General features: G+C 36.7%; 105 protein-coding genes and 1 pseudogene. 58 read left to right on the top strand and 48 right to left on the bottom strand.

Annotated features, from left to right (window positions below):
- The first annotated feature begins 8 nt into the window (after positions 1–8).
- The 8 genes from BUC06_RS09560 (at position 9) to BUC06_RS09520 (ending at position 7,338) form a co-directional block, all read left to right on the top strand.
- Entirely contained in the window at positions 9–254 is a 246-nt protein-coding gene (locus BUC06_RS09560; protein ID WP_073333011.1) for a microviridin/marinostatin family tricyclic proteinase inhibitor, read from the top strand.
- A gap of 39 nt (positions 255–293) precedes the next feature.
- Complete coding sequence (locus tag BUC06_RS09555) at positions 294–533, top strand: microviridin/marinostatin family tricyclic proteinase inhibitor (protein ID WP_073333009.1); 240 nt, start codon at positions 294–296, stop codon at positions 531–533.
- A gap of 44 nt (positions 534–577) precedes the next feature.
- On the top strand, positions 578–805 hold the full coding sequence (locus BUC06_RS09550) for a microviridin/marinostatin family tricyclic proteinase inhibitor (protein ID WP_073333006.1): 228 nt from the start codon (positions 578–580) through the stop codon (positions 803–805).
- Positions 806–889: 84 nt separating this feature from the next.
- The gene (locus BUC06_RS09545; RefSeq protein WP_073333002.1) at positions 890–1,846 is read left to right on the top strand and encodes an MvdC/MvdD family ATP grasp protein; all 957 of its coding nucleotides are present in this window, start codon (positions 890–892) and stop codon (positions 1,844–1,846) included.
- Positions 1,839–2,843: an MvdD family ATP-grasp ribosomal peptide maturase gene (locus BUC06_RS09540; protein ID WP_073332998.1), complete on the top strand. Its 1,005-nt coding sequence runs from the start codon at positions 1,839–1,841 to the stop codon at positions 2,841–2,843. Before BUC06_RS09545 ends, BUC06_RS09540 begins: the two co-directional genes overlap by 8 nt.
- A 477-nt stretch (positions 2,844–3,320) precedes the next feature.
- Complete coding sequence (locus BUC06_RS09530) at positions 3,321–4,334, top strand: NAD-dependent epimerase/dehydratase family protein (protein ID WP_073332993.1); 1,014 nt, start codon at positions 3,321–3,323, stop codon at positions 4,332–4,334.
- Positions 4,331–6,100: an AMP-dependent synthetase/ligase gene (locus BUC06_RS09525; RefSeq protein WP_073332991.1), complete on the top strand. Its 1,770-nt coding sequence runs from the start codon at positions 4,331–4,333 to the stop codon at positions 6,098–6,100. The genes BUC06_RS09530 and BUC06_RS09525 overlap by 4 nt, the downstream gene beginning before the upstream one ends.
- 179 nt (positions 6,101–6,279) lie before the next feature.
- A complete protein-coding gene (locus BUC06_RS09520; RefSeq protein WP_073332988.1) occupies positions 6,280–7,338 on the top strand; it encodes a diphosphomevalonate decarboxylase in 1,059 nt (352 codons plus the stop codon).
- Between the two features lie 127 nt (positions 7,339–7,465).
- On the opposite strand, the gene BUC06_RS09515 is transcribed toward BUC06_RS09520, so the two are convergent.
- Positions 7,466–8,137 carry a DUF2461 domain-containing protein gene (locus BUC06_RS09515; protein ID WP_073332986.1) on the bottom strand — a complete coding sequence of 224 codons (672 nt, stop codon included), beginning with the start codon at positions 8,135–8,137 and terminating at the stop codon, positions 7,466–7,468.
- Positions 8,138–8,761: 624 nt separating this feature from the next.
- Between BUC06_RS09515 and BUC06_RS09510 the strand changes: the two genes are divergently transcribed.
- The 7 genes from BUC06_RS09510 to BUC06_RS09480 all read left to right on the top strand — a co-directional run bounded on the left by BUC06_RS09510 (position 8,762) and on the right by BUC06_RS09480 (position 15,842).
- The gene (locus tag BUC06_RS09510) at positions 8,762–10,477 is read left to right on the top strand and encodes a DEAD/DEAH box helicase (protein ID WP_073332983.1); all 1,716 of its coding nucleotides are present in this window, start codon (positions 8,762–8,764) and stop codon (positions 10,475–10,477) included.
- A gap of 150 nt (positions 10,478–10,627) precedes the next feature.
- Positions 10,628–11,266 carry a DUF47 domain-containing protein gene (locus BUC06_RS09505; protein WP_040998750.1) on the top strand — a complete coding sequence of 213 codons (639 nt, stop codon included), beginning with the start codon at positions 10,628–10,630 and terminating at the stop codon, positions 11,264–11,266.
- Between the two features lie 12 nt (positions 11,267–11,278).
- Positions 11,279–12,421, top strand: a complete 1,143-nt coding sequence (locus BUC06_RS09500) for an inorganic phosphate transporter (RefSeq protein ID WP_073332980.1) — start codon at positions 11,279–11,281, stop codon at positions 12,419–12,421.
- Between the two features lie 103 nt (positions 12,422–12,524).
- Positions 12,525–13,496, top strand: coding sequence for a polyprenyl synthetase family protein (locus BUC06_RS09495; RefSeq protein ID WP_073332977.1), 972 nt, complete (start codon positions 12,525–12,527; stop codon positions 13,494–13,496).
- Between the two features lie 88 nt (positions 13,497–13,584).
- Entirely contained in the window at positions 13,585–14,544 is a 960-nt protein-coding gene (locus BUC06_RS09490) for a GSCFA domain-containing protein (RefSeq protein ID WP_073332974.1), read from the top strand.
- Positions 14,537–15,064: a DUF4269 domain-containing protein gene (locus BUC06_RS09485; RefSeq protein WP_073332973.1), complete on the top strand. Its 528-nt coding sequence runs from the start codon at positions 14,537–14,539 to the stop codon at positions 15,062–15,064. The genes BUC06_RS09490 and BUC06_RS09485 overlap by 8 nt, the downstream gene beginning before the upstream one ends.
- A 4-nt stretch (positions 15,065–15,068) precedes the next feature.
- On the top strand, positions 15,069–15,842 hold the full coding sequence (locus BUC06_RS09480) for a TatD family hydrolase (protein ID WP_073332971.1): 774 nt from the start codon (positions 15,069–15,071) through the stop codon (positions 15,840–15,842).
- Positions 15,843–16,053: 211 nt separating this feature from the next.
- On the opposite strand, the gene BUC06_RS09475 is transcribed toward BUC06_RS09480, so the two are convergent.
- The 6 genes from BUC06_RS09475 to BUC06_RS09450 all read right to left on the bottom strand — a co-directional run bounded on the left by BUC06_RS09475 (position 16,054) and on the right by BUC06_RS09450 (position 21,091).
- Entirely contained in the window at positions 16,054–17,346 is a 1,293-nt protein-coding gene (locus tag BUC06_RS09475) for a DEAD/DEAH box helicase (RefSeq protein WP_073333317.1), read from the bottom strand.
- An 88-nt stretch (positions 17,347–17,434) separates the two neighbouring features.
- Entirely contained in the window at positions 17,435–17,923 is a 489-nt protein-coding gene (locus tag BUC06_RS09470) for a DUF6438 domain-containing protein (RefSeq protein WP_073332969.1), read from the bottom strand.
- Between the two features lie 63 nt (positions 17,924–17,986).
- Positions 17,987–18,778, bottom strand: coding sequence for a hypothetical protein (locus tag BUC06_RS09465; protein ID WP_073332967.1), 792 nt, complete (start codon positions 18,776–18,778; stop codon positions 17,987–17,989).
- Positions 18,779–18,781: 3 nt separating this feature from the next.
- On the bottom strand, positions 18,782–19,765 hold the full coding sequence (gene obgE / locus BUC06_RS09460) for a GTPase ObgE (RefSeq protein WP_073332965.1): 984 nt from the start codon (positions 19,763–19,765) through the stop codon (positions 18,782–18,784).
- A 67-nt stretch (positions 19,766–19,832) separates the two neighbouring features.
- Positions 19,833–20,411, bottom strand: coding sequence for an adenylate kinase (locus tag BUC06_RS09455; protein ID WP_073332964.1), 579 nt, complete (start codon positions 20,409–20,411; stop codon positions 19,833–19,835).
- A gap of 125 nt (positions 20,412–20,536) precedes the next feature.
- Positions 20,537–21,091 carry a phosphoribosyltransferase gene (locus BUC06_RS09450; RefSeq protein ID WP_073332962.1) on the bottom strand — a complete coding sequence of 185 codons (555 nt, stop codon included), beginning with the start codon at positions 21,089–21,091 and terminating at the stop codon, positions 20,537–20,539.
- A 386-nt stretch (positions 21,092–21,477) separates the two neighbouring features.
- Here BUC06_RS09450 and BUC06_RS09445 point away from each other — a divergent pair, with 386 nt between their 5' ends.
- On the top strand, positions 21,478–23,067 hold the full coding sequence (locus tag BUC06_RS09445; RefSeq protein ID WP_073332960.1) for an ABC-F family ATP-binding cassette domain-containing protein: 1,590 nt from the start codon (positions 21,478–21,480) through the stop codon (positions 23,065–23,067).
- A 187-nt stretch (positions 23,068–23,254) separates the two neighbouring features.
- On the opposite strand, the gene BUC06_RS09440 is transcribed toward BUC06_RS09445, so the two are convergent.
- From BUC06_RS09440 to BUC06_RS09430, 3 genes are all read right to left on the bottom strand, one after another.
- Complete coding sequence (locus tag BUC06_RS09440; protein ID WP_073332959.1) at positions 23,255–24,190, bottom strand: alpha/beta fold hydrolase; 936 nt, start codon at positions 24,188–24,190, stop codon at positions 23,255–23,257.
- Positions 24,191–24,295: 105 nt separating this feature from the next.
- The gene (locus tag BUC06_RS09435) at positions 24,296–24,595 is read right to left on the bottom strand and encodes a type II toxin-antitoxin system RelE/ParE family toxin (RefSeq protein WP_073332957.1); all 300 of its coding nucleotides are present in this window, start codon (positions 24,593–24,595) and stop codon (positions 24,296–24,298) included.
- Positions 24,592–24,843, bottom strand: coding sequence for a type II toxin-antitoxin system ParD family antitoxin (locus BUC06_RS09430; RefSeq protein ID WP_073332956.1), 252 nt, complete (start codon positions 24,841–24,843; stop codon positions 24,592–24,594). Before BUC06_RS09430 ends, BUC06_RS09435 begins: the two co-directional genes overlap by 4 nt.
- Positions 24,844–25,078: 235 nt before the next feature.
- Here BUC06_RS09430 and BUC06_RS09425 point away from each other — a divergent pair, with 235 nt between their 5' ends.
- Positions 25,079–26,365, top strand: coding sequence for an adenylosuccinate synthase (locus BUC06_RS09425; RefSeq protein ID WP_034728930.1), 1,287 nt, complete (start codon positions 25,079–25,081; stop codon positions 26,363–26,365).
- A gap of 189 nt (positions 26,366–26,554) precedes the next feature.
- Here the strand turns inward: BUC06_RS09425 and BUC06_RS09420 are convergent, their stop codons facing one another.
- Positions 26,555–27,637, bottom strand: a complete 1,083-nt coding sequence (locus BUC06_RS09420; protein ID WP_073332954.1) for an endonuclease/exonuclease/phosphatase family protein — start codon at positions 27,635–27,637, stop codon at positions 26,555–26,557.
- Positions 27,638–27,768: 131 nt separating this feature from the next.
- Here BUC06_RS09420 and BUC06_RS09415 point away from each other — a divergent pair, with 131 nt between their 5' ends.
- The gene (locus tag BUC06_RS09415; protein ID WP_073332952.1) at positions 27,769–28,209 is read left to right on the top strand and encodes a nuclear transport factor 2 family protein; all 441 of its coding nucleotides are present in this window, start codon (positions 27,769–27,771) and stop codon (positions 28,207–28,209) included.
- 68 nt (positions 28,210–28,277) lie between these two features.
- A complete protein-coding gene (gene gloA2, locus BUC06_RS09410; protein WP_073332949.1) occupies positions 28,278–28,655 on the top strand; it encodes an SMU1112c/YaeR family gloxylase I-like metalloprotein in 378 nt (125 codons plus the stop codon).
- A gap of 2 nt (positions 28,656–28,657) precedes the next feature.
- Here the strand turns inward: gloA2 and BUC06_RS09405 are convergent, their stop codons facing one another.
- Together BUC06_RS09405 and BUC06_RS09400 are read right to left on the bottom strand one after the other, a co-directional pair.
- The gene (locus BUC06_RS09405; protein WP_073332946.1) at positions 28,658–29,041 is read right to left on the bottom strand and encodes a DUF1634 domain-containing protein; all 384 of its coding nucleotides are present in this window, start codon (positions 29,039–29,041) and stop codon (positions 28,658–28,660) included.
- Complete coding sequence (locus tag BUC06_RS09400; RefSeq protein WP_073332944.1) at positions 29,041–29,871, bottom strand: sulfite exporter TauE/SafE family protein; 831 nt, start codon at positions 29,869–29,871, stop codon at positions 29,041–29,043. Before BUC06_RS09400 ends, BUC06_RS09405 begins: the two co-directional genes overlap by 1 nt.
- An 85-nt stretch (positions 29,872–29,956) precedes the next feature.
- On the opposite strand from BUC06_RS09400, the gene BUC06_RS09395 reads away from it, so the two are divergent.
- Entirely contained in the window at positions 29,957–30,508 is a 552-nt protein-coding gene (locus tag BUC06_RS09395; protein WP_073333315.1) for a DUF1543 domain-containing protein, read from the top strand.
- 39 nt (positions 30,509–30,547) lie between these two features.
- Entirely contained in the window at positions 30,548–31,660 is a 1,113-nt protein-coding gene (locus BUC06_RS09390) for a 5-(carboxyamino)imidazole ribonucleotide synthase (protein WP_073332941.1), read from the top strand.
- A gap of 582 nt (positions 31,661–32,242) precedes the next feature.
- On the opposite strand, the gene BUC06_RS09385 is transcribed toward BUC06_RS09390, so the two are convergent.
- The 4 genes from BUC06_RS09385 to BUC06_RS09370 form a co-directional block, all read right to left on the bottom strand.
- On the bottom strand, positions 32,243–32,815 hold the full coding sequence (locus tag BUC06_RS09385) for a hypothetical protein (protein ID WP_073332938.1): 573 nt from the start codon (positions 32,813–32,815) through the stop codon (positions 32,243–32,245).
- Between the two features lie 26 nt (positions 32,816–32,841).
- Entirely contained in the window at positions 32,842–34,965 is a 2,124-nt protein-coding gene (locus tag BUC06_RS09380; RefSeq protein ID WP_073332936.1) for a cation:proton antiporter, read from the bottom strand.
- A gap of 8 nt (positions 34,966–34,973) precedes the next feature.
- A complete protein-coding gene (locus BUC06_RS09375) occupies positions 34,974–35,540 on the bottom strand; it encodes a hypothetical protein (RefSeq protein ID WP_073332933.1) in 567 nt (188 codons plus the stop codon).
- Between the two features lie 234 nt (positions 35,541–35,774).
- Positions 35,775–36,683, bottom strand: a complete 909-nt coding sequence (locus tag BUC06_RS09370; RefSeq protein ID WP_073332930.1) for a DMT family transporter — start codon at positions 36,681–36,683, stop codon at positions 35,775–35,777.
- 247 nt (positions 36,684–36,930) lie between these two features.
- On the opposite strand from BUC06_RS09370, the gene purE reads away from it, so the two are divergent.
- Positions 36,931–37,434 carry a 5-(carboxyamino)imidazole ribonucleotide mutase gene (gene purE, locus BUC06_RS09365; RefSeq protein WP_073332928.1) on the top strand — a complete coding sequence of 168 codons (504 nt, stop codon included), beginning with the start codon at positions 36,931–36,933 and terminating at the stop codon, positions 37,432–37,434.
- An 84-nt stretch (positions 37,435–37,518) separates the two neighbouring features.
- On the opposite strand, the gene yiaA is transcribed toward purE, so the two are convergent.
- Both yiaA and ahcY read right to left on the bottom strand, forming a co-directional pair.
- Positions 37,519–37,911: an inner membrane protein YiaA gene (gene yiaA, locus BUC06_RS09360; protein ID WP_073332925.1), complete on the bottom strand. Its 393-nt coding sequence runs from the start codon at positions 37,909–37,911 to the stop codon at positions 37,519–37,521.
- 272 nt (positions 37,912–38,183) lie between these two features.
- The gene (gene ahcY, locus BUC06_RS09355; protein ID WP_073332922.1) at positions 38,184–39,497 is read right to left on the bottom strand and encodes an adenosylhomocysteinase; all 1,314 of its coding nucleotides are present in this window, start codon (positions 39,495–39,497) and stop codon (positions 38,184–38,186) included.
- 167 nt (positions 39,498–39,664) lie between these two features.
- Here ahcY and BUC06_RS09350 point away from each other — a divergent pair, with 167 nt between their 5' ends.
- Complete coding sequence (locus BUC06_RS09350; protein ID WP_073332919.1) at positions 39,665–40,195, top strand: HugZ family pyridoxamine 5'-phosphate oxidase; 531 nt, start codon at positions 39,665–39,667, stop codon at positions 40,193–40,195.
- 187 nt (positions 40,196–40,382) lie between these two features.
- A complete protein-coding gene (locus BUC06_RS09345) occupies positions 40,383–40,997 on the top strand; it encodes a 4'-phosphopantetheinyl transferase family protein (protein WP_073332916.1) in 615 nt (204 codons plus the stop codon).
- Here the strand turns inward: BUC06_RS09345 and BUC06_RS09340 are convergent.
- The 3 genes from BUC06_RS09340 to porU form a co-directional block, all read right to left on the bottom strand.
- On the bottom strand, positions 40,978–43,242 hold the full coding sequence (locus tag BUC06_RS09340) for an FUSC family protein (RefSeq protein ID WP_073332914.1): 2,265 nt from the start codon (positions 43,240–43,242) through the stop codon (positions 40,978–40,980). The two genes, BUC06_RS09345 and BUC06_RS09340, sit on opposite strands and share 20 nt — an antisense overlap.
- A gap of 542 nt (positions 43,243–43,784) precedes the next feature.
- Positions 43,785–44,948, bottom strand: coding sequence for a type IX secretion system outer membrane channel protein PorV (gene porV, locus BUC06_RS09335; RefSeq protein WP_073332910.1), 1,164 nt, complete (start codon positions 44,946–44,948; stop codon positions 43,785–43,787).
- A gap of 60 nt (positions 44,949–45,008) precedes the next feature.
- Complete coding sequence (gene porU, locus BUC06_RS09330) at positions 45,009–48,908, bottom strand: type IX secretion system sortase PorU (RefSeq protein ID WP_073332907.1); 3,900 nt, start codon at positions 48,906–48,908, stop codon at positions 45,009–45,011.
- Between the two features lie 164 nt (positions 48,909–49,072).
- Here porU and gldJ point away from each other — a divergent pair, with 164 nt between their 5' ends.
- Positions 49,073–50,674, top strand: a complete 1,602-nt coding sequence (gldJ, locus tag BUC06_RS09325; protein WP_073332904.1) for a gliding motility lipoprotein GldJ — start codon at positions 49,073–49,075, stop codon at positions 50,672–50,674.
- 62 nt (positions 50,675–50,736) lie between these two features.
- Positions 50,737–52,008 carry a UDP-N-acetylmuramoyl-tripeptide--D-alanyl-D-alanine ligase gene (locus BUC06_RS09320; RefSeq protein ID WP_073332902.1) on the top strand — a complete coding sequence of 424 codons (1,272 nt, stop codon included), beginning with the start codon at positions 50,737–50,739 and terminating at the stop codon, positions 52,006–52,008.
- Here the strand turns inward: BUC06_RS09320 and BUC06_RS09315 are convergent.
- Positions 52,001–52,612, bottom strand: coding sequence for an NUDIX hydrolase (locus BUC06_RS09315; RefSeq protein ID WP_073332899.1), 612 nt, complete (start codon positions 52,610–52,612; stop codon positions 52,001–52,003). The genes BUC06_RS09320 and BUC06_RS09315 overlap by 8 nt on opposite strands.
- Before the next feature lie 36 nt (positions 52,613–52,648).
- Here BUC06_RS09315 and BUC06_RS09310 point away from each other — a divergent pair, with 36 nt between their 5' ends.
- Positions 52,649–53,038, top strand: a complete 390-nt coding sequence (locus BUC06_RS09310) for an orotate phosphoribosyltransferase (RefSeq protein ID WP_073332895.1) — start codon at positions 52,649–52,651, stop codon at positions 53,036–53,038.
- A gap of 29 nt (positions 53,039–53,067) precedes the next feature.
- Here the strand turns inward: BUC06_RS09310 and BUC06_RS09305 are convergent.
- The 3 genes and pseudogenes from BUC06_RS09305 to BUC06_RS09295 all read right to left on the bottom strand — a co-directional run bounded on the left by BUC06_RS09305 (position 53,068) and on the right by BUC06_RS09295 (position 56,033).
- Positions 53,068–54,111 (bottom strand): annotated as a pseudogene (locus tag BUC06_RS09305) (anhydro-N-acetylmuramic acid kinase).
- 1 nt (position 54,112) lies between these two features.
- Positions 54,113–54,709, bottom strand: a complete 597-nt coding sequence (gene lptC / locus BUC06_RS09300; protein ID WP_073332892.1) for an LPS export ABC transporter periplasmic protein LptC — start codon at positions 54,707–54,709, stop codon at positions 54,113–54,115.
- Between the two features lies 1 nt (position 54,710).
- Complete coding sequence (locus BUC06_RS09295) at positions 54,711–56,033, bottom strand: hypothetical protein (protein ID WP_073332890.1); 1,323 nt, start codon at positions 56,031–56,033, stop codon at positions 54,711–54,713.
- 416 nt (positions 56,034–56,449) lie between these two features.
- Between BUC06_RS09295 and BUC06_RS09290 the strand changes: the two genes are divergently transcribed.
- The 5 genes from BUC06_RS09290 (at position 56,450) to BUC06_RS09270 (ending at position 62,785) form a co-directional block, all read left to right on the top strand.
- Complete coding sequence (locus BUC06_RS09290; protein WP_073332887.1) at positions 56,450–57,568, top strand: DNA polymerase III subunit; 1,119 nt, start codon at positions 56,450–56,452, stop codon at positions 57,566–57,568.
- 446 nt (positions 57,569–58,014) lie between these two features.
- On the top strand, positions 58,015–58,641 hold the full coding sequence (locus tag BUC06_RS09285; protein ID WP_073332884.1) for a TetR/AcrR family transcriptional regulator: 627 nt from the start codon (positions 58,015–58,017) through the stop codon (positions 58,639–58,641).
- A complete protein-coding gene (locus BUC06_RS09280; RefSeq protein ID WP_073332882.1) occupies positions 58,625–59,944 on the top strand; it encodes a TolC family protein in 1,320 nt (439 codons plus the stop codon). Before BUC06_RS09285 ends, BUC06_RS09280 begins: the two co-directional genes overlap by 17 nt.
- A 14-nt stretch (positions 59,945–59,958) precedes the next feature.
- Positions 59,959–61,062, top strand: a complete 1,104-nt coding sequence (locus BUC06_RS09275; RefSeq protein ID WP_073332879.1) for an HlyD family secretion protein — start codon at positions 59,959–59,961, stop codon at positions 61,060–61,062.
- A 148-nt stretch (positions 61,063–61,210) separates the two neighbouring features.
- Positions 61,211–62,785 carry a DHA2 family efflux MFS transporter permease subunit gene (locus BUC06_RS09270; protein WP_073332876.1) on the top strand — a complete coding sequence of 525 codons (1,575 nt, stop codon included), beginning with the start codon at positions 61,211–61,213 and terminating at the stop codon, positions 62,783–62,785.
- Between the two features lie 231 nt (positions 62,786–63,016).
- Here BUC06_RS09270 and BUC06_RS09265 read toward each other — a convergent pair whose 3' ends face one another.
- The 3 genes from BUC06_RS09265 to BUC06_RS09255 are packed head-to-tail and all read right to left on the bottom strand — an operon-like array spanning position 63,017 to position 65,400.
- Positions 63,017–64,030, bottom strand: coding sequence for a TQO small subunit DoxD (locus tag BUC06_RS09265; protein WP_073332874.1), 1,014 nt, complete (start codon positions 64,028–64,030; stop codon positions 63,017–63,019).
- A gap of 54 nt (positions 64,031–64,084) precedes the next feature.
- Positions 64,085–64,468 carry a hypothetical protein gene (locus BUC06_RS09260; RefSeq protein WP_073332871.1) on the bottom strand — a complete coding sequence of 128 codons (384 nt, stop codon included), beginning with the start codon at positions 64,466–64,468 and terminating at the stop codon, positions 64,085–64,087.
- Between the two features lie 17 nt (positions 64,469–64,485).
- Positions 64,486–65,400 (bottom strand): alpha/beta hydrolase, encoded by a 915-nt coding sequence (locus tag BUC06_RS09255; protein ID WP_073332870.1) that lies wholly within the window; start codon positions 65,398–65,400, stop codon positions 64,486–64,488.
- 152 nt (positions 65,401–65,552) lie between these two features.
- On the opposite strand from BUC06_RS09255, the gene BUC06_RS09250 reads away from it, so the two are divergent.
- On the top strand, positions 65,553–65,873 hold the full coding sequence (locus BUC06_RS09250) for a MazG-like protein (protein WP_073332867.1): 321 nt from the start codon (positions 65,553–65,555) through the stop codon (positions 65,871–65,873).
- Positions 65,870–66,421: a DNA-3-methyladenine glycosylase I gene (locus BUC06_RS09245; RefSeq protein WP_073332866.1), complete on the top strand. Its 552-nt coding sequence runs from the start codon at positions 65,870–65,872 to the stop codon at positions 66,419–66,421. Before BUC06_RS09250 ends, BUC06_RS09245 begins: the two co-directional genes overlap by 4 nt.
- 43 nt (positions 66,422–66,464) lie before the next feature.
- Here BUC06_RS09245 and BUC06_RS09240 read toward each other — a convergent pair whose 3' ends face one another.
- From BUC06_RS09240 to BUC06_RS09230, 3 genes are all read right to left on the bottom strand, one after another.
- Positions 66,465–66,974: a hypothetical protein gene (locus BUC06_RS09240; protein ID WP_073332863.1), complete on the bottom strand. Its 510-nt coding sequence runs from the start codon at positions 66,972–66,974 to the stop codon at positions 66,465–66,467.
- 43 nt (positions 66,975–67,017) lie between these two features.
- Positions 67,018–67,464, bottom strand: coding sequence for a hypothetical protein (locus tag BUC06_RS09235; protein WP_073332860.1), 447 nt, complete (start codon positions 67,462–67,464; stop codon positions 67,018–67,020).
- Positions 67,465–67,635: 171 nt separating this feature from the next.
- Positions 67,636–68,028, bottom strand: coding sequence for a winged helix-turn-helix transcriptional regulator (locus BUC06_RS09230; protein WP_073332857.1), 393 nt, complete (start codon positions 68,026–68,028; stop codon positions 67,636–67,638).
- A 93-nt stretch (positions 68,029–68,121) separates the two neighbouring features.
- Here BUC06_RS09230 and BUC06_RS09225 point away from each other — a divergent pair, with 93 nt between their 5' ends.
- Positions 68,122–68,652, top strand: coding sequence for an NAD(P)H-dependent oxidoreductase (locus tag BUC06_RS09225; RefSeq protein ID WP_073332854.1), 531 nt, complete (start codon positions 68,122–68,124; stop codon positions 68,650–68,652).
- Between the two features lie 85 nt (positions 68,653–68,737).
- On the opposite strand, the gene BUC06_RS09220 is transcribed toward BUC06_RS09225, so the two are convergent.
- The 6 genes from BUC06_RS09220 to BUC06_RS09195 form a co-directional block, all read right to left on the bottom strand.
- A complete protein-coding gene (locus BUC06_RS09220; protein WP_073332852.1) occupies positions 68,738–69,124 on the bottom strand; it encodes a hypothetical protein in 387 nt (128 codons plus the stop codon).
- A gap of 10 nt (positions 69,125–69,134) precedes the next feature.
- Positions 69,135–69,572 (bottom strand): hypothetical protein, encoded by a 438-nt coding sequence (locus BUC06_RS09215; RefSeq protein WP_073332849.1) that lies wholly within the window; start codon positions 69,570–69,572, stop codon positions 69,135–69,137.
- Positions 69,565–70,071 (bottom strand): DUF2199 domain-containing protein, encoded by a 507-nt coding sequence (locus BUC06_RS09210; protein WP_073332846.1) that lies wholly within the window; start codon positions 70,069–70,071, stop codon positions 69,565–69,567. The genes BUC06_RS09215 and BUC06_RS09210 overlap by 8 nt, the downstream gene beginning before the upstream one ends.
- 12 nt (positions 70,072–70,083) lie before the next feature.
- Positions 70,084–71,553 carry an FAD-binding oxidoreductase gene (locus tag BUC06_RS09205; protein WP_073332844.1) on the bottom strand — a complete coding sequence of 490 codons (1,470 nt, stop codon included), beginning with the start codon at positions 71,551–71,553 and terminating at the stop codon, positions 70,084–70,086.
- A 34-nt stretch (positions 71,554–71,587) separates the two neighbouring features.
- Complete coding sequence (locus tag BUC06_RS09200; RefSeq protein ID WP_073332841.1) at positions 71,588–73,174, bottom strand: patatin-like phospholipase family protein; 1,587 nt, start codon at positions 73,172–73,174, stop codon at positions 71,588–71,590.
- Between the two features lie 172 nt (positions 73,175–73,346).
- Positions 73,347–74,246, bottom strand: a complete 900-nt coding sequence (locus tag BUC06_RS09195; protein WP_073332838.1) for a magnesium transporter CorA family protein — start codon at positions 74,244–74,246, stop codon at positions 73,347–73,349.
- Between the two features lie 73 nt (positions 74,247–74,319).
- Here BUC06_RS09195 and BUC06_RS09190 point away from each other — a divergent pair, with 73 nt between their 5' ends.
- The 4 genes from BUC06_RS09190 (at position 74,320) to BUC06_RS09175 (ending at position 79,034) form a co-directional block, all read left to right on the top strand.
- Entirely contained in the window at positions 74,320–75,342 is a 1,023-nt protein-coding gene (locus BUC06_RS09190) for a 3-oxoacyl-ACP synthase III family protein (protein ID WP_073332836.1), read from the top strand.
- 243 nt (positions 75,343–75,585) lie between these two features.
- Positions 75,586–77,010 (top strand): autotransporter outer membrane beta-barrel domain-containing protein, encoded by a 1,425-nt coding sequence (locus BUC06_RS09185; RefSeq protein WP_073332833.1) that lies wholly within the window; start codon positions 75,586–75,588, stop codon positions 77,008–77,010.
- Positions 77,011–77,452: 442 nt separating this feature from the next.
- Positions 77,453–78,193, top strand: coding sequence for a hypothetical protein (locus tag BUC06_RS09180; RefSeq protein ID WP_167367412.1), 741 nt, complete (start codon positions 77,453–77,455; stop codon positions 78,191–78,193).
- Positions 78,194–78,296: 103 nt separating this feature from the next.
- Positions 78,297–79,034: a hypothetical protein gene (locus tag BUC06_RS09175; RefSeq protein WP_123879298.1), complete on the top strand. Its 738-nt coding sequence runs from the start codon at positions 78,297–78,299 to the stop codon at positions 79,032–79,034.
- A 68-nt stretch (positions 79,035–79,102) separates the two neighbouring features.
- On the opposite strand, the gene BUC06_RS09170 is transcribed toward BUC06_RS09175, so the two are convergent.
- Complete coding sequence (locus tag BUC06_RS09170; RefSeq protein ID WP_073332827.1) at positions 79,103–80,263, bottom strand: thioredoxin family protein; 1,161 nt, start codon at positions 80,261–80,263, stop codon at positions 79,103–79,105.
- 289 nt (positions 80,264–80,552) lie between these two features.
- Between BUC06_RS09170 and BUC06_RS09165 the strand changes: the two genes are divergently transcribed.
- Both BUC06_RS09165 and BUC06_RS09160 read left to right on the top strand, forming a co-directional pair.
- Positions 80,553–82,178 carry a tetratricopeptide repeat protein gene (locus BUC06_RS09165; RefSeq protein ID WP_167367411.1) on the top strand — a complete coding sequence of 542 codons (1,626 nt, stop codon included), beginning with the start codon at positions 80,553–80,555 and terminating at the stop codon, positions 82,176–82,178.
- A gap of 265 nt (positions 82,179–82,443) precedes the next feature.
- On the top strand, positions 82,444–83,337 hold the full coding sequence (locus BUC06_RS09160; protein WP_073332823.1) for a hypothetical protein: 894 nt from the start codon (positions 82,444–82,446) through the stop codon (positions 83,335–83,337).
- Between the two features lie 108 nt (positions 83,338–83,445).
- Here BUC06_RS09160 and BUC06_RS09155 read toward each other — a convergent pair whose 3' ends face one another.
- From BUC06_RS09155 to BUC06_RS09130, 6 genes are all read right to left on the bottom strand, one after another.
- Entirely contained in the window at positions 83,446–83,655 is a 210-nt protein-coding gene (locus BUC06_RS09155) for a hypothetical protein (RefSeq protein ID WP_073332821.1), read from the bottom strand.
- A 228-nt stretch (positions 83,656–83,883) separates the two neighbouring features.
- Positions 83,884–84,093 carry a hypothetical protein gene (locus BUC06_RS09150; protein WP_073332818.1) on the bottom strand — a complete coding sequence of 70 codons (210 nt, stop codon included), beginning with the start codon at positions 84,091–84,093 and terminating at the stop codon, positions 83,884–83,886.
- A gap of 295 nt (positions 84,094–84,388) precedes the next feature.
- Entirely contained in the window at positions 84,389–86,014 is a 1,626-nt protein-coding gene (gene pruA, locus BUC06_RS09145) for an L-glutamate gamma-semialdehyde dehydrogenase (RefSeq protein ID WP_073332816.1), read from the bottom strand.
- Between the two features lie 454 nt (positions 86,015–86,468).
- Positions 86,469–87,575, bottom strand: a complete 1,107-nt coding sequence (locus tag BUC06_RS09140; RefSeq protein ID WP_073332813.1) for a DNA topoisomerase IB — start codon at positions 87,573–87,575, stop codon at positions 86,469–86,471.
- A gap of 9 nt (positions 87,576–87,584) precedes the next feature.
- A complete protein-coding gene (locus BUC06_RS09135) occupies positions 87,585–87,752 on the bottom strand; it encodes a phosphatidate cytidylyltransferase (RefSeq protein ID WP_073332811.1) in 168 nt (55 codons plus the stop codon).
- A 21-nt stretch (positions 87,753–87,773) separates the two neighbouring features.
- Positions 87,774–88,211: a DUF6526 family protein gene (locus tag BUC06_RS09130; protein WP_073332808.1), complete on the bottom strand. Its 438-nt coding sequence runs from the start codon at positions 88,209–88,211 to the stop codon at positions 87,774–87,776.
- A gap of 461 nt (positions 88,212–88,672) precedes the next feature.
- Here BUC06_RS09130 and BUC06_RS09125 point away from each other — a divergent pair, with 461 nt between their 5' ends.
- The 13 genes from BUC06_RS09125 to BUC06_RS09065 all read left to right on the top strand — a co-directional run bounded on the left by BUC06_RS09125 (position 88,673) and on the right by BUC06_RS09065 (position 108,658).
- Complete coding sequence (locus BUC06_RS09125) at positions 88,673–90,442, top strand: aminopeptidase P family protein (protein ID WP_073333312.1); 1,770 nt, start codon at positions 88,673–88,675, stop codon at positions 90,440–90,442.
- A gap of 460 nt (positions 90,443–90,902) precedes the next feature.
- Positions 90,903–91,469, top strand: coding sequence for a Crp/Fnr family transcriptional regulator (locus tag BUC06_RS09120; RefSeq protein ID WP_073332806.1), 567 nt, complete (start codon positions 90,903–90,905; stop codon positions 91,467–91,469).
- Positions 91,470–91,580: 111 nt separating this feature from the next.
- On the top strand, positions 91,581–92,606 hold the full coding sequence (locus BUC06_RS09115) for a saccharopine dehydrogenase (protein ID WP_073332803.1): 1,026 nt from the start codon (positions 91,581–91,583) through the stop codon (positions 92,604–92,606).
- Positions 92,603–93,181 carry an NAD(P)H-dependent oxidoreductase gene (locus BUC06_RS09110; protein ID WP_073332800.1) on the top strand — a complete coding sequence of 193 codons (579 nt, stop codon included), beginning with the start codon at positions 92,603–92,605 and terminating at the stop codon, positions 93,179–93,181. Before BUC06_RS09115 ends, BUC06_RS09110 begins: the two co-directional genes overlap by 4 nt.
- A 284-nt stretch (positions 93,182–93,465) precedes the next feature.
- Positions 93,466–94,851, top strand: a complete 1,386-nt coding sequence (gene mnmE, locus BUC06_RS09105) for a tRNA uridine-5-carboxymethylaminomethyl(34) synthesis GTPase MnmE (protein ID WP_073332797.1) — start codon at positions 93,466–93,468, stop codon at positions 94,849–94,851.
- 269 nt (positions 94,852–95,120) lie between these two features.
- Complete coding sequence (locus BUC06_RS09100) at positions 95,121–97,493, top strand: type I restriction-modification system subunit M (RefSeq protein WP_394363679.1); 2,373 nt, start codon at positions 95,121–95,123, stop codon at positions 97,491–97,493.
- Complete coding sequence (locus BUC06_RS09095; protein WP_073332790.1) at positions 97,487–98,737, top strand: restriction endonuclease subunit S; 1,251 nt, start codon at positions 97,487–97,489, stop codon at positions 98,735–98,737. The genes BUC06_RS09100 and BUC06_RS09095 overlap by 7 nt, the downstream gene beginning before the upstream one ends.
- Positions 98,738–98,756: 19 nt before the next feature.
- Entirely contained in the window at positions 98,757–100,667 is a 1,911-nt protein-coding gene (locus tag BUC06_RS09090) for a DUF262 domain-containing protein (RefSeq protein WP_073332788.1), read from the top strand.
- Entirely contained in the window at positions 100,657–103,155 is a 2,499-nt protein-coding gene (locus tag BUC06_RS09085; protein ID WP_073332785.1) for a GmrSD restriction endonuclease domain-containing protein, read from the top strand. Before BUC06_RS09090 ends, BUC06_RS09085 begins: the two co-directional genes overlap by 11 nt.
- Complete coding sequence (locus tag BUC06_RS09080; RefSeq protein ID WP_228423685.1) at positions 103,143–106,205, top strand: type I restriction endonuclease subunit R; 3,063 nt, start codon at positions 103,143–103,145, stop codon at positions 106,203–106,205. The genes BUC06_RS09085 and BUC06_RS09080 overlap by 13 nt, the downstream gene beginning before the upstream one ends.
- Positions 106,205–106,900 (top strand): M48 family metallopeptidase, encoded by a 696-nt coding sequence (locus BUC06_RS09075; protein ID WP_073332780.1) that lies wholly within the window; start codon positions 106,205–106,207, stop codon positions 106,898–106,900. The genes BUC06_RS09080 and BUC06_RS09075 overlap by 1 nt, the downstream gene beginning before the upstream one ends.
- Before the next feature lie 226 nt (positions 106,901–107,126).
- A complete protein-coding gene (locus BUC06_RS09070) occupies positions 107,127–107,432 on the top strand; it encodes a helix-turn-helix domain-containing protein (protein WP_073332778.1) in 306 nt (101 codons plus the stop codon).
- Positions 107,429–108,658 carry a type II toxin-antitoxin system HipA family toxin gene (locus tag BUC06_RS09065; protein ID WP_073332775.1) on the top strand — a complete coding sequence of 410 codons (1,230 nt, stop codon included), beginning with the start codon at positions 107,429–107,431 and terminating at the stop codon, positions 108,656–108,658. Before BUC06_RS09070 ends, BUC06_RS09065 begins: the two co-directional genes overlap by 4 nt.
- A gap of 556 nt (positions 108,659–109,214) precedes the next feature.
- On the opposite strand, the gene BUC06_RS09060 is transcribed toward BUC06_RS09065, so the two are convergent.
- On the bottom strand, positions 109,215–109,913 hold the full coding sequence (locus BUC06_RS09060; protein ID WP_073332772.1) for a DUF1826 domain-containing protein: 699 nt from the start codon (positions 109,911–109,913) through the stop codon (positions 109,215–109,217).
- A gap of 672 nt (positions 109,914–110,585) precedes the next feature.
- Between BUC06_RS09060 and BUC06_RS09055 the strand changes: the two genes are divergently transcribed.
- Entirely contained in the window at positions 110,586–111,122 is a 537-nt protein-coding gene (locus BUC06_RS09055) for a hypothetical protein (RefSeq protein ID WP_073332770.1), read from the top strand.
- A 153-nt stretch (positions 111,123–111,275) separates the two neighbouring features.
- Here BUC06_RS09055 and BUC06_RS09050 read toward each other — a convergent pair whose 3' ends face one another.
- Entirely contained in the window at positions 111,276–111,632 is a 357-nt protein-coding gene (locus BUC06_RS09050; protein WP_073332767.1) for a response regulator, read from the bottom strand.
- A 475-nt stretch (positions 111,633–112,107) separates the two neighbouring features.
- On the opposite strand from BUC06_RS09050, the gene BUC06_RS09045 reads away from it, so the two are divergent.
- From BUC06_RS09045 to BUC06_RS09035, 3 genes are all read left to right on the top strand, one after another.
- Positions 112,108–113,049, top strand: a complete 942-nt coding sequence (locus BUC06_RS09045) for a helix-turn-helix domain-containing protein (protein ID WP_228423683.1) — start codon at positions 112,108–112,110, stop codon at positions 113,047–113,049.
- 138 nt (positions 113,050–113,187) lie between these two features.
- Positions 113,188–114,657 (top strand): serine hydrolase domain-containing protein, encoded by a 1,470-nt coding sequence (locus BUC06_RS09040; protein WP_073332763.1) that lies wholly within the window; start codon positions 113,188–113,190, stop codon positions 114,655–114,657.
- Between the two features lie 158 nt (positions 114,658–114,815).
- Positions 114,816–115,115 carry a serine hydrolase gene (locus BUC06_RS09035; RefSeq protein ID WP_073332761.1) on the top strand — a complete coding sequence of 100 codons (300 nt, stop codon included), beginning with the start codon at positions 114,816–114,818 and terminating at the stop codon, positions 115,113–115,115.
- A gap of 6 nt (positions 115,116–115,121) precedes the next feature.
- Here the strand turns inward: BUC06_RS09035 and BUC06_RS09030 are convergent.
- Positions 115,122–115,343 (bottom strand): IS3 family transposase (locus BUC06_RS09030; RefSeq protein WP_083564037.1); only part of this gene is annotated, 222 nt, incomplete at its 5' end.

The following is a 115,343-nucleotide window of genomic DNA, read 5'->3' as shown; positions in this document are numbered from 1 at the left end:
ATTAACTTATGGAAAAGAAAAACTCAAAAAAACCTTTCTTTGCTTCATTTTTAGAGAAACAAATTAAGGATCCGGAAGCAATTCAGGGAGGAGCAGTGACGACACCTGTCACAGATTTAGTAACGTTGCCGACAAGAGATACCGTTAGCACATCTCCGCTTGTTGATAACGCAACGCTTCCTGTAAGAGACCAGGTAGTTACCTTGAAATATCCGTCTGACAGTGATGAGTCAGGAGAATTAGACATTTTGTAATCCTATTACGATATAAATTATTAACCTAACTCAATAATTATGAAAGACGAGAATTCAAAAAAGAAACCTTTTTTTGCTTCATTTTTAGAAAAGCAGATCAAAGATCCTGAAACGGTTCAGGGAGGTGGAGGAGTCATTACCAATACAGATAATGATATTATTACGGCACCTTCAGTTGATAATGTTACAGCACAGATTTTTGATCATGTAACATCGCCAAACAAAGATCTTTTGGTTACGATGAAGTATCCTTCAGATGGTGATGATTCTGTTATTTAAATTCTGAAAGAATACAATTATACTTTAACCCAAACTAAATTATTATGAAAGACAAAAATTCAAAAAAGAAGCCGTTTTTTGCGTCATTCCTGGAAAAACAATTAAAAGATCCTGAAACTATTAAAGGTGGAGGTGAAATTACAATTCCTGAAAGAGACGTTATTACAAAACCGAAAGTAGATAACGTAACTTCTCCTCAGGACGATCTAATGCAGACCATGAAATATCCATCTGACGGAGATGATGATTCTCCATCTGTTCCATTAGACTAATACATTAAAAATAGTAATCGTATTAATACAATCATATCAAAGGAAACTTACCACTAAGTTTCCTTTTTTAATAAAAACAGGCAAATGATTCTCTGCATCACCCACTCACAGGATTTTTATAATATCGACCTCTTTTTTGCATATCTGAACTCTAAGAATATTCCATATTTCAGACTTAATTCTGACCGTATGAACCATTTTCAAAAGATCAGTGTGAATGAAGACTCATTTGAACTGACGGATGAATTCGGAAACACGGTTCATTCCAAAAATATTCAGGGAGTATGGCACAGAAAAGCCTGGGGGATAAGTACACCGGAAGAACTGGATGACGATTACAGAAAAGTGTTCCTGAACGGATATGCCAACCTTCGGTATAACCTGATCACTGTATTAGAAAATGTTCCATGGATTAACCCTTTTGAAAATGAAAGAAAAATTGATGGAAGTAAAATGCTTCAGCTAAAGTTAGCCAAAGAAAATAATCTCAGGGTTCCGGAAACCCTATTTTCAAATGACGAAGAAAAGATCACTGCCTTTTTTCATGAATTCTGTGGCGGAAAAGCAGTTGCTAAACTTCACAGTCTGACCGCAAAGACCATGAACGGAGAGAATCTTATCTCAACAATGATCATTGAAGAGGACACTTTGGAACATCTTTCGGATATCACCTATTGTCCTATGATCTTTCAGCCTTATGTTGACAAAGAATACGAATTGAGAATTGTTTACATTGCAGGAGAGTTTTTTACAGGAAAGATCAACAATAGCGATAATGTCGACTGGAGATCAGCGCAGGGAGATTATCACTGGTCAGCCTATGATCTTCCGGAACATGTCAAAACCGGTCTGACTTCCATGATGAAAGCAATGGGGCTCTATATCGGAGCCATTGACATGATCAAAGGAAAAGACGGAGACTATTATTTCCTTGAAGTCAATCCTCAGGGAGAATGGGGAATGCTACAGAAAGAACTGGGGTTCCCTATTGCAGAAAGAATTGCCGATAACCTTATAAAAAGAATCAATACCCATGAATAAAATACTAATTATTACGCACACTGCAGATAATTTTTCAATCGAGAAAGTAACAGAATATATAGAGAAAAACGGTTGTGAGGTCATCCGTTTTGATGTAGACCTGTATCCTATACAAAATAAACTGTCGACCATTTTTCAGGATGGCGAATGGGTAAGTATCCTTGAAACCAAAGATGCACAACACCGTTTGGATGATATTGCTGCCATTTGGTACCGCAGAGCTTACAATATCGGAAACGGGGTGAAAGAAGAAATGGATAAAAAATTCTATGGTGCCGCTATGGGAGAAATCCGTAATACGCTTTTCGGATTTATAGAGTCTGTAGATGCCTATGCATTGGGGAAACCTGGGATTTACAGAAGGTTAGACAGTAAAGAGGAACAGCTAAAAGTAGCGGTTAAATTAGGACTTAAAATTCCTGAAACCTGCCTGACCAATAATCCTGAAGAAGCGAGAAAATTTATCCTTAAACATCAGAATGTAGTAGCGAAAATGCAGACCGGTTTTGCGATTTATGAAGATGGCGTAGAAAGCGTCGTGTTTACCAATGTAGTTGGCGAAGATAAACTTCAAGAGCTTGATTCACTCCTGTACTGCCCGATGCAGTTCCAGAAAAAGATCGAAAAGAAAAAAGAACTTCGTGTTACCATCGTAGGACAGGACGTTTATGCTTTTGAAATAGATTCCCAACAGTCTGAAGATGCCAAAGTAGACTGGAGAAAAGACGGTGTCAACCTTTTAACCAAATGGGTAAGAACAGAACTGCCGGCAGATGTGGAAGCAAAACTTCTTGAACTTTTAGATGTATATAACGTTGATTATGGCGCGATAGACATCATTGTTTCCCCTGAAGACGAATACTATTTCATTGAAATCAATGCAGCAGGAGAGTTTTTCTGGCTGGATAACCTGACTGAGGACAATCTTATTTCAAAGAGTATTGCAGATGTTCTTTGCGACAAAGCTCCGAGAAGAAACAATATGGTGATGGCTTAAAAATAGCATGACTACTTAAATACTGAAAGCCCTTTTGTATATCTGAAGGGCTTTTTTGTTTCCTGGAGTGAAAACATGGACTTGAGTATTGAACCACCCCGTCAAAAATTCTCTGAATTTTCGCCACCCTTCCAAAGGAGGGGAATTTTGATACGGCAAAGTTCTGTCATCATGAAAACCTTCAATTTTGAAAGAAACTGTTTGCTCTTCTTTTTTCAAAATATTAAACTTAAATAACTCAAGTAAAAAACTTTTCTCTCTTTTGTGGTTGAAACAGTCCGTTCATTATTCTATCAACTTAAACAGAATTATATTCAATGACCGGGATAATGATAATATTGGTTAAATTAAGTGGAATTCTGCTTTAAAAATCGCAAATTTGCATAAGCAGTTTTTCGTGAAATCTGTACAGAAAAATGAAGAATTGCCGGATAGAAAATATTGTTATATTTTAGTCAGCAATCAAGTAAATAATTAATGATTTTTGTAACGGGTGCGACCGGAATTCTGGGAAGGGTAATCGTTTTGGAACTTCTTAAAAAGGGAAAAAACGTACGGGCTTCCAAAAGACCGGGCAGCAATTTAAACGATGTGAGGCATTCTTTTAATGTCTATACAGAAAATTCTGATGATCTTTTTAATAAGATCGAATGGATAGACCTGGATTTTGACGATCTGGACGCTTTGCAACATGCATTAAAAGGGGTAGATGAGGTCTATCACTGTGCCGCAAAAGTAAGTTTCCATCCTCATGATGAAAAAGAAATGTACCATACCAACGTAAAAGGTACAGAAAACCTGCTGTTTGCCTGCGAAGGGTCAGGAGTGAAAAAATTTCTTCATGTCAGTACGATTGCTGTATTGGATCTTTTTAACGAAAAAGGAGAATTAGACGAAAATTCTGAATTTAATCCTAAAGAAGAACATTCTGCTTATGCTATTTCCAAACATCTTGCTGAAATGGAAGTATGGAGAGCTTCTGCAGAAGGATTGAATACCATCATCGTCAATCCCGGAATGATCATCGGAAGCGGAAACTGGGGCCAGAGCAGTGGAGATATCTTCCCTACTTTTGAGAAAAATGGATTTACATTTTCCGGCGGAACAAGTTATGTAGATGTAAGAGACGCTGCTAAAATTTGTATTGAACTCATGGAAAAGAGTGTTTTCGGAGAGCGCTTTATCCTTATTTCAGAAAACAAGAAATATGCAGAGCTCGGACAGCAGATCAGAACGAAATTAGGTCTCAAAGAAGCTAAAATTCTTACAAAATCACAGTTAAATGTAGGAAGACTGGCCAATATCCTTTTCGGTTGGCTGATTCCGAAACTGAGAATCATTACCCGATCCAATATTGAATCCATATCCTCTCTCAATACCATTTCCAACGAAAAAATAAAAAAAGAGCTTGATTATCAGTTTATTTCTGTGAAGGAAAGTGTTGATTTTCATCTTAACAATTATATTAACGACAAAAAGCTGAATTCATGAATCTTGCAGCAGCAATTATCCTAAAAAATGTAGAAAAGCATCCTTTAAAATCTGCGATTGGTTTTAAAAAGAAGGAGGAAGCCTGGAAAGAACTGAGCTGGAAAAAATTGAGTGAGATCGTGTTTAAAACAGCCAATGCACTGAAAGATGCGGGAATTCAGGAAGATGATAAAGTAGCCATTTATTCGGATAACTCTTCGGAATGGATGATTTTTGATCTGGCTTCAATGGCTATTGGCGCAATAACCGTTCCTATTTACTCTACAAATAATGCGGAACAGGCAGAGTATATCTTTAGTGATTCGTCTGCAAAAGCTGTTCTTGTAGGAAGCCAGGAGCAATATGATGCATGTCTGGAGCTTTTAAATAAGGAAGGAAGTCAGCTGGAAACGATTATTGTTTCCAAAAAATCAATCTGGATCAAGAAAGAATTCAACAGTTTTTATCTTGAAGATTTTATTGCCAAGTCTTCTCCCAAACTGGAGATCACTCCCAAAGAAAATGATGATACAGCGACGCTGATCTATACCTCCGGAACTACGGGAACTCCGAAAGGGGTTATGCTTACCCACGGAAATTTTATCAAAGCCTTTGATTCGCACTTTGAGTTTTTTAAATTTAAAAACTTTGAAGAAGAACTTTCACTCGCATTTCTCCCTCTGACGCACGTTTTCGAAAGAAGCTGGAGCTTACTTTGCCTTTATGGCGGTGCCAGAGTTTATTTCCTGGAAGATCCTAAGAATATTGCCAAAGCTCTGGAAGACGTAAAACCTACCATGATGTGTGCCGTGCCGAGATTTTTTCAGAAAGTATATGCGGGAGTTTTAGAAAAAGCAGAAGAAGGTTCATCAACGAAGAAAAAGATCTTCGATTGGGCACTGGCAACGGGATGGCAGACTGCAGAACTGAGAAGAAGCGAAAAACCGGTTCCTTTTGGGTTAAAACTGAAAGAATCTGTTGCTGATATGCTTGTTTTCAGTAAAATTAAAGAAAAAATGGGTGGCAGACTATGGTTCCTACCTTGCGGAGGAGCATCATTGTCACCGGAAGTCACCAGATTCTTCGACTCTGTCGGCATTCATGTGACCGTAGGATATGGGCTGACAGAAACGACAGCGACCCTGACCCTTTTTCCATTGACTCACTATGAACATGGTACGAGCGGAAAACCTTTACCAGGCGTAGAAATTCGCATCGGTAAAAGCGATGAGATCCAGGCTAAAGGAAACGGCATTATGAAAGGCTATTACAATAAGCCTGAAGAAACTCAGAAAGTTTTCACCGAAGATGGCTGGTTCAAGACCGGAGATGCCGGAAAATTTGATGATAAAGGGAATCTGATCATCACAGACAGAATCAAAGATCTCATGAAAACTTCCAACGGAAAATATATCGCGCCGCAACAGATCGAAAACCTTCTCACCAATAATAATTTTATCCAGCAGATCATGCTGGTAGCAGAAGGAAGACAGTTTGTGTCGGCTCTTATTGTCCCTAATTTTGAATTTTTACAGGATTATATAAAGAAAAATAATATTCCGTTCACCAAATGGGAGGAGGCTGTGAAAGAGGAGAAGATCATCACTTTATATAAAGAAAAAATTAAAGAATTACAGGAACATCTGGCAGATTATGAAAAAGTGAAGAAGTTCACGCTGATGCCGTCAGAATTTGACATCAATACCGGAGAAATAACCCCTACATTGAAGGTCAAAAGAAATGTGGTTCTTAAAAAATATGCGGATATTATAGAAAAAATGTATTAAAATAAAACCATCTGGACCACTAAGACAACAAAGGCTTTTCAAATAAAAAAAACAAAGATTTGAAAACGTAAGTAGTCTTGAACCGACAGTTTTATTAACTTTATCAATAACTTAAGTGTTACTATTCTTTTGTGCCTTCTGTGGTTAAATAAAAGCGTTTTAGCATTTTAAATCAGACTATGACAACACAAGAATTTCTAGGAAAACAAAATTTCAAGATTCATACGAAGACGGTTTCAGAAAGCTGTCCGTCTAATATTGCCCTGATCAAATACTGGGGGAAATATGAAAATCAGATCCCTGCCAATCCAAGCATCAGTTATACGCTGAATCACTGCAAAACCAATACTTCTATGGAGTTTTTGGCGGATGAAAATTTCGCTGTACAAACCTTCCTTGCAGGACATGAAGAAGTGAAATTTGCAGAAAAAATAGAAAAATATTTTAAGAATATCGAACAGTATATTCCCTGGATATTGAAAGGGAAATACATCATCAGAACAGAGAATACTTTTCCACACAGTTCCGGGATTGCGAGTTCTGCTTCAGGATTTGGAGCAATTGCAAAATGCCTGATGAAGCTGGACGAAGAGTTTTCAGGAAATACATCCGAGGAAGAATCTTTAAGAAAAGCCTCATTTTTGGCTAGATTAGGAAGCGGCAGCGCTTGCAGAAGTTTGTATAACGGATTGGTCGTTTGGGGAGCTTCGGATGAGGTAGAAGGAAGTTCGGACTTATTTGCCGTAAAATATCCGGATTCTAAGATTCATGAGGTATTCAAAAACTTCAACGACTGGGTTTTATTAATCCATGAAGGTCAAAAAAGTGTTTCCTCAACGGTAGGGCATGGATTGATGAATACCAATCCTTATGCTGAAAGAAGATTCCAGGAAGCAAGAGAAAATTTTGTTCCGATGAAGCAAATTCTCAAAGGCGGACACATGGAACACTTTATTAAGTTAGTGGAACATGAAGCTCTTACCCTTCATGCCATGATGATGATGAGTGATCCTGCCTTTATTCTGATGAAAACCGGAACTATGGAAGTGATCAATAAAATCTGGGAATTCAGAAAACAAACAGGACTTCCTTTATTTTTCACACTGGATGCAGGAGCAAATGTTCATGTCTTATTTCCAAAAGATGCTTCAGAAGAAAAAATCAAAATATTTATTGAAACAGAATTGCTTCAACACACCCAGAATAATGGAGTAGTGAAGGATGTGATGCAGTTTTAAAATAAAAAAAATACTTTTTTTCTATCAATACATAACTGCGTCATCTTCGAAATCTGTGAAGGATTTTTTTTACTGAGATTTCGAAGATGACGCAGATTTTTTTATTTCGATACGACTGTTGCTATTGTTACAAATTCAAAGTGAGGGGAGTGTTGAGGAAATCATTGAAAGGTTTCATCAGGTTAAAAATCTTCGTCATATTTTTCACCGCATTTTTATCTAAAACTTCTTCATCTTTTAAATGGTAAAGGACGATGAAACTTTTAAGCTTTAAATATTCTCCCATCGGATCTTCCTTTTCAAATCCCTGAGGAATTTTTTTCAGTTTGTCGTCCTGATCCAGTTCCGGGAAATGCTTTTTAAACTCTTTCTGACTGATGATCTTGAGGAAATCCTCGCCATACAACGAAATTTCTTTTCGTACTTCTTTCAGAACGGAAGATTCCGGCATATAAGCACCTCCGGCCAGAAAAGACTTCCCGGGTTCTATATGAAGATAATAACCAGCTTTGTGGCTTCCTTTTCCCATTCCTAAAGAAGCACCGAAATTGGTTTTGTACGGTATTTTATCTTTTGAAAATCTCGTATCACGATAAATTCTGAACAATGATTTTTTGCCGTCAATTTTCCCCAGTTCTTCATCGAATTCTGCCATTTCTTTGATCAGTTCGTCCAGAAAAGCAATGACGTTTTCCTGCGATTCCGTATAAAGATTTTTATTTTCATTGAACCATTCGCGGTTGTTATTCTGGGTCAGATCTTTTAAAAATGTCAGGGTTTCTGGTTTGATGGTAATCATACTTTTGGAAATTTAATGTAAGAGGGTGTTCTATTGAACCAAGTTAAAAAATAAACTTATGATGACCAAAATTAAGTGATGAGGGTACTGTTTTTATGCTTAATGAAGTAGACAGATTTCATGGATGAAAATTGTGAAATTCAGTATGCAAATTGGATCCAATGAGGTGTGAATTTTAAAATTAAATTTTGAAAAAGAGGCTAAAATGAGAGGAATCCAATAAAAAAAAGATGGTATCGTACAGTTTGGAGAAAATAATACTAACTTTGAATAAGCTTCAAATAAGCGATAAATTGCGCCCAGTCAACACATGAGTAAATCTTGAAATGTAACCATGGATACTGGAAATGTTCTCATGATAATAAATGAGATTTTAAAAGTAAATTTTGCGTTTCATGGTGATATTTTTGAAAATTCATAAATAATACAGAAAAAATCAATGTAATTTAATAAAAAAAAATAATGTTTAGCATGTTTTTAATGTAAGACCTGTTTTTTTGGATTTAATTTTTTAAAAATTAAAAATATATTAAAGGATTCTGAATTAAAGTTTACATATTTAAAACTTTATTCAAAAACAAACCAAATATTTGTTGTATCTTTGCAAAAATTTTAAAATATTTAATGAATTTATTTACGGAGTCCAATTTAAGTCCTGACATCCTTAAGGCAATTGGCGAACTGGGTTACGAAAGCCCGACAGAAATCCAAAAACAGACTATCCCTTTCATTCTTTCAGATATTCGCGATTTGATCGCACTTGCGCAGACAGGGACAGGCAAAACAGCAGCGTTTTCGCTTCCGATTTTGGATATGATTGACGAAACGAGTCGCAAAATCCAATTTTTGGTGCTTTGTCCGACACGGGAACTATGTCTTCAGATTTCTAAAGACATAAAAAATTACTCCAAGTACATGAAAGACATCAAAACCACAGCGGTTTACGGTGGAAGTAGTATTATGGATCAGATTCGTTCTTTAAAGGACAAGCCGCAAATTATTGTAGGTACTCCAGGGAGAGTAATCGACCTTATCAACAGAAAAGCACTTGATTTTTCTGCTATTCATTGGTTAGTTTTAGACGAAGCTGATGAAATGCTTTCAATGGGTTTCAAAGATGAGTTGGAAACGATTCTGAGAGAAACACCAGATACAAAGCAAACTTTCTTGTTCTCGGCGACGATGAATAAAGAAGTGGAAAGAATTTCTAAAAATTATCTTACGACTCCACACCGTATTTCTGTGGGTTCTATTAACGAAGTTAAGAAGAACATCAAGCACGAATATTACGTAGTAGGATACCGTCAGAAAAAAGAAGCTCTTAAGAGATTAATTGATGCCAACCCGAACCAGTATTCTATTTTGTTCTGTAGAACAAGAATGGAAACTCAGGAGGTGGCAGATTTCCTGATGCAGAATGGCTATGCAGCTGATGCACTTCACGGAGATCTTTCTCAGGCACAGAGAGATACAGTGATGAAGAAATTCAGACTGAAAAATATTGATATCCTTGTAGCGACAGACGTTGCAGCAAGAGGTTTGGATGTAAACTCTCTGACGCACGTTATCCATTATTCTTTACCTGATGATCCGGAAGTATTCGTTCACAGAAGTGGAAGAACCGGTAGAGCAGGAAAAGATGGTATTTCAATTTCTTTAATTAAACCTGAAGAAAGCAGAAAACTGAAGCAGATAAAATCTACAACGAAAATCGATATTGTAGAAAAATTCATTCCAACAGGTGAAGATATTATCAAAGCTCAGGTGGAAGGTGTTTTTGAAAAATTATTTACGGAACACGAAGAAGATATCTTTGAATTCAATGATAGCTTAATTCCGGATCTGAGTGCGTTTACAAAAGAAGAATTGGTACACAAACTATTGCAGTTCCAGTTAAAAGACCTTGCTTTGTATTACAAAGATAAGCATGATCTTGTTGATCAAAAGTTCAGCAGCAGAGATGATGATTATTCAAGAAGAGACAGAGATAGAGGAAGGGACCGCGATAGAGGAAGAGATCGTGACCGTGGAGACCGTGACGTAAGAGGAAGCAGAGATAGCAGAGACCGTGGCGGAAAACCTAGAAGAAAGGACGAAAACATGGTAAGATTCTTCTTCAACCTTGGGAAAAAAGATCAATTGAAAAAGCTTGATGTTTTAGAAATCATCAATAAAGCTACTGCCGGAAAAAGCAAAAAAAGAGCTGAAATCGGTGATATTGAAATCTTAGAAAAATTCTCCTTCTTTGAAGTGGAGAAATCTTTCTCAGAAAATGTAATGAGCAATATTCCTTCAATGAAATTTAAAGGAAAAGAAATGAGAGCTGAAGTAGCAAACTAAGGCATCTCAATATCATATAAAACCGGCTAAAAGCCGGTTTTTTTATTTGATAATCAGGCATTAATCGAATGTTAACAAAACTTAATGTTATATAGTTTCAGGGCAAATCCTTTTTTAGGAAATTTGCACTCAAATTATAAATACATAAAAATGGGAATTGGTAATATTTTCCACGCTTTTCAACCGAAGGATAAAATTTTCTTTGTACTTTTTGAAAAAGTAACTGAAAACTTAGTTGCAATGTCTGAAGACTTTAACAATGGCATCAAAGATTTCGATCTTAACGATGATACGATGTTAAAAAGAATGAGTGACTATGAGCATAAAAATGATGAGCTTACACATGAGATCTTCGTTGAACTAGGGAAAAACTTCATTACACCTTTCGATCGTGAAGATATCCACACACTGGCAACAGGACTTGATGATATCGCCGATTACATCTATGCTTCTACAAAATATATTTTCCTGTATAAATCTCCTGAAATGAAGGCTTATTCGGATTTCTCACTTCTGATCCACAAAGCTTGTCTTGAGATTCAGAATGCGATGAAAAACCTTAAAGGTTTCAAGAATATGGACCAGGTAAAAGAAGCTTGTATCAAGGTAAACTCTATTGAAAACATTGCAGATGACCTGCTGTCCAATTCAATGGTAGATTTATTTGAAACCAATGATGCGATTAATATTATCAAAGTTTCATCTGTACTTAATTATCTTGAAATAGTAACCGATAAGGCAGAAGATGTTGCCAATACTATTGAGAACATCATGATTAAATACGCCTAAACAAAATAACAAATGGAATTTCCGATTTTACTAATAGTTATTATTGCACTGGCTTTAATTTTCGATTATATCAATGGTTTTCATGATGCCGCCAATTCAATCGCGACGATCGTTTCTACAAAAGTTTTAACTCCATTCCAGGCTGTACTTTGGGCAGCTCTCTGGAACTTTGCCGCTTTCTTTATTGCTGCTTACATTATTGGAGAATTTAAAATTGGAAATACGATTGCCAAGACGGTTAATGAAAACTTTATTACATTAGAAGTAATATTCTCAGGACTTATCGCTGCGATTGCCTGGAACCTTTTAACATGGTGGTTTGGGATTCCTTCATCATCATCACACACTTTGATCGGTGGATTTCTGGGAGCAGCCTTAATGCATGCTTTTATGATGGATTATCACGAAGTTGTGGCTACTCAACCTCATTTGGGAACATGGGAAACCTTTAAAGCTGCATGCTATCAGGTTACCCAGCAAAGTGTTGTTAAATTTGATAAAGTAATTCCTATTTTCCTGTTCATTTTTATGGCTCCGATTATTGGGATGATTATTTCAATCATTATCACTTTAATTATTGTTCATCTTTATAAAAGATCGAATCCGTATAAAGCAGATAAATCATTTAAGAGATTACAGCTCGCTTCTTCAGCTTTGTTCAGTTTAGGACACGGTTTGAATGATGCACAGAAAGTAATGGGTATTATTGGAGCTGCGATGATCTATTATCACGTGAATATGCTTCAGGATCCTGTTTATCTTAATATTGCATCGGCAGCCCGTTTCGATTATTTCGCGCAACATTACATCTGGGTTCCTCTGGTTTCTTTCATTGCGATTGCCTTAGGTACCATGAGTGGTGGCTGGAAGATCATTAAAACAATGGGAACTAAAATTACAAAAGTAACTTCACTAGAAGGAGTAAGTGCTGAAACTGCCGGAGCAATCACCTTATTCATTACTGACCATTTTGGTATTCCTGTATCGACTACGCATACCATTACCGGTTCTATTATCGGGGTAGGATTAACAAAAAGAATATCTGCCGTGAGATGGGGAATTACCGTAAGTCTGCTTTGGGCTTGGGTATTGACGATTCCTATTTCAGCAATTGTTGCAGGAATTACTTATCTTGCCGTAACATTTCTGACTTAAGATAAAAGTTGAAATTATAAATACAAACTTTGTCCTCCGGGGCAAAGTTTTTTGTTTTATAAAGCCTCGAAAAATTGTATTTTTGTTCAAATTATAAGATTTTATGGAATTTTTAGACAGATACCAGCAGATCGTTGCTGATGCCATCACTAAGTATACTTTCAAAGACAAGCCTGCGGAACTTTATGATCCGATGAACTATATCATTTCCCACGGTGGAAAGCGTCTTCGTCCTATTATGGTATTGATGGCCTGCGACCTGTTCGGCGGAGATCTCAGACAGGCTATAAAACCGGCACTGGCGATCGAGTTTTTCCATAACTTTACCCTGATCCATGATGATATTATGGATGAAGCTCCTTTAAGAAGAAATAAACCTACGATCCATACGTTACATGGGATCAATGTAGGAATTCTTTCCGGAGATGGATTGATGCTGAAGGCTTATAAGTTTTTTGAAGATCTTGAGCCTGAGATTTTCAAAGCCTGTATCAGAATCTTTACCCATACCGGACTTCTGCTGTGTGAAGGTCAGCAGTATGATATCAATTTTGAAACTCAGGAAGACGTTACCTATGATGATTACATCAGAATGATTACCTATAAAACAGGGGTTCTGAGTGCATCGTCTTTTGAAATAGGAGCGCTTATTGCAAAAGCTAATTTTAAAGATGCCAAGGCTATTTTCAACTTCGGAAAACACATTGGTATCGCTTTCCAGATTATGGACGATTATCTTGATGTATTCGGAGACCAGGCTCAGTTTGGAAAAAAACATGCCGGAGATATCTATGAAAATAAAAAAACGATTCTTTACCTTTTAGCCAGAGAACATGCGACGGAAGAAGAAAGAAAAGAACTGGATCACTGGTATGGCAAAAAGACCGATAACATCGATAAAGTATACGGTGTTGAAAAGATCTTCAGAAGAACCAAAGTAGACGAGAAAGCATTGCGCCTGATCGAAAAACACAATGAGATCGGACAGAGCTATCTGGCGAAAATCAATATTCCTGAAGAGAAGAAAAAACCTTTCGCTGAACTGGCAAATTATCTGTTAAGAAGAGAGAGCTAATAAGATGATAAGTAAGAGGTAGCAGGTTGTAGGTTTGATAGATTGACGACTGCCTGCCACCTTCTACCTATTATCTGCTACCTAAACAATGAAATTCAGAACCGAAGTTGACATACCCAAGTCAGAGAAAAAGATTGATGTTGAAGATAAAATATTTTCAATAGGGTCGTGTTTTGCTTCAGAAATGACAGATTTGTTGGGACAGGGGCAGCTTCAGACGGTTAATAATCCATTTGGAACCATTTTTAATCCTTTTTCGATCAGCAATGCGGTGAAAAGGCTTCACGATTCGGAGTTCTATGAGGAGGAGGAACTGATTACTTTTAATGAAGAATTTATTTCACTGGACCATCACAGCAGTTTTGATACCCGATATATTCATCAGACCCTGGATAAAATCAATACAGGAATAGAAGTAGGGAACAATTTTCTTCAGGATGCAGGTTGGGTAATCATTACCTACGGAACTTCATTTATTTATGAATTTATTCCCAAGAAAAAACTGGCTGCCAATTGCCATAAAATTCCACAGAAATTTTTTCAAAAAAGACTACTGTCTCATCAGGAGCTTACGGATTCGATCTATAATACGGTTTTAAACCTGAAAGATATCTGCCGTGATGATGTACAGATTCTGTTCACAGTTTCGCCGGTGCGTCATACAAAGGATGGGATGATTGAAAATCAACTGAGTAAATCTAAACTCATTACAGCTGTTCATGAGTCGGTTTCGCAGCTTGAAAACTGCCATTATCTTCCTGTTTATGAAATAATAATGGATGACCTTCGGGACTATCGCTTTTATAAAGAAGATATGATTCATCCTACTTCACAGGCTGTCAGTTATATATTCGATAAGTTTGGAGAATCTTATTTCTCAGATGAGACTAAAAGTTTTATCAAAGAGAATTTTAAGATCAATAAAGCACTTGAACACAGGACAGATGATGAAAAAGATCCGAAATATATAGAATTTAGAGAAAAACTGAACGAAAGAATTGAACTTCAGAGAGGAAAAGTAAGACATAAAATTTTTTCAAATGATTGATTTTACGAATCTCAATTATCTGAAATCAGGAAGTGAAAGACAGAAAAGAGCTTACGAAGTTCTTGAACAATATAAGGTTTTTGAGAAATTAAAAACCTATTCTCCTGTTTTGGCAGGAACAATTCCTATCGGGATCGACGTTGAAAGCAGTGATCTGGACATCATCTGTCAAGTAGATCTTCAGTTTAAAGAAGATTTTCTGGATGATATCAAATCGGGTAAATTAATTCCGGCAGATGGGGATGTAACCATAGAGAATATTATTGTTCATGAAGAAAACAGCATTGTTCTGAATTTCAGGCTGGAAGAATTTAAGATCGAAATTTTCGGACAGAATAAGCCATCACTTCAACAGAATGCGTACCGTCACATGTTGGCCGAGCATAGAATATTACAGGAAAAAGGAGAAGAATTTAGACATAAAATAATAGAATTAAAGAAACAGGGAATTAAAACTGAGCCGGCCTTTGGGCTGTTGATGAATTTGGAAAACCCTTATGAAGATCTGTTGAAATTTTAAAAAAATGATTGATACCCATACCCATTTATACGCAGAGGAATTTGATGAAGATAGAAAAGAAGCCATTCAAAGGGCTGTAGATAAAGGAATCACAAAGTTTTACCTTCCTGCGATTGATTCCGAATCCCATGGAAAAATGCTTCAACTGGAAGCAGAATATCCGGGGCAAATTATTTCCATGATGGGACTTCACCCTTGCTATGTAAAACCTGAATCGTGGGAAAAGGAACTTGAAATTGTTAAGAATTATCTGGATGAAAGAAATTTTCCAGCGATAGGGGAGATCGGGATCGATCTTTACTGGGATAAAACAACATTGGATATCCAGGTTAAAGCTTTTGAACAGCAAATTGACTGGGCTATCAAAAAGGATCTTCCTATTGTGATCCATACCAGAGAAAGCTTTGATGAAACCTTCGAGGTGCTGGAAAGAAAAAAACATCCAAAACTTCGCGGTATTTTCCATTGCTTTTCAGGAGATTTGGAGCAAGCGAAACACGCAATAGATCTCAATTTCATATTGGGAATAGGAGGAGTGGTGACCTTTAAAAACGGAAAGATCGATCAGTTTCTGAATGAAATTCCTTTGGAAAAGATCGTTCTGGAAACGGATTCACCTTATTTGGCTCCGGTTCCACACAGAGGAAAAAGAAATGAAAGTTCATATCTGGATCTTGTCGCCGGAAAGCTGGTGAATATTTATGGGAAAGACTTTACAGAAATTGACAGAATCACTACGGAAAATGCATGTAAGCTGTTTGGAGACGGTGAAAAATAAGTAAGCGTTAAAAAATACGCTGGATGAATATTTTGAAAGAGTTGAAATTATATTGCTATGGAGGATTTAGTTAGTATTACTACAGTATTTTTACTTTAAGAATAGAAAAGAAATCAGCCCATAATACTTTTCACAATTAAATAAGCGAATTTAGGATAAGTCATTCAATACGACATAAAAAAAAACCCTTTCAATCGAAAGGGCTTTGCTATTATTTTTTTCTTGTGAAATTCTTATTCTTAGGTTTTTTGAACGCTGTAGGAGTACTTCCAGCAGGCTTATTGCTGTTATTCTGAGGCTTCGGAGACCTGGGTCTTCTGTCACCGCCAGCGGCCATAGGCTTGTTGTTTGAGTCTCTTTTCTGAGCTACCAGATTATCCGTATGGAAAGGATGTTCCTTGATCACAGGAATTTTTTTCCCGATCAGTTTCTCCGTATTTCTTAAATTTAGAAGATCAAGACTGTCTACAAAAGAGATGGAAGATCCTTCTGCTCCGGCTCTTCCCGTTCTTCCGATTCTGTGAACATAGGTTTCAGAAACGTCGGAAAGTTCAAAATTGATTACATATTTCAGTTCGTCAATATCAATACCTCTTGCCGCGATGTCTGTAGCGACCAGAATCCTTGTTTTTCCGTTCTTAAAATTATTCAGGGCATTCTGTCTCGCATTTTGAGATTTGTTCCCGTGAATCGCTTCTGCTGAGATATTATCTTTCTGCAGCTTTCTCGCTATTTTGTCGGCACCGTGTTTTGTTCTGGAAAATACCAGTACAGAATCTGAAATATCATTCTCCAGAATATGAGAAAGAAGGTCCAGCTTATTTTCTTTATCTACAAAATAAACCGACTGTTTAATGGTTTCAGCAGTAGAAGAAACCGGAGTGACTTCTACCTTGACAGGATTATTTAAGATAGAATCAGCCAGTTTCTGGATCTCAGAAGGCATTGTTGCTGAAAAGAATAAAGTCTGTCTTCTTTGTGGAAGAAGTTTAATCACTCTTTTTACATCATGTACAAAACCCATATCCAGCATTCTGTCTGCTTCATCAAGAACAAAGATTTCAATGTTCTTAAGGCTGATAATACCCTGTGCGATAAAATCAAGAAGTCTTCCGGGGGTTGCTACCAGGATATCGATGCCTCTTCTGAGAGCAGCTTCCTGATTTCCCTGCTTTACCCCTCCGAAAATAACGAGTTGTTTTAGCGGAAGGTATTTTCCGTATGCATTAATATTTTCCTCGATCTGGATGGCAAGTTCTCTTGTCGGCGTTAAGATCAGGGCTTTTATATGGTTGTTTTTGGTCTTGCTTTTTGATAAATTCTGCAGAATAGGAATAGCAAACGCCGCTGTCTTTCCTGTTCCTGTCTGTGCACATCCTAAAAAGTCGCTACCTTTTAAGATTTCAGGGATTGATCTCTCCTGAATGGGCGTAGGGTTCGTATAACCCTGTTCCTGAATTGCTTTTGCAATAGGTTCTATTAAGTTTAGGTCTGTAAAATTCAAATGAACTATTTTTTTTAATTTAAAATAAAATTCCCTCAATGTGAAGGAATTATATGGTACAAAGGTAGTCTAAATATTTTTAAGCGGATCATTTTACTTTTGCCCACTGTTGGTTATGTCTCAGGTCTTCAATGAACATATAGACTTTTCTCAGTTTTTCACTTCCTCTTTTACCATAATCTTCTATGTTTTTGGAAGATCCGTCTGTAAAATTAATTCTCAGATAGGAGGTTGAAAGATCGGTGATATTTTTTGTTCCGTAATGGTCTTTCAGATTTTTGACGTCAAGATCATTCAGAAGTGAAATCAGTTTGTTGTAATCTGCTTCCCTGATCACCCCATTAAAAGTTCCTTCCCGCGGATTTGAAAATTCTCCTTTCGAAAAATCTTTGGAGAAATTAAAATGTTCCGCTTCCAGTATGGCGGTTCTGTAAGGACTGATGGTCAGTTTAAATACAGGGCAGGATCCAAAACAGGCACCCGCCTGATATTCAATTTTGGTGTATTTTGATTCCGTTTTTTGAGTCGTGCATGAAAATAAAAATATCAGTGCAAAAAGACTTAGTATGTGCTTCATAAGGGATGGTTTCTCTGTTTCTTTCAATAACTATTCCAAATAATCGTGGCTTCAGGATTGAAATTACTCCAGAGAGGAAACACAGCAGCCTTTGGTAAATGATAACCTTAAAAGGATAGGCTCATTATCTTTTGACTGATAAAACTTTGTTCTCTTGTTGACAGAATTATAATGCGAATAGCTTTTTATCTCCCCTTTATTGAACATTATTTTATTTTTAAAAAACAAAGGTTCCATATCGTACAGAATGTTGTTATTGAAATCCTGATCACTGTTGGTAATGTCCAGTTCAATAACTCCCAGATTCTTTTTCACTTTTTGGTTAAGAATGAGGTTGTACTTATAATGAATGAGATCATTTTCTGCTCTCTTTTCCACCAATTCTAAAATATGTTCTGTTTTTGCTTTTTTCCTTTTTTTAATGTCTGCAATTTCAGATTCCAGCGGGATATCTCCTTTAAAATAATCAAAATTTCCAGGTTTAATATCTTTACTTTCATCCTTGATCAAGACAGGGAGTACAGGATTGGTCTCTTTATTTAAATTATAAATAAAACCATTTCTGCTGTTGTTAAAAGATAGGACGGACAAATCGGCATCACTTACGAAATACTGAATGTCCTCACTCACCTCATTGCTAGCCCCCTGATCTGCGATCTTATCGTAGGTAAGTGTATACTTTAACCTTTTATTAAATTCATACTTAAAAAACGCCTTATCATTTAAAGGCGCTGGTTCATCTGATTTAGATGTTTCCACGAATGAATCGCTATCCTGAGCATAAGCTGAGGCAGGCAGAAGAAATGAAACAAAAATAACAGCGGGTGCTGTTATTTTCTTTAATGAGTGTATCATCTTTTATCCGTGTAGTTTTTTCCAGATTGCATCTTTCAGTTCCACGAGGCCCTCTCCAGTAACTCCGGAGAAAAATAATGGCTTTCTGTTTTCCGGAAATTCAGAAGAAATTTCTTTTTTCAGTTCATCATCCAAAAGGTCGGCTTTTGAAATAGAAACAATGAAATCTTTATCCAGAAGTTCAGGATTATATTCCGTTAATTCATTTTCCAGAATTTTAAACTCCTGAAAATGACTTTCAGAATCAGCCGGAATTAAGAATAAAAGGATAGAATTTCTTTCAATATGTCTTAAGAATCGGTGTCCCAGACCTTTTCCTTCAGCGGCACCTTCAATGATTCCAGGAATATCAGCCATTACAAATGATTTGTAATTTCTGTAATCTACAATACCAAGATTGGGAGTCAGTGTTGTAAATGCATAATTGGCGATCTTAGGTTTTGCAGCAGATACAGAGGCAAGAAGGGTAGATTTTCCGGCATTTGGAAAACCAACCAAACCTACATCGGCCAAAATTTTAAGTTCGAAAACAACGAAGCCTTCCTCACCATCCATTCCTGGTTGTGCATATCTCGGAGTCTGATTGGTAGAAGATTTGAAGTGCTCATTTCCTTTTCCCCCTTTTCCTCCAAGCATCAAAGTGATTTCCTGCTTGTCTTCAAGAATTTCGCCGATAATTTCTCCTTCTTCATTTTTAGCGATCGTCCCGATAGGAACATCGATATAAATATCAGCACCGTCAGCACCGGTCAGCTGGCTTTTCGCCCCGTTTTCACCCCGTTCCGCTTTTATGTGACGGGTGTATCGAAGTGGAAGTAAAGTCCATTCCTGAGCATTTCCTCTCATGATGACGTGTCCGCCGCGACCTCCGTCGCCTCCATCCGGACCACCTTTAGGAATATACTTTTCACGGCGAAGGTGGGCAGAACCTGCACCTCCGTGTCCGCTTTTACAATGGATCTTTACGTAATCTACAAAGTTAGACATATAGTTTGTGTTGCGGGTTGTGGATGACGGGATTCGAATTTTTCAAATCCCGTACTCCATCTCCCGATTATTTAATTTTTTCGACTTCAGCGAAAAGTTTTTGGGAAATCTCATCAATTTCTCCTACGCCGTTTACTTCAACATATTTTCCCTGTTGCTTGTAAAGTTCAGCTACTTCTGCTGTTTTAGTATAATATTCTTTAATTCTGTTTTCGATGATCTCTACATTGCTGTCATCAGATCTTCCGCTCGTTTCACCTCTTTTCAGAAGTCTTTCCACTAAAGTTTTATCTTCAACCACTAAGGATAGGCAGATATCAATTTTGTCGTTCAGTTCCTCATCTACGATTTTTTCCAAAGCTTCCGTCTGAGCGGTCGTTCTTGGGTAGCCATCAAAGATAAATCCGTTGGTATCGGTTGGCTTTCTAAGCTCGTCGATCAGCATATCTGTTGTTACCTGATCCGGAACCAATTCTCCCTTATCGATGTAAGACTTAGCCAGTTTTCCAAGCTCGGTATCATTTTTCATGTTGTATCTGAAAAGGTCACCTGTTGAAATCTGTTTTAAATTGAATTTTTCGATCAGGTTTTGAGCTTGTGTTCCTTTTCCACTTCCTGGAGGGCCGAACAGAACAATGTTTATCATAATGTTGATTCGCCTGCAGCTTTCAGCAATACGCTTTCAGCCTTTAGCTTTTTTAGTTAATATTTACTTTATTTCGATTTAATATTTAAAGCTAATGGCTAATAGCCAAAAGCTAGCAGCAATAATTAATGGTTGATCTGTCCTTCTTCCAGTTGATACAGATTCGCAAGGTTTCTTCCCAACTCATCATAATCAAGTCCGTAACCAAGGACAAATTTATTTGGAATCTCTTTTCCGATATAATCCAGTTTGAAATCTTTCTTGTATACATCAGGCTTTAATAGGAATGAAGCCAGTTTCACAGATTTCGGACGCTGGGTTTCTGTGAAATATTTGAATAGGCTTTCAACGGTATTTCCAGTATCTACGATATCTTCCACAAGAATGATGTGACGGTCTTTCACGTCTTTCGTCAATTCCATTTTCTGGTAAACGATTCCTGTAGATTCAGTTCCTGCGTAAGAGCTCATTTGGATGAACGCAATTTCGCATTCGCCCGGGTAGTATTTTAAAAGATCTGAGAAGAACATGATCACTCCGTTCAGAACCCCGATGAAAACAGGAACTTCATCCTTGTAATCTTCATAAATCTTTAAAGCTGTTTCTTTTACAATTTCCTGAATCTCGGCTTCCTTCAGATAAGGAACGAAAGTTTTGTCGTGAACTTTAATGCTTTCCATAAAAAATTTTAGTAGTCGGCAAAGTTACGTTTTTTTGATCAAAATCTTTTCTACTTTTATTGCGGATTTCATAATCACTCATTTAAATAAGATGGAGTGAAAATAACAGGCAATAAAAATCGCTGATTCTATTCCATTATCCTATTAAATCTACAATTTAAAACCTTTGCGTACAAGGCCATTTTAGTTCGGTAGATTTCAATGGCTTCGGAATTAATGAAAAAAAAGGCATGTTTTTTATCAGGAAAATGTAATATTGGGAAATTTTCTATCTTTGTATTTCCAAAACCCAATGATACAGACATGTAGGATTTAATTTCTTTTTCGATTGTACTCAACAGTAACCCGTGAGTTACTGACGTTTAATTATTACCAAGAAAGAAATTATGATCTTACTGCAAAATATATCCTACGGGTTTCCGGGAGGAGACGTCCTGTTTAATTCCATCCATTTATCCATCCAATCCCATACAAAATCGGCAGTAGCCGGAAGCAACGGTATTGGGAAATCTACACTCCTGAAGCTTATTGCCGGGGAAATTCAACCATCTGAAGGAAGCATAACCATCAAAGGCGATCTGTATTATGTTCCGCAGATGTTTGGAAATTTTGACCATTTGACTGTATCAGAATGTCTTAAGATCGATAAAAAGCTGAATGCTCTTCAAAAAATCATCAATGGTGACATAGATGAAGAATATTTTGAAATTTTAAATGACGACTGGGATATTGAGGAACGTTGCCAGAATGCTCTGGAACACTGGAAACTGGAAAATTTGAAATTAAATCAAAAACTGGAAAGTTTAAGCGGTGGACAAAAAACTAAAGTTTTTCTGGCTGGAATTCAGATCAATCAGCCCGATATTATTTTGTTAGACGAACCTACCAACCATCTTGATCTGGAAGGTAGAAAACTTCTGTATGAATTTGTTAAGCAAACCCATTCAACTGTTGTTATGGTCAGTCACGACCGGATTTTACTGAACCTTGTTGACACGACATTTGAATTAAGCAATCAGGGGATTTCTACTTATGGTGGAAATTATGATCTGTATGCTGAACAGAAAGAAATAGAACAGGAAGCATTAAACAATGACATTCATTCAAAAGAGAGGGCTCTGAAAAAAGCAAAAGAGAAAGAACGCGAAACGCTGGAAAGAAAGCAAAAATTGGATGCAAGAGGAAAACAGAAGCAGGAAAAGTCCGGTGTAGCAAGGATTATGATGAATACTTTGCGCAATAATGCCGAAAAAAATACTTCCAGATTAAAAGATATTCATGCTGAAAAGATCAATGATCTATCAGGAGACTTGAGAAATTTGCGTTCATCATTGAAAAATTCTGATCAAATGAAAGTAATTTTTAATGATTCTGATCTGCATTCCGGAAAGCTTCTGCTTGCTGCAGAGGAAGTTAATTTTAAATATGACGAAAAATTGTTATGGAAAGAAAATCTTACTCTTGAGATCAGAAGTGGGGACAGAATTTTGATCAAAGGATCCAACGGTTCCGGAAAGACTACTTTAATCAAACTTTTATTGGGGAATCTAAAGCCATCTGTCGGAACCATTTCAAAATCAGAATGTAATACCATTTATGTCGATCAGGAATATTCTTTGATTGGACAGCACTTTACTGTTTATGATTTTGTCCAGCAGTTTAATGACATTGCGATGCCGGAATTTGAAGTAAAGACTTTACTATCCCGATTTTTATTCAGAAAGGAAACCTGGGATAAAAAATGTGGGGTATTAAGTGGGGGAGAGCGGTTGAGACTGCTTTTATGCGGGCTTTCAATCAGTAATAAAGCCCCTGATATGATCATTCTGGATGAGCCAACGAACAATTTAGACTTGCAGAATGTAGACATTCTCACCAATTCTATCAGAAATTATCACGGAACTCTGCTTGTGATTTCCCATGATGAGATTTTTCTTGAAGAGATCGGAGTAGAAAGGGAGATTGTTTTGGGTTAAATAATGTTCTGTTGATGTTTTTTATGCTCCCGCAGATTTCACGGATGGTTGTGTTGTATTAGTGATAGGTCTAAAAGATTTCTTCTGTTGGTACTTAGAAAATACAAAAGGGATTTACAATTGTATCAAGGATAAAATCCTGGCATCTTTGCGATGGCCAATAGATATAGATAACACATATTTAGTTTCATAAATGCTTTAAAATCCACTGAAATATGTCATTGAAAACCTCTTCCCTGATTTCTTCATTTAATATTTCGTGACGCATCTCAGGATAAATTTTGACGTTGATATCTTTAAATCCATCCTTTTTTAAATAGTCTACCGTTTTGATAACCCCTTTGCTGAAATCACCGATCGGATCATTCTGCCCGCTGACAAAAAGAATAGGGAAGGATTTGGGAATAGAAACGGCCCAGTTTCTTGCCGTAGCTTTTTTGTAAATAATAAACAGCGTATAAAAAGCATTATTGGTAAAAGGAATTCCACAGAGTTCATCCTCGGTAAAAGCTTTTCTATTGGCCGGATTCAAACTCAGCCAACTAGTGTCGCTGAAATCTTTGTCTTTCTTAAAACTTTTGTTATTAACAGTAGTGAAGAGAGTATTGAGATAGGTAAGATAATGAGGGGCTATTTTGTTGGCTAACGAGAGATAACCATTAATGAGACCGATACCCGCCAAAGGACCTCCGGTTCCTGTAATGATGGCTCCCTTAAATTTGCCGCCAGCTCTTTGAAGAAGACACCGCGTAACGAATGATCCCATAGAATGTCCAAGAACAAAGTGAGGAACATCCGGGTATTTTTGTATAAGATAATCACCCATTGCGTCAGCATCTGAAACCAGCTTTTCGTCCGGCTGATCCAGCTGGAAGAATCCAATGTCTTTTTTATCCTTCACCGATTTTCCATGTCCCAAATGGTCGTAGGTAAGAACCACAAATCCTTGATCTGCAAAATAACCAGCTATTTCAGCATATCTTCCGCTGTGTTCCTGCATGCCGTGGATGATGAGTAAGGTAGCTTTTACCGGAATTTCGTCAGGAGTGAACAGGGTGTGGAAGAGCTTTACTTCGCTTGAGGGAGATGGGGAGAGGTAGGATGATGTTTGTGATGATCTCATGATGGGGAGGAGCTTTGGTTATTTCAGAGAATAATCAAAGATACAGAATTAATCAAATTCATTAGAGATGATAAGAGACTTTTCACGTAGTTTTAAATTTCTAATCTATTCATCCAGTCTGGTTGAAATATCCATTTGCTGATGAAGGATTCTGATGATTTCAATTTCTTTATCTTTCAAGTTGATTTTGTAAAATATAAAATGAGATTTAACTCTTGAACGACAATATCCTTTTCTTATCTTGCTGTAATCTTTTCCGGATTCCGGATTTTTAGATAAATATTCAATCTCATTTATAAGAAGATCAAAATAATGGTCTGCCTGTTTTAATGACCAGTTTTCAAAAGTATAGAGCCAAATCTTTTCTAAATCATTGAATGCTTCATTACTTATTCTATAATTCATGAGTCAGCAGAATGTTTTTGATGAAGATTTTTTAGAAATTCCGTACGGTCAAAATCTTCAACAAATCCAGATTTTTCTCCTTTTTTTAATTCGTTGACTAATTCTGTTTTCTTAGATTCTTCATATTCAAATAATCTTAAGGCGTTTCTTATAACCTCACTTGCTGACGAGTATTTTCCTGATTTTATTTGTTCGCTGATGAAATTATCAAAATAATCTCCCAATAATATGGATGTATTTTTTGCCATCGTTTTAATTTTAATCAAATATACCAATAATTGGTATTTGATCAAAATTGAGTTTTACTCATTTTAAATGGAATAGTATCGATCTGACTTTCCATATTCATTATTACAAATCATCCAATTTTTTTATTCAAATCTAAATAAGGTTTGAAATTAGTTTTAAAAAATATTAGACCCATAATTTGCCCACCCTATTTTTAAAAAGTAATTTTGCATGAATCTAAAATAAAAGTAAAATATGTCAACTTACGTAGTTGTAGGTCTTCAGTATGGAGATGAAGGTAAAGGAAAAATCACGGATGTTTTATCAGCTAAATCGGATTATGTAGTTCGTTTCCAGGGAGGAGACAACGCGGGTCACACGGTTTATGTAGGTGAAGAGAAATTTGTTTTGCACCTTCTCCCTTCAGGAGTTCTACAGTGCAAAGGGAAGTGTATCATTGCGAACGGAGTAGTGGTAAACCCAAAATCTTTCATTAAAGAGGTTGGCCAGATTGAAAGCAAAGGCCTGAAAACTGACCACATTTTTATCAGCAGAAGAGCGCATGTCATCATGCCTTACCACATTCTTTTGGATACTTACCGTGAAGAAGAACACGGAGGAACTCAAATCGGAACCACTAAAAAAGGAATCGGACCTTGCTATGAAGATAAAATTTCAAGAGTAGGGATCAGAATGATCGACCTTTTAAATCCTGAAATATTAAGAGACAAAATTGAGAAAAACTTAAAAATTAAGAACTCTCTTTTCGAAAAATATTACGGAAAACCAACGTTAGACGTTGAAGAAATTTACAACGAATTTTTAGAGCTTGGAAAACAACTTCAGGACAGAATCGTTGATACAGAAGTTGAATTGAACGAAGCCATCAGAGATGGGAAAAACGTTCTTTTTGAAGGAGCTCAGGCATTGATGCTGGACATCGACTTCGGAACTTATCCGTACGTAACGTCATCTTCTCCATCTACAGGAGGAGTTTGTACAGGAGCAGGAGTTCCGCCTACATCCCTTCAAAATCTTATCGGTGTTGCTAAGGCATACTGTACAAGAGTAGGAAACGGACCTTTCCCTTCTGAATTAGACAATGAATTAGGAGAGAAGATCAGACAGATCGGAGGTGAATTCGGTGCTACAACAGGAAGACCAAGAAGAACAGGTTGGTTAGACCTTGTTTCTTTAAAGCACGCTTGTATGATCAACGGGATCAACAACCTTGTGATTACTAAATTAGACGTTCTTACAGGAATTGAAAACCTAAAGATCGTCACTCATTACAAAACAGAAGACGGAAAAATCATCGATTATTTCACTTCTTCAACGGAGAAATTATACAACTACGAACCAATCTATCAGGATCTGCCAGGTTGGAACGAAGATCTTACCAAGGTGAGAAGCTACGACGAACTTCCTGACAATGCTCAGAAATATATTGAGTTCATCGAGAAATACCTTGGAATCAATGTATACTTAGTATCTGTTGGCCCTGAAAGAAGCCAGAACATCATCAGAAAAGAATTATTCTAAGAATAATCCAACAATAGAAAAAGCCGTTTCATTATTTGTGAAACGGCTTTTTATGTTTTATCAACCATTGTATTAAGTAAAGGCTATTTGCTATTTTTGCTGAGTGAAACGCCCTTGCGAACACAAATATTTTCAGGTTTAATTAAAAAAATTGCCATCATATCGTTTTGACTATTCGCAATTAAAATTCTATCCTTCCGTTACCACCGCATCACGGTCTCCGTCCTCTTTCTTTCCTTCCTGTATCATTTCTTCTGCTTCTGCTTTTTCTTCAACAGTGGCTTCTTCTACCTTTTCTTCCTGTTCGTCATTATGATGGTCAATGAAAAACTCACAGTACACAGGAAGATGGTCTGATCCGAAATTTTCCAGAGTTTTAAGGTCTTTAATGAAAATATCTTCACTGTGGAACATTAAATCGATTGGGAATCTTAACAGGAGGTATTTCGCATGAAAAGTAGATACAAAAGAATGTCCGATTCTTGGATCGATCAGATGACTGGTTTTTCTGAATAAGACAGACGATTTTGACCATGCCACATTATTAAAATCTCCAACAACAATCACGGGTTCTTTGATATCTTTAATGCGTTTTGCAGCACTTAATAAGTCTCCGTCTCTTTCCTTCGAAGTTTCTTCTTCGGTAGGACTTGGCGGCGGCGGATGTACTCCAAAGAACACAAACGAAAAACTGTCTTTGGTCTTTAAGTGGGCTTCAATACTTGGAATATCATCGGCTACAAAAAAATGGGTCTTGGCACTTTTGATTTCAAGCTGAGAATAAAAATGCATTCCATAGGTATTTTCAAGCGTCACTTTGTGCTGGAAAGGATAGTCTTTTTCAAGGGCTTTCATTGCCTGTTCCCAATCTCCATTGCTTTCCATCGTCAGAAATACTTCAGGTTTATATTTTTCAATAAGCTGAATAAACCGGTTATATTCTTTGTTAAACTGATAGACATTAGCAGAAATGAAATGCAGTTTTTGAGAAGACTGATGTTGCTGTTTGTATTTTTTCACCGGATAAAGCGGTGTGTATTTTACCAGCGTAATACCATGATGAACAAACAGGAATAATAAAAGCCCCTGTGCATACCATAGATTCTGCGAATGATCAAGAAAAAGACCCAAAATAAAGGTAAGCACCACAACATAAGTAATCTGGATTTTGCCGAATTCCGGCACCCTGAATACCCAATGAGCGTTTTGGATTTTGGGTAGTATCGTTAAGAGCACCAGTAATCCAATCAAAAACAAATAAATTCCCCACATAATTTTAAATAAACGTATAAAATTAATCTATTTTTAAATAATGCAGTGCTATTCACTTTTTAAACTTTGTTAATTTTAATTATTGACCATATTTTTCCTAATTTTATTGTTTGAGATAAATTGCAATCAATATGAATAAACTTACCATGTTGGCGTTACTATTTGGTATCTTCTGTTTCGGACAAAAGAGCCAGGATATTGAAAAACCGATCCGTACCCTGTTTCTTGGAATGAAAAATGCCGATCCGGAATTGATGAAATCTGCTTTTGCTGAGAATGCTGTTTTACAGAGTATTGCCAAAGACGGAACCGTAAAAAATGAAAACGTTCAGGAATTTATTGCTTCCGTATCTAAATTTTCAAAAGGTGATCTGGATGAAAAGATCATCATTGATGCCGTTCATTCAGATGGAGGTCTGGCCAGCGTGTTTACCCCTTATTCCTTCTATTTTAAAGGGAAATTTTCCCATTGTGGAGCCAACAGCTTTCAGTTGGTTAAGCAACAGAGTGACTGGAAAATTCAGTATATCATCGATACAAGAAGAAAAGAGAACTGCAGAGAAATAAAGTAAAATAGAAATCTACTGCTCAGGTTGCAAGTTTTGCTGAAGTTATAGACCTAAAAAATTAAAATTAAATAATGAAGATCCATCACATCGCCATCATAGGCTCAGATTATGAGGTTTCAAAGAAATTCTACACTGAAGTTATAGGCTTGAAGATCATCAGGGAAGTTTACCGTGAAGAAAGGAAGTCTTACAAACTGGATCTGGCGATCGGGGAGCATTATGTGATTGAACTGTTTTCTTTCCCTGATCCTCCGCAAAGACCGTCCCGTCCTGAATCATGTGGTTTAAGACATCTGGCATTCTCTGTTGAAAACGTTAGCGTTAAAAGGGAAGAACTTATAGCAAAAGGCCTTATTTGTGAAGACATCCGCATAGATGAATACACCGGAAAAGAATTTTTCTTTACCCAGGATCCTGATCAGCTTCCCCTGGAATTCTATGAAATGTAAAATTAGTGAGCGTACCCTGTAAAAAAGCTGATCGCCATAATCACAAGAACTATTGAAGAAATGACTACATAGACGTAGTCTTTTTCTTTTAAATACCCGATCAAGGCAAAAATAATTCTTACTAAAGGAGTAAAGATCAACAGCAGAATTCCCAGCTGGATAATCGCCATTCCTTCTCCTTTGCATAAAGAACTCCAGAACATTCCCCATACTTTTTCAGAAGAGGTGCCCATATTAAGGGACGAATATTTTTTAGGCATCTCAAAGCCCTCCACGAAAAGTTTGATAAAACCAATCAATGACGTAATCACAGACAAAATAACGCCTAGTCTCAAAAGATTTCCTACCGAACGGTTCAGATCTACATCTGTAAAATTCTTTCTCATTATCTGAAGCTTTTATTGATACCGTTATACATCATGTAGACTGATAAAATAGTGATCACAATCGCAAAGAACACTTTTAATTTCTTTGTTTTGGAGACCATCAGTGTTTTTGACCCGATGAAACTTCCTACTACCACACCAATTAATACCGGAGCTACAATTACAGGGATGATCTCGCCTCTCTGGAAATAGATCAGTGCACTTGCTACTGCCGTTACCCCAATCATAAAGTTACTCGTAGTCGTAGAAACCTTAAAGGGGAGCTTCATCATATTGTCCATTGCCAGTACTTTAAGGGCACCGGAGCCTATTCCTAAAAGCCCGGACATAGCACCCGCAAACATCATCATTAAAAATCCCGGAACTGTATTTCTGGCCGAGTAGCTTTTTAAAACTCCTTTGTCAGGAAATGTTCCGTAAAGCTTCAGTTTTTCCTCAAGACTTCCTTTGATGACCGGTTCCTGGTGGTCAGGTTTTCCTTTAAGATTTAAAATAACAGTCAACAGAAGAATGCTGGCGAAGATAATTCCGATGGTATTGGGATTAAGCATTCCGGAAAGCAAAGCACCCATGATAGCCCCTGCCGTAGTTCCGATCTCCAGAAACATTCCGATCCGCATATTGGTAAAACCTTCTTTTACGAAAGCTACCGCAGCACCGGAAGAAGTCCCGATCACAGAAATTAAAGAAGCACCGATTGCATAATGCATAGGAACGCCGAAACCCAGCGTCAATAAAGGAATAATGATAACTCCTCCTCCCAAACCCGTAAGTGAACCTAAAAGACCGGCTGAAACCGCGCCGAGGAACAGAATAATGATTTCTGACATGCTACAAATATAAAACTATTGGCTTATTCTGCCAAACGTTTAAAAAAGATAAATTTGACGTATTTTTGCAGGCATGAAAAGTGAAATGAAATTATTTTATATCATTCTCGGTGCAACGCCCAAGGGTAGGAATATCGAGCAGCATGACGTTTTTTTCGGGATCGCACAAAATCTTAAAGATCTCGCTCCCGATATGAAGGATTTCTGGAAAGAAGCCGAAGGAAAGATCCATTTAGACTGCTATCAGGAAGTGAAATTTGCAGACGGGTATGAAGTGAACATTGTGGAAAAAACAGCTCAGACCTATGAAGATAAGTTGTATTTCCTTAATTTAGGGGGATATAAGAAAGGCTTTTTTGAAGAATTTCACGAGCAGCATCTGATGGTAGGAAAATCGATGGGGGAGATCATCAAAAGGGCAAAAGCGACGGAGTTTTATGCAACGATGGGTTTTGAAGGCGCCGTAAGCCATGTGGACGATAAACATGGTGTTGATATTGATGATATTTTCAATGTGAATGATATCCTGCCTGAAAAAATGAAAGAAAAATATTCCATTATCCTGACAAAATCTGATGCGGAAGATCAGAAAAACCCAATGGGACTTGGATATTTAAAGATTGACAAGATTCAATAACTTTCCATAAAAAATCTAATAGAAAAAATAAAAGTAAGAATGAAAATAGGAATTTTAGGAGGCGGGCAGCTGGGAAGGATGCTGATCCAAAGCGCACTGAAATACGATGACCAATTTTATACGCTGGATCCGGCTTCTGATGCACCGTGCAACAATATCTCCCATTTTACCCAGGGAAATTTCAACGATTATGAAACCGTACTGAACTTTGGGAAAGATAAGGATGTAGTGACGATCGAAATAGAACACGTCAATGCGGATGCTTTGGCCGAGCTTGAAAAACAAGGGATAAAAGTAGTTCCCAATGCCGCCATCATTAAAACGATCCAGCAGAAGATCCTTCAGAAAGAATTCTATAAAACCTACGATATTCCAAGTCCTGATTTTCAGGTCGTATGGAACAGTGATGAAAAGATCATGATGCCGCTGCCGTTTGTGCAGAAGATGAACACAGGAGGTTACGATGGAAAAGGCGTTCAGGTGATCAGAACAGAAGAGGATTATCAACACTTATGGAAAGAGGCTTCAGTTATCGAAAGCCTTGTAGATATTGACAAGGAACTTTCTGTTATCGTTGCCAGAAATGAAAACGGCGAAACAAATATCTTTCCGGTGACAGAAATGGTGGCTGATCCAAAACTCAATCTTTTGGACTTCAATGTTTGTCCCGTTCTTCTTACTGAAGATACTCAACGGCAAATTGACTTAATTACAGAGAAGTTTCTGAATGCTGTCAATTCTCCGGGACTTTTTGCAATTGAATTATTTTTGGATAAAGAAGGGAAAATATGGGTGAATGAAACTGCACCCAGATTACACAATTCAGGTCACCAGAGCCAGGAAGGGAATACAAATTCACAGTTTGAGCAAATGTATCGTGTAGTGAAAAATCTACCTTTAGCCGATACAGATGCAATTACCTATAGTGGAATGCTGAATTTGGTAGGGGCAGAAGGATATGCCGGAAAAGTACTATACGAGGGAATGGAAGAGGTGCTTAAATTACCTGAAACCTACATTCATTTATACGGGAAAACAGAAACCAAACCGGGACGAAAAATGGGTCACATCAATGTGCTGGCTGATTCCAGAGAAGAGCTGATGGAGAAGTTGGTGATGGTGAAAAGTATGGTGAGAGTGATCGCTGAATAAGGCGAGACTTAAAATAAAGATAAAGAGCTGTAATCATGATTGCAGCTCATTTTTATGTTATTTTGTCAATACTATAGATCCATTCGCTTCATCAGATCAACTTGTTGATTCTTTTCTTTGCTTTCCTCAAATCAATAGTAAGATCTTAAAGCTTTGCGTGAAAAATTCTTTCCCAGATTGAATGGATGGAGCAGATTTTTTTGAATGTTGTGAAGCTTGAATTCATTCTATTTTATTCATGTTCTACTTTTGAATTTTAGGAAAATCTATCATCTATTTTCTTTCTTTAGAATTCCATAAAAGATGAGAACCGTCGAAACTTTCAAGATAAGCAACCTCAAAATAACCTTTATTATCCTTTGTAATTAAGATAAATGTGGGAATCTTCCTGTTTTAGTCGTAAATTCTTCAGTGTTTTATAATCATTGTTATCAGGAAATTTCCCATTGTTTTTTAATGATTTTATCTCCAGCTTTTATCTCTTCTTTTATTGTGATTTCAATGGGATGATTCCGGTAAACTGTTATCGAAACTATAATTAAAGTCAACAGTGAAACTATGGCTAATAGTACTTTTTCATTATTAGTTAATAGTATCTAAAATATTTCCGAGTTGCGAATAGTCATTATTTGAGCCAAAGTTTTCTGTATTGGCATCTGTTCCAATGATACGATATTGATGACAGCTAAAACATATTTTCGCTATTCCTGTCACTTTACTGTTCTTTTTAAAAACTAAAATATCCCTGAAGACTGGAATACAAGCGGCAATTATTATTTCTTCTTCAGGCTTTTCCACAAATATTTTATTGATGCTTTCAAATTTAGAAGGATTTATTTTCTTTTTCAAGTAACCGATTTTGTCTATATAATTTAGAAAATCAAGATCATTAATGTTTTTTGGTATTGTGTCATATATCAAATGATACTTAAGCTTATCAATTTTTGATTTGTCTTGATTTTGATCTAATTCTATAATTTCATCTTCTTTGGTTTCAATATGATAATAGTCTATCTCATTATAATCAAAGAATTTTTTACCATATTTAATTTCAGACATTACTGATGGTTTTATTTTAGGGTCTACCGTGATATTTTGTTTTTGATCCTTGCAGCCGATTAATAATAAAAGAATTGCTGGAAATAATTTTTTCATGGATTTAAATATAAAATTATTTTAGACTACTTAAAAATCTTCTGGATCACATTTCCGATTTCCATAAAATCACCATGATTCCCTACAGAACGGATCTCCGGACTATTTTCATCAAATTCCGAGAATGGGAAGATCAGAAGGTAATTATTATCCTTTAAATACTTGTTCAATAATTCAGGAATAAGTCGCATTCTCGGAATGTAAGACTGCATTCCACGTTTAGCCATTAAAATGATCAGTGCTTCATCTTCTTTCAGTTTTGCAGCCGTTTTTTCTCCGTCCTGCCACGTGCTCATAATGATAAACTCGGCCTCTATATTTGCTTTTTTGACGATTTTCTGAAGAATATCAAGAATGTTTTCAGGAGCGTAAAACACTACAGTTGCACCGGAATTTCTGGCTACATTCCATACCCTTAGAAGCGCGTGGAAGAATCCTGCCTCCTTATGAGCATTTTCAGGAATCATCACAGCATATTTTTTAATCGTGGAAAGGGGTTGTGCGGCGTGATAGACCAGTACATTCACATCGTCATTCTGAAGATATCCGTTGTACAGATTATACACAAAAGAAGGGGAGAAGCCTTTCTCATCTTCCAGTCCGATGATCAGGTCAGTAATTTTCTGTTCTTTAATTACGTTTTTGACTCCGTTGATCACATCGTTGTCATATCTTTTCAGAGCCTGTATCTTAACGTCAGCTGCAGCGGCGGCATCTGCAGCGTGATGAAGAAGTTTTTCAGCATTTTTCACTGAAGATTCATTCTTATCTTCATTAATCACATTTAAAGCAAACAGATTTTCCGTATTTGAATGGGCTTTGATCAGGATTCCCAGATTCACCATTCTGTCTACCGTTTCTTCGTGATTAATCGCCAGCAGGATATTTTCCTCTTCATGGCTGTTGCCGGAAACTGTATCTTCATTGTCACTTTCCGCAATTTTTTGAGCACTTGCCATTGAAATGAATGAAGAGATGGTACAGGAAATAAGGATCAGAAGGATACTCCCGTTCAGCACGTGCTCATTCAGTAACCTTACCGGTTCACCCGTTTCTGTTTCAGAAAGGATGATGTTATATCCTACCATTACTGAAGCCAGAGTAGCCGCTGCAGAAGCCGAACTCAGTCCGAAAATCAGTTTTCCTTCTTCTTTGGACAGTCTGAATGTCTTTTGAGTCATCACCGCCGAAATATATTTTCCTCCAATGGATGCAACGAGCATAATGGCTGCCACCTCCAAGGTTTCCCAGCTTTTAAAGAAAACCTTAAAATCAATAAGCATTCCTACGCTGATCAGGAAGAAAGGAATAAAGATGGCATTTCCTACAAATTCAACCCTGTTCATTAAAGATGAGGTATGAGGAATCAATCTGTTTAGAGCCAGACCCGCAAAGAATGCTCCGATAATGGCTTCTACTCCGGCAAGTTCAGCAAGCATTGCTGCCAGATAAATCATCACCAGCACAAAAATATACTGTGAAATTTTGTCATCTACCTTTTTGAAAAACCAGCGTCCAATGATTGGGAATATGATTAAGACGATAAGTGCAAATACAATAAAGGAAACAGAAAGTTTTACCCAGAATTCTGTACCTACATCTCCCTGCGACATTCCCACGATCACGGCAAGCACCAAAAGGGCCAGAATATCAGTGATCATGGTTCCGCCCACGGTAATGTTGACGGCTTTATTTTTTGCAATTCCTAATTTACTCACCAATGGATAGGCGATCAGAGTATGCGAAGAAAAAAGACTCGCAAAAAGGATCGATGTCAATATAGAAAAGTGAAGGAGATAATGACCTCCCAGATAGCCTAAAACAAAAGGAACAACAAAGGTGTAGATTCCAAACGTCAGACTTTTCCATTTGTTCTTTTTAAAATCTCCCATATCAATTTCCAATCCTGCCAGGAACATGATATAAAGAAGGCCTGTCGTTCCGGTAACCACAATGCTGCTGTCTCTGGCAAGAACATTAAAACCGTTAGGCCCTATCACCGCACCGGCAATAATAAGCCCCAGAAGGTGGGGAACTTTAATTTTGTTCAAAAGAAGAGGAGCAGCAAGAATGATAATCAATACCAACAGGAATTTTAATACCGGATCTTCTATAGGAAAACTCAGATTATGTATACTCAGTAAAATCATAGGTGTTTTTATTTGGTGGAACGTACTAACTCTACAGAAAATCTAGCCGTACAGCCGTTATCAGATATAATGGTTCGTGTTCCTTTAATTTTGTTGTCGGAAATATCATTCAGCAGAACATTCATTTCCACTTTTTTCTGAGAGGTGGAATCTGTTCTGAAATTGAGCTTAATTTCATTATTCTCAAATTTACCGGAATACAGTCTTACCAGGTTATTATTGTTGATGATTTTCGTTGAAAGATGGATAGAATCACTATCGAATTCCCATGTATCTGTACGCTGATCACCCACTACATAATCGCTGCAGTTAGATTCTGTACAGATGACCTTCCCGTTCCAGGCACCAGATATCTCTTCCGGCCATAAGGCGATTCTTACGGAATCTTTCTTTGAAAAAATGCTGTCTCTCATTTTTAAAAGAGACTGGTATTCAGATTCCTTTTTTGCGAATATTTTTTCTTTTTCGAGTAATTGCTTTTCTCTTTCTGTCAGATTTTTTTCTTTTTCCTTATAATCACAGCTGATTAATAGAAAAGAGGCAGCAAAAAGTATAAAAAATGTGTTTTTTAGCATATTGTCGATGTTGGTTAAAACAATATAAGAAAAAATAAGGAAAATATGAAATCTCCTGGCTCATATAAAGAAAATTTTATATGCTTTTTGAGACATGATTTGTGATGGAGTTAAGATCAGGAAATAAAATCTATTCCCACAGATTCCTCAGATCTATACAGTATTTTATTAAATTTGAGGTCTGAAATCTTTGGCGGTTAAAATAAACGCTTTTGTATTTTTCGATTTTATTCTTTATTTTCCTTCCACCTTTTTTCGAAACATTTCCGGTTTATAATTAATGATAAAAACACCACAGATAATCATCACTGCCGCGAAGATAAATTTAAGGGAAATTTTTTCATCCATGATCAGCCATCCTAAAAATATAGCAATAATGGTATTCACGTAGGCAAGTATGGAAACCTGTACCGGAGAGATTTTGGTTAATGCATAGTGAAAAGCAAAAAATGCAGCAACGGAACCGAAGACTGCCAGATAGAGCATTGCTGAAATACTTTTCACCGTCCAGTTTCCGAAGTTGTAATTTTCTGAAAACAGAAAGGCGAAAATAATCTGTATCATACCTGCAAACAGGAACTGATAAAAAAGATTCAAGGTGATATTGCCGCTTTGGATATTCAGTTTTTTGGTGAAGATAGTTCCCGAAGCCCATCCGGCAATCGCACAGAAAAGGAAGATCATTCCCATTCTGTATTCGGGGTTGGCAAGATCCTGAAGCCCATCCCAGAAAATAAAAAGGATTCCGCTAAAACAGAGCAAAACACCCACTAAAGCCCGGAAACTGAATTTCTGGAGGCCGACCGCGAGACTTCCCAGGAAGACCAGAATAGGAGAGCAGGCACTGATAAGTGAAGCGAGGCTGCTGGATACCGTTTCCTCTGCCACTGTGGTCATGCCATTGGCCACAATCAGCATCAGTGAAGCAAAAATAGCCTGATAACCCATGTTTTTCCATCCGATCCATTTGAATTCTTTTCTGGAAAGAAGCACTATCAGCATAATGACCGATGCCAGAAACTGGCGGATCCCGGCTACAAACCACGCAGGAATAGTTTCCACGGCAATGCGGATCGCCAGAAATGTAGTTCCCCAGACAATTGCAACCGTGAGAACAGCAAAAAGAAGTTTGTAATCTTTCAAAGTAAATGTAAGGTCTAACAGGCAAATATACTTGTTCTCAAATGAATGGTAGGGGTACAGTTTGTCTGATTTTAGCTGATACAGATATGGATTTTTACTTTGAGATGATTGATTGGAAGCTGAAAGAGAGAAACTGGAAGTTGCTCATGGGGTATAATTTTAACAGCTATAGTAGAGAATGAATAGAGCTGTCATTTTAAAAAAAGACTTTTATTCTTTATCTTTGAAGATCTAATAAAAATTGAAGATGGTAGGAATTATTATGGGCAGCCAGAGCGATCTGCCAATCATGGAACAGGCTGCAAATTTTTTGAAAAGTCTCAATATTCCATACGAACTGACAGTCGTTTCGGCGCACAGAACGCCGGAAAGAATGTTTGATTACGCCAAAACAGCAAAGGAAAGAGGGCTTAAAGTGATCATCGCAGGTGCCGGTGGCGCTGCACACCTTCCGGGAATGGTTGCCAGCTGTACCACTTTACCGGTAATCGGGGTTCCTATTTTGTCAAGCAATTCTATTGATGGCTGGGATTCTGTATTGTCTATCCTTCAGATGCCGGGTGGAATTCCGGTGGCAACAGTAGCTTTAAACGGAGCTTTGAATGCAGGAATTCTGGCCGCTAAAATTTTAGGAACCGGAGACCAGAAGATGGCTGAGGATCTTCAGAAATATCAGGATGCTTTGAAAGATAAGGTCCTGGGAACAGTGGATGATATTAAAGCTCAACATCCCAATTCATACGATCAATAACATCAATCATACATTACCCCGTTATCCGTAACGGGGTATTTTGTTTATAATAAAAAAACGCTCCAATATTGAAGCGTTGTTGTTTTATTCCTGGGCCATATTGTCCCTTGTATTTTTCTGGACGGAGATCGCTCCGAAAAGAGCAAGAAGGAAAGCAAATGCATAAAATCCTTTTTCACTTGGAAGGATGGTGGCATTCCATAGTCCGACAGCCAGAAGGACAATGGAAGAAAGGGTGGCAAACCAGCAGATCCCGTAATAAATATCTGTTACCGGAATGTTTTCCAAACGGTCACGGACAGCTTTTTGGAGTGAAACTACGGCAAAAAGGCCATAAAGAAGGATGGTAAAGTAATATCCTTTTTCATTCAGCAGCATTTCAGCTCTGGTGAGACCTACGATGAAACCTATCATTCCTGCTCCCAATGCTACCCAGGACGCAGCTACGAATGCATTTGATACTCTTTGTTTTTTCATTAATTACATGTTTTGTTTAAGGGGCTAAATATATTCATTTTTTCTAAACTTAAGAGTCATGGTATAAAAATAGGGGTAAAATACGGGGAAAAGAGTAATAGGTACTCTACTAGCTAAAATGGTAGCTAAGTTCATCAACAACCGGAAGAGATTTTTTTTGATGATTATTTTTAACCTTCAAAAATAAGGATCACCTGGCAGGTTTAGAAATATGGGAACAGAAAAAATCCCATCATGTTAAATAATGGGATTGTATATAGATTGAAATAATCTTAGTATCTGTAGTATTCAGGCTTGAATGGCCCTTTTACATCTACACCAATATATTCAGCTTGTTCCGGAGAAAGAGTTTCCAACTCAACGCTTAATTTTTTAAGGTGTAAAGCAGCAACTTTTTCATCTAAATGCTTAGGAAGCATATATACTTCGTTTCCGTACGCTGCAGAGTTGTTCCACAATTCGATCTGAGCCAAAGTTTGGTTAGAGAAAGAGTTAGACATTACAAAACTTGGGTGTCCTGTTGCACAACCCAGGTTAACCAGTCTACCTTCAGCAAGGATGATTACTTCTTTACCTTCGATCGTATAGATATCTACCTGAGGCTTCACTTCAGATTTCGTGTGACCGTAGTTTTTGTTTAACCAAGCCATATCGATTTCATTATCGAAGTGACCGATGTTACAAACGATCGCTTTATCTTTCATTTTAAGGAAATGCTCTCCTCTTACAATGTTGAAGTTACCGGTAGTCGTGATTACGATATCTGCGTTGTCTACAACAGTATCCAATCTTTTTACTTCGTACCCGTCCATGGCAGCCTGAAGCGCACAGATTGGGTCAATTTCAGTAACGGTAACGATAGAACCCGCTCCTCTGAAAGAAGCAGCAGTACCTTTACCAACGTCTCCATATCCGCAAACTACCACTCTTTTTCCAGCCAACATAACGTCTGTCGCTCTTCTTACAGCATCTACTGCAGATTCTTTACATCCGTATTTGTTGTCGAATTTAGATTTAGTCACTGAATCATTTACATTGATTGCAGGCATTACCAAAGTTCCGTTTTTCATTCTTTCGTACAGTCGGTGTACTCCTGTAGTTGTTTCTTCAGAAAGCCCTCTGATATCTTTTGTGAATTCAGGATATTTATCGAAAACCATGTTCGTTAAATCTCCACCATCATCCAAAATCATGTTCAATGGTTTTCTGTCTTCACCGAAGAATAAAGTCTGCTCAATACACCAGTCAAAATCTTCTTCGTTTAGTCCTTTCCAGGCGTAAACCGGAATTCCTGCAGCAGCAATTGCAGCAGCAGCATGATCTTGTGTAGAGAAAATATTACAAGAAGACCAGGTAACTTCAGCTCCTAAAGCCACCAATGTCTCGATAAGCACAGCCGTTTGGATGGTCATGTGAAGACATCCGGCAATTCTTGCCCCTTTCAACGGTTGAGATGGTCCGTATTCTTCACGGATAGACATCAAACCTGGCATTTCTGCTTCAGCAAGGGTAATTTCTTTTCTTCCCCATTCTGCTAGGGAGATGTCCTTCACTTTGTAAGGAACGTATTGTGTTGTAGTACTCATATGTAATGAATAAGTTTAAATTCAATTGATAACGAAATGCAAAATTACAATTAATAATTTAGATAAAAAAACGGCAGATGAAGTCAGGTTTATGAGATTATACATCATTTAAAATTATTTAGTCTTAATCTAAATAACTACTTTTGTTAAGATAAAATTTTTATACCATGAATCATACCAATACCCAGGATGAGGCCGGCAAAAAAGCAAAACCTGTTGCACCTAAAGTAAAAGAACTGATGGATCGTACCAAAAGTGTGATTTTGGCTACTGTAGATGCAGAGGGAATTCCCAACTCAAGTTATGCTCCTTTTGTACAGGTCGGTAATACCTTATATATATTGGTTTCTTTTATGGCAAAACATACAAAAAATCTTGCCGAAGGAAGAAAAACATCTGTGATGTTCATTGAGGATGAATCTGCCACAAAACAGATCTACGCCCGTGAACGATTAACGCTTGAGGCAGCAGCTTCCCAGGTTGAAAGAGATTCCGAAATCTGGAATACCGTCGTTACCAAGCTAAAAGAAAACCATGGAAAAGTAGTGGATGTCATCGCTGAAATGCAGGATTTCATCCTTATTGCTTTGCAACCTGTAAAAGGTTCTTATGTGAACGGATTTGGAAGTGCTTATTTTGTTGATCAAAATCTTGATATTCTTGAGCATAGAAATGATGTGAATCATCAGCCGAAATAGATCACGTTGGACAGAAAAGTGGAGCGGGAGATAAATTTTGACAGGGTTGAGGTAAAGAAAATAGTATTTTTTCACCTAAGCTTCTTTTAATTATAAATTAAAAGCTTTTTTATGAACGGCCAGTAACTTCCATCTTCTCGCTTCCAACTTCCACATCTTTTTACTACTTTTATCGAATAAAAAAACGATGCCCCTTTACCGAGATTTTTCAGATGACAATGCCACCATTCTTGTATGGAAATATGATGAAAGCGAAGAACTGGATATCAACGAACTTCTGGAACCTGAAAATGCAGAGAAAGTAAAAGACTATCACCCCAAAAAACTTCAGGAAGTGTTGATGGTGCGTAAGCTTCTCAAAGGTTTGAAACCTCATTCTAAAATTCTATATAAAGAAAGAGAACCATTTCTTTCGCCTAAAGATGCAGAAATTTCCATTACCCATTCATTTCCTTTTGCTGCCATAGCCGTTTCTAAAAATAAAATAGGAATCGATATTGAGAAATTCAATCCCAAAATTTTAAGGGTGATTGATAAATTCACCTATGAAAATGAAAGAGGATTCATTCCTGAAGATCATGCACCTGCCTTCTATACTATAATATGGAGTGTAAAGGAAAGTATGTATAAGATTCATCATTCCAAATACTGGTCTCTGAAAAAGAATTATGAAGTAAAGCCTTTTGAGCTTAAACACCTTCACAAGATAAGCTGCAGAGTCTATGATGAACAGTTTTCAGACGAGTTCAAGGCGAGGGTGGAATTTTTCGATGAGTATTGCTTTACGATTGTGGAGGAATAGGATTCTCTTCACTTCTGTATTTTTCTATCACTTTTTTCTGCTCTTTGGCAACATCATAGATCAGTTCAAGAATATCATGGATATTTTTAAGCTCTGTTAAATGTGAAATTTTATCAGGATCTCTCCGGTCGACAAGATCACTTTCTCCGATCTCGGTCTTTCTTTTTGAAAGCATATCCTCGATGGAAGAGTCTTCAGGCTCCAGACGGCTTTCCATTTTTAATACTTCATCAATCTCATTTCCGTTGAGCAAAACAGAGGTCTGCTGCATTTCTGCTCCGATCTTTCTGCTCCAGCTTTCAGCATCTATTTCAGGGTACTTTTCATCATTTTTGGAATATTGGGAAAGAGAAGCTGTATATGCGGTAATCAGGTGTGAAGTTGCCACAAACTGATGAACGACCTCCAGTTTTTTCTGCTGATTTTTGGGTTCAGAGATCATTCTTTGGAAATTGTCAGAAAGATTAGCCAATGAAATAATTGCGTTTTTCCGTTTCATTTTATAATCCTCAATATCAAAGTCGCCTTCCAGAAATTTTGAAATAACGCTTTCGAAGTAAATAAGATTGTCCGCTGCAGATTTCTTCATCAGATCCAGATTTTGCGTATGTTCCCATACCGGGAGAACGACATAAGATACAGCAGAGGCAATGACTCCGGCAATCAATGTATCGAGGATTCTGTCTTTGAAAATCACATCTACATTTCCTGGATTTAAGAAATTAAAACTCAGAAATACATAAATTGTCATAAACAGGACTGCCCAAAAATAACGGCCCTTCAAAAAACTGAAGCACATGATCATGCTCAACAGAAGAATCGTAAACAGGATGGCATTGATATGAATAAAATGCAGAATGGTATAGGCAATGACCGCTCCTGCAATGGTTCCATATAAACGGAGAAGATTTCTCTTTTTGGTAATAGAGTAGGCGGGTTTCAGTATTGCTGTAATCGTAATGAGGATCCAGTACGTATGCCCGAGACCCAGAAGATCGAACATGGAAAAGATATATCCCACCAGTAAGGCCGTGGTGATTCTAATCGCATGTCTGAATTGAGACGATGAAAGCGAAATATTATTCTTTAAAACTTTGATGTTAAGCTTCTCTTCATTAGGCATGAATTTTTTTAAATCCAGACCTGTGGAAAGACTTTTCGCCAGTTTTACATCCTGGGAAAACACTTTATAGATCTCATTGATCTCTTTTGTGATCTCATTGATGCGCATTAAAATCTGACGGAGGACCATGAAATTTTCAAAATTATCCGGACTCATCTGCTTATTGCGAAGTTCGAAATAATGTGCATTAAGGTTTTTCAGTTCAAGCTCCAGATCAAATATAGGTTTTGCTCTCGTTCCGATCTGGAGCGAGATTCCGATATTGGTAATTTCGTCTGCAAGCAGGTTGAGGTAGTCATGGATATTAACCAGAATCATGCTGTCTTCAAAACTCTGCTGCAGTTTCTGATAGTCGCTTTCAGAGGTCATCAATTTTTCATGAAGGTCCATCGAATTCAGGAACATCAACATCAGTAGCCGGCTGGTTGTCGTTGATTCATTAACGATAGTTCTCGTTTTGAAAACGGTTTCGCGGGTTTCTTCCTGAAGATTTTTTATTCCGACCTGCTTGGCTATCACCTGGGTCGTCAACCTGTCGAAGTCAGGGTTTTTCTGGTAATAATTCGCTTTTATTTTTAAGAATTCTGCGAGCTGGAGATAATTTTCGCCAATCATCTGTCCCGCCAGTTTATAAGGCTGAATGGTAGTGACCACAAGAAATATGAGCAGAAACCAGATACATCCGGATGCAAAGATCATCAGACTTTTAAGAATATTTCCCCCGGTAAGGTGCCCGTCGATAAAGATCGCCAGTACAACAAGAGATAATGATCCCACTGCAGCGAGCCTCTGTCCATACACTCCGATCAGGGAGAAGAACATTCCGAAAGCAATGATTTCGAGAAGGACCAGAACTTTAAAATTCATCACCAGACTGGCTATAAGCGCTACAAAGACAAAGCAGAAAATAGCAAAGGTAAGTGCATTTCTTCTTCTGATAAAGGGTCCGGGCTGGTCGCAAAGGGCTACAAAGCTGGTTCCGAGCGGAAAGAGAAAGTATTCTTTCAGAATTCCGAAGTGAGCCAGAACTAAACAGGGCAGGACAGTGGCCAGCGTAATTCTGATGGCAGAATATACATACTGACTGGTCACAAATTTTTTGAGTTCTGCTGAATAGTTCATAACTACAAAATTAATTATTGAAAACAAGAAAAGCCTTATAAAAACAAGACTTTTGCAAACTTAAATATTATATTTCCTTAATAATTTGCCAATTGTCAATTTGGAGAGTTGTGTTGTGACGAATTGAGTAGGAATGAATGTATTATTTTCAGTGCAGGAGTTAGTGGTGAATTTTGCTTTGCAAGTGAATGGTCAATTTGCAGAGGAATAAAATAAAATTCACGGCTAAGCACATTGACAGCGAAAGTTATTCACCGTTCATTCTTGTTAATTTGTGAATTTTGCTTTGCAAGTGAATGGTCAATTCGCAGAGGAGTAAAAGAGAATTCACTGCGAAGCACATTGACAGCGAAGGTTATTCACTGTTCATTCTTTGTTAATTTGTTAATTTTGCTTCGCAAGTGAATGTTCAATTCGCAGAGGAGTAAAAGAGAATTCACCGCGAAGCAAATTGACAGCAAAGCTTATTCATCATTCACTCCTTATCATTCACAAAAAAAAGCCCCATAAAAATGAGGCTTTTGATTCAGAGTATAAATATCTTAATAATCTACATTAGATGTTTCTTCACCAATGTTCCAGGTAAGGCCGAAACGAAGGGTGTTATCCAAAGCAGTATTGATTTTTGACATATTGATCAGATAAGAAATATCAAGTCCGAAAGAACGGTATTTCAATCCGATACCTGCTGTAGCAAACTGTCTTGCTCCCTGCTCTTCGCTTTCGTGGAAGTAACCTGTTCTTACTGCAAATGCATTGTCATAAGAATATTCTAAAGCACCACTGTACATGATACTGTTTTTGTTTTTGAAAGATTTTCCAATACCAGCGATAGGTCCCACATTAGGAATCTCGTATCTAGGCTGTCTTGTATTAGGATCTATTCCTACGTACTCTGATCCCGGAACCAAGATTTTTGAACCTTCTACACTTAGTCCGATCTTGTTCATATCATCCAGATACATATCATATCCAAGTCCTAATCTTGCCATCGTAGGCAGATAAGATCTGGATTCTTCATTTCCTGTATAGTCTAATTTCGGACCCAGGTTCTGAACAGCGAAACCGGCGTTCACTTTTCCATCATAACCTCCGAAACTTGAGAATCTGGGAGAAGTATAGTATCCTGAAACATCTACTGCAAAAGAGTTTGCAGCTTTAAGTGTGGTATCTGTGTTGAAACCTCCGGCTAAATCAGAACGGATGAATCTACCGGTAACGGCCATTGAGTAAGAATCAGAAAGTTTCAGACCGTACGCAACGTCGATGGAGAATTCATTAGGTTTCGATGTACCCATGGATGTTACCTCTGAACCTACTAACTGAGTAAGGTCTACTTCACCCATGTTGAAATAATAGATACTCGCAGAGATGGTAGATCTTTCTTCCTGTCCTAAGAATTTATGGAACGCACCGTATAGTAAAAATACATCATTGGTCAGTTTTCCCATATAAGGCGTATAGTTAAGACCTATGGAAGAACTTGTTCTGCTAAAAGGATATTTAGCCGCATTCCAGAATTGTGAAAATGCATCCGGAGAAGTTACTACCCCCTGGTCTCCCATACCTCCAGCTCTTGCATCGGGTGCAATTCTTAAAAACGGAGCTCCGGTCAATACTGGATTTATTTTACTTAAATCTTGCGAATAGCCTAAAAAACCAGCACTTAAACCAAATCCCAAAAGCAGTTTAGTAGTTAAATTCATATGTTGTCTTTTATATATTATCAGTTTTTTATAAATATTGTTATCTATGTATTATTTAATTTATTTCAAAAGTACCATTTTTTCTACAGCTGTGGCACTTCCTTTGCATTTTTCTTGGTTTTGACTTTTTGCAAATATCTTAAAAATATACGTACCTTTTGCAACAGTTGCCCCAAAATCGTCTCTTCCGTCCCATTCTATTGCCTGGCGCGGCGTTCTAAAGCCCTGTAGGAAGGGTTCTGCGACTACCGGCTGAGACAATGTTCTTACTAATTTTCCTGTTATGGTATAAATTTGAACATTCACATCCAGAATATCATCGCAGTTATGCTCAAACTGGACGTATGTTTTATTGGTAAATGGATTCGGCCAGTTCAGTGGTCTGTTGATGATCAGATGCTGATCAGCTTCATCCTTAACTTCAAAGTTTAACGTAGCAGTTGTCGAATTATTGTTTATATCCCAAACTTTAAATGTTAACTGGTGTTGTCCTATTGCAAGGTTTCTGAAAGGATAGGTTACATTCCCCTTCTGGTAGTCGGCAAGACTAGGGTTTAGACATCCATTTCCTTCACCGGAAGCAAAGAAATCATTCAGTACTACCGTATTGATGATCTGGCCATCAAGATAAACGGTAATGTCGTGACCAATACCTGATCCTGTAGAGTTGATTCCTGTATCATCAGTGACACACGCTAAAAGCATTGGGTTCTGATTCGTAATTCCCCCGTCAGCAAAGTTCGTATTATTCATATACAGTCTTACTTTTGGAGGTTCATTATCATTGATTCCATTAGGATTAATATCTCCCACCTGTACAGCCTGATTGTTAAATACATCGGCTCCTTTATTATCAGCATATCCTAATATTCTTCCCTGTCCTACGGCATAGTTAATATCCTTCGGAACATAGAATTCTACATTGAATACTCCGTTGACAGCAGTTCCTGAAGCTTTAACGATGGCACTTCCTTCTTCCGTGTAATCCATAACAGGAGATAATACTCCGTCATTATTCAGGGTCTTTTTGTTTAATCTCTTATCAAAAATGTTAATAGAAACCCTTCCGTTGAAAGTGGTGTTAAGTGTTCCGTTAGGATTGTTAATGTGTCCTTTTACTTTAATGAAATCCAAACCTCTGATCAATCCCGGAACCGGTGATTCAATCCCATCAATGACAAGTTGTCTCTGAGGTCTGCTTATTTTCATAGCAGGGTCTCCAAGGAAATTAACTTTCAGGTGGTCAATGTTGGCGCCTTTTTGTTTTTTAGCATTTAAATGTGCGTAGCCTAAGGTTTCAAAATCGTCGTTGACAAGCTTAAAAATATTCTTGGTATAAGTATCGGTAAAAAGACGACCGTAATCTACACCGATGGCACGGCTTGAAGTAATCATCGCAGCAGCACCTCCCTGTTTAAGTTTAATGAACTGCTCTCCTGCAGAAGAAGTTCCCGGTTCATCCCATAATGTAAATTCACAAGTAATCGTAGATACAAACGGAAATCTGCTGTAGACATTCGAGAAATTATTGGAATTCTGGATCTCCGTACTTGTCAATACTCTTTCCTGAGCCCATCCGTTAATACCTCCATGTCCGAAATAGAATAAATAAAGACTGTTTCCGATATCATTGGAGATAGCCTGAGTGACCTGAGGGAATCTTTGTCCCGCTGCCGTACTTTGTGCAGGGAAAGCATCCAGGTATAATTTTCTTACATTATATTCTTTCAGGTCCACCTGTCCAGGTTGTTCAAAAATACTTGACAGGGTATTATTCATTACTTCATGGAAAGGACTTCCGCCATCCTTATCATCATCTACTACAAAGTCAACCTTCATACGCCATTCTCCAAATGGTGTAGACTGTCCTGGTAAAGCATTATAATAAGCAAGTGTCTTGTTCATCATATTTCCAGCTTCCGTTACATTGGCTGCAGGAATTCTTCCTACAGGAACGTCCGGCAGGTTGTTTTCAATGAACTCTGTTGTTTGTGGCTGAGTCATTACGATATAGTCATCCGTTACAAAAGATCCTACAAAATCTGCAGAGTTCTCTCCCTGATAACTGGACACAATATTGGAATTACCGGAGATTCTGTTTTTATAATCATAGGAGGCATCTCCCAAAATAAATACATATTTAAGCCTCGAACTGTTGTTCAGTTTTGTTACAAAATCTCTGATGGCAGTAAGATCTCTGCTTCCGCTTCCAAATTCGTTATAAATTTTGGTGGCATCTACGATTTCTACCGTATAATTATTTTTTGTCTGGTGATAACTGGCCAGTCTTTGCGCTTGTCCCATCATTTCAGGAACAGTGATGATCAGATAATCTACATTCTGCAATGCAGAAAGATTCTGGTTGGCAATTCTTTCTACAAACTGTGGATTGTAGGCGGCATCAGCACGGAAAGCAACAAATTCATTATTGAAATTAGGATCAGAAGTAATGTATCCGAAATTAAAACTGCCTGCCCCTGCTTTATTCACCCTTCTGTTGGCATTCGTAATATCCGTTACATCCCATACCTGTTCAAGATTTGTTGCATTGGAAATTCCGAAACCGTAATTGGTATTGGAGCCGCTGGTAAGGGAAAAATCTCTGAAACTCATCTGTGAGCCATTGAAAGTAAGATTTTCTTTATACTGTACTTCCACATAATCCATATGGAAAACTCCGTTTGGATTTAAAGAAATATTCGGAGCATAATTAAAGGTGATCTGATTTCCAGTCAGATTGGATATGGTACCATCATATTTCAGCTGGTAAAAATCATAGGCATACGTTGAAGTATTGGCCGGAACATCCCGTACGATCGGATTTAGATTATTAATCTTAAATTCTACTGTATTTTTCTGAGACCGGTAGCCAATTACCTGAGTTTTATATTTTACAACATCTCCTGCCTGTATAGGTGAGTTTGTCGTAAAAGTAACTACCTTGTCTGTAGTAAATGGTGCATCTTCTACCCAGATTCTTCCTACTTTTAAAAGATTCTTCTGGTCGTTGTTGATCACCTGGTAATTATCATACCTTGTAATTAAATTGCCTGCCGGAAGATTGGCATCCACAGGCTGCACTCTTTTACCGGCTCCTTTGTCAAAATTGATAAAATAGTATGAAAAATCTTCGTAAATATTTTTGAGATTATTACTTTGGTCAGTTCTCGTATCTATTCTTTTAAAACCGCCTCCGTTAGATTTATCATAAAGATTATAGCCGTTAGGTCCCTGAGCATAGAATAGGGCGTAGTCTCCGTCGTTCCATACCCCATCTTCTTCACCTACCACCTGGATGGCATTTTCCTGAAGAGCACTGTACCTGGTATCCTGATTGTGCTCAGGAAGCATGACGCCTCCGTTTCCATAAATTCTGAAATTTTTAGGATTTACAGAAGCCGGATTAATCCCGTTATCTTTTAAAAACTGTGTTGTAATTTTAAATACTCCGGATCGGTCTACTTTAATTTTATAAAAACCACCGGCAGAAAGAGGGTTTGCTGTACTTCCCACTTTATTCGCATTTCCGGATCTGAAATTGTTGGGTGCTGAGGTTTCAGAAATAGTAAAGGAAGAAAGTCTTTGCACACGTCCCTTTACATTTTTAAATAAAGAGACACTGATGCTTGCATATCTTTCTCCTTCTATAGTATAATAGGCTATATCTGCAACGTCATAATCGGGCAGTCTTCCCTTGTCCAGATCATAGAGATCTCTATTGGAAACACTTTCCCAGGAAAGGTCCGAAACTTTCAGTTGCTTTTCTCCTATTTTTTGTTTGGTGATGATAAAAACATTATTTTGGCTGAACGAAAAACCTTCATTTTTGAAATTTGGAAGATTTAATTTTGTGTCACCGAAATCCTGAATTTTAGAGCCTTCCCATTCTATGGCTTTTCTCTGGGCCCAAAGTGTTGATACAAAAGAGAATAGTAATAAAAAGGTGATTTTTTGTTTCATGTTTATTATTAAAATTTCTGAATTACAAATAAAATGAAAATTTTAGAATTAAATTGTGATACAATAAAATTAATTTGTTAACGTTTTTCAAAAAAATCAAATGTTTACTTGATTTATTGAATAATTTATTTTTTCTTTGTACTTTGAAAATATTTATATCGACTATGAAAAAACTAAAGTTGTTTTCATTAATAGCATTAAGTTCTACACTTGCATTAACCAGCTGCGGCGGATCAGGTACCAGCAAAGGAGGCGGTACTAAAAAGTTTGTCAGCAAGACGGGTTGGAAACCAAACGAAAAACAAGGTTGGTTTTTTGCAGGAAAGCAACAAAAGCAGAAGGGGTGGCCAGGAATGGTATATGTAGAAGGTGGAACTTTTACAATGGGATTAGTGAAAGATGATGTTATGCATGATTGGAATAACACACCTCGCAGAATGCAGGTAAGTTCATTCTTTATCGGAGAAACAGAAATTACTAACTACGAATACCGCGAATACCTGACATGGTTGAAGTATGTATTCCCTCCAAGTGACCCTAGCTTTAAAGAGATCTATAACGGCGCCTTGCCAGATACTCTGCTTTGGGACAATAAACTTGCTAGAAACGATTATAATGAAACGTATCTGCGTTCGCCAGAATTCGATTACTACCCGGTAGTAGGAGTTTCCTGGACTCAGGCCAACAGATATTGTGAATGGCTTACCGACAGAGCCAATGAAAAAGCTTTGATGCAGGCCGGAGTTATTGCTAAAGATTTGTACATCAACGAATCCAATAACCAGGGAGGAACAGCATTTAACATGGATAAATTCAAATCGAATGATCCGGAAATGCAGGGATATATCAACGAGAAAAGGATGCAGCAAAAATCTGGGATGAAAACAACCAACCAGAGATTACTGTCTGCAAACAGAGCACCAAACTCTTCAATGGTTCAGAAGTTCAGACTTCCTACCGAAGTGGAATGGGAATATGCAGCTCTTGGTATGGCTAAAAACAGAGAATACAATCAATACCTTGGTAAAAAACCTGAAATCGAAAGATTGAGAGGAACTAAAGGAAAAGATAAAGGAATGTTCCTTGAAAACTTCAAAATGGGTACCGGTGACTATTCAGGTATCGCAGGATGGAAAAATGACGGCGCTGCACAAACTGCAGACGTAAGACAATATCCATCTAATGATCTTGGAATCTACGGTATGTACGGAAACGTTTCAGAATGGACGGCTGACGTATACAGACCTATCATTGATGAAGATTTCAGCGACTTCAACTATTATAGAGGAAATATGCCTCAGGCTGTTGTAAGAAACGGTGACGGAACTTACAAAATGATCGACGAAGGAACAATCAAATATGATACGTTAGCCGACGGAAGATTAGTGTACAGAGGACTTCCTGGACAGTTTGAAAGAGAAACTATCGCAGACTACAGAAATTACAGAGATGGGGATAGACAGTCTTCTTTAGAATACTACAGAACTTCAGACTCAGCGGCTGCATACGATATGTATAATTCTCCTCAAAAGAGATTTATAGTGGATGCAGGAGGAAGAGTAAAGCTTCAGAAAGATACTAAAGACAGAACATCAGCCATGTCTAATGACGTAAGAGTGGTAAAAGGTGGTTCTTGGCAGGATACAGCTTATTGGTTGGATCCGGGACAAAGAAGATACAAAAACCAAGGCAAAGCTTACGGATGGATTGGCTTCCGTGTTGCACAGGATGCTAGAGCTAATGATAAGAGCAGAACTAGAAGATAATATTATCAAAATACTTATAAAAAACCTTCCGGATTTCCGGAAGGTTTTTTTATTTTTGACCTATGAATACAGAACAGTTTTATCCTTTATTTTTAAAGTCAGATAAAGTAACGATCGATAGCAGAAAAGTCGGGAAGAATGATGTTTTCTTTGCCTTTTCAGGTGATAACTTCAATGCCGCAATCTTTGCAGAAAAAGCTGCAGATGACGGAGCTTTGGCTGTGATTGTGGAGCAGCAGGAATTTGAAAATAAGGACAAGAATATTTTCTATGTTCCGTCTACGCTGAACTTTCTTCAACAACTTGCCATTCACCACCGAAATCAGCTTAAGATTCCTGTGATCGGACTTACGGGAAGTAATGGAAAAACAACCACCAAGGAGATCATCCATGCCGTTCTTTCAGAGAAATTCAATGTGCAGTATACCTGTGGAAACTTAAATAACCATATCGGTGTTCCGCTAACCATCCTTTCTGTCAGGGCAGAGCATGAGATGGCGGTGATAGAGATGGGAGCGAATCATCAGAAAGAAATAGAACTTTTATGTACCATTTCACAGCCTGATTTTGGATATATTACCAATTTTGGTAAAGCTCACCTGGAAGGCTTTGGCGGATTTGAAGGTGTAATTAAAGGAAAGTCTGAGCTTTATGATTATTTGAAAAATCATCACAACACGATTATAGTCAATGAAAATGATCCTATTCAGGTAGAAAAAGCTGAAAACTATACCCCAAAAATTACCTTTGGAAAAGAGAATTCAGATTATCAGTTTGGTTTGTTTTCGGAAAACCATTTTGTAGGATTGGAATATCAGGGAATTAAAGCCGTTTCAAAACTAACAGGGGAATATAATTTTACCAATCTGTGTGCAGCCGCCAGTCTGGGATTGCATTTCGGAATAAGCTTTGAGAAAATAAAGCAGGCTGTTGAAAGCTATACTCCCACCAATATGCGTTCACAAGTGGTGAAAAAGGAGGGGAGAACATTAGTCTTAGATACCTATAATGCCAATCCAAGCTCTATGACGGCTTCTTTACATAACTTTGCTACGTTTGAAGGTAATAAAACCATCATTATCGGAGATATGCTTGAATTGGGAGAGGAAAGTGAGAAAGAGCATCAGAATGTATTACAACTTGCTATTGAATTGGCTTTTGACCAAATCATTACCGTAGGAAAGTATTTTAAATCAGTCAATCCTTCAGCATTGTCTTTTGACAATACTGCAGAACTGATAGAATATCTTAAGCATAACACAATTCATTCTGAAAATATCCTGTTAAAAGGTTCAAGAGGAATTGCCCTTGAAAAATCAATAGAATTTATTTAAGTTTTAAATTCCAGAAATCATTAACGATAAGCTTAATATTTTGGAAAGTACTTGGGAAAACTTCCTCCTTGATCTGGGGGGTGCTTTTCCAGGCTACTTCCGTAATTCCTTCTTCGATTTGTGGCGTTGAAGTATCTTCACCATCGAAGCTCATTTCAAACCAATGGGTACATTTAAGAATCTTTTCGCCATTTCTTTCAATATAGATGTGGTAAGTCGTGTTGATGAACTTTCCCAGCTCGACATCTTTCAGGCCGGTTTCTTCTTCAATTTCTCTTATGGCAGATTCTTCTCTGGATTCACCTTTTTCCATCTTGCCTTTCGGAAGATCCCATTTGCCTAATCTTTTAATGAAAAGAAGCTCTCCCTGAGGATTGGTAACCAGTCCTCCCGCTGCTTCTATAATTCTGAAAAGCTTTTGGAACTCTTTCCAGATCTCTTCAATATTCTCACCGAAAACATTCAGCTCTTTCACTGAAGTGTTTTCCAAAAGATCTAAGGCAATCTCTAAAGTTGTGAAACTTTCGAACCTAAGATCTTTTTCAAGATTCTCAGGATGCTTAGATACTAATAATTTTTTTTCGTTCACAAAAACTTTATACATTTGTAAGAATTAAGAATTTAAATACAAAAATAAAAAATGAATTTAGAAGGACGAAAAATTATTGTCAATAAATCATCTAAAGATTTGTCTGAATTGTTGAAATCACCTGAAAACTATAAAGATTTTATGCCGGACGGTCTTCAGAAGTTTGAAACAAAAGATAACGGGTTCAAATTCGGTCTTCAGGGAATGCCGGAAATTGCTCTGAAAATAGATGAAGTAGATGAGCAGAAAGCTGTTTTGAAGTCAGCAAGCTCAAGTCTTGACTTTACATTAACAGCCACTTTAAATCCTATCAGCGAAACTCAGACTGAAGTTCAGATGCTTTTTGAAGGAAAATTCAATCCTTTTATCAAAATGATGGTTGAAAAGCCGCTTCAGAACTTTATCAATACATTGACGGATAAGATTGAAGCTTACAAATAATATCTAAACCTTCAGCAATGGAGGTTTTTTTATGCCATAACTCCTGAGCTGTGATCTGCAATACTACCTGTGGCAGAAGAAAGGACATTGATCTCATTATTCATCTTTAAAACGCCCATGAAAGCAAAGATTAATGCTTCTTTGTAATCAATAATTTCGTTTTTGGGAATAATGATGCCCAATCCAGCTTTTTCCCTGATCTTTTCAATTAAGAAGGTATTATAGGTGCCTCCACCTGTACAAAGGACCTTTTGTAGACTGTTTTTATTAATGATGTTAGAGATTTGCTGAGCCGCATGTTCAGTAAAAGTAGCCATGGCATCTATTGTTTCAATATTTTCAAAAAGTGAAAAAATATGTTCGTTACACCATTCAACGCCTAAAGATTTAGGGTGGGGGCGGCTATAAAAATCTAAGGAGTTAAGCTTGGCTAAAAGATGCTCATTGATCTGACCTTTTCTTGCCAGATCACCATTTTCATCAAAGTTTTTATTGAATTTCTGCGCAAGCGTGTTCAAAACAATATTAACAGGGGCAATATCAAATGCTATTCTTTTACCCTCCTGTTTTAAAGAGATATTGGAGAATCCTCCAAGATTCAGGCATGCATCATATTCTGAAAAGAGTAACTCATCACCGATAGGCACTAATGGAGCACCGTTTCATCCCATCAGCACATCCTGGCTCCTGAAATCATAGATAACCGGAAGCTCCGTTTTTATTTTGATGGCTCTGCCGTCACCGATTTGCAAGGTAAATTTCTTTTGAGGCTGATGAAACACGGTATGACCGTGAGATGAGATCAGGTCAATGTTTTCAAGATGATTATTTTGAATAAACTCTTTAACCTTCTCAGCGAGATAAAAACCATATTCTGAATGAAGTTCCAATAATTCTTCTGAAGATAAACCGATAGAGTGTCTGAGCTTGTCTTCCCAGTTTTTAGGATAGGGTAGAGTTTCTGCCTTTAAGATCTGAAAAGTCCAGCCATTTTGTTTTTCAAAAGCGGCAAAGCAAATATCCAGACCATCCAGACTGGTTCCGGACATGAGTCCAATAGCCTGAAATTTCATGTTACTGTGGTGTTTTTTTTTCTTCGAGTCTTTTTGTACTGAAGTCTCCCGAATTATTGAAGAAAGTATATTCAGAGAAATCATCTTTAGCCGTCATCCCATTGGCACCCACCAGAGTAGAACCATCTTCCATGGTAACATATACCGTATCTTTAGTGTAAATTCTGTTTTTTTTCTGATCCCAATATACGCTCTGCATCGCAAACCGCTGTCCTTCATTAGTCGTAATTCTCACATCACCTTTGGCCTCGTAGAATTTTTTATATTCAAAAATACGGGCATATTTAGCCGTGATCTTTCCTGGAATTTTAGGTTTCTTTTTGTCAAAAAATTCGATATTAATTCCTTTTCTTGCTACGACATACGGACTATCGATCAATTCATATTTTTCAATAATAGGAGCCTTAGCTTTTAAGGAAATAAAACCTGAATCTCGCTGGATGATATTGGCATTATTAATGATCTGCGACGGGGAGTTTTTGCTTTTACTACCGTTGGCCTTGGTAAGGTCTTCTTCACAGGATGTCAATACAAAAAATATAGCACAACTAAAAAGGTATGCTATATTTTTATATGATATTTTTTTTTTAAAATTCATGTTAGTTGTACAGATTCTTTCTGAACCATCGGTCAGCAAAGTTGAATCCGACTTTCAGGTTGATGAAATTCTGATTGATCAGGTTATTCTTAAGAGTTCCTCTTTTTCCTACTTCTATTCCTAATTCAAGACCACTCATTCTTGTGATGCTGCTTGTTTTGAATGGAAGCAATACGCCTCCTGAAATTCCAAACTTATTGATGCTGTTACCGTCTATTTTAAGATTTCCTCTTTCATAGAAAGCTCCATATCTGTAGACTACCCTTGAGAAGTAGTTTCTGAAGTTATTGTAATTAGGTAGATACCATCCTCCGGCAGATATTCTGTACGTATCCTGGAAATCAAAAGTTTTCCCGAAATAGGAAATGTCTTCCCCTTTTTTATAATCAAGCTGTCCGGATACGAACCAGTGGTTTTCACTTCCGTAACCAACCCCTAAAGATGCCTGTAATGGAAGGAGATTTTTAGAGTTTGTGCTTTTCTGGTCTATGATAGTTTCCAAAGCTTTTACTGTGTTGGCTGCATCAGAATATATATAGGTACTGTTGATATAGTCAGTAGTCATATTACTGGTATTCCCGAAGGTAGCAGTAGCACCAATCGTTAATTTTTTATCTGTACGGCTATTTAAACTCTGATAGCTTCCACCTAGAGTGAAGTTAAAGTTCTTAATACTGTTCTTCGTTTCGTAACCGTTGATGTATTCAGCACCAATACCATCTTTATCAAAAGATTTGAGTTCATTCAGGTCGTAAAGATTTCCAAAATAAAGATTCGCTCTCAAACCTACCGCAAAATTCTGATCGATTTTATAAGAAACAGCTGCCTGAGCAGTATTTAAAGTTCCACTTCCCTTAAAACGGTTCGTATAATATCCGTTTAACGTTGGGATATTATCTACGATTTCGTATCTGTCAACAGTATTTACAATGTCGTAGCTTTTTGAGCTGTATGGCTGATAGGAAAGTCCCATCTTCACTTTTGGAGACAGAGGAAAGGCTAGTGAAATATTAGAAAGATACGTAGAGTGCTTGGTAGACTTTGTATCGTTGTAATTAGTTTTGAAGTAATTGTTTTCGTTGGTAGCCTCCAGCCTGATGCTTGTCAGTTCGAAATTAGAGTTATTCGCAGGGTTTGCGAAATTGAAGCTGCTCGTGAAATCACTGATATAAGCAGTAGATATACCACCCATAGAGGCAGTTTCAATCGTATTATCATATTTTACATCTCCAATTCCATAAGTTGCATACGGAGAGTTGCTTATACTCTGTGCATTTAGGAAGTATCCAACTGATATGAATGATACGGCAAAGATTTTTTTCATTCTTTATTTTTAAAACAATGCGCAAATATCTTAAATATTAATGAATTGTAAAAATTATATGTGGTTAAAGTTTGTTAAGGCGTGAAATGATGGGGTTTTTTGAGGATTTATTAATGAAACATCAGAAGTGAATAATGAATATTGATTTGGTTACAGGGTTCGGGTTGTGACCTATGAAGTATAAATAACCGGATAAGTGATATGAAAAATTTAAACTTTTCAAAATAGATCAAAGCTAATATTAAACATATAAACCAATACCTGTATTTTGTAATTTTAATTAATCAATCCGTAATCCATATCCCGAATTGTGTATCCCATTCCGCGAAACTCTTACCTCACCCCAAAATCAATCATTCATATTTATTCCCAAAATTTAACTTCAGATTCTTGTCCAGTTTTTTTATCTTTGGAACATGAATTGGGAGAACATTGCCGGACATGAAAATCTGAAAAAACTTCTTCGGGAAAGCATTGCTGAAAACAGAGTCAGCCATGCCCAGCTTTTTTTAGGGAAAGAGGGCTATGGGACATTTCCTATGGTACTGGCTTATGCCAAAGAGGTATTTCGCCTGGAAAATGAACACGCTGCTTCGAAAGTAGAGCATCTGAACCATTTAGATCTGCATTTCAGTTTTCCGGTTTTTACTGATAATAAAAATTCTTTAAGCAAAAATAAATTTGAAGAATTCAGGGAAATGATCATGGCGTCTCCCTATTCGAGCTATGACGACTGGACCGCTTTTCTGGAATCTGAAAACAAGCAGCTTTTTATTTCTGCTGATGAAATTGATGATCAGAATCAGAAGTTTGCCCTGAAAAGTTTTGAAGGCGGCACCAAAATCCTGATCGTCTGGAGAGCGGATAAAATGAATGTTGCAGCGGCGAATAAATTTTTAAAATTTTTGGAAGAACCTCCCGCAAAGACACTTATTCTGCTTACGGCTGAAACGGCTGATGATATTCTTCCTACCATTCTTTCCAGAACTCAGATTGTAGAAATTCCAAGGATCCATGATGAGGATCTTGAAAATCATCTTAAAAAGAACTTTTCAATGGCTGATGAAAAGATTAGGGAAATTGTGCATGAAGCACAGGGAGACCTTAATGATGCCCTGAAGATTTTAAATTCCGGACACAAAAGTGACGAGTTTGAAAGGCTTTTTGTACAATGGGTGCGTGATGCATTTATGGTTAAAAAGAAGCCTCAGTTCCTTAAAAGTATCATATTCTGGGCCAGAGAAATTGCTGGATGGAACCGGGAAAAGCAAAAGAACTTCCTTAACTACTGCTCTGAGATCTTTAGGCTTGCTCTGCTGCAGAACTATCAGTCTGAAAATTTAGTATATAAAAAAATTAATGCAGATGGATTCAACTGGGCTGGATTTTCAAAATTTATAAGTGGTGCCAATATTGAAAGTATTCTGGAAGAAATTAATACAGCAGATCTTCATTTGACGCGAAACGGAAATCCTAAAATTGTCTGGACAGATCTGGGTATAAAATTATCACGATATATTCACAAAAATTCGTAACTCAATCAGACCATAAAGCTGATGAGTTTTTAATGATCGTATTCAATGAAAAGTCTGGAGATATTCCGGACTTTAATTTTTATAGATAGAAGCGGTACCTCTCTCTTTATTTCAAAGCTTATTTGCGCAGTGTTACTTTTATTAATTAAAGGAATATTATCAAGAATTCTGTTTTGTCACTAAGCAAAAATCCACGCAGAATGATCGATTTTTTACCTTGAAAAGAGGATTTAGGGTAAAAATTTCAAGCAAGAAGAGTGTAAATGGAGCGACTATTCATACAAATTAGGGTATTTTTTAAATAAAAATCAAATTAAATTTTATTTCCAATTTATTAAATTTCAGCTATTTATATTGGCGAATATTAAATACGTATTAAAAAATCAATCAATCGTTTGATTTTTTAAAAATCTTATGTACATTTGCGCTCTGAAAAATAGAATACTATGGTTTCAAAAGAAGAAAATATATTATTTGCCGCCGAGAAGCTTTTTGCTGAAAAAGGTTTTGAGGGAACTTCCACCCGGGAGATTTCAAAGGCTGCCAATGTAAATATCTCTATGATCTCGTATTACTTCGGATCTAAAGAGAAGCTGTACGAAAAATTGGTAGAATACAGAATGAGTGAAGGTCAGTTCTTTGCCAAAGATATTCTTGAAAGAACGGATATTAATGAATGGCAGAAGATTGAAAAGATAGTTGATCAGTTTTCGGGAAGAGTAAGGCATCACAAATGTTTTTACAGGATCATGCAGCGGGAACAGCTTTACACGGAAAATACGCAGATCGTGGAATTTCTTAAGCAAACTAAGATGGGTTTTATTTCGATGTACTCTCAGGTTCTTGAAAGCGGTTTAAAAAAAGGAATTTTCACTAAAAATCCTCCTATCTATTTACTTCATGCTACGGTAAGCGGAACTTTATTTTACGCCTCCAATGCCAAAGAGATGTACAAAGAGTTTCTAAATGATACGGAAGACGATGAAGTTTTTGAAGAAAAATATTACACAGAACTTAATAAACATATAAAATACTTACTAAAAGACCTTTTAGGTTATGAAGAGAATAAATAACTCGGTGTTGGCATTATCCCTTTTTATGGGAATTGCAGCCATAAATGCTCAGGAGAAAAAACAGCTCACTCTCGACGAAGCCGTGCAGCTGGGAATCCAGAACAGTAAAAGCCTTAGGATCGATGCCGCTAAGATCGAAGAAGCTACGGCAGATCTTTTGGAAGCCAAAAACAGACAACTTCCGGAATTGAAAGTTTCAGGAAGTTATATGTACTTGCCTATTAAACCTACGATTGATCTGAAACTTTCCGGTGTTTCTGGAGCAGGAGCGGGGAGTCCTGCAATACATCAGGTGGCTTACGGGTCAGTTAATTTAAGTGTTCCGATTTACAGCGGCGGAAGAATCAAATATGGTATTCAGTCCGCCAAATATTTGGTGGAAGCATCAAAATTAAGCACGGAAAATGATAAAATAGCAATTGCTTACAATGTTGCTCAGGCTTATAATAATTTATTTAAGGCGAACCAATCCATCAAAGTATTGGAAGAAAATCTTACTGCTTCCCAAAAAAGGGACGAGACTTTTCTTAAACTGGAAAACAACGGAGTTATCGCAAGAAATGATCGTTTAAAGGCCAATCTTCAGACATCAAATATAGAATTGCAATTGTTGGAAGCCAAAAACAACTACAATATTGCCAACATCAATATGGATCTTTTATTAGGATTACCTGATAACACCGAAATTGAAGTGGATCAAAATTATATTGACGAAGGTTCTGATGTAAAAGCAGTTGACTTCTATGTAAATGAAGCCAGAGAAAACCGTAAAGACTTACAGGCTTTGGCACAGCAAAGAAAAGCAGCTGAGTTGGGATCAAAATCGGCAAAAGCCGAAAATCTTCCTTCCATTGCATTCACTGGAGGTTATGTAGCGGCAGATATTCCTAAATTTCTTACCATTTACAATGCGGTAAATGTTGGAGTTGGAATTTCTTATAATTTATCCAATATCTGGAAAGAAAACTCTTCATTGAAGCAGTCTCAGGCCAGAGAAAGGCAATTGGCAGCAACGGATGAATTACTGAATGACAACATTAAGCTAGACGTCAACAGAGAATATCAGAACACAGATTACTCAAAAAAGAGAATCGCAGTGTACGAAAAAGCGGCTGAACAGGCTAATGAAAACTACAGAATTACAAAAAATAAATATGATAACGGTTTGGCTACCATGACCGAACTTTTAGATGCAGATGCCGCTCAGATTTCTTCCAATGTGGGAGTCATCAATGCAAAAGCAGATGCAGCATTGGCTTACAGAAAACTATTACAAACTACAGGAACTTTAACAATTAAATAAGATTAAGACCCAAAATGGAAAATAATAATACACCAGAAATTGAACCTAAAAAGAAAAAAAGTTTAGTTTTCCCAATCATTTTAGCGGTTGTCGTTGTGGTGGGAGGAATTTACGGTTACAGAACATATTCTTACGGACAGGTTCACGAAGAAACTGATGATGCTCAGATTGCTTCCAACATGAGTCCTGTCATCTCACGAGTTTCAGGGTATGTAACGCAGATCAAAGTAAAAGATAATCAGTTTGTAAAAAAAGGGGATACTCTGGTTATCCTGGATAACAGAGATCAAAAAATGGCTTTGGTACAGGCAGAAGCGGCTTTAACGACAGCAAAAAGCAATATTTCAAATGCGCAGGCAAGTACAACAGCAACCTCTAAGAGTATCAATACTTCAGAAGCAGCGGTAACAACGGCTAATGCTCAGATAGAAGCCGCAAAAGTAAATGTTTGGAAGACCAATCAGGATCTGAAAAGATATTCTATTCTGGTAAAAGATCATTCTATTACAGAACAACAATATGAGCAGGCTTTGGCTGCAAAACAATCTGCGGACAGACAGTTACAGGTTTTAGTAGATCAGAGAAATCAGATTGCTCAGCAAACGAAGGTAGCTTCTTCCCAGACTGCTGCAAGCTCTCAGCAGATCAGCGTTGCAGGTTCAGTTGCTAAACAGAGAGAAGTAGATGTGGAAAATGCAAGACTTAATCTTTCTTATACCATTATCCTTGCTCCTGAAGACGGATTTGTTGGAAAAGTTCCTATCCAGGCAGGACAATACTTACAGGCTGGATCTCAGCTGTTCAGTTTGGTGAAGAACGACCAGAAATGGGTGATCGCCAACTTTAAAGAAACTCAGGTTGATAAAATGGTGGAAGGTCAGAAAGTGAAAATCGAGATTGATGCTTTCCCTGACAGAGAATTTGACGGAGTGGTAAGTTCATTCTCTCCGGCTACAGGGTCTACATTCTCTATTCTTCCTCCGGACAATGCAAGTGGTAACTTCGTAAAAGTAGTACAAAGGCTTCCTGTTAAAATAGACTTTGTAAAACTGGATCCGAACGTTGCTAAAAAACTGAGAACAGGAATGAATGTGAAAGCTGAAGTTTCGCTTAAATAATTCAAATGTAAAATGTACAGAGTATAATGTAAAATGTATTGCGATTGATCTGATTTTAATCTGCATAACTAAAGAAGAATCTCTGATATAAATTATTAAGGTAGATTACCTTGTACATTTTACAAAATACATTGTACTATAAAAAACTATGCAAGATTCATTAGTAGAATATGGAGCCCGAAGAGTGATCATTACGATCACAGCTATTCTTTGTGCTTTGCTGGAAATTGTGGATTCCACGATTGTGAACGTTGCCCTGAACGAGATGAAAGGTAACCTGGGTTCCACACTTTCTGAAGTAGGATGGGTGATTACCGCATATGCCATTGGTAACGTCATTATTGTACCAATGACAAGCTGGCTTTCCCAACAGTTCGGACGAAGAAATTACTTTGCAGCGTCTATTATCATTTTTACTGTATTTTCTTTTTTATGCGGTAATGCAGATAATATCTGGGAGCTGGTATTTTTCAGACTGTGTCAGGGAATTGGAGGTGGAGCCTTACTGGTAACATCGCAAACCATCATCACGGAATCATATCCTGTTGAAAAAAGAAGTATGGCTCAGGCCATTTATGGTTTGGGAGTAATTATTGGTCCTACATTAGGTCCGCCATTAGGAGGGTATATCGTAGATAATTTTAGCTGGCCTTATATTTTCTATATTAATATTCCTATCGGTATTGCGGCCACTTTAATGACATTACAATTCATCAAGAGTCCGAAATATGCTGAGAAACGAAAAGCTTCAGATGTAGACTGGTTAGGAATCGCTCTGCTGGCAGTTACCGTAGGTTCGTTACAGTATATCTTAGAAAGAGGACATGAAGAAGACTGGTTTGCCAGTGAATGGATTGTACTGTTTACAGTAACTGCAGTTTTAGGATTTATATTATTCCTCTGGAGAGAACTTACTTTCAAGTATCCGATTGTGGAGCTAAGGGTTTTGAAAAACAGTAATTTAAGGATTGGAACGGTCATGTCCTTTGTATTAGGATTTGGTTTATATGGTTCTACGTTTATCGTTCCGTTGTATACCCAGAGTATTTTAGGGTGGACGGCCTTAGAATCCGGAGCATTAATGATTCCTGCGGCATTAACAACTGCTTTCATGATGCCTATTATTGGGAAGTTGCTTTCAAAAGGAGTAAAACAGCAGATCCTGGTATCTTTAGGATTATTTACCTTCTTCGTTTATAGTTTCTGGGGATATAAAATTCTAACTCCGGACACCGGTAAAGATGCATTCTTCTGGATGTTGATGGTAAGAGGAGCCGGATTAGGATTGTTATTTATTCCTATCACCTCATTGTCATTAAGCACATTGAAAGGTCAGGAAATTGGCCAGGGCGCAGCATTTACAGGAATGATGAGACAGTTGGGAGGATCTTTCGGGATTGCAGCCATCACCACATTTATAGCCAATGCAAGCCAGAAATACCGGGTCAATTTGATTTCTCATTTGGATTCCAATGATTTTGATGTCCAGCAAAGATTGAATGGATTAAAAGCAAGCTTTATGGCGAAAGGGATGACTCCCGATGCAGCAATGAATGCAGCTTATAAAATGATGGATCTTACCGTTACCAAACAGGCAACAGTATTATCTTATATGGATGTTTTCCTGTACTTGGGAATTGCCTTCTTAATTTGTATTCCGTTTATCTTATTGGTAAAAGAACGAAAAAGCAAAGAAAAAATAGATTTAAGTGGTGTACACTAAATTTTTTTAAATGAATACAAAACCTCCGAAAATTCCGGAGGTTTTTTTATGATCAATACTTGTATATAAAGCCAGATCTTTTCATTAAGCTATGATATTTTTAAGCTTTAAGTGTGACCTTTACAATTGTAAAAATTTAATATTAGAATCAGCAATGTTATAATGAGCGAAGTCAAAGCATCTGCAACTTAATATTCTTAATCACTTAAAGATTCTTAAGGGTTTAAATTATTATTTTATTTCTGCTGTCCATTCAATCCCACTGATGTCAGTAAGTTTGATCGTATGAACTTCTCCCTTCATCCGAGTATCATTAAGACTCAGGGTCAGATCAGCCTTTGCTCCAAGCGGAATAATCAAACTGTGTTTTCCAGGTTTTACTTTAGCCACATAATGATTCCGGATATTTTCTTTCGGAAATTTTGAAAGGTCCCTGATGTCCAATGATTTTAAAATCGTCCCGTTCTTGTCCAGAAGATCAATGCCAATCAGGAAAGAACCGTAGACATCCGCCCCCTGTGTCCTGTACACTTCAAATGTCAGATCCGATTGGGTAAGCAACACATTGGAAATTTCAATCTTAGGTTTTACAGACTTGTTGTGTAGTGTTCCCCAGACTCCGCCATGGAAATATTGATTGGTGTACAATGTAAGTCCGAAAATAAACACAGAACCTGCCAGTACAAGGATTTTTGGATTGGGCAAAGGAAGAACACCCGATCCGAGCCATAGAAACCATTTTTTGTGAGTGAATTTTTTATTTTTCTTAATAAAATAATGATCCAGAGAAAAATTTCCGCTGCCGGTAAGGAACAAAACAAATCCACCTGCAATTCCTAAAACACCAATTTGCCATTCATCAAGACACGTGGTTCCGATCCAGCCGGAACCCAGTAGAATTCCCATCGCAAGACCAAAAATTCCTATGCTCATCAGTCGGGTAAAAAGCCCCAGTATAATGAATAGTCCTACAATAGCCTCAATGAGGGTAAACGTAATCATTGAAGTTTCTAAAGCATCGGGGTGAGTGACCAGGTACTCGATAATCGGTTTTATTCCGAGAGCATTGGGCAGGAAATGATTGAATTTTTCACCAATATATCCGGCTTCATCGGGAATAAGTTTGTTTTCGAGGACTAGCCTGCGCCAGAAAGCTGAAAAGTAAGTCCATCCGATTACCAGACGGAGTGATAATGTATAAAGTCCGGCCAGGTCATAAGACCGGCTGTCTGAAGTATGTTTCATTGAAATTGTATTGAATTAAAAGACTGTTTGTAGACAATGTGATTAAGATACAATCTAAATCAGATCCAATTTCAATCTTTTAAATAAGATATATTTCGGCGGACTGTTTCCGGTAGAGTGCCCGGAATACTTATTTTGGGAGATTACTTTCCCTTTTTGGGAGTAGATTGCAGCATCTAAAGCCGTAAAGTACCTATTTCCTTTTGATTTTAGGCTATTTTTAGATACAGAACCTCTGTTTGAAGAACTTTCGGTTGACAGATCACAAACAGATGCCTCACCAATTGTAGTTTTTACTTTATTTAAACCACTGATATACTGAATGTCAAGAATACTGAGAAGATCTCTTTTTACAGAACACGGCGATAATGAAAACGAAAGAATAAGCATCATGAAGAATGCTCTGTAGTTTTTCATATGGATTTGGAGTGCCTGCATTGCTGCAAAACTACATTTTATTTTAGATTTTCAACCAAGAATTGTAAAAATTCATTCTGCTGGTCCACGAAAAGATAATGCGAACAATTGTCGATAAGTTTAAAATGATTTTTTCCGGCTATCTTCTTCATGTCATTAAGCTGTTTTGTGGAGAATATTCCATCATCTTTTCCATAGACGGCAAAAATAGGAATTCCTCTTTTTTTTATTTCTTTCAGAACAGAGATATTGTTAAGATTGTTTTGAGTTTCGTTTCTATAAAATTTCAGTGGTGATTCGGCATTTCTGAAGTTTGTGGAATAAAATTCACCTGCTTCATATTCTTTTCTCAATTGCCTGCTTTCAGGAGTCGGAGAGGGCATCGAAAAGAAACTCATTTCGCTGGCTGTTTCATAGCATCTTTTTCGGTAAGCAGCAGAGTTCTTGCTTAATTTTTCGATCTCATGGATTTCATTAAGTTTTGAAGGATCATTTCTGAATTTCTCTTTAGCCTGCTTTAAAATATGGTCATACGTTTCCTGCTGGGAAAATAAAGCGCCTGCAAGAGTTAGTGAACTTACTTTTTCAGAAAATTGTCTGGTAAATAAAGTTCCGATAATTCCTCCAAAACTGTGGGCTAAAATATTGGCCTTCTTAATACCATATTCTGCATAGATTTGGTTGAGGTCATTAAAACTTTCTTTAAAAGTCATGGAAGCATTTTCATCTTTGGATCTTCCTTCTCCGCGTCTGTCGTATACAATAACGTAAAACCCTTTATCCGCAAGTTTTTGGGCTGTAGTTCCTTCAAATAATGTAGCATTTCCGCTGGGTCCGCCATGAATGAAAATCACAGGAGCATCTTTTGGATTTCCATATGCTTTTGAATAGATCTTCTGGGCATTAAAGGAAATGAATATCAGAGCAAAAAAGAAGGCTAGAAAAGGTTTCATAGATTATTTTAAGATCTCTAAATTATGCTATTCCGGAAAACTACAGATCATAAAAATAAAAAAATAAATGCTACTGACTAACAGTTGTCACAATCCTGCATTATCTTTATCGTTTCAAGTATTTCAGTTCGGCAATTAAAACAACAAAAATTATGGATCAAAATCATCTGGATGAAATGATCAGACGCTCTCTGGAGATCAGAGAAAAGTATCATCAGCTGGAAATTCAACAGAACGGTAAAGAGTGGACTTTAGAACAGGATGCCTTAGCTTATCTTACGGATGCAGGTTTACTGGGACGAAATATAATGTCACATGAAAAAACATGGACAAAATCAAACTCCAGAGAAGAACTTGAACATAAAATGGGCGAAAATATCTGGTGGCTGATGATCTTGGCAGACCGGACCGGAATTGATATCAAAGATGCTTTAGGAAAATTTTTAACGAAAACAGAAAATATATTACAATGAGTTATTGTTCAGCCATAGCAGGAATGCAGCCGGAAAGCAGAAAAGAACTTCACAAAAATTACCACGATCATCATTACGGATTTCCGATTCATGATGATCATGAATTGTTCGGAAGATTGATTATGGAGATTAATCAGGCAGGTCTGAGCTGGGAAACGATTTTAAAGAAAGAAGAAAGTTTCAGACAAGCGTATGATCATTTTAATATTCAAAAAGTAGCAGCTTACACGGAAGAAGACCGTGAACGTCTTTTGGGTGATCCCGGAATAATCAGAAATAAATTAAAAGTAAATGCCGCGATAGAAAACGCTAAAACCATCATCGAACTCCAAAAAGAGTATGGTTCATTCGAAAAATGGCTGGAACATCATCATCCGAAAACATTACAGGAATGGATGAAGATATTCAAAAAAACATTCAAATTTACAGGTGGAGAAATTGTCAACGAATTTCTGATGAGCATTGGATTTTTAAAGGGATGCCATGACGAAAGCTGTCCGGTATATAAAGAAGTTTTGAAACATAAACCCATGTGGGAAAAAAGATAAAACCTCCAATCTGGAGGTTTGCATTTCAATTTTATAGTTTCAATTATTTTAAACTTCTCACGGTAACATCAGGAGCCTGTCCTTGCGGAACGATAAAAATAGCATTGTCGCTGATCGTATCTCCCGGATCAAAATAATAACTTCCCGTTACAGGAATAATTCCATTAGTGAATTTCCCGGATTTATCGTAAGCAGAGTAGGTCACGTTGATCATCTGTGCTTTCATTTTTAGTTCGATCTTTTTGGAAGTCAGCTTGGCACCGGTTGCATTGATGCAGTTCAGTTCTACAAGTCCGATATTACTCACGATCTGGGGGTAAGAAGACAGTCTGATGTTGTACGCTTTGTCTGAGGTATTTTTTACAGACGCTGAAACCTTATAACGGTCATAGGGCTTTCCGCCTGCTTCAATACTTTCTTTGTTTAAAATATTAAAAGTAACACTCATTCCATTGACTTCAATGGTTTGGCCGTCCGAAATTTTTTGTGCGTTTGCATGAACTCCGAAGAAAAGAAACACGGATAAAATGAATAAAAATGCTAAGTTTTTCATAGAATAGTTTTTGATGGTTAAGAGAGATTAAATTTACAAAATATTAGCCCTGGGCATTAAAATAAATGAGAAAATTATTTTCCTCGCCTTCAATGTAGAGATAATCAAAAGCTATACCCAACTGATATTCGTAACGGCCCTTATTAGCATTTTGAAAATGAAAAATCCTGTTTTCTTTGGTAAACGCTTTCAAAGAACAATAAAAACTGTTCACTTCTTCTAAATTTTCTGAAGGATCCCGATTGCTGTTCTTTGATCGTTCGCGGCCAAAGAACCATGTGTAGATGATTTCCCTGAATTCAAATTCAGTTATTGATCTTACAGCCAGTTCTTTATTGTCTTTTAACGCAAAATAGGTTCTCATGAAATCTGACGCATCTGTTGAATGATCAAAGACCACGATATCAAATTCATAGAAATAATTGGCACGGGGATTATTCCTCGAAGCATGGGAAAATAAAATGGTTTTAAGAAAATCTAGTGTAACCATGAATATGATGTTTTATGTTTATTTGTTTGGTGACAATTAATGCGTTTGTTTCTTGTTGACCACCCCGTCAGATCTTTGATCTGCCACCCCTCCGTGGGAGGGGAATTGAGGTTGAGTTCACGATATTCTATATAGTACTGGGGATTTGAAAGAATTACTGTGGTGAAATTTCTATGACTTTTTTAGTTCGGAAATCTCCTGTTTTTGAGTCATAATTGCCTTATGCTCTATTCCCCATTTTTCAAATTCCAGGATGATAGGCTTCAGCTTGTACCCAATCTCTGTCAGTTCATATTCCACGCGGGGCGGAACTTCAGCATAGACGGTTCTGGTGATGATGCGGTCTTCTTCCAGTCTGCGGAGTTGCAGCGTAAGCATTCGTTCTGTGATGTTGTTCAGCTTTTTTCTGAGCTCTCCAAATCTCAGTTTTCCATTGATGAGGTAACAGCAAATGGCGAGTGCCCATTGTCCGCCAATCGTATTGGATGCATAGATCTCCGGACATTCGTCGGAAAGCGCTTTTTTATTGGCAAAATTGGTAGATGTTTCCTTTATTTTAGTCATTACTTACATTTTTTATAGTACCATACAATTGGATACTAATGTCTGAAATGTAAGTTACGTATATTATTTTTGCTGAAGAAATGTAAACGAAATATGAAAACATTAATTATAGTTATTCACCCGGATATCGAAAAATCGGTGATCAATAAAAGATGGATCGAAGAGTTAAAAAAATCTCCTGAAAAATACACGGTTCATTCTTTATACGAAGCCTATCCGGATGAAAAGATAGACGTTGCAAAAGAGCAGGAGTTGATAGAGTCTTATGACAGGATAGTCTTTCAGTTTCCGTTCTACTGGTTCAGCAATCCGCCGCTTTTGAAGAAATGGTTTGATGAGGTACTGCTTTACGGCTGGGCTTATGGAAGCAAAAGCGGTTACAGAGCGGGAGGGAAGAAGATGACATTGGCAGTTACGGCTGGAATAGATGAACAGGGCTACAGCGCATCCGGAAAATACAAATATACAATGAACGAGCTTTTCCGTCCTTATGAACTGACTTTTGACTACATCAAAGCAGACTATAAAGAACCTTTTGTTTACTACGGGATAGAAAACGATCCTTCCAAAGAATGGATTGAAAGAAGTGTGCCGATGTATCTGGAGTTTTTGGATTCAATATAAACAGGTAACGGTCATGTCTAGAGATATGACCGTTCTTACTTTTCAGATTTTCTTTCTTTTATAAATCGACTCATGTTTACCTTTGTTACTCTTTATAATCTACATTTTCAATTTTCCAACTGATTAATGTCGAATTGGCTTTATAAGTTAAATGCAGATTAATATAACCATTAGGATCAATCATGCCTATTTTTTCTTCAATATAGTAAATTTCAGATCCGTTCACTGTATCAATTTCGTTAGGTTTTCCGATGAGGTTGATCACCTCTTTTTTACTGGTTCCTTTATGCTTTCCGTGTTCAAATATAAGGACATTCTCCATCAGATCATTCAGCATTTTCTTGCGGTGTCCGTCATAGAGTCCTGATTCTATAGGAACCCATTGAGCAGAATCAAATGTTTCGGAATGACAGCTTGTAAGAACAAGAAGAATACTGGCAAATAATAGAAGGTTTTTGATAGCTCTGTTCATTTTGATATTTTTAATCTTCCAAATATTTCTTAATTTTATTACTGTCTATATAAAAAGGTACTTCATGATATTTCCAACCATTTTTAGAAATTTTCAGGCCTATGTAATCAGCTCCAACAGGATAGATATCAAGTACTTTTGAATTTTTTGGTTTTATGGAGTCAAAAATTATCAAAAACCGATCTCCCTTTTTATATGAAAAGTTTGTTGTGCTGCTATACACCTCGTGATTGATTTCATATTGGTAATCTGTTCCAACCCCATTATTGTTTTTTTGATGCCAGTCGGTAGTGGCTGTAGCAACAGTATACTTAGGCCTCTCTAGCATTTTTCTAATCCATATTCTTTCGTTTATTAAACCGATTGGAATCAATAATACAGTAAGAACTAGTAATACAATATGCAAATTTTTAAAAGTATACTTTTTAAATTGAATAAGTTTATTCATTACTTTTGTTCAAAACAATATCAATTCTCCTTTCAGCTTCCTCTATAGAAATTCCATTATAAAAATCGTGAACAAAAGGATGCTTAAAATCTTCAGGCGGATAAATAAAAGGTCTTCCCGTCTTATTGTTGACAATCACATTAATAGGAATACTTTCCTCAAAACTATAATCCGGAAGATAATTAGATAACCAACCGAAATATCCAGCTTCAAATTCTTGATTGTCGTAATTTTCTACATATTCATTGAAACTTTTTTCGCTTAATGAAACCCAGACTCCATATTCCAGATCCTGACAGCTGTCTGCCACTTCCTGAACCATGACAACACGGATAAACCGGTGCGTATGTTCGTGATCTTCAATAATGCACAGATCTGATGTTAATTCGGCATTTTCAAGTTCTTCTTCAGTTAAATCGGAGTAAAAAATCGGAGCATTATAGACTATGGCTGGCCAGTCTTCTTTTTCTTCTCCACAACATTTACAGATGTATTTCATAGTAACGCATATTTATTTATAATGCTGATAAAATTTGTTGTCAAAAATTTCCAATGGGTCATACGTTCTTTTCAGAACGAAAAAAGAATCAGTTTGAGGATATACTTTTCTCATCTTTACCCTATCGATATGCAGACGGTAGGGCAGATAAAATGTTCCTTCATTTTTAAGAGTAATATCAACGAGTTGGTTGGTCAGGATTTTCATTGCGTTTTCCTGTTTCACTGTTTTCTTTTGGTTAAATAATAAAACAAATCCAAATACATTTTCCCTCGCATAGTTCATGTAACTATCCTCATCTTTATTAACGGCCCGGATGGTTATATTGAGAAGATCCAGTCCTGAGCTTTTCAGAACGGGCTTTATATCCTTAATAAATTGATTGAAATTTCTTTCAGGGATAAAATATTCCTGTAGCAGGTCCGTAGAATTTGGGTCTTTATTTTCAATCAGAGAAACGTGGTCATTGAGCAGTTCATTTCTGGAATAAACAGCATTTTTAGTCACTTTGTTCATTCCTGTTTCCAGATCCCAACGAAGCCTTTTTCCGTATTCACTGTTGACGGTACTTCGGAAAACGAGACGTTTTGTTTCTGCATTTTTGGCATTTTGGACAGACAGCGCAAGCGGTTTTTCATTTGCTTTTTCAAAATAATTGATGGTGGCCTCTTCCAGAAAATGTTTGTCCGAGATCCTTAGTCTCCCGAAAACCAGATTGACTTCAGGATGATCAGAAATAAATTTCTTATAATAATCAGTATAGTTATCCGAGTTTAAACGGATATATCGGTATTTCAAAGCAGTATTGTCAACCACTTTTAACTTGACATCCAAGATAATCCCAAACAGGCCGTAACCTCCAATTACCAGTTTAAAAAGTTCAGGATTTTCTTCCCTGCTGCAATTCATAATTTCACCGTTGTGATTCATTAAAGTAAATGAAACAACAGTTGATGCCACCGGAGGAAGGTTTTTCTGCCATCCGTGACCGTTCACACTTATGGAGTCGCCTACGGAGAACGAACTGAATGCCTGCATCACTGCAATTGATTTTCCTTTTTTGTCAAGATATTCTATAGCATCTTCCCAAAGAGCTCCCGAACCAATGGTCAGGATATTATTTTCAGCATCCAGCTCCATGTGTTTGTAAGGAAGCATATTGAGGAGAATTCCATTCGGATAAATGGTGTGTCCACCCATGCTGTGTTGTGCTCCGGCAATGGAGATCTTTAACTTTTTTTCTTTGGCATATCTCAGGATCTGGCGCAGCTGATTTTCAATCTCCGTTTTCGATGACGGGACTTTTATTAAAGTATCTATTTTTGTTAAATTCAATTGACTGGCATCATCCGTATACCCTTTTGGAATTTCTGTTTTATGATCAGGTTCACTCCATTTTGTTTTAAGAACATGAATGACCGGAATGGAAATGAATATAAGGAGCATTAGAATTCCGATGGCAAAAAAATATCTTTTCTTCATTAAAATATTTAAACCCTAAAATACTCAAAATTCCTTATCCCACCGTCGGCGTGTCCGCTTCTTTCAGGATCTTTTTCTCCTTCATTGAAAGCATCATCCGTTCATATTTATATTTTTCCCAGTCGAATTGGTTCAGGAAATCCAGGGCGGCCTGGAATCCCCTGTTGAAAAGATCCTCTTTTTCTTCTCTTTTCATAAAGAAATTCAACCAGCTGCTCGTTCCGCAATTAACGCTCTGAATACTGTAAAGGCGATAAAAGCTATGTTTCGTTAAAAATGATTTGTCATTAAAACCTTTTAAGGTACTGATGATATTTCCCGCATAAGAAAAAGGAGTTTTAAGAATTTCTTCACTTGTTTTTCCTTTTTCAGACAGGATATCAGAGTCGCTGGTGAGTTGTACTCCAAAAAGAGGCATTCTTGGATAAAATACGTCGCTGGCATGAAAAATATCGATCGGAAAATTGGAAATACTTCCGCCATCAATGAAAAGTCCGGAAGGATAGATGTCTTCCGGTTTTGTGTTCATCCAGAATTTCCATGCATATTTTACCGAGCTGTCATCCTTATTGATCATTTTCCGGAAAGGTTCAAAAAAGAAGGGGACAGACATCGACGCTCTTACAAATTCGGCTGGACTGGCGTGTTTCAGTTCTTCTTCAGACCAGTATAAATTAGCCATTGTAGGAAGCTCTACTTTGATTTTAGCATTAATATCGGTCGTAATAACGATGTATTCTGAACGAAGCTGGTAAAACGGATTGTTTTTGTAATAATCATTGTTCACCGCACTTTCATAGAAAATTCTGTAGCGGGTCTGGTCGATATGTTCCAGATTTTTAGCTTTAATCGCTTCAATACTTTTTAGGGCAATGGTATAATATTCTCCCGTATTCCCGTAGCGGTAATTGAGATGAAGATCATGTTCCTTCTGGATAAATTTTTCATTAAGCTGAGCCACCGTTTTGATCCCGAAACCGTCCAAAACACTTTGCATGGTCTCTAAAAAAGCATTTCCCGGATTGAATCCGCTGTTTTGCTTTTTGAAATCATTGTAAAACTTTTTAATGCAGAAAAAAGAAATAATGACCGGAATTAAAGGAATCAGAAAAAGCAGTTTAGCATTAAGTGTGGTTTCCGGTCTGGCTACGAAAGGGATAATGACCAGAATGACCATGATGACCGCCAAAATAATCGCATTGATTTTAAAAAAATTCTTATTGTTCAGAATTGCATGAATCGTAGTTTTCACATAGGTTTTTCCATCCATGAAATCGGCAAAATTCCAGCTGAACAGGATATCTTTGATTACTTCACTTTTTGCCTCCTCTTTGGTTTTGCAGGCTGCAATAAGCATCGTATTAATGGCGCCGGCACTGGTTCCTGCCACTTTAAGAAAACGAACTCCGAAGACTTCCAAACCGTAAAGATACCCTACAAGAGCACTTCCCCAGACACCGCCTCCTTCCTGAACAAACTCTACATATTGATTTCCCTGCGCATCCAGTAAATCAGAAAACTCCCTGGACGAAATATTTTCATGCAAAGCACTGAGTTTCTCTTTGGACTCGTGGGAAAGTACATTTTCCTCAAGAATTTTGTTTAGAATGTCAGTTTTCATGGGCAGTTTGGTGTTGGTGCTGTTGGTCAAAAGCAAAAGCGCCAAGTTTTTTAATTATTACTCTGTTGCTAAACTCATTACGAATCTTGAGAATGAATCTCAAATTTGATTTAAAGTTAGCAACAAATCTTTTATAACAACTTAGGTATTTCGTCCTTTTTTTCTTAGGCCATTACCACTGCTTACGTCTTGCATAAATAAAGGTGCAGATCACGACTACAGCCATAACACCGACCGTTATAAAATATCCGTATTTGTGATGAAGCTCCGGCATATTGTCGAAATTCATTCCATAAAGCCCGGCAATAAAGGTAATCGGTAAGAAATACACCGAGTAAATAGCCAAAACTTTCATAACCTGGTTGGCTTTTTGGTCTGAAAGCGCCAGGAACATTGAAATAAGGTTGGTAATCTGAATATTTAAATGATCAAAATCCGCAACAACATCTTTATGTTTATCTTTTAAATCCACGATCTCTGAATCCTGAAGATTCAACAGTTTAAACTTATCTACCGCATCTGTGGAAATAGTCAGTACCCTTGAATTCAGTCCCGATTTTCTTTTCAGTTTGTACAATCTTCTGATCTGGTTCGTATGATTGGTGTTTTTAAGGAAGATTTCGTTTTCGATATTATCCATTGTTTCCAGAAGACTTAATGATTCATCATCAAAACTTTTCATGATCAGGAGCGCAATCATTAAAGCAATTTTAGGAGAAGGAACTTCCGTTTGCATGGCAGAAATCTGTTTCTTCGTCTCCAAAATACTTTTCGTTTTCATCCGGTGGATGGTAATGATCGTATGATCGACAAGAAAGATTCCAATCTTCGTGCTGATATCACTTATGGTGTTGAGGTTTTTTCGTTCCAGTTCAGTACTTTCCCGGAGCAGGAAAAACTTTACGTTGCCATCCTCTTCATATTTCGGAAGGTGGTTTGGATCCATGGTATCATCCAGAAGAAGGTTGTTGATTTCATATCTTTCGTGAAGAAATTTCAGGTCCTCCGCAGTGGGAGCCTCTACATCTACCCATTCACATTGGGAGTCTCTGTATATCGTATCGATTGGCATATAATAAAAATACTACTATTTTGAAAAACTATGGATTAAATAATTTTATCTTTGCCAAAATTAAAAAAACTATATGATTAAAAGTACAATAAAAGGAATAGGATTTTATGTTCCAGATCATGTTGTTACGAATGATGATTTAGCGAAGCTGATGACCACCAATGACGAATGGATTACGGAAAGAACGGGCATCAAAGAAAGAAGACACAGACAAAACAGAAATGACTCTCAGGAAACGACGGCTTACCTGGCATTCAAAGCTTCTGAAAAAGCGCTCGAAAAAGCGGGACTCACCGCAAAAGATATAGATTATATTGTTTTTGCCACCCTTTCTCCGGACTATTATTTTCCGGGTTGTGGTGTTTTACTTCAGGATATGCTGGGGTGTGACACTATTGGTGCTTTGGATGTAAGAAATCAGTGTTCAGGATTTGTTTATGCCATGAGCGTTGCCAATGCTTTTATCAAATCAGGAACCTATAAAAATATTCTTGTGGTAGGAGCGGAGATCCATTCCTTCGGACTTGATTTTTCTGATGAAGGAAGAGGGGTTTCTGTGATTTTTGGAGATGGCGCAGGAGCCATCATACTGTCAGCAACCGAGGATGAACATTCGGGAGATATTTTAGCCGTAAATATGCATTCTGAAGGTAAATATGCAGATGAATTGTGTACGCAGTTCCCGGGTTCTAAATTCGGATGGAGTGACAGGATGAGAAAAGAACCTGAAAATGTGACCAATAAAGAGGTTTATCCAATCATGAATGGAAACTTTGTATTCAAACACGCGGTAACAAGATTCCCGGAAACAATGCAGGAAGCCTTGGATAAAGCCGGAAAAACCATCGAAGATCTGGATATGTTCATTCCTCACCAGGCCAATCTTAGAATTGCCCAGTTTGTACAGCAGAAATTCGGACTTCCTGATGAGAAGATTCATAATAATATTCAGAAATACGGAAATACAACCGCTGCCTCTATTCCTATCGCTTTAAGCGAAGCAATTGAAGAAGGGAAAATAAAGAGAGGAGATTTGGTGCTTCTTTCAGCTTTTGGAAGCGGATTTACATGGGGAAGTGTATTGTTTCAATATTAGAATTCTGACTTAAAATAAACGAAAGAGACTGACTATTTTTTAGACAGTCTCTTTTTTTATGAAATAGAACCTATCTGAAAATACCATTAATAGTAGATAAATATCGATTTCCTGTGGATAGTCTTTAAATTAATTTGGTAAAAAGAAAATAATTTAAATGTTTTGCTTTTTTTTCATTAAATTTATACTATAAAGTATTGTAATTTTTTGATTTTAAAAATATTAACTTTAAATTTTAACAAAATGAAAATTAATTTATTACCAGTGATTTTTTTCTTTCCCTTACTGGGTTATGCACAAGTTGGTATCAATACCGTTATGCCTTCTGCAACCTTAGATGTAATCGCTAAAGATCCTACAGGTACTACCACCAATGTTGATGGTATGCTGATTCCAAGAGTTGACAGACAAAGAGCTCAAAGTATGACAGGGGTTCCGACATCTACTTTGGTGTATGTAAACAGCATTGCTACCGGTACACAAGCGGGAACTGCTGTAAATATTGATGCAGTAGGGTATTACTATTATAATGGTTCCAACTGGGTGAAAATAAGTCCACCACTCAATATTTATAATACAAATGGGACTCTTACAGGTAACAGAACGGTAACTCAGGGAGCTAATACATTAGCTTTTGCATCAGGTATTGTTAATGGTTTTTCTGTAGCCAATAGTACTCTATCTGTAGATGGTGCCAATGGCAGAATAGGAATTGGATCCAATGCGCCTACAAAAAAACTACATGTAGAAGGAAGCCAGTTTCTGAATGCTGCTGCAACAGTTGCTGCTACAAATGATGCATTTGATATTAACATAGGTCAGGACGGTTTTTCTTATGGCAACCGAATCGATAATTTTGGAATTAATATGAGAACTGCTTCCACTGCAGACCCGGGATCTGTCGCCCGTATTAATTTTGGAGATGTTTCTACAGGAACAATCAGTGGACTAGGAAATCGATATCTTTCATTTAGTGTAGGAAAACCTCTTAATGAGCTTATGTATTTAACTAACATTAATAGTGGAGCTGTAGGAATAAGAACGATAACCCCGCAGAAAAGCTTGCATGTCAACGGATCTTTGCAGGTTGTGAATGAGATTAACGTAGGCGGAAGTGCTACAGCCGCTGGTTCTGCAGGCACTACAGGGCAGGTCCTTACCTCTTCCGGGGCAGGTGCAGCACCCTCATGGCAATCTTTGAATACGGTAAGCGGAACTATTGCTTCAGCCAATTATGTACAGGGAACAACAGCTTTAACGGTTGCTTCAGGTACTACTGCGGATGTTCCGGGAGTAACCATTACGTTGACGGTTCCTGCCGGAAAAACCCAGACTTTCTTATTTACTGTATTAGGATATGCTACCCAGTTTCCTAATGGTATCACTTCGCAGGGAACATTTAATCTTCTTCAGAACAATGTTAAAATTTCTTCTGCCTATGCCGCTAAGTACGGTCCTGCTGGAGGAGGTGGATTGCAAGATATCCCAATTCCCGTAACATTTTTAAAATCTGTTACACTTCCCGCCGGTACCTATACCTTTAAAATACAGTATTCTGCTTGGTCTGGAAGTGCTACTGTTAATGTTGATCCTAACACATATGCTGGATATAACGGTGATACAGAAGCCATGCTTACCAAAATGCAGGTGTTGGTGTATAATAACTAAAAAATAGTAAATAATTCATTTTTTATATTTAAGTAAATGAAATCCGCAGCCTACAGTGTGCGGATTTCATTTTTTTACTTTAATGGCTTTTATTACTAAAATGCAAATATTTCTCCTGTGATTACTGATATTTTAAGTTCTTTTATGTATAGTTAGGGATAGGTTATTTTTAATACTTTTGTACTGCATACATGATAATGGCATATATAGCCTGTTTTCTGATAAGAATCTGACCTGAATTTTATAGCCTGCAGCCATTCTATGAAGATACAGAGGTTGAAATTTACAATGAAAGATTGATAATGTATTTATTTTATTATTAAACTATTGCAAATGAGTTTGTTGTATTTTTTATAGAAAAAAATCGATACAGTTTGGTCTTCTTTTTGAAAATATTTGCACAGTCTTGATCCGTATAGGTGATTGATCAAATAAAAACACAATGATGAAAAAAAATTTAATTTTAGGAGTATTAGTACTTCCTGTATTCGCCTATTCCCAAGTAGGAATTAGTACCCCAACACCACAAAAGAATCTTCATGTTAATGGTTCACTACAGATCACCAATGAATTAAATATAGGGGGAGACGCTAAAACTGCCGGGAGTGCAGGAATAGCAGGACAGGTTTTAAAATCCAATGGTCCCGGTGTAGCACCTACCTGGGGAAACCTTGCTGGCGTTCCCAATGCTACCGGAACAGTGATTGTCGTGAACGGGCAATTTATAGTTGCACAGGAAATAGTGGTACAGCTCACTGCTGATTATTCGAAAATCAGCCCAATCAATACAACTGATCCTATCGGAAACCTGACTAACGAGATTATCGATAACGAAAATCGCTATTCCGGAACTGGGACTGCCAATTCATTTACGGTATCAGCAGATGGAGTCTATCAGGTACATATCAACGCACAAATATCTACCGATAATGGAACGAGTCCCGTCATAGGGATCTGGAATGATACCACAAGTAAATGGGTAGCAAGAGTTAATGATTACTTTACTGCTCCCACAGGAAGTTTGCAGACCTATACATTGCTTACCTCCATTCCGATGGCCGCTTCCAACACGTATTCATTTAGGATTGCCAATACCGTTAATACTACCGTCGTAAAGTATATCAGTACCGGATCTACAGGGTCCGGACCCATTACTCAGATGTCTGTTAAACGTTTAAAGTAACAGATAAGAGAGTTTTAACAAAAGACAAATGCTTTGATTATTATTTTCGAAAGCGGTTACAAAATAAAGATCTACAGGGATCAAATTAATTAAAAACACAATGATGAAAAAGAATTTAATTTTAGGGGTAGTACTACTTCCCGTATTGGCCTATTCACAGGTAGGAATTAATACCGCGACGCCTCAAAAAAGATTGCATGTTAACGGTTCGTTACAAATTACAAATGAGCTCAACGTAGGAGGAGACGCCAGAACTGCAGGTTCTGCCGGAACGGCAGGACAGGTTTTAAAATCTAACGGACCGGGTGCAGCACCTACCTGGGAAAATCTTGCCGGTGTTCCTAATGCTACAGGAACAGTAATTGTCGTGAACGGACAATTTATCGTGGCTCAGGAAATCGTTGTACAGCTGACTGCTGATTATACCGTACCTGCTGCCTCGAATGCAACATTTCTTATCGGTAACCTGACCAATGAAATCATAGACAATGAAAGTCGCTATTTCGGGAATGCTTCCGCTAATTCATTTACAATACCTGCAGATGGAGTGTATCAGGTGACTATCAATGCTCAGTTATCTACTGATAGCGGAACCGTTCCGGTTGTTGGAATCTGGAATGATACTACGAATAATTGGGTGGCACGTGTCAACGATTATTTTACTGCTCCAACAGGTAGTCTGCAGACTTATACATTACTTACTTCCATTCCTATGGTAGCTTCCAGTACTTACTCGTTTAGAATTGCGCCTAGTGGAGCGGCTACTACGATTAAGTATCTTAGCAGTGGATCTACAGGATCAGGTCCGGTTACTCAGATGTCTTTAAAACGATTACGATAATCCTCAAATAGATTTCACAAAAAAACCGCAGAATCATTCTGCGGTTTTTTTGTGATTGAAGCGTTAAATTAAAGACTCTTCAATAATTTCTCTGTATCTGTAGAATCCTCACCTGTACTTTTAGCAAGCTGAACAGATTTTTCAGCCCACATCTTTGCATTCTTTTTATCTCCAATCTTGTTGTAAAGATTAGCTAGCGTATCGGTATTGGCATAGTTCTCATTTTTCTTTACAGATTCCTGAGCCCATGCTACCGCTTTTTCCAGAGATGTTTTGCTGCTTACATTTTCAAAAAAATCCCATGCTAAAGAGTTTAATTCTTCAGAACTCATGGCAGAATAATCTTTATACAATTCCAGGGTTAGCTTCTCATAGGTAGGAATATCTTTATTCTTTAAAGCTCTGTTGGCTTTTGCTCTTTTTAAGATTTTTTCAGACTCATCTTTAGTCAGGAATTTTTGGCTTTCTGTAAGGAAATAATTGTCATTCCAGGTTTTTGTGTCTGCATTGTAAGCCTTTTTAAGAACAGTATTCAGTTTGATATTCTTATCGAATTTTGCATACTTATCTTCCGGGAAAATTTTGATGATCTCTGCTTTTTTTGACTGAAAGATTTTGTACAGAGGGCTTTCCGTACTCTGAGTTCCTGAAAGAAGCATTTGTACATCTTCCTGATCAAGACTTGTTTTCTGCTGGAAATATCGGTCTAACACCTTTCCTGCCAACTCAGAATCATTATAAATGGTAAGGCCTGCAAGATTTTTTAAGAATTCAGGGTCTTTTTCTCCGTTTTCAAATTTTTGCTTTAAGGCAGTCAGTCTTTTATTGGGATCTTCGGCATCTTTAGCAAACTGAATGAAATCTTTTTCCTCTACGTAGCCTAATGTTCTGTGCACTTCTTCTCCGTCACCATTGATGAAAAGATACGTAGGAAATGCTTTTACATTATATTTCTTGGCCAGTCCTACACCTTCTCCCTTTTCCATATCTATTTTGGCATTCACGAAATGGGAATTGTAAAAATCTCCGACAGTCTGCAATGGAAATATATTTTTCACCATCAGTTTACAAGGTCCGCACCATGATGCATAGGCATCTACAAATATAAGTTTATTCTCTTTTTTCGCTTTCGCAAGTATCGTTGCAAAATTACTGTCTTCAAATTTAATTCCCTGTGCCAATGCAAGAGCTCCTATAAATAAAGAAGAAAATAGGGTTAATTTTTTCATAAAACTTTTTATTGATTACAAATGTAATAATTATGTAAGCATATCAGTCGCAGCAAATAGAAAATAGTTACGGATATTTTATTTTTGACAGATAATAAATCTATTTAATGTGAAAACTATGAATTTTATATTATTAAAATAAATAATAATTAGTTTTTTAGTTAAAAAAATTAAATAATAGTAGAATATTTTAATAAAATATAAAATAGTAGTAACTTTGGAAAAAACAAAAAGACACCCCATGAAAATGATGAATTATTATAAAATCAAAATAATAATTTATTTTTTTATGTCTAAAAGTATGCTGAAACTTTTGTTTTTGTTCATTACTGCTGTCCCCATTTTGGCTCAGAAAAAATATGGCTTCGATCAGATCTGTGAAAGGACGTCCGTTCAGACTGTTCCGAAAGATATTCCGAAGGCGCTGAAAATAGCAGATTCTCTGTATAGGTCTGCGGAAGCTCCTTTGGATAAAGTCAAAAGTCTTTTACTTTCTGCCGATCTCTATCATTCTGCCGGTGAATTCAAAAAATCTATTTGTTATGCAGAAAATGCGCATTCCTTATTAAATCAGATTGACGATGCGGAATGGCTTTCGAGGGTCAATGAGTTTCTGGCTAAAGAATACCGTCTGGTAGGCCTTCATGAAAGATCAAAAAAATATACATTACAGGGTATAGAAAGCTCAAAACTCATCACTGACTCTCAAACACGAGGTGAAATACTCGGACTGCTGAATCAGGAAATGGCTTATTACGAAATGGAGCAGGGAAGTTATACAGATGCCGTAAAATACATAGAATCCTCACTGAACTCTTTCGGAAAAGATACCATAAAGGAGCATGACAGAGCTGTAGCTGCTTCTTACCAGATCCTTGGTGATATCTATTTTAGACTTAAAGATTATGCTGTTTCAGAAAACTATTACCGGAAAGCAGAATCCATGCTTAAAGAAAAGTGTTGTGTCCTTGGCCTGGTTTATAATGGCCTGGGCGGTATCCGTCTGAAACAGAAAAACTGGGAAGATGCTGAAATCTATCTTAAAAAAGCAGAGAATATAGCGGACAGCTCTCGAAGTCTTAAGCTCAAAAAAGCAGTATATTCCAATATCAATGATTATTATGAAGGAACGGGAGATAATTATAAAGCTTCCCTTTATGCCGTAAAATATGTAAAAGCATACGACAGCCTTACCGCCAGGAATCGTGAATTTGCAGTGATAGCTCCGGAAAATGTAGGAAAACTCAATCAAAAAAGTACACAAATCAGTCTTGTAAAAAACACGGCTATTATCTTATTGCTTATTTTACTCATCGGGATTGTTGCTTTTTTTAAAGTAAAACAGAAAAAACAGCGCTCTAAATTCAGGAATATTATAAGAACGCAGCTGCAAATGATCAGTTCCCGAAGTGAATCTTTACCTTTAAAAACAGAAAATACCGATTTTTCAAACATTTCTGTAGAGGAAGTAGATGACAGAGCAGGAGTATCCGACAAAAAGAGGAATGAATCTCTCATGACGTCCGAAACCGAGTCTAAACTCCTCGAACTTCTTGAGGAATTTGAAAAAGGGGACCTTTATAACAACAAGAATATGTCGTTATCTTTTCTTGCTGCAGAGCTTAATACCAATACAAAATATTTGTCCTACGTCATTAACCAGCATAAAAATGCTGACGTTAAAACCTATGTCAATCGTTTAAGGATCAATTATATCATTGATAAACTGATCAATGACGAAAAGTACAGGCAATATAAGATCAGCATCCTTGCAGACGAATGTGGTTTTTCTTCTCACAGTAAATTTGCTTCGGTTTTTAAAGCCGTAACAGATTTTTCTCCCTCAGCATATATTAAGTACCTGGATGCTGAAAATCAATCAGATAAAAATGTTCATTTTCCTGAAAACAATTAAGAAGAAGGCTGTTTTTATGAATTCTGTCTTTTCATTTTCATGAAAACTGATAACCTATTGTTTTACGTAAGACATTCACATCGATATCTTTGCGCAGCTTTACGGGAATGAGTCTACTGCAGTTTGTCACTCACTTTTTTAATCTTTTATTCTTTGTAAAGCAGAGCAGCGATCAAAACTAAAACTAAAAATTACTAGACGGTGTAAAATGTCTGCCAATTATTTTACACAAACCATGAAAACTTTAAACTAGTAAATTAAACACATGAAGACAACTTTTACGGTCGTGTTGGCCTCCGTTTTTTCTAATGCTGCCTTTGGCCAGATAGGAATCAATACACCAACGCCAATTGCGAGTCTGGACATCGTCGCAAAAAGAACCGACGGATCCACAGCTGAGGGGGTGCTGCCCCCGAGGCTTTCAGGGGAAGAAATCAAGGCAGGTGATTCCCAGTACACAGAGAGTCATGCAGGTACTATTATTTATGCTTCGGCACCGGTAAGAATATCCAGCAGCAAAACGGCTAATATTACCGCCGCCGGACTTTATTATTATGATGGTAAAATGTGGCAGAGAATGCTGCCCGGGGACCCCAGAAAACTGAATCCCCAGTCTGCAGGAGATATTAAAAACTCTATGCAGCCTTCAGATCATAACGGATGGTATTTGCTTAATGGAAGGTCAGTTTCCTCTCTTCCATCATCTGCACAGACGTCTGCGGCTGGCTTAGGATTTACGACACGTCTTCCCGACGCATCAGATAGGATTCTGAAAACACGAAATGGTGCCGAACTACTGGGAAGTCAGGGCGGAAATAATAACATGACGATTACCCGTTCGAATCTTCCGGACATTAATCTGATAGGAGTGGTAAGCGGAACGGCGGAAAGTGCGGGAGCACATATCCATACTTCAGATGAGGGAGGTTTCCTTTTGGGAGGAACAAATGTAGGAAATAATGGTTCAGGTCATTATCAGGGGAACAGTGATTCGTCCTCTTGGGGAGGAGTCGGAATGATGGGGAGTACCGCTATTTCCGGTGCCCACATCCATTCATTGTCAGGAATTGCCACAATTCCTACAGGAGGAGTGGGAGCAACAATGGATAACAGGTCTGCTTATCTGGTAGTCAATACCTTTATCTATCTGGGTGAATAGCCCGGTAGGAGCAAAGATTTTATAATACAATCGGGGTTGATTGCCCGGTTTTTTTCAGTCAAGTTTTTTTAAGTGCAAATCCGCAGCTATGGCTGCGGATTTGTTATTTTATTTAGTCTTGAGACTGTCTGATTTTACTTTTACAGTATCATGAGAAGCAGGAGCAGGTTCAGAATTGGCCACAGCAGAATCTCCCATATGATTTCTTAGAGAGTCTTTATCATGCTCATTTTTGAATTCTTCTCTTTTCTCTTTGTTCTGGGCACAGCTTCCTAAAATCATAACTCCAAGAACAGCTCCGATCCATAATTTTTTCATAATAATTAATTTTAATGTTTAATATGATCAAATATAGAGAAATATTGACAGTTTTATGAAATTTTCTCCTATATTATAAGATAAAATTATTTTTAATGTAATACTAAGGAAAATGAAATCATCTTGTTAATCCAAATTTTTGAAATTCAACCTTTTTCTTTGCATCGTCAAAAAAATCTGCAGAACTTTCATCTGCAGATTTTCCATTTTTAAGATCGGAATCTGTTTCTATTTAGCCGGACGTGGAGCAGCAACCGAATCTACTCCCACACTGTCTGTTACCGCCATCTTTGATGAATCTGTCGCTACCTGTGCTACCATTTTGGTAGTAACTGTTGCCGTAGAATCATTACTGCTTGATGACATTGAAGATTCTTTGGTTCCGCAGCTCACAACGACTAATCCTAAACCTACAGCTGCTAACAATAACTTTTTCATACTATTTTATTTTTTAGTGTTATGAATAAATGTTCAATAACTATTCCTAAGTAGTAGTGTAAAATATTAAAAGATAGGTAAAGTTTGTTAAAAGGTGTTAGAGGGAGGTGCCAGATGATTGGTAGGAGGTTTCATGGATTAGGGAGTTCTATTCCACAGTTTAAATAATAGTCATGATGATTCACTGCTTGTTGTGAACGATTTATAAAAAAGGCCACGGAATAAAAATTCCGTGGCCTCTGTGATTATTCATTGTTCGTACTGATCATAACGAACAATTCATATCGTATATTTCTTATCCCAGATATGGGTATTTATAGTCTTTTGGAGAAACAAATGTTTCTTTTACGCTTCTTACAGACGTCCATCTTAGTAAGTTCATTTTAGAACCAGCTTTGTCATTGGTTCCTGAAGCTCTACCACCACCGAAAGGCTGCTGTCCAACAACGGCACCAGTAGGTTTGTCATTGATGTAGAAGTTTCCTGAAGCATTTTCTAAAGCTTTGAAAGCTTCATTGATAGCATAACGGTCTTGTGCGAATACAGAACCTGTCAATGAATATGGAGACGTAGAATCAACTAATTTTAACGTTTCTTTCCAGTCCTGATCTTCATATACATAAACAGATAGGATAGGTCCGAAGATCTCTTCTACCATACTTTCGTAATGAGGATTGGTAGTTTCAATAACTGTTGGATGTACAAACCATCCTTTAGAATCGTCAAATTTTCCACCGATAGCGATTTCAGCCTCACCGGAAGCAGTCGCTCTGTCGATATACCCTTTACATTTTTCGAAAGAATTTTTATCGATTACCGCATTAACGAAATTAGATGGATCCTCCGGAGAACCTACTTTAATAGATTTGATCTGAGCTTCCATTACTTTTTTCACATCAGCCCAAAGAGATTTAGGAACGTAAGCTCTTGAAGCCGCAGAACATTTCTGTCCCTGGTATTCAAAAGAACCTCTTACCAAAGCAGTAGCTACCGCTTCTACATTAGAAGAAGGGTGAGCAATAACGAAATCTTTACCTCCTGTTTCCCCAACAATTCTTGGGTATGTTCTGTAGTTATGGATATTGTCACCGATCATTTTCCACATTCCCTGGAATACTTTCGTAGACCCTGTAAAGTGAAGACCTGCAAAATCAGGATGTGCCAATACTTTCTCAGCAGTTTCTTTTCCGTCTGTGAAAACCATGTTGATTACTCCTGCAGGCAGACCCGCTTCGATTAATACATCCATGATTACTTTTGCAGAATAAACCTGCTTGTCAGAAGGCTTCCAAACCACTACATTTCCTAGCATTGCCATACACGTTGGTAAGTTTCCGGAAATCGCTGTAAAGTTAAATGGAGTTACCGCAAAACAGAATCCTTCCAATGGTCTGTACTCTACACGGTTCCAGATTCCCGCATCAGAAACCGGCTGCTCAGAATACATTTCAGTCATGAATTCTACGTTGAATCTTAAGAAATCGATAAATTCACACGCTGCATCGATCTCAGCCTGGTGTACGTTTTTAGACTGTCCGATCATCGTTGCTGCGTTGATCACGTCTCTGTAAGGTCCAGCCAAAAGATCGGCCGCCTTTAAGAAAATAGCTGCACGGTGTTCCCAGCCCAGTTCGTTCCATTCTTTTTTAGCTGCTAATGCCGCGTTGATGGCGTCATCTACATGCTGCATCGTACCCTTGTAGTAAAACCCGAAATCATGAGCATGATCCTGAGGAGACTGAAGCTGAACTTTTTCGTCAGTTTTCACCTCCTTTCCGTTGATGAACATAGGAATTTCTATCTTCTCAGCCCACATCTTTTTGTAAGTGGCGATAAGGCTTTTAACTTCAGGAGATCCCGGTACATAAGAATTTACCGGTTCATTGACTGCAAATGGTACTTGCGAAATTGCTTTTGACATACTATGTTGTATTATTTTAAATTATAAATAGGTTGGTATACAAATTTACGTTTTCATTTTGAAAGGAACAATTTCTTCAAATACTTCATCCTATTATTTAACATAAATTGGTTCTTAAAAACTTTACCTATGAAAAAAGCAGTGAAGTTTACTGCTTTTCTCCAGAATAAAATAATGAATTCAGGAGGCCGTCCCATCTAGTGGGTTTTCAACTTCGATTTCTTTGAACATAGTGGCAGGTAATGCCGTACGGATTACGCCTAAAGATTATAGGACGCCTTTTTTCAAGAACAGGATTTCGGTTTAAATAGGAAACTGGAGGATGGATGTAGGAAGTACTGATTGTCAAAATTGTTCAATATGCCATTTTAAATGAATACTGAAATGTGGTTACAGATCAATCAAAACTGAAAAATTATAGAGAGAATCTAATAACTTCTATCTTCATTCTATCCTACATTTTCTCGTTTTCAAGAATCTTCAGCACCAGCTTTTCCTCCTGTGTAAGGCTGGCCTTTCCATCGTTCTCCTCGATCTGTTCCAATTCATCAAAGTATTTTTTGATCGTATTATTTTCGTAGAGATTGATTACCAGAGGGTGTACATAGTATTTCCTGCAGACCGTGCTGGTATTTCCAAGATGTTCGGCTACAATCTCAAGAGCTTCTTTCACTTTCTTTTTATACTGTGAATCGTTTTCTGCATAGCCTATTTCCTTAAAAGCAATAAGTGCACTCACGGTTCCGGACCAGGTTCTGAAATCTTTAGCCGTAAAATCTTCACCGCTTATTTCTTTGATATATTCATTCACCATTCCTGAGTCTACCGAATGGCGGTTTCCTTCATCATCAAAATACTGGAATAGCTCCTTTCCCGGAATATCTTTACACTTCTGGACAAGCCTTGAAAGTCTTCTGCTTTTAAGGTTGATATTGTGCATAACGCCCTTCTTTCCTTTAAATGAAAAAGAAATCTTTTGCCCGTTAATTTTTACATGTTTATCCTTTAAAGTGGTAAGGCCAAAAGATCCGTACAGTTTCTCATACGCATTGTTACCAATACGAATATTTGTACGCTGCATCAAACTGACAATTAATGCCAATATTTTTCTCTTCTCGAAATTTCTTATGGCAAGATCCTGCTCCACATGAAGTCTGATATCAGGCAGTGCATACCCGAACTGAAGCATTCTGTAAAATTTAGTATGATTTCTTAAAGCACTCCACAATGGGTGATAGCGGTACTGCTTTCGGCTTTTCACATCAAAACCTGTGGCCTGAAGATGACCATTATCTAGCGCGCATATCCATACATTTTCCCATGCTGGAGGGATGACCAGCTTATTGATCCGGGTAATTTCTTCTTTGTCCTTAAGCTTTTCGCCGTTTTTGTAGTAAGAATACTTTTTTCCTGTTTTCTTACGGGTAATCCCGGCCGTTTCCGCATCGGAGGTATATACAAGATGTACCGCCTTTGCGGAGGCTTCAGGATCCTTCATGATCTTGATAATTTTTGAAGGCTTCAGGTGAGAAATGATTTCCAGATCTGTATTCTTCTCCATAGAAAATGGTTAAGAGTTTTTACCCCGAGAAAAGATCAGAAAGAGGACTACTACCACCGCAACGACCAGGATAATTCCCCACCACATTCCTGCCTTAAAAATAGTTTCTATTGCTTCACAACTTGTTAGTGTCAACATAGTGAATATCGCCAAACTGAATAAAGTCAATTTTCTCATGATATAAATATTTTTGTGTTGTTAAACTCTTTGGTTATCGGCTTTCCAGGTTTTGATCGATCGTTTGATCTCATCGCCTGACATATTTTCTTTAATGGCTTTGTTCAGAAGTTCTTTGAACTCATCATCATAGGCGAACCTTAGTGCAGCAATCTGGTCAAATCTCAGCTGATCTGCCACTTCATCAGATCGCTTTCCGAAAATCTCAAAATAACGTTGTTTGAATTCAAGCATCACCATTCGGTTTTGAAGTCCCAGTGCGTAATGCTGTCTTGTCATAAAAGCCAGGTAGAAAAGCAGAAATATCACGATTGAAAACAATGTCCACGTTAATTGGTGTTCAGGATCATTCCGGATTTTATAAATTCCATAAATTTCCAACGCAATTAATAGCGGAAGGTAAATGAAATGATGTGGGGGATAAAATTTCCTGTGATTTTTATAATTCTGCTCTCTCATACGATGAATAGTAGCAATTATCTTTCCAAAATTTTATATGTTTAGCAATTATGTTGTTTTTGTGGTATGTAAATGTATAATAGATTCAATGTTGCTGATTATTCTTAACGAATCATAAAATATGTAATTCTTTATTTAACAGGATTATTTATTTCAAAATGATTATCCGTTTTTGATGGTTCTTAAAAAAAAGAAATAATTGCAATTATACCTATTTATGCTGTAAATGGAGAGGAGTAGTATTTTAAAAATATTCATATTTATCTTTAAAAAACACAGGTTTTAATAGGTTTTGAACCAAGAAAAATCTACAATTTTCTCAACAGCTAATTCTCAAAAACGTAACAGATCAAATCCATTGATGAAGAAAGAATAACCAATCATTAGTGAAAATTGACCTGAGATTTCATTTTTAAACCTCAATTTTTTCGTAACTTTCGGTGTTTAAAAAAGAAAAAAGAATGACTTCAAAGGAAAAAGTTGTTGCACTTCGTGAAGAGATGCATAAAAATAATGTTGATGCATTTATAGTATATTCCGCAGATCCGCATATGAGCGAATATCTGCCTGAAGAATGGCAGGAAAGATCATGGTTGTCAGGATTCCTGGGTTCTGCCGGTTTTGTGGTCATTACCAAAGACAAAGCTGGACTTTGGACTGATGGAAGGTATTTTACGCAGGCTGCCATTGAACTGGAAAATTCCGGAATTGATCTTTTCAAAGACGGAATGGAAGGAACTCCCAATTATATAGACTGGATTATTTCTGAAACACCTGAAAACGGAAAAGTAGCCGTTAATGCCGTAGCCACTTCAAATGCCAATTGGGAACTGCTTTCGCAAAAACTGCAGTCAAAAAATATAAGTTTAACAGATCTTCCTCTATTAAAGGAAATCTGGAAAGACAGAGGAACCCCTTCAAAAAATCCGATTTTTGTACATCCTGTAGAAAGAGCTGGAAAATCAGTTACGGACAAATTGGGGGCGATCCGTCAGAAAATGGAAGATCAGGGAACTACCGTTCATATTATTTCAAGTCTGGATGATGTAGCATGGACCTCCAACTTAAGAGGAAGTGATGTACAAAGCAATCCTGTATTTTTAGGATATATCGTTATTACAAAAAATGATGCAGTCCTGTTCACAGATCTGGAGAAACTTGAAGTGGAGGCAAGAAAGCAGATGGATGAATCTTTTGTAAAAATGATGCCTTATGAAGAGTTTTACCATTACCTGAAAGCATTTAAAAATGAAAATATACTGGTTTCTCCGAACAGTAACCAGATGATTTTTGAAACCTTACAAGCAGACAACAAGTTTACAAAAGCTCCGGTTCCGGGTAATCTGATGAAAGCTCAGAAAAACGAAACCGAACTGGAAGGATTCAGAAAAGTGATGGTAAGAGATGGAGTAGCCATGGTGAAATTCCTTTACTGGCTTACCCATAATGCAGGAAAAGAAGCCATGAATGAATATTCTATCGGCGAAAAACTGAGAGGTTTCCGTGCAGAAGGAGACAATTTCGTGGGAGAAAGCTTCGGCAGTATTGTTGGCTATAAAGATAATGGTGCCATCATGCATTATTCTGCAAAAAGTGAAGGAAGCAAAGAGGTTACCAATGATGCAAGTATTCTGGTAGATTCAGGAGGACAGTATCTGGAAGGAACTACGGATATTACAAGAACTCTTTCTTTAGGTGCGGTTTCTGATGAGTTCAAAAGAAATTCTACATTGGTATTGCAGGGATTGATCCGTTTATCAATGGTTAAATTCCCGAAAGGAACAAAAGGCGTTCATCTGGATGCCATTGCAAGACTTCCGCTCTGGATGGAAGGGAAAGATTTCAACCACGGAACAGGACATGGAGTCGGAAGTTTCATGAATGTCCATGAAGGACCTCAGAACATCAGAAAAGACATGAATCCTCAGGATCTTCTTCCTGGAATGGTTTGTTCCAATGAACCGGGATACTATCTTGAAGGAGAATATGGAATCAGACATGAAAACCTGATTGCGGTAAAAGAAGCCGAAAAAACAATTCACGGAACGTTCTATGAATTTGAAACCCTTACATTCTGCCCGTTCTTTAAAGATACCATTGTAAAAGAAATCCTTTCACAAGAAGAAATTACCTGGTTGAATGATTATCACAGAACATGTGAAGAAAAAATAGGCCCTTATCTTGAAGGAGAAGTTAAAGAATGGTTCCTGGAATTGGTAAGCCCTCTTTAATCATCCTAAAATGTGAATAACAGTTGATGGTGAATGGAAAATAGTCAGTTTTGAACTTTCAAAATATTAATCCTTAACCATTGAATTTTATATACTGAACATTAATAATTGTTAGATAAATTCTTGAAGCCCTGCGGATGTCTCTGCGGGGCTTTTTTATCCAAACAACCGTATTTTCACGGATATAATTCTAGGGATTCCCCTGACAAAAACAAATACCAGGTGGTCTATCTTTGCATCAGTAACAAGACATCATTCATATCTTCATACACTTAGTAAATTCAAAGCAGTAAGACCATTTCGTCATGAAATGGTTTTATTTTTTTATCAAAAACCAGACATTAAGATCTTTTGAACCGTTCGGGACACTTAATTTTTGAAATACTCTATGATTTGTTTAATTTCGCGATCAACATCCCGCGGTAGGCTTTATCACCTTCCTGAATTATAATTTGAAAACATGGTAGAAGATTTTTTCCGCAGTTTTAATGTATTCTCAGAAAATGAGATCAGTGATTTCCTGCAGCTTTTTGAAGTCAGAAAAGTACATAAAAATGAATTTTTTGTACAGGAAGGTGACCGATGCAGGGAAATAGCATTTATAGTATCCGGCATTTTTCGTTCCTATTATATTTCAGATGAGGGAAAAGATATGACCTACTGTTTCAGATTTCCCAATCAGCTGATGGCCAGCTACTCGTCATTTATTTCAGATTCTCCCAGCAGAGAAAATATGCAGGCTATTACTGATGCCCATCTTATGGTTTTAAAGAAAGATGCCATCGATCAGTTTATAAAAATGGATCTCAACTGGACAAAATTTTTGAAGATGATCGCGGAGCAGGAATATCTTGAGCTTGAGGAGCGGTTTTTCCAGCTTCAGAGGGATAGTGCCGCTCAGCGTTATGCATATCTGCTCGGGAATCAGCCGGATTATGTTCAGAAAATTCCGCTGCAATATTTAGCTTCTTATCTGGGAATTACCCAGCGACACCTTAGCCGGATCAGAAAGGAAGTTACGCTGTAAATAAAATTGACATCATTTGTAATCATAAAATATAACTGGAAAGGGATTGTTTTTTGGACATTTGTCCTATAGCCTGGATAGGTAGCTTTATAATTTTGTAAAAAAAAATATATGGAGCATAATATTCTAGTTATTGGAGGAAACGGTCTGATAGGAAAAACGATGATCAGAATTTTAAAATCAAGAAATCCTCATCTGTCTGTTTTCGTTGGAGGGAGAAAAGGTAAAAATACAGGAAGTGATCTGAAAATTGATGTGACTCATCCGGAAACCTTTCACATTATTAAGGAAAATAAAATAGATCTGATCATTCTTTCGGTCAATGATAAAGAAGATCATGTTCTCCGGTTTGCCATCGAAAATAAAATCGATTATCTGGATATCACCAAACCTACTCCTGACCTTGTGAGAGCATACAGCATTGCCAAAAACAGAGACGTACAGAGCAGGATTGTATTCAGTTCCGGATGGATGGGAGGCATTGTGAACGGGCTTGCTAAAACCATTGCAGATAAGGCTGCCGACATTCAGGAAGTGAAACTTTTTGTGTATTATTCGGTGAAAGATCTTGCCGGTGAAAGTTCCGCTCATTTTATGGCTGAAAATGTGGCAAAGCCGTTTATCAGGTATCAAAATAACCGACAGGTTCCGATCAAACATTTTTTAGATTCTGAAAACTTTAATTTTTCTTTTGGCATTGGGACCAGAGAAGCCTATAACTTTGATGTACCGGATTTATATATTTTAAATCAGATTGAAAACGTCCCTAATGTGAGTGTGAAGATGACTTACAATTCAAAGTTTATCACGTGGCTTTTGGGAGCCTTTCAAAAAATAAGACTTTTCAATATTTTGTCATTAAAGGAAAGGCGAATGATTTTCGGATCAAGTGGAAAGGGGGACCAAAGTGTCTTTGAAATCGTTGTCAAGAGTAATAATGAAGTAAGAAAGTTAAGTCTGCAGAGCACAAAAGGACAGGCAGAATTAACCGCACTTTCTGCGGTGTTGCATACAGAAGAGCTGCTTATGAGTCCCCATGAAAACAAAGTGTATTTCAGTCATCAGTTGCATCAGCCATCAATATTGATGGACAAGCTTAAAGCCTATGAAACCATCAACATACAATCTGTATCATGAAAAAAATAGCCATTATCAACGGGCATCCGAATAGAGATTCTTTTAATTTTGGAATAGCAGAAGCTTATCAGGAAGGAGCCAGAAATTCGGGAGCTGAAGTAAAAGTTATTACCATCGCTGAACTCAACTTTGATCCTATTCTTCATTTCGGATACCAGAAAAGAATGGAGTTGGAACCTGATTTGCTGAAAGCCTGGGAGATTATACAGTGGGCAGATCATCTGGTATGGATTCATCCGGTATGGTGGGGCGGTTTACCTGCATTGATGAAAGGTTTTATAGACCGGCTCTTCCTTCCGGGATTTGCTTACCAGTATAGAGAAAATTCGGTTTGGTGGGATAAACTGCTGAAAGGGAAAACAGGCCATATCATCACGACACTGGATCAGCCGGGATGGTATTATTGGCTTCTTTATGGAAGACCAAGTGTGAATCAGCTGAAAAAATCAACGCTGGAATTTTGTGGTGTAACACCGGTGAAAGTAACTTATATCGGAATTATAAGAAATTCTACGGATGTACAGCGTGTGAAATGGCTTCAAAAAGTGAGAGAACTCGGCAGAAGACAACAGTAAATTGTTATTGCGGGGAACGAAGTGCCGAAGCGATCTCATAATAAATTGGCCGTGAAGGTGAATTTAATTTCCAACAGCTTTTAAATACGAATAGCACTTTTAAAAATCACAGATGGTCATTAATTGATCGTATTGCTTAAGAGTTGTAATATGATAAAACTTTAGTCATTGACAACAGGGAATCTGATAATGGATAAAAATCCCAAAAGCTCCAATCAAAGCCATAGACAATCTGTATAAAAAACGCTGTCACACATTAGCATGAAAAACCTTAAATTTGCAAAATGAATAAGGATACGATTTGCGCACTGGCTACGGCCAATGGAGTAGGAGCTTTAGGGATTATCAGAGTTTCAGGAGACGATTCTTTAAAGGTTGTCCAGAAAAGTTTTCCGGGTAAAAATCTGGAAAAGCAAAAGTCTCATACCATTCATTACGGTTATTTTATGGATGGGGAAGAAGCGATTGATGAGGTGATGATTTCTATTTTCCTGGCTCCGAAAAGCTTTACTACAGAAAATTCTGTGGAAATCGCTTTTCACGGCTCCCCGCATATCGGAAAACGTATTCTGGAAACTTTGACCCAAAACGGGGCAAGAATGGCGAAAGCGGGTGAATTTACCCTTCGTGCATTCATTAACGGAAGAATAGACCTTTCGCAGGCGGAAGCTATCGCAGACGTGATTGCCTCTGAAAATGAAGCGTCCCGGAAAGTAGCGATCAATCAGCTGAAAGGAGGAATTACCAATGAAATATCGGTCTTGAGAACGGATCTTCTGAATTTCGTTTCCCTGATCGAACTTGAACTGGATTTTGCAGAGGAAGATGTGGAGTTTGCAGACCGGTCAGCGCTTAACGGGTTATTGGATAAAATTGAATTAAAATTAGACTCTCTTATCGATAGTTTCCAATACGGAAATGCCATTAAAAACGGAACTGCGGTGGCCATCATCGGAAAGCCGAATGCAGGAAAATCAACGCTGTTAAATGCCTTATTGAAAGAGGAGAGAGCTATCGTCAGTAATATTGCCGGAACCACAAGAGATACGATTGAAGAGATCTTGCATATTAAAGGTCATGCCTTCCGTCTGATTGATACGGCAGGACTGCGTGATACGGTTGATGAAATTGAAGCCATCGGTGTGAAAAAAGCCAAAGAAAAGGTAGAAAATGCTAATATTCTGGTTTACCTTGCAGATGCCGCTACAGAAGATTATTCAGAAGATATCGAAATGATAAAATCTCTGCAGAGAGATGATCTGAAACTCATCATCTGTGCTACAAAAATTGACGAAGTACTGCCTCCTAAATATGAAGCGGTAGAAGATATTTTCAGAAATGAAATCGCCCAGGATTTTGATTTTATCAGAATATCTGCCGTAGAAAACCAAAATATCCAGGATCTTAAAAACGAATTGTCTTCTTACGTTGAACAATTAAAATCTCAGGAAAATAACGTCGTTATTACGAATCAAAGACACTTTGAAGCTCTCCGAAAGTCCTTGGACGCCACCCATAAAGTGAAAGAAGCCATTTCTTTCCGGATCTCTACAGAATTGCTGGCCTACGAGCTGAGAAATGCTTTGGAACATCTTGGAGAAATTTCCGGTGAAGTAACGAATGATGAGGTGCTGGGGAATATTTTTTCTAAGTTTTGTATCGGAAAGTAGGTGGCAAATTTCCGCACTCCATATTTTAGTTCTATAACTTAAAATCATAAGGTGTTTATGATCATTTTTTGAAATATTTTTAAGACTCCGATAACATTGTTATCGGAGTCTTTTCTTTTTAATATACCTTTTTTTATTTACTGTTTTGCTTAAAAAAGACTTTATAAATTTCGTATTTTGCAATACTTTTTCAAATTTCAAAAATGGCAATTAAAAAATCAGAACTATATAGCTCATTATGGGCGAGTTGCGATGAATTACGTGGCGGAATGGACGCCTCTCAATATAAAGATTACGTACTTACGATGTTGTTTGTAAAGTACATTTCAGACAAATACAAAGGTGACCCGTTTGGAGCAATTACCGTTCCCGAAGGCGCATCTTTTGATGATATGGTAGATTTGATTGGAAACGCTGAAATTGGTGATAAAATTAACAAGCAAATTTTGAATCCCATAAAGGAAGCGAATAAGCTGAATGAATTTCCTGATTTTAATGACGAAAGTAAATTAGGCAAGGGAAAAGATTTGGTCGATACGGTTTCTAACTTGGTACGTATTTTCAACGATCCGAGTCTGGATTTCTCCGGTAATTCTGCTGAAGGCGATGATATTCTGGGCGATGCTTACGAATACTTGATGCGCCATTTTGCTACCGAAAGCGGAAAGTCGAAAGGACAGTTTTATACGCCTGCCGAGGTTTCGAGAGTATTAGCAAAAGTGATTGGCATAAACCAAAACAATTCGTCGCACCAGACAATGGCTTATGACCCAACCTGTGGTTCCGGTTCACTTTTATTGAAAGTGATGAATGAAGCGGGCAAAAATATTGACCTTTACGGACAGGAAAAGGAAACCACCACTGCCAACTTAGCGCATATGAATATGATTCTGCACGGTGCCGAAACCGCCACCATTATTGCAGATAATACTTTGAGTCGTCCGTTTTACAAAGAAGAAAATGGCTCACTCAAAAAGTTTGATTACGTTGTTGCCAATCCGCCTTTTTCGTTGAAAAGTTGGAGCAATGGCGTAAATGTGGACAGCGATGAACACAACCGTTTTGCTTTAGGCGTACCGCCGGAGAAGAATGGTGATTATGCTTTCCTTCTGCATATTTTACAATCTTTAAAAGCCAATGGAAAAGGAGCGGTGGTATTGCCTCACGGTGTTTTGTTCCGTGGGAATGCTGAAGGTGAAATCCGTAAAAATATTTTAAAGAAAGGCTATATAAAAGCCATTATCGGTTTGCCTGCCAACCTGTTTTACGGTACGGGCATTCCGGCTTGTATTATTGTGTTGGACAAAGAAAATGCCGAACACCGCAAAGGATTGTTTATGATTGATGCGAGCAAGGGCTTTGTGAAAGACGGCAACAAAAACCGATTACGGGAGCAGGACATCCGCAAGATAACGGATGTGTTTGATGCTTTTGCCGAAGTACCAAAGTTTAGTCGAATGGTGTCGATGACAGAAATTGCCGACCCTAAAAACGATTACAACCTCAACATTCCGCGGTATATCGATACGCAGGAAGCCGAAGATATTCAGGATTTGGCGGGGCATTTGCAAGGCGGCATTCCACAGAAAGATGTGGAGGGTTTGCAGGCGTATTGGGATTTATTCCCTTCGTTGAAAGCCGATTTGTTCAATCCGGTAAGAGCAGGTTATTTTGAATTAAAAGTACCTGCGGAAACCATTAAAACCACCATTTTCAACCACCCTGAATTTGTAGCCTTTAATACAAAAATGCACACCGCTTTTGATAAATGGTTGCACGAACAACAAACGGAGTGGAATGCTTTAGATAAAGGTTTTGCCGTAAAAGAAGCGATAGAAACATCGGCACAAACCATTCTGAGCCATTTTGAAAACAATGCCTTGGTGAACCGTTATGCGATGTACCAACACCTGATGCAGTACTGGAACGAAGTGATGCAGGACGATTTTTATTCCATTGCTTTAGACGGCTGGAAGGCAGCAAACGAATACACCCGATTGGTCATCAAAGGGAAAAAAGGAAAAGACGGTAAAACTGCACAGGATAAAGAGATTGCAGGTTTGGCGGGTATTGAAGGCAGAATGGTAACGCCGGAAATGATGATACATTATTTCTTCAAGGAACAAAATGACAGTTTGCAGGATTTAGAAAATCAACTGAACCTTACGCAGGAAGCCCTTGCGGAAATAGAAGAGGAAAACAGCGGAGAGGAAGGCATTTTCAGTGATTTGGAAAAACTCAATCTTAAAAATGTAAAAGACTTTTACAAAGAACGTAAAGCCGATAATGCCTCTAAGGAAGAATTGAAATACATCAAAAACTATATTGATACGCAGGAAGCTTTGGGTGGCATTACCAAACTGATAAAAATTGCAAAAGAGAATTTGGAAGTAAAAGTGGTGGCGCAATATCCTTTATTAACCGAAGCCGAAATAAAAGATATGGTGATTAACCACAAATGGACGCCCGTATTGCAACAGGCATTGCAAAGCGAACAGGAAAAGCTGAGCCAAAACCTTACGCAACGCATTAAGGAACTGGCAGACCGCTACCAACAGGCTTTGCCAACTTTGGAAAACCAAACAGCGGAAGCTTCGCAAAAGGTATTAACTCACCTGCAAAAAATGGGATTGGTATGGTAAAGGAAAGTGTGATGAAGCAGACGGAGATTGGTTTGTTGCCAGAGGATTGGGATGTAATAAACTTAGAGAAAAATTTTACTTTAAAAGCAAGAATAGGATGGCAAGGTTTAACAACGGCAGAATATCTTGATAACGGTAATTATGGATTAGTTACAGGAACTGATTTTAAAGGTGGATATATTGATTGGAATAATTGCGTATTTGTAGAAAAAATGCGATTTGACCAAGATAGAAACATTCAACTTAAAAACGGTGATGTTCTTGTTACAAAAGACGGGACAATAGGAAAAATAGCTTATGTTGATTTTTTACCCAAACCGACAACTTTAAACAGTGGAGTTTTTGTTGTAAGACCTAAATCTAATAGTATTAGCAATAGGTTTTTCTATTATGTTTTAATGTCATTTTATTTTGACGACTTTCTTCTCAAGATTACTGCTGGTTCTACTATAACACATCTCTATCAAAAAGATTTTGTCAACTTTAATTTCGTTTGTCCTCCCTTACCCGAACAAGAAGCGATAGCGGAAGCCTTGAGTGATGCCGATGCGTGGATAGAAAGCTTGGAGCAACTCATTGCCAAAAAACGACTCATCAAACAAGGAGCAATGCAGGAATTGTTGACACCTAAGGAGGATTGGGAAGTGAAAAAGTTGGGGGAGGTAACTATAGATGGAGGATTGATTAGAGGTCCATTTGGCGGTGCTTTGAAGAAGGACTTTTTTGTCAAAAACGGATATAAGGTTTATGAACAAAAAAATGCAATCTATAAATCAGTCCACCTAGGAAAGTATTTTGTTGATACTGCTAAGTTTAAAGAATTAGGAAGATTTGAAATTAAGGCTAATGATTTTATTCTTAGTTGTTCAGGCACTATTGGAAAGCTATTTAGGATACCGCAAATATTTCAAAAAGGTATTATTAATCAGGCTCTTTTGATTATAAGGCTTAATTCTACAATCATTGATTTCGGGTATTTTGGACATATATTTCAATATGATACAATACAATCAAAAATTATTGATGACACTCAAGGAGGAGCAATGAAAAACTTGGTGGGAATGTCAGAATTCAGAAATACAGAAATTCCATTACCATCCCTCACCGAGCAAATCCGCATCGCCACTATATTATCGGATATGGATGCAGAGCTGGAAGCTTTGGAAGTGCAACTGGGCAAAGCAAGAAAGGTAAAACAAGGGATGATGCAGGAATTGTTGACGGGGAGAGTGAGGTTGGTGTAAAATAAATTAAAACTAAACTATGGAAACGATTACTGAAAGTGATAAAAACAGAATTAACCTTGTTTCAATTAAAAACTTTAATGATTTAGAGTTTATAATTGGTAATTATCAGCGAGGTTATAAGTGGGGGAAAAAGGAAATTTTAGAATTACTGAATGATATTGATGAATTTAATTCAAATGGATTTTATTGTTTACAGCCTCTCATCTTGTATCCTATTGCAGAAAATGAAACTATTACTTTTGAAAATGATTTTATTGTAAATAAGAAAAATGAAATAATTGATGGTCAACAAAGAACCACTTCCATTTTTTTAATTTTAGAATATTTAAAACATCGAGGTTTCATAAAATCAAATATTACATACAAAATTACATTTAACACCAGAGAAAGAAGTAAAGAATTTTTAGAAAATCATTTGTACAATGTATATAACATTGATATCAGTACATTATCTAGTGAGGATATAAGTTCCGACAAATATGATGATTTTCAAGCTGTAAATCATCTATGGGAAAAATTTATTGAGGATTTCAAAGATTATGATAATGTAGATGTGTATCATTTTTTTGTTGTAAATATTATGATAAAAAAATGGCTTGATAATTTCATTTCGACTGGTGGAAATATTGCTGAGTATGTTGACAAATTATTGAAAGATGTAAAAGTTATTTGGTATGAATTAGGCGGTAATGAAAAGGAAATTGATAAAAAAGACATTATCAAAGTCTTTCAAAATAATAACAATAATAAAATTAAACTTACCAACTCCGAGTTAATTAAAGCGCTATTCATTCTTCAAATAAAAAAAAATCATATAGCAGAAATTGCTGAATTTGAAACCAATCGTTTTGCAATGGAATGGGATATGATTGAAAATCAATTACAAGATAAATCATTCTGGTATTTTATCTGTAGCAATTTTCAGGAATATGATGAAGGAACGCATATTGATTTATTGTTTGATATTATTAACGATAGACCAAAGAAAACAGATAATTTTTATTCGTACCGTAAATATGAAAAAAAATATAATCAAAATGAGGTTTTAGATTGGAATGTCATCTTAGAACTTTATTACAAGCTTTTAGATTGGTATAATGATAAATCTACTTATCACTACATAGGATTCTTGATTAATGCTAATATTAGTAGCCTTCCCAAAATTTATAAATTGAGTCATAATAGAAAAAAGGATGATTTTTTAGATAAGCTTAAAAAACAGATTATAAAGGAATTTAAAAAGATCAAAGATGAGGAGCTCGTTTATCAGTTAGACAATCTTGATTATGATAAAAATAAAAACGCAGTAAAGACTGTACTTTTGTTATTTAATGTGATGTACTATGTAAATGATCATAGTAATCATAAATTTCCTTTTGAGTTATATGTAGAAGAAAATTGGAGTATCGAACACATAAATCCCCAGAACCCAAGAGACTTAGATGATTTTGAGAGTTATAAAAACTGGTTTTTTGAATTAATTGAAGATTTAGATGAGTACAAGTCTATCATTGAAAATGATTTGTCAAGAATTTTTAATAAAGCAGATTCTTTTGAAAGCCTCTCCAAAGAGATGAATAATCGATTACAAGAAATCTCGATTATTCTTCAAAGAAATTCAGACACACATAAAATTCAAAATCTTGCATTGATTGATTGCAACACGAATAGTGCTTTAGGCAATAATTTATTTAAAAGAAAGAGAGAGAAGATTTTACTTTTTGATTCGGTTGGAAAAGTAATATTAGATGGTAATGAACTTCCAGTTTTTATTCCTCAAGAAACGAAAAATGTCTTTAATAAATCCTATTCTGAAACCCAATCTTTAAAAGAAAACAGATGGACTCGCTCTGATGCCCAATGCTACAAAATGAGAGTTTTTTCAAGATTAGAAGAGTTTTATAATACACTTGCAGATGAACAATAATAAATACACATTTTGGTCTGTTATCTCTGAACAAAAAATAGAAATACCAACAATACAAAGAGATTACGCACAGGGTAGGAATATTTCTAAAATAAAAAAAATTAGAGAGAACTTTATTAAGACGATTATAGAGTCATTGGAACAGGAAAAAATTCTTCCCCTTGATTTTGTATATGGAAAAGAAGAAGGCAGAAAATCGCAGGAACTAATAAAGAAAAATAAAAAATCTTTAGAGGATTTGCTAGTGAGCATAAAATCATATGCAAATAGTTTAGACATAACATTTGATTACAATAAGATAGAAGATAAAAACGAAAGTGACATACTGAATATCCGTAAACTGCTACCATTAGACGGACAACAACGATTAACGACTCTTTTTTTAGTTCATTGGTATTTCGCTAAAAGAATTGGTGATACGAGTGTATTAGAGACTCTTACAAAGTTTACATATAAAACCAGAAAAAGTTCTTCAAGTTTTATAGATAGTATCTGTAATGAAAGCTGTACGCCCGATTTTTCTAAAAAAGATTTGAAAGAAGAAATGATGTTGCAATCAAATTTTTCCTTTACTTGGGACAAAGACCCTACTGTAAGAGGTATCATAACAACTCTGAATTATATTCATACTATTTGTTTTGACACATCAATTGAAAAGTTAAAGGTGTATCTACATCTGCTAACTTCCACCGAATTAATTTATTTTGATTATTTGAATTTACAAGATTTTGATTTATCTGATGATTTATACGTTAAGATGAATGCAAGAGGTAAATCATTAACGGAGTTTGAAAATTTTAAGGCGTGGTTGTTTTCAATTATAGAAGAAGATCAAACTAATCTGGGAATTACTGATTGGCATTTAGAGAATTTTAAATTTGATTTAGAATGGAACGATGTCTTTTGGAATGCAAAAACTTCTAAAATATATAAGATAGATAATGTCTTTTTGCAATATTTTAAGCTGATGTATATATCAGATTACCTGAAGAGTATGTCTGTTTCCCAAAATAAACTTATTGAGGTTTTTACTGATGATTATTACTTTAATGAAAGTGAATTGGACGAAATTACCAAGACTATATTAGACAAAAAAAATGATATAGTTTTTGATTTTGATGTGTATTTTGATAATACACTTTTCAAGAATAAATTGAGTTCGTACTTGAAAGTAATTGATTTATTGAGTAATAATGGATTACGAATTTTGGATGAAATTACTGCTAAAGGTATTAGTTTGTATAATGGATTACAAGAGAGATTTTCAATATTATATTTTTCAGAAAAATCATTAAACTTTTCTTGGGTTTCTTTCATTGAAAGGTACTTGATTTTAAGATATATTGAAATTAAAGGAAAGTATCTTTACGATTACACTCTTGAGGAAAAATTTCAGTTAGAAAAATATAGTAGAATAATGCTAAATCTTCTACATAATAAGATAATTGCAAATAAACATCTTTATTATCAAGCATTAGAAGCTGTAGATTTAGTCTTAGAAACTTTGAATTTTGACGATGTTGAAAATTGGATATTGCAAAATGATATAACTTTTTTTGAAGAAGCTCAGATAGAAGAAGAAAGAATAAAAATATTATTACTTCAATCTTCCAAAGACTGGGAAAATAGAATTTTTGATTCTGAACAACATAGGTATTTTAAAGGTCAGATAAATTTTCTTTTAAAATATTCTGGCATTTATGAATTGTATCGAAATAAAGAAGTTAATGTGTTAGAAGAATTCAAAAATAATAAATATTCTCTATTGCATAACTTCGATAATTATTATAAAAAATTTGATTTATTATTCGATGAAAAGGGATTAAGAAATCATATTGATATCAATTTATTTAAATCTGCTATTTTAAATTTTGGATTTTATTTTATAAACGTTGGACATAATAAATTCCACACATTACAAAATATACATAGAGATTATAGTTGGAAGAGAATGCTAGGCGAATCTGTTAATGAAAATGAATATTCAAAGAAGAGTGTATTTATCAAAGATTTAGTTGACAACATTAGTGATTATAAAAATATTCCGCAATCATTAAATCAAATTATAAATTCTAATTTAAATCATGTAACCCATAATGATTTTTTAATTCACTATTCAGAAATGTTTAAAAAGTGTGAAAATAACCTAATTAGATATCATCAAGAAATTAATGAGAATGGTTATTCTTATTTAGTAAAAAGCGTAAATATTAATTATCCAAAGGACAAAGAGGTACATTTACAAGCTATAGAAAACGAATTAAAATTGAGAAATTTTACTGTTATTTCACAATTTGATGAGATTGAAGATAATCACTTTATAACTTCTATTAATAATAAAGACATTAAGGTATCTTATGTATTTGACGCAAATAAGATAGATAAAAAATCGTATTTTGTTGTCGAAATTAATACCGACAAAAAAATATTTTTGGACTTTCATAAATGCATTGAAACCATCGAAAACTATATTACATGCAAGCGATGATCAACCCCATAGAACGCATTACCCAAAACCGCATTATCCAACTCTTTCAAAAAGAATTGGGTTACACCTACTATGGAAATTGGGAAAAGAGAGAACACAACAGCAATGTAGAAGAAGCAATTCTAAAACAGAATTTGCTTCAGCGTGGCTATTCAGAAACTTTGGCAGATAAAGCGGTAAAAGAAGTGTGTGATTTGGCAACCACCAATTCGGGTAATTTATATCATCGAAACAAAATGATGTATTCGCTGTTGCGCTATGGTGTAAAAGCCAGACCGGATTTGGGTGAGCAGTTTGATACCATTTTCCCGATTGACTGGAATGATTTTGATAAAAACGAATTTGGCATTGCAGAAGAAGTTACCTTAAGCAAAGGTGAAAACAATCGCCGTCCAGATGTGGTTTTATATATCAACGGAATTGCGATTGGTGTGTTGGAACTAAAAAGAGGAACAACTGATATTTCTGAAAGCATTAACCAATCTATTTCTAATCAAAGAGAGCTTTTTAATAAGTGGTTTTATACTACTGTTCAATTGCTAATGGCGGGTAATAACACGCAGGGTTTAAAATATGGTACAATAAAGACAGAAAATAAATATTACTTGTCTTGGAAAGAAGATGAAGCCGATAATGAGGGATATAAATTAGACAAATACCTGAAAAAACTTTGTCAAAAACAACGTTTATTAGATTTAATTTATAATGGAGTTATTTTTGATGCGGGTAAAAAGAAATTACCTCGCCCTCATCAGTATTTTGCTCTGAAAGAAGCGCAAGAATTTGTGCGTAGAAAGGAAGGTGGAATTATTTGGCATACACAAGGTTCGGGCAAATCGCTGATGATGGTGATGCTGGGTAAATGGATTTTAGAGAATGTTGCCAATTCCAGAATTGTTATTTTAACCGATCGTACAGAACTGGATGATCAAATTGAGAGGGTTTTCAAAGATGTCGGTGAAACGGATGTTGCCAAAACAAGATCAGGTAAAGAATTGATGCAGTTCTTAACCTCTTCTAGACCAAGATTGGTTTGCTCGCTCATTCATAAGTTTGGTAATAAAACGGAGACCGATTTTGATTCTTTCATCAAAGATTTACAGGATAATCCTGTACAGACACAGGGAGAGATTTTTGTTTTTATTGATGAATGTCACCGTACGCAAAGCGGTAAGCTGAATCAAGTGATGAAAGCTGTATTGCATAATGCGGTCTTCATCGGTTTTACAGGAACACCTTTATTGAAAGAAGATAAAAAAACAACGATGGATGTTTTTGGAAGATACATTCATACTTATAAGTTTAATGAAGCGGTAGAAGATGGAGTTGTTAAAGATCTGATGTATGAAGGTCGTTCTATTGAACAAAACCTGACGTCTCAAACAAAAGTAGACCAATGGTTTGAAGCAAAAACAGCAGGTTTAAATGATTTCCAAAAAAATGAGCTGAAAAAGAAGTGGGGCACAATGCAAAATGTATTGAGTTCTAAAAGCAGAATGGAAAAGATTGTTGCTGATATTGTGGTTGATTTTTCGGTTAAACCCAGATTGAGATCGCAAAACGGAAATGCTATCTTGGTAGCATCAAGTATATATGAAGCATCTAAATATTACAGTTTATTTTTAAATACCGAACTTAAAAACAGATGTGCCATCATTACCTCTTACAATCCAAATGCGGGGGATGTTTCGCTTGAAGATACAGGCGCAGATAATGAAACGGATAAACATTTTATTTATAAAACATACACAGACTTATTAAAAGATGTAAGTCCAAAAGGGAATAAATCTAAAACAGAAACTTACGAAACTGATTCCAAAGAGAGTTTTAGAAAAGAACCAGCAAGAATGAAGTTGCTGATTGTGGTTTCAAAGCTTCTGACAGGTTTTGATGCGCCACCTTGTACTTACATTTACATTGACAAGAGAATGCAGGATCACACTTTATTTCAGGCAATCTGCAGGGTGAACCGTTTGGATACCGATGATAAAGATTATGGATATATCATTGATTATATGGAGTTGTTTGGCAATGTGACTGATGCGATCAATGTTTATACTTCTGAACTGGATAACGAAGGATTTACGGAGGAGCAGATAAGTGTACAATTGAAAGACCGTCTGAAAATAGCAAAAGACCGCTTGTTTACTGCACTGGAAACAGTAGAAAGCATTTGCGAAAATGTGGCTTCCCCTAAAAATGATTTAGCCTATATTCATTACTTCTGTGGCAATACCGAGAATTCCGAAGATCTAAAAGCGACAGAATATAAACGTATGGCTTTATACAAAGCTATAGTAGAATATATTCGTGCTTATGCGAATATTAAAGCTGACTTTATTACCGCAGAATTTACAGATGCGGAGATCAGACGGTTTAATGAGAAGTTAGATGAGTATTTAAACCTGCGTGAAATCATCCGTATTGCTTCCGGTGAAACTATTGATTTAAAAGCTTATGAGGCAGATATGCGTTTCTTGATTGATACTTATATTAAGGCAGACGAATCTGAAGTGATTTCGCCGTTTGAAAACATCTCTTTATTGGACTTATTGGAAATTGACATTGATCAGGCTATTGAAAGCCTTCCAAAGGGGATTAAGGGCAGTCAAGAAGCAATGGCAGAGGTTATTGAAAATAACATCCGAAGTAAAATCGTTGAAGAGCATTTATTAGATCCAAAATACTTCGATTACATGTCAGTGTTACTGCAGGAACTTATTGAACGCAGAAAACAAGAAACGGTCGAATACAGAAATTACTTGATAGAAATTAGTGATATTGCGCGACAAGTTAACCAAGGTAAAAAAGATGATATTCCGAAGTCGTTAAATACAAAAGGAAAAGTAGCATTGTACCATACTTTAGATGGAGACGAAAAATTGGCATTGGTACTTGAAGAAAAAGTTCAGTATGCGAAGCAGGAAGGTTTCAGAGAAAATTTAGCAAAGCAGAAGTTGGTAAAAAAAGCAATTTTTGATGTACTTGACGATGTGAGTAAAGTTGAAGAAATTTATAAAATCATTGACGCCCATAAAGATGAGTATTAATGGCTAATGAAATCTTACATATTGGTTCAGTAGATATAGAGGTCACTTTTAAAGCGATAAAAAATCTGCATTTAAGTGTTCATCCACCAGATGGCAGAGTAACAATTTCTTCTCCTGATTTTTATGATTTGGAAAAGATTAAAATTTATGCCGCCACAAAATTGGCTTGGATAAAAAAAGAACAGGCTAAAATTAGAAGTCAGGAACGGGAAGAATCCAAATTGATGATTACTCAGGAAAGTCATCAGTTTTTAGGGAAGCGTTATTTATTAAAGGTCATTGAAGCCAATACACCGAAACTAGTTCTAAAACATAATAGTATTGAGCTTTACACATTGCCGGAAGCCACTTTAGAGCAAAAGCAAAGAACGCTTTACAATTGGTATAAAAAAGAATTGGAAGCTAAAATCGGAAACTTGATTTTTGATTATGCCAAACTTATGAATATTAGCGATCTTAATTTTGGTATGAGAAAGATGAAAACCAAGTGGGGAAGCTGCAATATTGAAAAACGAATGCTTTGGTTTAATATTGAATTGGCTAAAAAGCCGATTAATTGTATTGAATACATTGTAGTTCACGAAATGGTTCATTTACTGGAAAGAAATCACAATAAAAATTTTATTATTTTAATGGATAAATTTCTTCCTAATTGGAGAGTTCAGAAGAAGATTTTGAATGAATTACCTTTGTAATAATGTATACTAATGACCTATACTATCGCATTACCCTCCTAGAAGACAACACCAGACAACTTGAAAAACTCGAATTTTATCTGACTCAGCTACAGAATGTGGAGATTTGAAGAAAAAGAAGAAGGTGACGGTACGATAAGTGCAAAAATAAGTTTTAAAAAAATCTGTATATTTGTAATACAATGATGTTATTTATTGCTAAATAATCAATATAAATACTACTATTATGTTATTTGTATCCTTGTCTAAAGCTCAAAAAAAACTGGTCGATAATGTCCGTGAAAGACGATTGCAAATGAATCTAACACAGGAAGGTTTGGCAGAAAGATCAGGCGTTCCTTTACCAACTCTCAGGAAATTTGAGCAAAAAGGCTTGATCTCTTTAGATTCATTTTTAAAATTGCTTTCAGTTGTTGGTGGATTAGAAGAAATGATTGATATTTTAAAACCGAGGGAACAGAGTTTTAAATCTATTGATGATGTTCTAAAATCAGAGGAAAAACCCATTAAAAAACGAGGAAGCAGAAAATGAAAATAGCCATCAAAGAAATAAAAGTAGGATTGGATTTCGGTTCTGGAATTCAACCCGTTGGACGTTTGGCAATTAGTAATGGCATCATCTATTTTGAATATGATGAAGAATTTCTTCAAAGCAATTTAGAGATTTCACCTATAATACTTCCTTTGCAAAGAGGCGTGATAGAGCTTCCAAGGGACCCTTTCGAAGGTTTGGCTGGTGTTTTCAATGATAGCTTGCCCGACGGTTGGGGAAGATTGCTCTTTGATCGTATGGTTCGCTCGGAAGGAATTTCTCCATCGGATATTTCACCACTTGGTCGTTTAGCGTATGTTGGGTTGCACGGTATGGGTGCGTTAGTTTATGAGCCAGATCAGAGTCCAGATAGTAGTAATGAGATGATTGATTTGGACGTGTTGGCTACTCAAACAGAAAATGTTTTGCAAGGAAATTCGGAAGAAGTGATTGCAGAACTTTTGGCTTTGAACGGATCCTCTGCTGGAGCACGACCAAAAGCATTGATTGGCATTGATGCAGAGAGAAAAAATATATCCTACGGAGCGAATTTGTTAAGCGATAATTTTGAACCTTGGATGGTGAAATTTCCAAACTCATTAGATGGAAAAGATGCGGGCGCAATAGAATACATTTACGCTTTAATGGCTGTAGATGCAGGAATTAAAATGCCTGAAGTTCATTTGTTTCCTTCACAGAAAGGGAATGGCTATTTTGCCGTAAAGCGTTTTGATAGAGAAGGAAATAAGCGTCTCCATATGCATACGGTGAGTGGACTCGTTCACAGTAATTTTAGGTTTCCATCTCTTGATTATGAAGATTTATTATCATTGACAGCTGTTTTAACCAAAGATATTAGAGAAGTAGAAAAAATGTTTCGGTTGGCAGTTTTCAATGTTATGGCACACAATAGAGACGACCATGCTAAGAATTTTTCGTTTTTGATGAATGAATTTGGAGAATGGAAATTATCACCCGCTTACGACCTTACTTTCTCATCCGGACCAGGTGGAGAACAAAGCACTATGATGGTGGGAGAAGGACGAAATATAACGGTCAAGCATCTGACTAAATTAGGAAGGGAAGCTAAACTATCACAAGAATTCATAAAGAATGTTATTGAGCAAACTAGTTCTGCACTTAGTAAATGGTCAAGTCTATCAAAAGATTTTGGAATTAGTAAATCCAACAGAGAATTAATAACGAAATTGATTAAAACATATTAATATAAAATTTGAGCTATACCAGTTAGAATTGTAAATTATTTTCGTCCTTAAAATAGGTAAAAATTGAGGTGTACAGGCGAAATCTATCAATTATCACCGATGCAGTCGGGAATTGTTAATTATTTAATTTTCAATGGCTTATAAGGTTGGAGGTGTACAAAAGTAGTACAACTGTACTTTTAAATTTATCTTCAAATATTGTAAAGTATTGGTTTACAAGTTCTTAACGTGAAGAGATTCGTGCGGAAAAGTAGAAAAAAAAGATGTTGCAGCATCTTAATCGCGTACCACTTTTGTACACCTCGATCTTCATAAACCACCATTAATAAAGACTTCTTTAGATACTGTATCGGGAAATAGAAAAAAAAGACCCCACTGAACTTTAATCTTACTTGGAATAATATTATATTTTCTTCAGGATAGTTTAATTTTTCGTTGAAAACTTGCTGTACACCCGGATTCCATATAGAAAGAATTAATGCTTAGTATTGACTATTTTGAGATTGGTAATGGCCTGTAGATCTGGAAGGTGCAATTACCTTTTATTCATTGTTATTTAGCAAATCAAAAGCAGACGATACTCCCCATCGTTTTCAACAGGTGCTTTGTGAACACATGGTAAGACCTTTTGCGTAGGATGATCTACCGCCAGTCGCCAGAGATGTCCTTGTCCTAAATTGACAGGTTCTGCATTGGGCTTAGGCTGATAATGCAAATCAAAGAAATACTCTTTCAAAAAGTCTTCAAATTCCTCTTCCGGACCGTCATGTAATTCTTTAAGTTTTTCACGGATTTCAGGAATCAGAATTTTTTGCTCGACCTGATCATTGGGGATGATATCACTGGCAGCACCATGATAGGTACATAAAAAAGTATTGGTACCCACAGGGGAGCGGTCTACATGATAAGAATAGACATCCGTGGAAATGAAATCCAGCTCTTCGTCCCGTTCGTAGCACTTCAATAAATTGAGTGAAGGCAATGCTCCTAAATCTGTTAATACTTGCAAATCCCTTACGATAGTTTGTCTTGCCTGATCACCCTTTTCAGATAATTGAAGAGCCAGAAGGTCGTCAATGGAAACTTCCGTAACATTCTCTTTTAATTGAAGCTGAGATACAATTTCTTTAAAATCTCCATCTAAACTTCTGTACCAGCAAATCGCATTCATAGCTCCCTGGAAATGGGTGTTGACAAGTTCAGAAAAAGAAGAGACCACTCCAATTTGTTGGTTGTCAGAAAATGTATTGTTCATGTTTTTGGAAAAAATAATTGAGTTGCTGAATTCTTTGCAAAAATACGGAATAGGGGAGAAAATAATTCTGACATTTAAATATTATATTCCAGATTACATCTGGTTTGAGAAAATCTAAAGATCTAAGCCTAAAAAAATGTACTAAAAAATTGAAATCCAACTAAAAAATACATATATATTTAGCGGTCCTTTGGTAACCTTCAATAGCTTAATTTTGAGATTTGTCCGGATGGAAACGCAGACTTTTGGCATAAGCATATGCGTAACGTCCCGATAAATATCAAGTTGCGGCTATAGATCCCCGTTGATGCTCTGGCAGGATTATCGATTCCAGGACTTTGGCTTTTTGGTGGCAAAGGTATACAGATTCCGGTAGGAGTATCGATAAAACGCCTGAATGAGCTTAAAGCATAAGGTTAGTCTTATAACCAACATTTGTTTCCGGAATTAGGCCATAATACAGGCTTATCTAAATCACCGGACCTGTTTAATGTTGCTATTCAATGGAGTAAAGGAATTCAAGATCATCAAAAAGGAAAATAATTAATAAATAAGGCTCCTTTTTATTGGGTAAATTACTGTATTTTACACTCTGTTTTTATCTATTTAATTAAATGTAATATCTTTAGTCGCCAAATTAATTAAAAAAATTAAAAACAAGTTCTTATGTAGATGAAACCATTCACAATCATCATCACTGTATTTTTTCAATTAGTAAGTCTGACCGCATTTTCACAGAAAACAGCAGACTTAAATTCATTACTGGACAAAAATTCTGAATTTATTTTTCCGCAGACTCCGGATACAATGTCAAGCGCCTTAAAAACGAAAACTGTTTTTTATGAAGATGCCAATGATGAAAAATATGCCAAATGGATCACCCCATCAGGTTTGGAATTGTATAGCAGTCTGGGAAACAAAAATACCATTAACGAGATGTCTTTCGATATCGCAGACAATAGATCTGTAATCGTTGAAGGGTTGCCTTTTGGTCTGGCCATGAACAAAACAACACTTCAGGAGAGCAAGGCAAAATTCAGTAAATACGGAGCGAAGACAGAAAAACTTGGCGAGGGTACCGAATTTCCCGGTGGCTCAAAACTCACCTTTAAAAAAGGAAAACACTATACCAATTTGTTTTTTGACAACAAGAATCTTTTGAAATCTTTATACCTTACCACTCAGCTTATTGATCCTGCTGCCAACTAATTGACAGATCAGATTTTTGCAGGATGCGGTTTGTTTGTTCTGTACATCAGAAAGGATCTGCATTCACAAAAAGGTAAAAAAAATTCAATACCAAAATAAAAATGAAGAACAACAATAATGCTGTTCTTCATTTTTCATTTTTTAACAGATTGATCAGGAATTATTTTTAACTACGTTGATCATATGATCGATGTCAAATGGTTTCTCAATATAGTCATCTGCCTTGCATTCTTTTGCTTTTTTAGGTAAATCAAATGAGGTAGAAGTGAGTACGGCAGAAACGTCTTCCGTTTGAGGATCGGTCTTTAATTCTTCAATGACTTTTGAACCTTTCTTATCTCCTCTGATGTGATCGTCTACAATCACTACATCAGGTTCAATTTCGTCTATTTTTTCTATAGGCTCGGTGGTTAACGATGACGTAACATCAAATCCTTCTTCCTCCAATACCTGATCCATTATTTCCAGGATTTCTTCATTATCCTGAATAAGGACAACTTTTTTCTTCATATGTTTTTTTAATAACTAGTATAAAGGTAAGAAAACTTTAATATGTGCCGCAAGTATTTGACAGACAATTGTAAAAAAGGTCACTCATCATTTTACAATACAACGATCATCATGGACATAGAGCACTACACTGATTTGTAGTATTGACATAATGCGCTGATTTTTTGTGATAAAAGAGAAAACAGCTCACGTCTAATTTCTATATTTGTACCGTTCGGCATCGAATAAAAAAACTATATGACCTACCACTTGAAATCAACAGAAAAAAGAATATAGAATGGATAAAAGTAATTTATTAATTATAGTAACAGTTATCTCACTGTTCATTTCATTTTTTCTTGCATTCTTTTTGTTAACCGTGAGAACAAAGCATAGAGTAAGTAATGCCCTGTTTGCTCTTTTTCTCATCATTACTGCCATAGATACCAGTGAACCCTTAATTAGCTTAATCACTGAGAGCCCTTCAAATCTTGGAATGTTAAGAAATACCCTGGCTTTTTTGCAAATTCCTGTTTTTTATCTCTATGTATTGTCCGTTTGTTACTCCGATTTCAGGCTTAAACCCAAATACATCATACATCTGCTTCCCTTTGTAATTGCCAATGTTGTGTTACTCCCGCGTTTTTATTGGGTAGACACCAACTCAAAAATTGACTTTATTCTTAATGGTCAAAGCAGCATTGAACTGCAGGCGAATCATATTCTTTTTCATATTCAGACCATTGTTTATATTATTGCTGTTTTGATGTTGTTGAGAAAAGCAAAAAAATTATATCTTGAAAATTATGCGGGGAAAAGCATTCATTCTTATGACTGGCTGTTTCAGTTTACGGTGGTATTGTCTGTATTGTATGTGATTGTTATTTTCAAAAACATTTTTAAGTTTTCAGATTATCCCTATATCTCTGAATGGATAAAAATCGGAATCCTTGTATTTCAGCTGTTTATTGTGTGCTGGTATCTGTTCAAAGCATTAAATAACCCCGGCCTGTTCAGAAATATTGATTCAAAATTGAAACTGGTTTCCGATATTATTTTAGAGCAAAAAGAGAATCAGCCAGCGGTTGTCAATGAAGAATTAACAAAATTGAAAAAATATATGGAGGAGGAAAAGCCTTTCCTCAATCCTTCCCTGACCATTCAGGATCTTTCAAAGGGTAGTGAAATTCCTGCCAGAGAATTATCTGTTTTAATTAATCATCAGCTAGGACAACACTTTTACGATTTCATTAATACCTACAGAATAGAAAATGCGATGCATATTTTGAAAGATACAGCAAAAACTAAAGTCACTGTTCTTGAAATCTTGTATGAAGTTGGTTTTAATTCAAAATCTTCTTTTAATACTGCTTTTAAAAAGCATACGGGTTATACTCCAACCGACTATCGCAAAAGCTTGTCAAACAGTGTTTTGTAAGTATTCGAACTCTTTTTTATAAAAACTCATACTCATTTTTTATAACCCATGTGTCCGACTTCCTGTATTCGGTCGCATCGCTTTAATTTCTCCTGCATATTTGTATCGAAATAATTTTTTAACATAAAAAACGATACAATGAAAAATTTTACGTATTCACTGGTTTTTATAGGAGTAATGTTGAGCGCTCTGACCAGCAGCAAAGTATGGTCGCAAAAAAAAGATTACGCATTTCTTACGGATAGTTTACTTATTGATCAGCAATTGGAAAAATATAAACTTCCCGGATTTAGTCTGGTCGTTTTTGAAAACTATAAAATGGTCTACTCCAAGCAATTTGGTATAAAATCAGCAAATTCTGCTGAAAAAATTGATCAAAATACCGCGTTCTCTACCGCATCAATTTCAAAACCTATTACTGCACTTCTTTGTCATATTCTTGAGGAGAAAGGATTAATCAATTTAGACGATCCGCTAGACTCATCACTCAAAAGATGGCATTTACCCAAAAGTAAATTTACTGAACATAGCAGTCCCACCTGGAGACAATTTTTGAATCACACTGCCGGGACAAGTCAGAGTGGATTTGCAGACTACTATGAGGGAGATACCATTCCCACCATCAAACAAAGTCTTCTGGGACAAATACCGAGATACGATAAAGAAATTGAATTTCTGTTTACGCCGGGAACCAGTTGGGAATACAGCGGAGGAGGTTATGTCATAATCCAGATGGCTTTGGAAGACACCTTTAATCAATCTGTTGCAGAACTCGCTGCCGAACATATATTTCTCCCTCTTGGATTGAAAAACACAACCATGATACAGCCCAATGAAAAGGGATTTCCCACCAATGTTGCTCTTGTTCATGATAAAGATGGAAAAGTGATCAGAACAGGTTTACCTATCACTCCCCAAGTTGGAGCATCAGGAATGTGGTCTACGCCTGCTGATTTAGCCAAACTTTCTATTGAAATACAAAATGCTCTCCGCAATAAGAACAATAAAGTAATTTCTCATCGGGTCGCAAAAAGAGTAACGGAAGTCACTGCGTTGAAAAATGCTGTTGGCGGATGGGGATACGGATGGCAAAAGTCTTTCGGATATAACAACTATGACTGGTTTTCATGTAATGGTACCAATACAGGAGTGGGGGGAAGTGTTTTCGCTACGATGACCGATGGGAATGGCTTTGCATTTCTTGCGAATGGAGAAAAACCCAACCGTATTCCAGTGATGACCCAAACCCTGAGAAAGATTATCACCCTTATGAACTGGGAGAAGAAATCTGATAACCCGGAAATTCAGGAAATGCCTTTAAGTTTAAAAGAAAAATTAATCGGAACATATGATGATTTCCTTTATGGACAAAAGATGGACACCAAAATAATAGAAAAGAATAACCGACTGTATGTTCAGTCTGATTTATTGGAACATTTTAAAGGAAAAAATGACAATGAATTACTCTATCTGAAAGATGGATCATTTAAAATTATAGATTATCCCAACCTCCTGGAATTTGAATTTACAGAGGGTAAACCTAATGCGGTGATCTTAAAAAGAGATCAAATGAAAACCAGAATTGAACTCATTTGCAAAGAAAAATAATAAAAAAAAAACAGTTGAGGATAAGTTCTGTTCTCCGGACAAGCATTGATGACCATGTAATACACTGCGTTCAATGATTGTCATGTAATAGCACGGATTTTTAAATTACCTTATCTATACAATTGAACATAACCATGACTAAAACTCTTATAATCTTAATGACAACCTTCCTGACCATTGCTGTTTCAGGACAGGAATTGAGTCCTTTCTTTTCAGCACTTTCTAAAAATAATATGTTTAATGGGAGTGTAGTGGTTTGTCAGGCAGGAAAAGAAATCTTTTCTGAAGAGTATGGTTTTTCCAATATAGAAAATCAAGAGAAAATAAATGCCCGGTCTCAATTTCCCATTGCTTCTGTTACAAAAACATTCACTGCGACGGCAGTATTGCAACTGAAGCAGAAAGGAAAACTTAAAATTGAGGATCCGGTTCAAAATAGACTGCACCCCAAAGTTTAGACAAAATTAAACAATATTATTATATGAAAGAGTTCGGTACTGTACCGGACTCTTTCCTTTTAGATTAAGTCTTATCCTGTCGTTGTTGTAGTAATTAATATATTCCTTTATTTCCTTTTTGAGTTCATCAATTGTTTTAAATTTCTTAGTGTAGAACATTTCAGATTTTAAAGTCCCAAAGAAGTTTTCTATTACCGCATTATCCAGGCAGTTTCCTTTGCGGGACAT

It is taken from the genome of Chryseobacterium carnipullorum (assembly GCF_900142785.1).
Taxonomy (GTDB): Bacteria; Bacteroidota; Bacteroidia; order Flavobacteriales; family Weeksellaceae; genus Chryseobacterium; species Chryseobacterium carnipullorum.
Note: the sequence above shows the minus strand (reverse complement) of the source record. Positions and strands in the feature narration are given on the sequence as shown.

Coding starts and splice junctions, on each gene's coding strand:
- BUC06_RS09560 (WP_073333011.1), top strand. CDS start 9: ATGGAAAAGAAAAACTCAAAAAAACCTTTCTTTGCTTCATTTTTAGAG.
- BUC06_RS09555 (WP_073333009.1), top strand. CDS start 294: ATGAAAGACGAGAATTCAAAAAAGAAACCTTTTTTTGCTTCATTTTTA.
- BUC06_RS09550 (WP_073333006.1), top strand. CDS start 578: ATGAAAGACAAAAATTCAAAAAAGAAGCCGTTTTTTGCGTCATTCCTG.
- BUC06_RS09545 (WP_073333002.1), top strand. CDS start 890: ATGATTCTCTGCATCACCCACTCACAGGATTTTTATAATATCGACCTC.
- BUC06_RS09540 (WP_073332998.1), top strand. CDS start 1,839: ATGAATAAAATACTAATTATTACGCACACTGCAGATAATTTTTCAATC.
- BUC06_RS09530 (WP_073332993.1), top strand. CDS start 3,321: ATGATTTTTGTAACGGGTGCGACCGGAATTCTGGGAAGGGTAATCGTT.
- BUC06_RS09525 (WP_073332991.1), top strand. CDS start 4,331: ATGAATCTTGCAGCAGCAATTATCCTAAAAAATGTAGAAAAGCATCCT.
- BUC06_RS09520 (WP_073332988.1), top strand. CDS start 6,280: ATGACAACACAAGAATTTCTAGGAAAACAAAATTTCAAGATTCATACG.
- BUC06_RS09515 (WP_073332986.1), bottom strand. CDS start 8,137: ATGATTACCATCAAACCAGAAACCCTGACATTTTTAAAAGATCTGACC.
- BUC06_RS09510 (WP_073332983.1), top strand. CDS start 8,762: ATGAATTTATTTACGGAGTCCAATTTAAGTCCTGACATCCTTAAGGCA.
- BUC06_RS09505 (WP_040998750.1), top strand. CDS start 10,628: ATGGGAATTGGTAATATTTTCCACGCTTTTCAACCGAAGGATAAAATT.
- BUC06_RS09500 (WP_073332980.1), top strand. CDS start 11,279: ATGGAATTTCCGATTTTACTAATAGTTATTATTGCACTGGCTTTAATT.
- BUC06_RS09495 (WP_073332977.1), top strand. CDS start 12,525: ATGGAATTTTTAGACAGATACCAGCAGATCGTTGCTGATGCCATCACT.
- BUC06_RS09490 (WP_073332974.1), top strand. CDS start 13,585: ATGAAATTCAGAACCGAAGTTGACATACCCAAGTCAGAGAAAAAGATT.
- BUC06_RS09485 (WP_073332973.1), top strand. CDS start 14,537: ATGATTGATTTTACGAATCTCAATTATCTGAAATCAGGAAGTGAAAGA.
- BUC06_RS09480 (WP_073332971.1), top strand. CDS start 15,069: ATGATTGATACCCATACCCATTTATACGCAGAGGAATTTGATGAAGAT.
- BUC06_RS09470 (WP_073332969.1), bottom strand. CDS start 17,923: ATGAAGCACATACTAAGTCTTTTTGCACTGATATTTTTATTTTCATGC.
- BUC06_RS09465 (WP_073332967.1), bottom strand. CDS start 18,778: ATGATACACTCATTAAAGAAAATAACAGCACCCGCTGTTATTTTTGTT.
- obgE (WP_073332965.1), bottom strand. CDS start 19,765: ATGTCTAACTTTGTAGATTACGTAAAGATCCATTGTAAAAGCGGACAC.
- BUC06_RS09455 (WP_073332964.1), bottom strand. CDS start 20,411: ATGATAAACATTGTTCTGTTCGGCCCTCCAGGAAGTGGAAAAGGAACA.
- BUC06_RS09450 (WP_073332962.1), bottom strand. CDS start 21,091: ATGGAAAGCATTAAAGTTCACGACAAAACTTTCGTTCCTTATCTGAAG.
- BUC06_RS09445 (WP_073332960.1), top strand. CDS start 21,478: ATGATCTTACTGCAAAATATATCCTACGGGTTTCCGGGAGGAGACGTC.
- BUC06_RS09440 (WP_073332959.1), bottom strand. CDS start 24,190: ATGAGATCATCACAAACATCATCCTACCTCTCCCCATCTCCCTCAAGC.
- BUC06_RS09435 (WP_073332957.1), bottom strand. CDS start 24,595: ATGAATTATAGAATAAGTAATGAAGCATTCAATGATTTAGAAAAGATT.
- BUC06_RS09430 (WP_073332956.1), bottom strand. CDS start 24,843: ATGGCAAAAAATACATCCATATTATTGGGAGATTATTTTGATAATTTC.
- BUC06_RS09425 (WP_034728930.1), top strand. CDS start 25,079: ATGTCAACTTACGTAGTTGTAGGTCTTCAGTATGGAGATGAAGGTAAA.
- BUC06_RS09420 (WP_073332954.1), bottom strand. CDS start 27,637: ATGTGGGGAATTTATTTGTTTTTGATTGGATTACTGGTGCTCTTAACG.
- BUC06_RS09415 (WP_073332952.1), top strand. CDS start 27,769: ATGAATAAACTTACCATGTTGGCGTTACTATTTGGTATCTTCTGTTTC.
- gloA2 (WP_073332949.1), top strand. CDS start 28,278: ATGAAGATCCATCACATCGCCATCATAGGCTCAGATTATGAGGTTTCA.
- BUC06_RS09405 (WP_073332946.1), bottom strand. CDS start 29,041: ATGAGAAAGAATTTTACAGATGTAGATCTGAACCGTTCGGTAGGAAAT.
- BUC06_RS09400 (WP_073332944.1), bottom strand. CDS start 29,871: ATGTCAGAAATCATTATTCTGTTCCTCGGCGCGGTTTCAGCCGGTCTT.
- BUC06_RS09395 (WP_073333315.1), top strand. CDS start 29,957: ATGAAATTATTTTATATCATTCTCGGTGCAACGCCCAAGGGTAGGAAT.
- BUC06_RS09390 (WP_073332941.1), top strand. CDS start 30,548: ATGAAAATAGGAATTTTAGGAGGCGGGCAGCTGGGAAGGATGCTGATC.
- BUC06_RS09385 (WP_073332938.1), bottom strand. CDS start 32,815: ATGAAAAAATTATTTCCAGCAATTCTTTTATTATTAATCGGCTGCAAG.
- BUC06_RS09380 (WP_073332936.1), bottom strand. CDS start 34,965: ATGATTTTACTGAGTATACATAATCTGAGTTTTCCTATAGAAGATCCG.
- BUC06_RS09375 (WP_073332933.1), bottom strand. CDS start 35,540: ATGCTAAAAAACACATTTTTTATACTTTTTGCTGCCTCTTTTCTATTA.
- purE (WP_073332928.1), top strand. CDS start 36,931: ATGGTAGGAATTATTATGGGCAGCCAGAGCGATCTGCCAATCATGGAA.
- yiaA (WP_073332925.1), bottom strand. CDS start 37,911: ATGAAAAAACAAAGAGTATCAAATGCATTCGTAGCTGCGTCCTGGGTA.
- ahcY (WP_073332922.1), bottom strand. CDS start 39,497: ATGAGTACTACAACACAATACGTTCCTTACAAAGTGAAGGACATCTCC.
- BUC06_RS09350 (WP_073332919.1), top strand. CDS start 39,665: ATGAATCATACCAATACCCAGGATGAGGCCGGCAAAAAAGCAAAACCT.
- BUC06_RS09345 (WP_073332916.1), top strand. CDS start 40,383: ATGCCCCTTTACCGAGATTTTTCAGATGACAATGCCACCATTCTTGTA.
- BUC06_RS09340 (WP_073332914.1), bottom strand. CDS start 43,242: ATGAACTATTCAGCAGAACTCAAAAAATTTGTGACCAGTCAGTATGTA.
- porV (WP_073332910.1), bottom strand. CDS start 44,948: ATGAATTTAACTACTAAACTGCTTTTGGGATTTGGTTTAAGTGCTGGT.
- porU (WP_073332907.1), bottom strand. CDS start 48,908: ATGAAACAAAAAATCACCTTTTTATTACTATTCTCTTTTGTATCAACA.
- gldJ (WP_073332904.1), top strand. CDS start 49,073: ATGAAAAAACTAAAGTTGTTTTCATTAATAGCATTAAGTTCTACACTT.
- BUC06_RS09320 (WP_073332902.1), top strand. CDS start 50,737: ATGAATACAGAACAGTTTTATCCTTTATTTTTAAAGTCAGATAAAGTA.
- BUC06_RS09315 (WP_073332899.1), bottom strand. CDS start 52,612: ATGTATAAAGTTTTTGTGAACGAAAAAAAATTATTAGTATCTAAGCAT.
- BUC06_RS09310 (WP_073332895.1), top strand. CDS start 52,649: ATGAATTTAGAAGGACGAAAAATTATTGTCAATAAATCATCTAAAGAT.
- lptC (WP_073332892.1), bottom strand. CDS start 54,709: ATGAATTTTAAAAAAAAAATATCATATAAAAATATAGCATACCTTTTT.
- BUC06_RS09295 (WP_073332890.1), bottom strand. CDS start 56,033: ATGAAAAAAATCTTTGCCGTATCATTCATATCAGTTGGATACTTCCTA.
- BUC06_RS09290 (WP_073332887.1), top strand. CDS start 56,450: ATGAATTGGGAGAACATTGCCGGACATGAAAATCTGAAAAAACTTCTT.
- BUC06_RS09285 (WP_073332884.1), top strand. CDS start 58,015: ATGGTTTCAAAAGAAGAAAATATATTATTTGCCGCCGAGAAGCTTTTT.
- BUC06_RS09280 (WP_073332882.1), top strand. CDS start 58,625: ATGAAGAGAATAAATAACTCGGTGTTGGCATTATCCCTTTTTATGGGA.
- BUC06_RS09275 (WP_073332879.1), top strand. CDS start 59,959: ATGGAAAATAATAATACACCAGAAATTGAACCTAAAAAGAAAAAAAGT.
- BUC06_RS09270 (WP_073332876.1), top strand. CDS start 61,211: ATGCAAGATTCATTAGTAGAATATGGAGCCCGAAGAGTGATCATTACG.
- BUC06_RS09265 (WP_073332874.1), bottom strand. CDS start 64,030: ATGAAACATACTTCAGACAGCCGGTCTTATGACCTGGCCGGACTTTAT.
- BUC06_RS09260 (WP_073332871.1), bottom strand. CDS start 64,468: ATGCAGGCACTCCAAATCCATATGAAAAACTACAGAGCATTCTTCATG.
- BUC06_RS09255 (WP_073332870.1), bottom strand. CDS start 65,400: ATGAAACCTTTTCTAGCCTTCTTTTTTGCTCTGATATTCATTTCCTTT.
- BUC06_RS09250 (WP_073332867.1), top strand. CDS start 65,553: ATGGATCAAAATCATCTGGATGAAATGATCAGACGCTCTCTGGAGATC.
- BUC06_RS09245 (WP_073332866.1), top strand. CDS start 65,870: ATGAGTTATTGTTCAGCCATAGCAGGAATGCAGCCGGAAAGCAGAAAA.
- BUC06_RS09240 (WP_073332863.1), bottom strand. CDS start 66,974: ATGAAAAACTTAGCATTTTTATTCATTTTATCCGTGTTTCTTTTCTTC.
- BUC06_RS09235 (WP_073332860.1), bottom strand. CDS start 67,464: ATGGTTACACTAGATTTTCTTAAAACCATTTTATTTTCCCATGCTTCG.
- BUC06_RS09230 (WP_073332857.1), bottom strand. CDS start 68,028: ATGACTAAAATAAAGGAAACATCTACCAATTTTGCCAATAAAAAAGCG.
- BUC06_RS09225 (WP_073332854.1), top strand. CDS start 68,122: ATGAAAACATTAATTATAGTTATTCACCCGGATATCGAAAAATCGGTG.
- BUC06_RS09220 (WP_073332852.1), bottom strand. CDS start 69,124: ATGAACAGAGCTATCAAAAACCTTCTATTATTTGCCAGTATTCTTCTT.
- BUC06_RS09215 (WP_073332849.1), bottom strand. CDS start 69,572: ATGAATAAACTTATTCAATTTAAAAAGTATACTTTTAAAAATTTGCAT.
- BUC06_RS09210 (WP_073332846.1), bottom strand. CDS start 70,071: ATGAAATACATCTGTAAATGTTGTGGAGAAGAAAAAGAAGACTGGCCA.
- BUC06_RS09205 (WP_073332844.1), bottom strand. CDS start 71,553: ATGAAGAAAAGATATTTTTTTGCCATCGGAATTCTAATGCTCCTTATA.
- BUC06_RS09200 (WP_073332841.1), bottom strand. CDS start 73,174: ATGAAAACTGACATTCTAAACAAAATTCTTGAGGAAAATGTACTTTCC.
- BUC06_RS09195 (WP_073332838.1), bottom strand. CDS start 74,246: ATGCCAATCGATACGATATACAGAGACTCCCAATGTGAATGGGTAGAT.
- BUC06_RS09190 (WP_073332836.1), top strand. CDS start 74,320: ATGATTAAAAGTACAATAAAAGGAATAGGATTTTATGTTCCAGATCAT.
- BUC06_RS09185 (WP_073332833.1), top strand. CDS start 75,586: ATGAAAATTAATTTATTACCAGTGATTTTTTTCTTTCCCTTACTGGGT.
- BUC06_RS09180 (WP_167367412.1), top strand. CDS start 77,453: ATGATGAAAAAAAATTTAATTTTAGGAGTATTAGTACTTCCTGTATTC.
- BUC06_RS09175 (WP_123879298.1), top strand. CDS start 78,297: ATGAAAAAGAATTTAATTTTAGGGGTAGTACTACTTCCCGTATTGGCC.
- BUC06_RS09170 (WP_073332827.1), bottom strand. CDS start 80,263: ATGAAAAAATTAACCCTATTTTCTTCTTTATTTATAGGAGCTCTTGCA.
- BUC06_RS09165 (WP_167367411.1), top strand. CDS start 80,553: ATGTCTAAAAGTATGCTGAAACTTTTGTTTTTGTTCATTACTGCTGTC.
- BUC06_RS09160 (WP_073332823.1), top strand. CDS start 82,444: ATGAAGACAACTTTTACGGTCGTGTTGGCCTCCGTTTTTTCTAATGCT.
- BUC06_RS09155 (WP_073332821.1), bottom strand. CDS start 83,655: ATGAAAAAATTATGGATCGGAGCTGTTCTTGGAGTTATGATTTTAGGA.
- BUC06_RS09150 (WP_073332818.1), bottom strand. CDS start 84,093: ATGAAAAAGTTATTGTTAGCAGCTGTAGGTTTAGGATTAGTCGTTGTG.
- pruA (WP_073332816.1), bottom strand. CDS start 86,014: ATGTCAAAAGCAATTTCGCAAGTACCATTTGCAGTCAATGAACCGGTA.
- BUC06_RS09140 (WP_073332813.1), bottom strand. CDS start 87,575: ATGGAGAAGAATACAGATCTGGAAATCATTTCTCACCTGAAGCCTTCA.
- BUC06_RS09135 (WP_073332811.1), bottom strand. CDS start 87,752: ATGAGAAAATTGACTTTATTCAGTTTGGCGATATTCACTATGTTGACA.
- BUC06_RS09130 (WP_073332808.1), bottom strand. CDS start 88,211: ATGAGAGAGCAGAATTATAAAAATCACAGGAAATTTTATCCCCCACAT.
- BUC06_RS09125 (WP_073333312.1), top strand. CDS start 88,673: ATGACTTCAAAGGAAAAAGTTGTTGCACTTCGTGAAGAGATGCATAAA.
- BUC06_RS09120 (WP_073332806.1), top strand. CDS start 90,903: ATGGTAGAAGATTTTTTCCGCAGTTTTAATGTATTCTCAGAAAATGAG.
- BUC06_RS09115 (WP_073332803.1), top strand. CDS start 91,581: ATGGAGCATAATATTCTAGTTATTGGAGGAAACGGTCTGATAGGAAAA.
- BUC06_RS09110 (WP_073332800.1), top strand. CDS start 92,603: ATGAAAAAAATAGCCATTATCAACGGGCATCCGAATAGAGATTCTTTT.
- mnmE (WP_073332797.1), top strand. CDS start 93,466: ATGAATAAGGATACGATTTGCGCACTGGCTACGGCCAATGGAGTAGGA.
- BUC06_RS09100 (WP_394363679.1), top strand. CDS start 95,121: ATGGACGCCTCTCAATATAAAGATTACGTACTTACGATGTTGTTTGTA.
- BUC06_RS09095 (WP_073332790.1), top strand. CDS start 97,487: ATGGTAAAGGAAAGTGTGATGAAGCAGACGGAGATTGGTTTGTTGCCA.
- BUC06_RS09090 (WP_073332788.1), top strand. CDS start 98,757: ATGGAAACGATTACTGAAAGTGATAAAAACAGAATTAACCTTGTTTCA.
- BUC06_RS09085 (WP_073332785.1), top strand. CDS start 100,657: ATGAACAATAATAAATACACATTTTGGTCTGTTATCTCTGAACAAAAA.
- BUC06_RS09080 (WP_228423685.1), top strand. CDS start 103,143: ATGCAAGCGATGATCAACCCCATAGAACGCATTACCCAAAACCGCATT.
- BUC06_RS09075 (WP_073332780.1), top strand. CDS start 106,205: ATGGCTAATGAAATCTTACATATTGGTTCAGTAGATATAGAGGTCACT.
- BUC06_RS09070 (WP_073332778.1), top strand. CDS start 107,127: ATGTTATTTGTATCCTTGTCTAAAGCTCAAAAAAAACTGGTCGATAAT.
- BUC06_RS09065 (WP_073332775.1), top strand. CDS start 107,429: ATGAAAATAGCCATCAAAGAAATAAAAGTAGGATTGGATTTCGGTTCT.
- BUC06_RS09060 (WP_073332772.1), bottom strand. CDS start 109,913: ATGAACAATACATTTTCTGACAACCAACAAATTGGAGTGGTCTCTTCT.
- BUC06_RS09055 (WP_073332770.1), top strand. CDS start 110,586: ATGAAACCATTCACAATCATCATCACTGTATTTTTTCAATTAGTAAGT.
- BUC06_RS09050 (WP_073332767.1), bottom strand. CDS start 111,632: ATGAAGAAAAAAGTTGTCCTTATTCAGGATAATGAAGAAATCCTGGAA.
- BUC06_RS09045 (WP_228423683.1), top strand. CDS start 112,108: ATGTTAAGAAATACCCTGGCTTTTTTGCAAATTCCTGTTTTTTATCTC.
- BUC06_RS09040 (WP_073332763.1), top strand. CDS start 113,188: ATGAAAAATTTTACGTATTCACTGGTTTTTATAGGAGTAATGTTGAGC.
- BUC06_RS09035 (WP_073332761.1), top strand. CDS start 114,816: ATGACAACCTTCCTGACCATTGCTGTTTCAGGACAGGAATTGAGTCCT.